This window comes from Paraburkholderia sp. BR10937, from assembly GCF_040965695.1.
GTDB lineage: Bacteria > Pseudomonadota > Gammaproteobacteria > Burkholderiales > Burkholderiaceae > Paraburkholderia.
In genome coordinates, this window is the sequence record NZ_JBFRCL010000006.1 from 55385 (window position 1) to 169274 (window position 113890).

Sequence of the window (113890 nt, forward strand, 5' to 3'; positions counted from 1 at the left end):
CTGCGTCCGGGCGACGGCGTGATCCACTCGTGGCTGAACCGCATGCTGCTGCCCGACACCGTCGGCACCGGCGGCGACTCGCACACGCGCTTCCCGATCGGCATCAGCTTCCCGGCAGGCTCGGGTCTGGTCGCCTTCGCGGCCGCCACTGGCACGATGCCGCTGGACATGCCGGAATCGGTGCTCGTGCGCTTCAAGGGCAAGATGCAGCCGGGCGTCACGCTGCGCGACCTCGTCAACGCGATCCCGCTGTGGGCGATCAAGCAAGGCTCGCTGACGGTCGCCAAGCAAGGCAAGAAGAACATTTTCTCGGGCCGCATTCTCGAAATCGAAGGCCTGCCCGACCTGAAGGTCGAGCAAGCGTTCGAACTGTCGGACGCATCGGCAGAGCGTTCGGCCGCCGGTTGCACGGTGCACCTGAACAAGGAACCGATCATCGAATACCTCAACAGCAACATCACGCTGCTGAAGTGGATGATCGCGCAGGGCTACCAGGACCCGCGCAGCCTGCAGCGCCGTATCAAGGCGATGGAAGCATGGCTGGCCGATCCGCAACTGCTCCAACCGGATGCGGATGCCGAGTACGCCGCCGTCATCGAGATCGACCTCGCCGACGTGCATGAGCCGATCGTGGCCTGCCCGAACGATCCGGACGACGTGAAGACGCTGTCGGACGTCGCCGGCGCCAAGATCGACGAAGTGTTCATCGGCTCGTGCATGACCAACATCGGTCACTTCCGTGCCGCGTCGAAGCTGCTCGAAGGCAAGCGCGACATTCCGGTCAAGCTGTGGGTCGCGCCGCCGACCAAGATGGACCAGAAGCAGCTGACCGAAGAAGGCCACTACGGCGTGTTCGGCACGGCTGGCGCGCGTACCGAAATGCCGGGCTGCTCGCTGTGCATGGGCAACCAGGCACAGGTGCGCGAAGGCGCAACGGTCATGTCGACTTCGACACGTAACTTCCCGAACCGCCTGGGCAAGAACACGAACGTGTACCTCGGCTCGGCGGAACTGGCGGCGATCTGCTCGCGTCTGGGCAAGATCCCGACCAAGGAAGAGTACATGGCCGATATGGGCGTGCTCAACGCCAACGGCGACAAGATCTATCAGTACATGAACTTCGACCAGATCGCCGACTTCAAGGAAGTGGCCGACACGGTGACGATGTAAGTGTGATGCTGGAGTACGGCGCGGGGTTTGGGTTGTAGATCCGCGCCGTAGCACCAGACAGTGGCGCCGCAGGCTGAATGCCTGCGGCGCCATTTTTTTTGGATCCCCGAGGTCCTGCGTTATGAGCCGCGGTCGAGCGAGCTGTTTCCGGAAGCGATGACTGCCCGGACGACCAGCATGATGCGTTCGAACCGCGCGCCGGGCCGGATTCGGCCTGCGCGTTCGAGTTCGGCGAGCCCATGCAGGGCCGCCCAAAAGGTCTCCGTGACGTTCTCGACATCGACGCAGAACGGCGCGACGACGGATGCGAGCGCTTCGAAACCGGCCCGCAGTTCCGGCCGCGTTTCGGCGTCGGCAAACCGCAGATTGGTCGGAAGCGTGAACATCGCCTCGTAGAGCGCGGGACACCGTGCTGCGAAGCCGAGATAGGCCACGGCGACATTCTCGACGGCGTTTTCTTGCCCCGCCGCTCCATGCGCCGCTTCCCGCAGCGCTACCGTGAGTTCCTGAAAGCCCTCGAGAGCAACGGCTGAGACGATCGCGTCCCGGTTCTCGAAATGCGAGTAGAGGACCGGCTGGCTATATTCGATCTCTTCGGCGAGGCGGCGAACCGTGACGGCATCCCAGCCTTCGCGCTCCGCGATCACGCGCGCTGCCGCGACGATGCGGGACTCGCGCTCGGCCCGCTGCCTGCCTTTGCGCTCGGCAATACTCAACTTGTCCTCTCCCTGACCCCGATGGTCCACATGGCCTGCGATGATACGGAAGCTTGAAAATCTAGCAATGCTAGATTATATTCCGCCACTACACCATGAAGCATAGGACTCTGCGATGCATTGGCTTTCGTTCGGACTGGCGCTGTTTCTCGCCCTCGCGATTATCGCGATCGGCACCCAATATCTCGTGAGGCCGATGACTGCGACACGCAGTTTCGGTCTGCCGCTTCCAGAAAACGGCGCCAACACCGCCTGGTGGCTTCGCCTCAAGGGCGTGCGCGACATTGCGTCGGGATTGGCGGTCCTGGCGTTCATGGTGTGGGGCACGCCGCTCGGGATCGGCATCGTCCTGCTCGTGGAAGCCGTCATCCCGGTTGGCGACATGCTGCTGATTCTTGCCGCGAAGGGCTCCGCCAAAAGCGCCTTCGGCATGCATGGCGCGACGGCCGTGCTGATGGTCTGCACCGCGATTTCGACGATGATGGGAGGGCGCTGAGATGGTCCATACGCTTTCGATCTGGCTGCTCGCCGCCGGCTTCTTCGGCGCAGGTCTCTTCAACGCGATCGGCACGCCCGCGTCGCAAGGCGATTACGCCCGGTGGGGTTACCCGCGCTGGTGGGGTCGTTTGACCGGCGCACTGGAGATGTTGTCCGCCGTTCTGATCGCGCTGCCGGCGACTCGCATGATTGGCCTGGCGCTCGGGGCGCTCATCATTGCAGCTGCGGTGTTGACCGTTCTGCGTCACCGCGACTTCTCGCACCTTGTGCCGCTGGGTGTGTTTGTCGCTGTGATCGCGATCGCAGGAATCTCCGCTTGAAAGGGCCGCGCGCTGATCTGCACATCCTGCACAATCAGCGCGCGAATGCCAACGCGGCGTATTCAGCCATTCCCGCCGTGAAAGAGCGTCAGTCTGTTCGTCACCGAAGTCACACCCTGCACCGAGCGCGCAACGTCTTCCGCCTGGCGGATCTGGTCGCCAGTGCGAACCGTGCCGCTGAGCGTCACCGCGCCGCTGCGCGCGCGCACGAAAACGCCGGAAACGTTGAATCCCTGTGCCCTCGACAGTGCGCGCCGCACGGCACGGGCGAGTGCGCGGTCCGCCTTCTTCTCGCTGGGCGCCGCCTGGGTCGTGGCCGGTGCCATCGACGCGTCCGTCGGCGCATTTGCCGATTGGGCATGCGCCATGCCAGCGGCGGTCAACAGAAAAGACGCAAACACGGCGCATCGCAGATTCGATTTCATGACCCACTCCTGACAGTGCCGCGCAGGGACGCGCAGGCCGCGACCCATATTGCACCACCATGCGAACACCCGCTCCGAAGGCGCTCGCATCGCGCCGCCGCACTACACGGCCGCGGATGCCGCCGCCACGCCCAGAAAGGTCTGCACGATTCCTCGCTTGCGCTGGCTGTGCAGGCAGGCCACCGAATCGATATTGCAGCCGCGCAGTTCCGCCACCGGGATGGCAACGCAACGCGCGCCTTCGGGAATCTCGCGTTCGAGCACGAATCCGATGCCGAGGCCTTGCCGGACGGCTTCCAGAACGGCCTCGCGACTTCCCAGTTTCAGCGCCGTGCGCAGCGACATTCCCGCACGCCGCAAGGCTTCGTCGACCAGTCGCTGGGTGTTGGAACCCGCCTCCCGGCGAATCACCGCATACGCCCCGAGATCGCCGAGGGACGCGCTTTCGGCCGCGGCAAGCGGATGATGCTCCGGCACGAGCACCCGCATGTCCTGGCGCGCGACGGGGATCGACGCCACTCGGGCATCGCTCCTGGCATTGCCGACGACCACCGCGTCGACCCGATACGCGAGCAGATCGTCCCAGACCTCGCGCTGGCTTCCGAACGAGACCGAAATTTCGATATCGGGGTATTGCGCGCGAAAGGCGGCCACTACCTGAAGCACCACCTGTGGCCCGTCGGCGGCGAGTTTGAGGCTGCCGTGCCGGAAGCTCGTCGCCCGGCTCACCATGTCCTCGATCTGCTCTTCCGCCGCAAACATCTGCCGGGTCAGTTCAAAGAGCGGCTTCGCAGCATCGGTTGGATGCACGCCCTCATTCGTGCGGATGAATAGTGCCTGCTTGCAATCCTCTTCGAGATTGCGGATCTGGGCCGTGATGGCCGGTTGCGTCAGTCCGAGCAGATTCGCCGCCTTCGAAAAGCTGCCCTCGCGCACGACCGCATCGAATGCCCTGAGCTGGAAATAGCGCATCGCCACGTCGAATCTCACCCTATAAATCTCAATGCGAAAATATAGCATCGGTATTAATTTGACTGTCAACGGGTACGCGCTCTAAGCTCGGTGCCGTTGCGGTACTGGTTGCCCGCCCTTTTGATTCCTGGTGAGATTCGTATGAGCAAAGAGATCGACTACCTCAATCCCGCCCTCCCTCGGGGCCTGCGGCGAGTGGCGATGCCCGTGGTCGACGCGACCACGGCAACGCTGAACGGCTATGGCAAGCTGGTGGACGACCCGCACGCATGCGCGGTGGAAATCGTCCAGTGGCCTGCAGTGGGGTCAAGACCGATCGACCCGGGAACCGGCGACGAAGCGGGCACGACCGAAGGCACGTTCGTCAGCGAATGGCGCGGCGACATTCTCTACGGGCGAAACGAAGCCGTAGGCGGCAACTATGTTCTCGCCTACGCAACGGAGCCGGATGACGCACGCGAAGACAACGCCGCCGCCCCCGAACGCATGTTGATATGGCATGCGAACTATCACCCGGACGGCGGGCAACTGTTCTTTCCGCTCGATCGCCGCCCGTTCTACGTGCCGCTGGCATTGCCGGGCGACGACATTACGCCGGAGAAGTTCGTGTGCTTCCGCTTCGACGGACGCCAGGGTCTCTACATCCACCCCAACATCTGGCACGAAGGCGTCTTCACGCTCGAGGCAACGCAGCGATTCTTCGACAAACAAGGTGCTGTTCATGCACGCGTCTCGGTCGAATTTGCGACAGAGTTCGGCTGTCTGCTCGAGGCCGCCATCGCGCGCGACTAGCGCGTTGCACCCGCAGACGCACGGAGACGGATGAGGCTAGCGGACGTCGCTCGAGCGGGTCACGTCCTTTGCTTCCGCGTCGACGGCATCGCTGTGCAGCGATGCAGGCTGCCGTTCAGGCGTATCGCCTTGCGCCATGCCTTCCTTGAATCCCTTCACCGCGACGCCCAGATCGCCTCCGATGTTGCGTAGCTTGTTCGTACCGAAAACCAGTGCCACGATCAGAAGAACGATCATCCAATGCCAGATGCTCAATGAACCCATAACTGAAAATCCTCTCTTTGCCGTCGGAAGCGTCGCTTGCGACGAATGACATGAACGTTGCGGCCCGACCCGGCGTATCGCCCGATGTTCCGCAGGCGTATTGGAACGCGCGGATGTGTCTCGCCCGTTTCCTGGAACGGCGGTTTTGTATGCGCATGTACGCATGCGCCCTGTAGATACACGCCTATACAAAGGGGAGGCGCGGTTCCAGACAAGCGTTTAATATCGGCTGCAACGTCTCTTTGGGAGCCCTCCCATGCTTAGGGTCCTTGAACCGGGCGACTACTTCGGCACCACTTCCCTGCGATACGGTAGTGACGGCATCTCGCTAGTGGAGACCGATTTCGCCACGGATCTGATCATTCCGCAGCACGAGCATGTCAATCCGTTTTTCTGTTTCGTGCTGGACGGCTGCGGAACCCGATCGTGGCCGGCACGCCGCGGCGAAGACGGGCCGATGTCACTGACGTTTTTCCCCGCAGGCGTGCCCCATGCCAACACCTGGTACGGGGCCAGGGGCAAAGCCCTCCATCTCGAGTTTTCGACCTCGTGGGCACAGCGGCTCGGCGGCCGGACCCGGGTGCTCGATCGTCCCGATGACTTTGCAGGCGGCGCGCCGCTGTCGTTCATGCGCCGCCTGGTCCGCGAATGCCGTGAGCAGGATTCGGCGACGTCGCTGGCCGTCGAAGGGCTGGTACTCGAACTTCTCGCCGCGTGCGAGCGGTCCGTTCCGCGTGCGGCGACGGTTGGCGGTTCGCGCCGCTGGCTCACTCGCGTGGAAGCCATGCTGCACGACCGCTTTCGCGAGACGTTGACGCTCGATGAAATTGCTTCGGAGAACCATGTTTCTGCCGACCACCTCGCGCGTGAATTCCGCAAGCACGTTGGCTGTACGGTCGGGGAGTACGTGCGCCAGCTGCGGCTCGATTTCGCCCGCGCTCAATTGACGAGTGGACGCCTTTCGCTCGCCGCGATTGCCGAGGCCGCCGGCTTCGCCGATCAAAGCCACTTTACGCGCGTCTTTCGGCGCAGCATGGGGCTGACACCAGGCGCGTACTGCGCGCAGTTGCTCGAAGATCGCTCCCGTACCAAAGATTGACGGTCCGGTTCAAGACCCATAGCACCGCCACGGCCTAGAGTGGCTCGCATGTTCGACACGAACAGACGTTCCTGGAGATCGATGTGAGCCCCGATGCCCTTCCCTATCTGACCCGCCTTGACGTCCTCTATTCCTTCGGCGAAATCATCGACGTGCCCGCCCTCGTGGCGGCAAACAGCCACCCCTGGTACAACCAGACGCTATGCGAGGTGAACCAGTCGGTCGTCCGGCTGGGTGTCGTGCAGGGCGAATATCACTGGCACAAGCATGGCGCAGAAGACGAATTCTTTTATGTCGTAAGCGGACACTTCCTGATCGATCTCGAGGACCGGGTCGTCGATCTGAGCCCGGGGCAAGCGTTCGTCGTGCGTAAGGGCCTGCTGCATCGCCCGCGCGCGCCGGAGAAAACGGTGATCCTGATGGTCGAGGCGGCGGGAATCGTACCCACAGGCGACACGCCACCCCGCTCGTCTGACAAATTTACAATACCGTAAGCCACCCACGGCCACAGGGCATATCCTGGAAACCCAGGTGCACCACCTGGATAAATCTGATTGACGATTTCGATGTCGTCTGACAACAATATCCAGGGTGATCGAGTCAGCCGCTCCTGTTCGATTTCGCCGCCGTAACCGTGCCTCTTCCTTTCGTATTGGCGTCGCCACGCGGCCCAATCGCCGCCGAAGTCGAGCCACGCCCCCTGCAGCAAAACAATCCAGCGAGACAACATAGGATAACGAATCAAATGGCAACTCATGACCAGGACGATCCCCTGTCCTCCGAAGCCCCCACCTCGCCCAAACGGCGCGCGTTCATGGCCTTTGCCGGCGCGTCCGCAGGCGCAAGCCTCCTCGCCGCCAGCCGCGCAGCGGCAGCAGCCGATTCCATGTTTCCCACGCCTGCCACATTCGCAGGAAAGATTCCGCAGCCGCCCGGCCACTCTGCCGGCGACCCGATCTGGGGCCCGGACGGCCAGGCCACGGCGATCATCAGGAGGCTTGCCCACGTCGATCGCTCGCTGTTCTCCCGCGCCGACTTTCACGTGACGAGCTACGGTGCGCGCACACTCCCCGCCTCCGCACTGATTACGTCGACCGCGTGGCCGGGCGGCAAGATTCCATGGGTGACGGGCGGCTCGGAGCAGACCGCGCATCCGACCAGCGATCTGCAAAGCCCGGGCTCGGGCGTGATGGTGCCGTGCGACTACACGGGCACGCAATACGACTCGTGCACCGCGATCAATGCCGCGATTGTCGACGCGAGCCGCGCCGGCGGCGGCCGCGTCGTGGTGCCGGCCGGCAACTGGTACTGCGGCGGTCCGATCGTGCTGCTGAGCCACGTGAACCTCCACCTGGAGTCGGGCTGCACGATCTATTTCAGCCCGAATCCTGCCGACTATGCGAAAAACGGCCCATACAAGACGGCGAACGGCAATCTCTACCACACGCGCTGGCAGGCGAACGACTGCCTGAATTTCGGCTCGCCGATCTACGCATTCCGCCAGACCAACATCGCCGTGACCGCCGACGACAACACCTGCGTGCTGAACGGTCAGGCGATGACGCCGATGCAACTGAGCACCCAGGCGCCGACCTCGTGCTGGTGGACCTACAAGGGAAGCAGCAACACCTACGGTTGCGCCGGTTCCTCGACACCTTCTCAGGCCTATGTGAATCCGAACAACGTCGCGCTAACGAGCCTCGCCGCTGGCCAGATCCAGAACCCGCAGGCGAACGTTTCCTTCGCGAATCAGTACGGCGTGACGACGTCGCTGATGACCCTGCTCACGGGCACGGGCTGGAACCAGGACCAGAACTATCTGCCCGCGCTTTCCGAGCTGCGCGTGCCCGTTGAGAACCGCATTTTCGGCAACGGTCACTATCTGCGTCCGTGCATGATCGAGTTCATCGGCTGCACCAACGTGTATCTGCAGAACTACCACACGCAGAACACGCCGTTCTGGCAGCACCATCCCACCGATTGCACGAACGTGGTGATCGACGGCGTGTTTGCCGACAGCATCGGACCGAACAACGACGGCTTCGATCCGGACGCGTGTAATCACGTGCTGGTGCAAAACGTTCAGTTCAACACCGGCGACGACTGCATCGCGATCAAGTCCGGCAAGTATCTCGACACCGAGTACGGTCCGATGCAGAACATCGTCGTGCAGAACTGCACGATGCAAAGCGGCCACGGCGGTCTGACGATCGGCAGCGAAATGAGCGCGGGCGTGCGCAACGTCTACGCTCGCAATCTGACGATGCAAAACGAGAACTGGGCGAGCAATCCGCTCAATATCGCGCTGCGGTTCAAGAGCAACATGAACCGCGGCGGCTTCATCAACAACGTCTGGATCAACGGCGTGACGCTCGCCAACGGCGTAAACCTCGCGGGGAAATACGGCGGCGGCTCGCTGGGCGCCGCGATCAGCAGGATCACGGGCACGGGCGCGACCGGTCTCGCCACGAGCCCGTCGACGGGCCAGGGCGGCCTGATCACGTTCGACTGCGATTACAGCCCGTCCAGCGACGCGGTGCGCTGGAGTCCATCGATGATCAGCAACATCAACATCACCAACGTGAACGCGAGCAACGTGTCGGGCGCGGTGTCCTACTCGATGCCTTCGGGCTTCGTCGCCGGGTCGAACTCGTGCTTCCAGGCGATCGTCATGCAGGGCCCCGAGGCGGTCGACTACAACGGTGCGCTGCCAGTGCCGACCGTGAGTCCGATCAGCGGCGTCACGATCTCGAACTGCAACCTCGGCAGCCCGGTGTGCACGGGCGCGGTGCCGACCACGCCTTCGACGGCGGCGACGGCCGCGCCGGGGCCGGTCTTCGCGAGCAATGTGAGCGGCATTACGCTGACCAATGTGGTGATCGCGGGCACCACCTACAACACCTCGCTGACCGCACCGGCGACCTGACGCCGACGCAACGCACACGGACGCGGGCAAGCGCGTTCCCTGTGCGCTGCGATCGGTTCGTCAGCGTGGCTCCTTGTCTGCCGGAGGTTGCCGGCGTTTCGGCGCCGGCTCGTTTCCGGCGCCCACCGGTTCGCGCGTACAGGCGTCCGGCGGCATGACAAAGGGAATGTCGTCGCGGCAACACGCATACACCGGAAACCCGTACGCGTTAGTACCGACGATGGTCGTTGGCCCGTGCAGCGGGCACACCGCCTTCATGGCGCCTCCCGAAACGCGTTGCTCGATGGCTTGCAGCATACCCCTAGCGGGGCATGGCTCAGGCCTTCTTCACGTAGGCATTGCACCAGCCTTTGGCGTCGACGATCTTGCCGCCGTACGTCGCGCACGGACCATTCGGCGCACCGGGCTTGCCCTGGAACAGCTGGCAGTTCGCGCAGGTCTGCCCCGCCTGAAAGCGCGGGAACCTGGTCTTGTCGACTTTGCTCGCGTCGGTTTTGTAGCCGAGCGCCATGGCGGTCGGGTCGCTCTCGGAGAGCACCGGCGCGTCGGCGCGCGACTCGCTGGAAAGCGCCGCCGTGGAAGCCACGGAGGCGGCAAGGATCATGAAGCGACGACGGGAAAGCGGCATGGTGGGGCTCCTGAGCATGGAACGTACCCGGCTCTCGTTGTTGCTGATCAGCTGGCCGATTCGTTCGTGTTTTTTCCGTGTGCTATTTATTTATATTACTTCGTGATTCGTTGTAAAGAACGGAAACATTGCACTTCGCATGGCGCTTTTAATTATTTCGCTATGCCAGGCAATTTTCATGACGAACGCAAACGCGGCACCACAACAGCGCCGCATCGGTTTCACCAGGCCGCGCAGACCTTGCCGAAATGCGCCCCGGCCTGCTGATGACGAAACGCATCGGCCAGTTCGTCCAGCCCGAACGTCCGGTCGAGCACGGGGCGAATGCCAGCCTGGTCGAGCGCCGCGACATACTCTTGCTGCTGGCGCCGGCTGCCCACGATCAAGCCCTGCAGGCGCGCCTGCTTCGCCATGAGCACGGAGGTCGGCACGGTGCCTTCGCGTCCGGTCAACACGCCGATCAGCGCGATGTGGCCGCCCACGCGCACCGCGTCGATCGACTGGGCGAGCGTACCCGGGCCGCCGACTTCGATCACGTGATCCACGCCCTTGCCGCCCGTCATGTCGCGCACGAGCGCGCCCCACTTTTCGTGTTGCCGGTAGTTGGCCACCTGGTCTGCGCCCAGCGCCTTCGCACGCGCCAGCTTCTCGTCCGACGATGACGTGACGATGACCGAAGCGCCCATCATCCGCGCGATCTGCAACGCCGCGATCGACACGCCGCCGGTGCCGAGCGTCAGCACGGTGTCGCCAGCCTTGAGGCCGCCGTCGACCACCAGCGCGCGCCATGCGGTGAGTCCAGCCGTCGTAATCGTGGCCGCCTCCGCGTAGGTCCAGCCGCGCGGCGCGAGCGTGAAGGCGCTCGCGGGCCGCACGGCGTGCAAGGTCGCGAAGCCGTCCGCGCCGTCGCCGGGCGTCTGCGCGAAGTTGCCCACGGCCTGCCACGGCAAACCGTCCGCCCATTGCGGGAAGAAGCACGACACGACGTGGTCGCCGCGCTTGAACTCTGTCACGCCCGGCCCCGCCGCCGACACCACGCCCGCGCCGTCGGACATCAGCACGCGTCCATCCGCCGTGGGGATCGCGCCATTGGCCACCAGCAGATCGTGGAAATTGAGCGACGTGGCGTGAAGCTCCACGCGGATCTCGCCGGCGCCTGGCGCGCCGGGCTCGGCGATATCGCGCAGTTCGATGCGATCGAGCCCGCCCGGCGCGCGCACCACGGCGGCCTTCATGGCCGTGCTCCCTTCGCCTTGTGCGCGGCGTCGATCAGGCCGTCGAGCCAGTCCTGGTGCCCGTTGATCATCGGATTCGGACGCGTTTTCGCCAGCGTCACAGCCGGTTTGCCTTTCTGCGATTCCTGCGTGAGCACGCGCACGCGGCCGCCGGACAGGTCTTCGATCAGCCATGCGTGAATCACGTCCAGACGCGTTGCTTCGTCGCCCTCGGCCCAGCCGTGCCACGCCACGCGTGCAGGCTGGCCCACGGCAGGCGGCACGTGCTCGGTCACTTTGGCCTGCACCGGAAAGCCGAAGGTCTTGAACTGAAAACGCGCGCCCGCGCTCAGTTCGGGGCCCAGGCCGTCGTGGAAGCCGACATCGGCGGAATTGCCGTAATAGCTCGGCCACACGGTCGCGTTGTTGAGCAGCGGCCAGACGTCGGCAGTGGAGAGGCCCGCCACGATCACTTCGTTGGAACAGAAGTTATCGGTCGTGCCGGGCAAGTAGTCTTCGGGCCAGAGAATCTCGTTCATGTTCGTTACCTTTCGATGCTGTCGGTTTCGGTGCGGTGGACACGAGAAATCATGCGGGCTATGTTGAAATAAATCCAATCGCGGATCATTATTTCCGCCATAAACCGTGCTGATATCAGAATGCTCGATCTGAACCTCTTGCGGGCGCTCGACGCCCTGCTCGACGAACGCAACGTCACGCGCGCCGCGCAGCGTCTGTCGCTCACGCAGCCGGCCGTGAGCGCGATGTTGACGCGTCTGCGTGAGAGTTTCGGCGATCCGCTGTTCGTGCGCTCGCAACGTGGCATCGTGCCGACCGAACGCGCGCTGCAACTGGCCGCGCCGCTCAAGCAGGTGTTGAGCGAGATCGAGCAGATGCTGCAGCCGCAGGCCTTCGCGCCGGCCGAGGCCGAGATGACGCTCACCCTCGCCTCCACCGACTACGCGCTGCGCGCAGTCGTCGTGCCGTATCTCGCGCGGCTGCGGGAAACGGCGCCCGGCGTGCGCGCCGTGGTCGTGCCGGTGCAGCACGAGCGCCTGCAGGCACAACTCGAAAGCGGCGACGTCGATCTGGCCCTGATCACACCGGAGACCACGCCCGCGGACCTGCACGCGCGCCGCCTGTTCGACGAGCGCTACGTGTGCGTGATGCGCGCCGATCACCCCGCCGCCCAGCGGCGGCTCACGCTGGAGCGCTTTTGCGCGCTCGATCATGCGCTGGTCTCGTATGCGGGCGGGAGCCTGAGCGGCGTCACGGACGAGGCGCTGACGCGCGTGGGGCGCACACGTCGCGTGACGGTGTCGGTGAACAGCTTTCTCGTGCTGCCCGATATCTTGCTGACGAGCGATCTGATCGCGGTCGTGCCGTCACGGCTCGTCAAGGACGCGCACGGGCTCGCCGTAGTCGAACCGCCGCTCGCGATACCGGGATTCACCAAGACGCTCGCGTGGCACGAGCGCACGCATCGCTCGCCTGGGCATCAGTGGGCGCGGGCGTTGTTGTTCGAGACGTGTGAGGCGTTGGCGGGCGAGGCGCCGGGGTGACGTCGTCACGTCGGCGCGCACGATGCCCTCAGCAGGACGGGCTGCCGTTGGCCGTGCAGAACGCCGCGGGCGCACCCGCGATGAGAGGAAGCGGCGTAACGGGTCCTGGCGGTGGCGGCACGATCCTCACGGCGCCGCACCACGACGTACGGCTGTGCCCCGCGCTGGGCACGCAGGGCGCAACGGCCGCGCGCATCTCCTCGGCCGCTTCCTCGCTCAGTTCGTTGCGTTCGCGCGCTTCGAGCGCGGGCCGCAACTGGTCGTCCAGCCACGCCGCGAACGCGACGACACAGCCCGCCGCGACGGCCAGCAGCAGGACCCGCGCCTTGTGCTCGCGCAGCCTGGTGAGCAGGCGCACGGCAGCCGGCCGGCCTGCAATGGGCGCCTCGCGCCCGGCGGCGGCCCGCACTGCCGCTCCTTCGATGATTCTCGTTGCCACTGTTGGTTCGTTTTGCTCTTGTGATTGCGCCTGGCGCCCGTATCGAGGCATACGGGTTAACGGCAGGTCGGCGCAATCCGAAAGGGGCGCAACGAAAATATTTGAAAGCCTTAGTAGCCTTCGCGCGAGCGCTCCGCAAACACCAACACGGTTTCGCGGAACCGCTCCACCGCCGGATTGCGCACGGCGGACTTCGTCACGATATGAAGCGGCGCGCGAAACGCCTCGTCCCCAGCCACGCGGCAGTAGCGCACGCTCTCCTGCTGGTAGCACCGCATGGAAGCCGGCACGAGCGTCACGCCGCCGCCCGCGGCCACGAGATTGATCGCCGTGACCATGCGCGGCACCTCGTCGACCACGCGCAACTGCACGCCCTGGGCTTCGCAGGCGCGCACGAAATCGGCGTACATGCCGGCGGCGCCGGGCCGCCGCACGAAGATGAACGGCTCGCCCGCGAGGCGCTTGAGCGACACCGCCCGCGTCCCCGCCAGCCGGTGGCGCATCACGCCCGGCTATGCGTCGATCGGCATCGCCGCGCCGCCCATCGTGCTGCTCGCGCGCATCCTGCAAGGGCTTTCGGTGGGCGGCGAGTTCGCCACCGCCGCGTCGATGCTCACCGAGTACGCGCCGCCCGGCCGCAAGATGTTCTACGGCAGCTTCCAGATGACCTCCCAGGCCGTCGCGCTGCTGCTGTCGTCGGCGTGCAGTTTCCTGCTCACCACGCGGCTCTCGCCGGCGGCGCTCGTCGAATGGGGCTGGCGCGCGCCCTTCCTGATGCGATCCTGAGCGCCGCGCCCGAGCGATGCGCGCAGCGCGGCGTGACCCTGCGCTTCGTGATCGCGAATCTCTCTTCCTGGGTGTATTTCGATTCGTTGCGCCCGCAACCGGATGGCGGCTTCGCGCCTGAGGATCGCACCGCATGCCCCGACGTCGACGACTGGAAGTACGGCATGCGCAAGCTCCCGCGCTTTGCGGCGGCCATGCACGATGCCGCCACGCTCGAGCGCCGCTGCCTTGAAAGAGAAGTGGTCTATCTGGCAGGCGAGCGCGATTGCGACCCCGTGCATCCGGCGCTCGACCGTTCGTGCGCGGCCAGTGCGCAGGGGCCGCACCGGCTCGCGCGCGCCCGCGCCTACTTCGCCTACCTCGGCCCCCGGCATCCCCAGTTGCGCCAGACGTGGTTCGAGGTGCCGGATGCGGGCCACAACGCCGAGGCCATGTTCCTCTCCGGGTCCGGCATACGCGCCCTGTTCGGCGCGGACGATTGAAGCGGGCGGCCGTCGTATCATAGCGGCTCGATTCCCGCCGGCAGCGCGCACCCGCCCGGCCGCCCAACGACCGCCATGAGACGCCTTCCCCCGCTCAACGCCCTGCAGATTTTCGAAACGGTCGCCCGCTACGGCAGCTTTACGCGCGCGGCCGAGCACCTTTGCCTCACGCAAGGCGCAGTCAGCCGGCAGATCCTCGCGCTCGAGCAGTACTACGGCCTGCCGCTCTTTCGCCGCTCGTCCAAAGGTCTCTCGCTCACTGCCGAAGGCGAGCAACTGCTGCCCGCCGTGCGCGACGGTTTCGGGCGCATCGAGGAAGCCTCGCAGCGCCTCACGCGCCAGCGCACCGAGCTTGCGCTCAAGGTCCCGACCTGCGTGATGCGCTGGATGCTGCCGCGCATCATGCGCTTCCAGAACGAGCACCCCGACCTGCAGATCCAGATCACCACTACGTGGGGACACGAAGTCGACTTCCAGGCGGAGCCGTTCGACGCGGCGATCATCTACGGCTCGTCGCCGGGCGCCGACGTCCACGCTGTGCCGCTCTTCGACGAATACCTCACGCCGGTCTGCACGCCCGAGGTGCTGTCGCGCCGCCCGCTCGTCGAGCCCGACGACCTCGCGCATCAAACCCTGCTGCACCCCACGCGCGACCACGCCGACTGGCGCCTGTGGCTCGCGCAAGCCGGTGCGAAACAGGTCGACGCCGATCTCGGCCCCACCTTCGAATCGCTCGATCTCGCGGCCACTGCCGCCATGCAGGGCTTCGGCGTGGCCATTACCGACCGCACGCTCGTGCGCGAGGATGTCGAGACCCGCCGCCTCGTCATGCCCTTCGACCTCGCCGTGCCCACGGGCTCGCGCTACTATTTCGTGTACCCCGAGTGCGTGGCCCAGCAGAAGAAGGTGCAGTTGTTCAGCGACTGGATGGGCCAGGACCGCTCGACGCCGTAGCACGCCATGAGGGCAGCGCATGGCGGCCATGAGAATTAATCGATTGCATGCGGGCCGCTCTTTCGGCGTAATGGGGCGCTCCGCGCAAGGCCCGATCTTCCGGCAACCTCGCATTTGTCACACCATGCGGCCGCGCGCCGCCCGAAGGGAAACCGACCATGCAGAGCGCCGCGCAGGCCCGCTCGAAGCTGCCCGATGTAGGCACGACGATTTTCACGGTAATCGGCCAGCTTGCCGCCGAGCATCAGGCGCTGAACCTCTCGCAAGGCGCGCCGAATTTCGACCCGAGCGCGAAACTCGTCGACGACGTGGCCGCCGCCATGCGCGCGGGCCACAACCAGTACGCGCCGATGGCGGGCCTGGCCGACCTGCGCGAAGCGCTCGCCGCGAAGTTCGAGACGCTTCATGGCGCGCACTACGACCCGTCGAGCGAAGTGACCGTGCTCGCGAGCGCGAGCGAGGGACTGTACTCGACGATCAGCGCGCTCGTGCATCCCGGCGACGAAGTGATCTATTTCGAGCCCGCATTCGACAGTTATGCGCCCATCGTGCGCCTGCAGGGCGCGCAGCCCGTGGCGATCAAGCTCGCGCAGCCGCATTTCCGCGTCGACTGGGACGCCGTGAGCGCGGCCATCACGCCGCGCACGCGCATGATCATCGTGAACACGCCGCACAATCCCACGGCCACGATCTTCGGCGAGGACGACATCGCGCGGCTCACGGCGCTCACGCGCAATACCGACATCGTGATTCTCTCCGACGAGGTGTACGAGCACGTGGTGTTCGACGGCGCGCCGCACCGGAGCATGGCGCGCTATCGCGAGCTGGCTGAGCGCAGCGTGATCGTTTCGTCGTTCGGCAAGTCGTATCACGTCACGGGCTGGCGCGTGGGCTATTGCCTCGCCCCCGCCGCGCTGATGGACGAGATCCGCAAGGTCCACCAGTTCATGGTCTTTTCCGCCGACACGCCCATGCAATATGCGTTCACGCAGGCGCTTGCCGAGCCGCAAAGCTATCTGGGACTCGCTGCCTTCTACCAGCACAAGCGCGACCTGCTCGCGCGGGCGCTGGCAGCCTCGCGCTTCGAGCTGCTGCCGAGCGAAGGCAGCTTTTTCATGCTCGCGCGCTTCCGCTCCTTCTCCGACGAGCGCGACAGCGACTTCGTGCTGCGGCTCATCCGCGACGCACGCGTGGCGACGATTCCGCTCTCGGCGTTCTACACCGACGGCACCGACGAAGGCATCATCCGCCTGAGCTTCGCCAAGGATGACGAAACATTGCTCGAAGGCGCACGCCGCCTTTGCGCGGTCTAGCGCACCGGATTCGAAACACAACGAAACTGCCTGGCAGGCAAGGAGATCACCATGAAGCGACTCAACGCGCTCCTCGCGCTCGCATGCGTGTATGGCGTAATCGGCCCGGCATCGGCATTCGCCGATGCGAACCTGTTGCGCTTCGGCGTCGAGGCACAGTATCCGCCGTTCGAAACCAAAGCCTCGGACGGCACGCTGCAAGGCTTCGATATCGACATCGGCAATGCCGTGTGCGCGAAGGCGGGCATGACCTGCAAATGGGTCGAAACCTCGTTCGACGGCCTGATTCCCGCGCTTCAGGGCCGCAAGTTCGACGCCATCAACTCGGCGATGAACGCGACCGAAAAGCGCCGCGAGGCCATCGACTTCACCACGGTCATCTATCGCGTGCCGAGCCGTCTGATCGCGCGCAGTGACAGCGGACTCCTGGCCACCGCCGCGTCGCTCAAGGGCAAACGGGTCGGCGTGCTGCAGTCGTCGATTCAGGAAACCTATGCGAAGGTGCACTGGGAGCCGGCCGGCGTGACGGTCGTGCCCTACCAGGACCAGAACCAGATTTACGCGGACCTCGGCGCGGGCCGTCTCGATGCGACGCTCGTGCTCGCGCCCGCGGGCCAGAAGGGCTTTCTTTCGCAGCCCGACGGCAAGGGTTTCGCGTTCGTGGGCGAAGCCGTGCGCGACGACAAGATTCTCGGCAGCGGCGTAGCGTTCGGCATCCGCAAGGGCGATACGGCGTTGCGCGAGCGCCTGAACGCGGCGATCGCGAAGATCGAGTCCGACGGCACGGTCACCTCGCTCGCGCACAAATACTTCGGCGACATCGACGTTTCGCCCAAGTAATACCCCGCACTCAGGGGCGCGCGCATGGCATGAGTCAGCGCCGCCCCTCGCGCGAATTGCGGTTCACGTGGGCGTCGTTCTTCGTGCGCTCCTGGTACGCATCGCCGCCCCAGCGGTCCGTGTCTTCCTGGCCGCTTTCCACGTCGCTATGTCCCTGGCGGCCCACCGAGCGCGGCTCATGCGGATGGCGCCGCGCGAGCGGTTCGCTGCTTTCGTGCTGCGGACGCTTGACGTGCGTGCCGTCGTCGTCCGGCGTCTCGTGATGCTTCATGATTGGCTCCTTGTCGGCGCAACGCGCTGCCGCTCATTCGCGCAGCGGCTCGACGCTGCGGGTCGGGTCGAAGTCGGCCCAATGGCCCTGCTGCCAGCGCCCGTCGGCGCGCTCGATCTCCATGCCGCCCGCCGCGCCCAGTACCTGCGCGGCCGTGTGCTGCGTGCCGGGGCTCACGTGCACGGCCACCAGCACGCCGGACTCGCGCGCCTTCGGCGTGCCGTCGGGCTCGTGGCCGATGTCGGGCTGGCGCGCCTTGCCGCCGCCCTTCGTTTGCCATAGCGCGCCCGCGAGCGTGCCCACATAGGCGCTCACACCGGCGGCCACTGCCAGCACCACGAGCGAGTGGAACACGACGTACGAGATCAGCACGCCGAGCACGAGTCCGATCACCGCGCCCGCCGCCGCCCCCGTGGCCGCGCCGAGCGACGTGTCGCGCGCGCCCGGGTCGACGAACTCGTCGCCGCCCACCGGATAGCGCGCGTGCTGGCCGCTCGGGTTCACGAAGAACGAGGCGACATCCTCGCCGACGAAGCCGTTCGAACGCAGCTTGTCGACGGCCACTTCCGCTTCGTGCAGGGTCGTGAAGCGGCTTGCAACGATCATGGACATGGCTCTCTCCTTGCAGGCTTCGATGAGTGGAAGTTCCTGAGCGAGCGCGCACGCGTCGTGCCATTCGCCTCGCGCCGCGCGATGCGCGCGTTCGCCCGCCGCTTGCCGGTTAGCGCATCGGGCGTGCCCAGGTGCGGCTGGAACGCCCGATGCGCACGCTGCGAGGGCACCGAGAAGCAGCCATCGAGACGGGAGCCCCTATGAACACCTTCGATTTCGACCAGCGTCTGGAGGAAATCCAGATCGCTGTCGCGACCATTTTCGACTCGCCCAAGCGGCCTGCGGTCAGCCGCATCGACGAGGGCGAGACGATCGTCATCCAGCTTTCGTGGGTCGTGGACTCGCACCGCGACACCACGCTCGACGCGCGCTGCGCCGCCACGCTGCGCTTCGCGCGCGCGCAGCTCGACCGCTACGCCGCGATGGACACGGCGCGCCGGCGCATGATCCAGCAGCGCATTCGCGAACGCGTGCGCGAGCGCTTCGAGGCACGGCCGACGCCGCCCGCCGCGGAGGGTGCCTGCTCGATTGAAATCGACGTCGACGATTCGGAGTTCGAAACGCCGCAAGGCTTTCCTTGAGCCACGCGAGAACGAAGGTCTAACCCGCGGCTACCGCCGGTCGCTCCACCCGCGAGCGCGACGAAGCATGCAGCCCGAGGTTTGCCACCAGCGCGACCAGTGCCGAACCGATCACGTACCACGCGGGCGCGGCCGGCGACCCACTCATGCGCACGAAGGCCGCGCAGAGCAACGGTGCGAAACCGCTGAACACGACCACCGAAACGTTGTAGGCGAGCGCGATGCCGCTAAAGCGCACCTGCACCGGAAAGAGGTCGGCGAGGACCGCGGCCCACGTTCCGCTGGCGAGCGAGAACACCAGCGCGGCGAGCACGAACATCACGACCACGTTCACGCTGTGCGCTGCGAGCGCGGTATAGAACGGCCAGGTGAGCGCGGCGAGCAGCACGCACGACGCGCGCAGCAGGTATCGGCGCGGCACGAAGTCGCCAGCCCAGGCCGCCGCGAGCAGCCCCACCGAACTCACGAGCAAGTACGCATTCTGGGCGAGCGCGGCCTCGCGCGGCGCGTATTTCAACGTCTCGATCAGATACGCGGGCATGTGGCCGTAGAGCACGCCGTTGAAGCCCGCCATCACCGCAATCGACAGCGCGCCGCCCACCACCGCGCCGCGATGGTGGCGCAGCGTTTCGCGAAACGGTTGCTTCACCACGGCGCCCTGCATTTGCCGGAATTCGGGCGACTCGTCGAGATTGCGGCGCAGCAGATACGAAACGATCCCGCACAGGCCGCCCACGAGGAACGCAATGCGCCAGCCGTAGCTCGCGGCGTCGGCGGGCGTGAGCGCGGACTGCACGACGAGATTGACGATCGTCGCGAGCATCACGCCCGTGTTGATCGCGCAGACGATCACGCCGGCCGCGAGGCCCGCGCGGCGCGGCGCCGCTTCCACCGCGTAGGTGATCGCGCCGGGCATTTCGCCGCCCACGCAAAAGCCTTGCAGCACGCGCAGGCCGATCAGCGCGACGGGCGCGGCAACGCCCCAGCGCGCGTAGTTGGGCAACAGGCCGATGCAGATCGTCGCGAGCGTCACGACGACGATCGAGCCCACGAACACGGGCCGCCGCCCGATGCGGTCGCCCAGGCTGCTGAGCACGATGCCGCCGAGCGGCCGGATAATATAGCCGATGGCGAGCACCGAAAACGTGAGCAGCATGCTCACGAGCAGGTCGCTCGCCGGAAAGAATTGCGCGGCGATCGAATGCGCGAAGAAACCGTAGATCACGAAATCATAAAATTCCAGCGAGCCGCCCAGACTCGCAATGAGGATCATCTTCCACTGGGCGCGGGTCAGGCCAGGCGCCGCGGCGTGCGACGCTGGCAGTGAGGGTGTCGTCTCCATATGCTCTCCTTGTTGATGGACCTGGCGGCGCTTGGGGTTGCTGCTAGCGGATCTTCGTCCTGCGCCTCTTCTTCAAAAACATCGGCCCGGGCAGCCGCGTTTCATTGCGAACTGCCCGGGCGTCGGATCAAGCGGCCTCGCGCCGCCGCGGCGCACGCACAACGCCTGCGCGTGCGAGCAGCGCTTCGAGTTCGAGCACATCGTGCGCCATGCCGCCGACGTAGCGGTCGGGCCGCAGCAGCACGGCGCGTGCGTCGGTGTCCGCAAGCCAGGCGCGCAGCGGCTGGCGTGTGGCCGGCACGATCGCCACGCGCTCGCCTTGTGCTGCATTCTTCAGCGCGTCCTGCGCGTGTTGCGCCAGCGCCTCGTCGACGATCAGGGCGAAGCGATAACCGACGGCGTCGTCGAGGCGCGAACCGTCTTCGAACACGGGTTGCGGGCCGATATCGCCGCCCGCCGCACCAGCGTGCCAGCCCGGGCCCAAGCGCGGCTGGGGCGTGCGAAACTCGCGAATCGCCGCCGTCATCTCGCGGTCGCGCGCGGCGACGGCGTCGCTGTCGGTGGCCTGGATCACGCCGCCCAGCTGCACCGCCGTTTCGATGAACGTGCGCACGTGCGGCTCGCGCTCGCTCTCGTAGGTGTCGAGCAGCGTGTCGGGCAGCGCGCCGTCGATCACGTCGGCGAGCTTCCACGCGAGGTTCGAGGCGTCACGTATGCCCGCCGCCATGCCCTGCCCCATGAACGGCGGCGTCTGGTGCGCGGCGTCGCCCGCGATCAGCAGCCTGCCGCGCCGCCAGCCCTGCGCGATCACCGAATGGAACGTGTAGATCGCCGAGCGTTCGAGTTGCGCGTGTTCCGGCGTGATCCATCGTGCGAGCCGATCCCAGATCCATTGCGGCGTGCCGATGCGGCGCTCGTCGTCGCCCGGCATCACCATGATTTCCCAGCGGCGGCGATTATGCGGCCCGCGCGTGTAGGTGGTCGGCCGCGCGGGGTCGCAGTACTGGATCGAGTAGTCGCCGAGATCGGCGCGCTCGCCTTCCAGCAGCACATCCACCACGACCCAGCGCTCGTGCGATTTCAGATCGGCCAGCTCGGTGCCGATGAAGCGGCGCACCGTCGAGCGCGCGCCGTCGCAACCCACCACGTAACGCGCCGTGGCGTGGGCAAGGCGCCCTTGCGCCGTATCCTCGAAGCGGATGCGCACGTGGTCGTCGCGTTCGTCAAGCGCGAACACCTCGTGACGCAGGAGCACGTCGGCGCCGCCGTGCGCCGATAGTTGCGCGCGCAACGCCCGTTCGAGATCCGGCTGATGAAACTTGTAGCTTGCGCACCAGCCTTGCGGGCCGATGCCGCCGGGCCGGGTCCAGTCGATCATCAGCTCGCCGCGCGCATTCACGAACTTCATGCCGGGGCCGACGAACAGATTGGGCAGTAGTGTCTGCGCGATTCCGGCAGCCTGAAACACGCGCATGCATTCGCCGTCGAAGTGCACCGCGCGCGGCAGCTGGAACACGTCCTTGTCGCGCTCGAACACCACGACTTTCAGGCCGCGCAGCGTGAGCAGATTGGCGAGCGTCGCGCCCGTCGGCCCGAAGCCGACGATCGCGACGTCATAGTCGGGCTCCGGATTTGATTTGCATACCGAATTGTTTACGACATCCTTCATCCCATTCACCTGATCCATGGCTAACTGCGTGGATGACTGCGCCGCCCGCAGCGCGCGGGCGGCGTCCCGCGGCTTACGCTTCGTCCGCGACGGGATTCCTGAGCGTACCGATGCGATCCACCTCGACTTCCACCACGTCGCCGTGCTTCATGAAAAGCGGCGGATTGCGCTTCGCGCCCACGCCGCCAGGCGTGCCGGTCACGATCACGTCGCCGGGAAACAGCGGCGTGAAGGTGGAGAGATACGCGATCTGCTTCGCAATGCCGTGAATCAGCATCTCCGTGGTCGCGCGCTGCACTTCCTGGCCGTTCAGACGCGTGACGAGCGTCATCAGCGCGTTCGGCTCGATCTCGTCGCTCGTGACCATCCACGGGCCGAACGCACCCGTGCGATAGAAGTTCTTGCCCGGTCCCCATTGGCCCGTGTGGCGCTGCCAGTCGCGCACCGAGCCGTCGTTGTAGCAGCTGTAGCCCGCGATATGACGCCATGCGTCGGCCTCGGCGATGCGCCGCCCGCCCTCGCCGATGATCACGGCGATCTCGCCTTCATAGTCGAACTGCGTGGACTCGCGCGGACGCAGCATCGGTTCGCCCGCGCCCACCTGCGAAGCCGGCAGGCGCATGAAGATCACGGGCTGCTCGGTGGTCTCGCGGTTGGTCTCCTTCACGTGCTCCGCGTAGTTCAGGCCCACACAGAAGATCTGCTGCGGATTCGCAATGACGGGCTCGAGCGTGACTTCCGCAAGCGGATAGTCGCCCTTGCCTTCGCTCGCGGCGCATTCCGCTTCGGCGAATGCGCCGGCGGCGATCAGCGACTTGAGGTCGGTATAGCGGCCGCCCAGGCGCTTCTTGAGGTCGAACACCACGCCGTCGCGCACGACGCCGAACGACGAACCTTCATGGGTGGAAAAGCTGGCGAGTTTCATGATGCTCCGATGATAAAAGGTGAGTTTCCCTTGCGATCGAGACACGCATTTATTGATGCGTTTATCGTATTTTGAGAATACACTACGTAAAACGCGCCACACAACTTGATTATTATCAGGGTTTATCACTACTACTGGAGACAGCATGATTCTGCCGAACCTCGACCCCAGCATGAAGCGAACCGGCCTCACGCTCAGCCACATGGGCTTTTTCGTAAGCGACATGGCGAAGGTCGAAGACTTCTATACGAGGGTGCTCGAATTCACGGTGACGGACCGCGGCACGCTGCCCACGCCGCGCGGCACGGTCAGCCTCGTCTTTCTCAGCCGCGATCCCCGCGTGCATCACCAGATCGTGCTGGCGAGCGGCAGGCCCGAGCAGTTGACGTTCAATCCGATCAACCAGATTTCACTGGAGGCGGACAGCCTCGCCACGCTCAAGCACTTTCACCAGCGCTTCGTGGAGGAAGGTATGGAGGAGATCGTGCCGGTCACGCACGGCAATGCGATCTCTTTCTACGCACGCGACCCGGAGGGCAACCGGCTGGAGATCTTCATCGACACGCCGTGGTACGTGGATCAGCCCATGCGTGTCGCCGTGGACTTCACACTGCCCGACGACGCGTTGCTGGCCGAGGTCGAGCGCCATGCGAGCACGTTGCCGGGCTTCCGGCCACGCGCGGTGTGGGAGAGAGAGATGGCGGCGCGAATGGGCGTAGCGTGGCGCTGCGCCGATTTATGACTCGATCAATGCACGCACACGCGTGGAAATGCGTGCGGCGGCTTCCTTCACGGCCTCGACCACGCGCTCGAGATTGAAGAACGCGAGGCGCTGCTCGGGCACGACGAGCGCGAGCGCGGCCACGGCTTCGCCCGATGCATCGGTGAACAGCGGCGAGGCGACGGCGGACATGCCCGCCTCGAGTTCGCCCTTCGAGAGATAGAAGCCCGCGCGGCGGATCTTGAGCAGACTCGCGCGGAATTCTTCCAGCGTGGCGCCGAGTCCGCTGGCCGCGATGTCCTCGGGGTACTGCTCGAACAGCGCGGCGAGCTTCGCTTTGGGAAACGTCGAAAGGATCGCCTTGGGCGCGGCGCCAAGAAAGAGCGGACGCGGACGGCCGCGTCCATAGCGCAGGTCGAATACGGCGTCGTGCGATTCCCTGTGGGTATCGACGAGTTCATTGCCGTACCAGCGCGACATCACGGCATCGAAGCCCGATTGCTCCGCCAGTTCGCGCATGACCGGCTGCCCCGCTTTCAACAGCGGATCGGAAATGCGCAGATGGTAGTCGAGCGTGATGATGCGCGGACCGAGGCCATATTCGCCGCCCACGAAGCGCAGCAGCATGCCCGTCTCGACGAGTTCGCGCAGATAGCGGTAAGCGGTCGGCACCGAGCATTGCAGTTCGGCCGCCACCTGTTCGGCGGAAAGAAAAGGCCGCACCTCGGAAAAGAGTTCGAGGATGGACAGCAGTTTCGCAATGCTCGACAAAGGCCGGTCTCCGGTCACGCGTGGGGTGGCCAATTATAGCGGCACGCTTCACCGCGTTCGTGCCCCGCAAACCTGGCGGCACCATGCAAAACCGCCGCATTGCAGGGCACGCTTTACACGTGCCTTGCAATGCGGCGGTCGGTATGGATTACCGCATGTCACATGCATCGCGCATCGCCCAGGCGAAATTCGCCTGACATCATTCATGCGAGATGCATGTTTATCATAGCTTTATTGCATATGCTGCCCGCCGTTGATAGGAATATTTGCGCCCGTCACGAAGCCCGCTTCGTCCGAACACAGGAACAGCACGAGCGCCGCGACTTCACCCGGGTTGCCGAGGCGGCCCATCGGGATCTGCGGCAGGATCTTCGAGTCGAGAATGTCCTGGGGAATGGCCGTCACCATCTTCGTGGCGAGATAGCCCGGCGAAATGGTGTTCACGGTCACGCCCTTGCGAGCCACTTCCAGCGCCAGCGACTTCGTGAAGCCGTGCATGCCGGCCTTCGCCGCGGCGTAGTTGGTCTGGCCGACCGAACCCTTCGAACCGTTCACCGACGAAATGTTGATGATGCGGCCCCAGGCGCGCTCGACCATGCTGTCGCACAGCGGCTTCGAGATATTGAAGATCGAGTCGAGATTCGTGCGCAGCACGGCGTCCCAATTGACCTTGTCGAGCTTGCGGAAGGTCATGTCGCGCGTGATGCCCGCGTTGTTCACGAGAATATCGACAGGGCCGATCTCGCTCTGGATCTTCTGCGCGCCGCGCTGGCACGAATCATAGTCCGCTACGTCCATGCCATACGCATGGAATTCGCGGTCGGTCTCCTTCATGCGCGCCAGCCAGTCCTTCGCGCCTGCGTTGTCGGGCGAGTGCGTCACGACGACGCGATAACCCGCGTCATGCAGTTTCACGCTGATGGCCTCACCAAGGCCGCCCATGCCACCTGTCACCAATGCAATACGATTAGTCATCCTATATATCCGCGAGAGTTGAGCGTCACTAAAACCGTGGCGTTACGCGCTACGCGTGCAGGCGCCACATACACTGTTGCCCGGCTTCATCCTTCCACCCAGGAAAAAGACAGGCGAATGCCGCGCGGCTTCTGATCAATTTCTAGTATTGCGCGTGGTTGCTGCTACTGGCGGCTCGCCGCTGCTTCTCGCGCGACGAGCCGCTTACTGCCTGGTTGCTACCCGGCTTCCCGCCTCGAAAGCGGGATCAAGCTGGAATCAAGCGCGCTCGAGCGCGAGCGCCACGCCCATGCCGCCGCCGATGCACAGCGAGGCGAGACCCCGCTTCGCATCACGGCGCTGCATTTCGTGCAGCAGCGTCACGAGAATCCGGCAGCCCGACGCGCCGATCGGGTGACCGATCGCAATCGCCCCGCCGTTCACGTTGATCTTCGACGTGTCCCAGCCCATCTGCTTGTTCACGGCCAGCGCCTGCGCCGCGAACGCCTCGTTGATCTCCATGAGATCGAGGTCGTTCACCGACCAGCCCGCGCGCTCCAGCGCCCGCTTCGACGCCGGCACCGGGCCCATGCCCATCACCTTCGGATCGACGCCGCCGCTGGCGTACGCCTTGATGCGCGCGAGCGGCGTGAGGCCCAGCGCCTCGGCCTTCTTCGCCGACATCACCACGACCGCCGCTGCGCCGTCGTTGATGCCCGACGCGTTCGCCGCCGTCACCGTGCCTTCCTTGTTGAACGCCGGTTTCAGGCCCGCGAGCGATTCGGCCGTCACGCCGTGGCGCACGAATTCGTCGGTCGCGAACTGCAGCGGCTCGCCCTTGCGCTGCGGAATCGCCACCGGCACGATTTCCGCGTCGAAGCGGCCGGCCTTCTGCGCGGCTTCCGCCTTGTTCTGCGAGAGCGCCGCGAACGCGTCCTGCTCCTCGCGCGTGATGCCGTATTCCTTCGCGACGTTTTCCGCCGTCACGCCCATGTGGTACTGGTTGTACACGTCCCACAGGCCGTCGACGATCATGCTGTCGATGAGCTTCGCATCGCCCATGCGGAAGCCGTCACGCGAGCCCGGCAGCACGTGCGGCGCGGCGCTCATGTTCTCCTGGCCGCCGGCCACGACGATGTCCGAATCGCCCGCGATGATCGCGTTGGCCGCGAGCATCACCGCCTTCAGGCCCGAACCGCACACCTTGTTGATCGTCATGGCGGGCACGGCCGCGGGCAGGCCCGCCTTGATCGATGCCTGGCGCGCCACGTTCTGGCCCGAACCGGCCGTGAGCACCTGACCCATGATCACGTCGCTCACCTGCCCGGGCTTCACACCCGCGCGCTCGAGCGCAGCCTTGATGACGATTGCGCCCAGGTCGGGCGCCGCCACCTTCGCGAGCGAGCCGCCGAATTTGCCTACTGCCGTACGTGCGGCCGAAACGATCACAATGTCAGTCATGTTGAGCTCCTGCTCTGCAAATGCGCTGAAAAATCGATGTCTGGAAAGCTGAGCCGGCAAACGCCGCGCCCTCGTCGTTCACTGACGACGAAGACGCGTGTTGACGCGTGGTGGCGTATTGCCGGCGGGCAGGAACGCGAATCAGGCCTTGGCCGGGCTGGCCTTGGCGGCAGCCGGCTGGACCGAGACCGGCGCGGCTTCCTGGGCGGAAGCGACGACGTTCTGGAAACCGCTCTGGGCCGTTTCGATGGCCTGGCGGGTCACGCCGCGCAGCGTTTCGGCGGCGTTGTTGACGGCGGCGAAGGTCGAATTCATGGCCGCGACGAAGGGTTCCACGCCCACGGGCGCGTTTTGCGTCAGGCCTTCGGAAAAGGCCTTGAAACGCTGCTCGTTTTCGCCCGATTGCGCCTGGGCGGCTTGAATCAACTCGTTTTGGGTCGTCGTCGCGATGTCGACGAGATGGCGGCCATACGACATGGCCTTGGCGGCGGCTTGCTGCGACGCACCAATCTGCTGCGTCAGGAACTCGGCGGGATTGCCGCTTTCGAGGGCACCCTTGAGTGTCGCTTCGCTTTCAGCGATGGCAGCCTTGCTGGCCTGGACGTTGAGATCGATCACGGCCTGCACGCCCTCGACAACGGGCTTCGTGAGCGCAAAGAACGCTGCGACGCCAGCCTGGTAGTTCGCGCGGAATTGTTCGGGTGCGGAAATGGACATCAGCTCATACTCCTTGGTTAGTCTTACTAATTAAAGCGCCAACCCCGATGGCCTGACTTGCGGCTGTCTTCTTATGTTTGAAAACGAATGCTGCATTGCCGCAGTCAATCTAGAATGTCCATTCTAAGGCAGAAATTTAACAATTTTGTGGCGCTTCATATTAGGTATAAACCCTTAACGTAAGTCTTTCGGGTTCGGAAATTGCAGTTGTCAAGCAACCACTTTCGAGACCGGTAAATTCGGCGCTGAGCGCGAAAATTGCATGGTGAATAAATGGTCCGCGACGGATTTTCCGCGCGGCGCCGTTTAAGTCCTTATAGGGGCTGTTGACCCCTTTGCATCAAGGGAGAGAAATCATGACCCGCAAACCACTGCGTTCGTCGTTTGCCGCCGTTCTGCTCGCCTCCACCGCAACGGCCGCGCTCGCACAGCCCGTGGTCGTCGAGCCGAATGAGCCGCCACGGCAGCCCATGGTCGTCGAGCCGAATGAGCCGCCTCCGCCGCCCGTGGTCGTGGCGCCTACTTCGCCGCCGCCTCCGCCGCGGGAAGAAGCCGCGCCGCCGCCGCGCCAGGGCTATGTGTGGCAGTCCGGCCACTGGCGCTGGGACCGGGGCGTGTACGTCTGGGAACCGGGCCGCTGGGAAGAAGCCCGCTCGGGGTACAACTGGGTGCCGGGGCACTGGGTCGAGGACGGCCCGAACTGGCGATGGATTCCGGGCCACTGGGCATAATGCCGCTCGAACGGCATCAGGCCTGAATGCCCGACTTCAAACTGGGAAACGACTATGACGGCGCGGCAGCGGGTTCGCCTGCGGTTCAATCGTTGCAGACCGACAAGGCCGGGAAGGCCTTGAACGAACGCGATCCGGACGCGGAACTCGTCGCGCGTGTCGGCGCGCGTGATCCGCTTGCCGTGCGTGCGCTCGTCGCGAGCAAGCTGCCGCGCCTCATCGCACTCGCCACACGCATGCTCGGCGACCACAGCGAAGCCGAAGACGTCGCTCAGGAAGCGTTCGTGCGGATCTGGAAACAGGCGCCCACCTGGCGCACGGGCGAAGCGAGATTCGACACGTGGCTGCATCGCGTGGCGCTCAACCTGTGCTACGACCGCTTGCGCGGACGGCGCGAAGAAACCGTGGAAGACGTGCACGCCGTGAGCGAGCCGGCACCCGATCCCGCAGGCTCGCCCGACCAGCAGATCGAAGCCCGCACGCGCGACGAACGCGTGCGGGCCGCACTCGCGGCGCTGCCCGTGCGCCAGCGCGAAGCGCTCGTGCTCACTTACTATCAGGAGCTTTCGAACCTCGAAGCAGCCAGCCTGATGGATATTTCGGTGGACGCGCTCGAAAGCCTGCTGGCGCGCGCCCGGCGCACCCTGCGCGCACAACTGGCCGGCGAAGCTGCCGGTAAGGACTCCGTATGACACCCGAACGATTCCACACGCTCGTCGCGGCTTATGGCGCCGACCCGCAGCGCTGGCCGCAGCACGAGCGCGAAGACGCGCTCCAATGGGCGCGCGCGCACCGCGCCGAAGCCAACGCGGCGCTCGACGAAGCCATGGCGCTCGACAGCTGGCTCGCCCGCGACATGGTCGCGCCGCCGGGACGCGCGCTCTTCGAGCAGATCGTTGCGGGCGCACCGGTGAAGCCCGTTGCCGCCGTGAAGCGCCGCAGCTTCTGGTGGTCCGGCGCGGCATTCGCGGGCGTGGGCCTCGCGGGCGCACTCGCGGGCGCGCTGACGATATCGCTCGTCGTGCTCGGCGGCGCGGCGCCCGCAGCCCCGCACGAGACGTATCTCAGCACGAGCTTCGGGGGGACGGGTTCGGACTGGAGCGAATCGAACCTCGACCCCGGCGCCGAAGGGAGTGACGAATGAACGGCTGCTCATGGAAAACGCTGCTCGTCGGCTCGGTCCTCCTGAACGTTTTTCTGCTCGGCGCAATTGCGGGCGGTGCGTGGCGCTGGTTCGCCGTACGCGGCGAGCCGCAGGCACAAGCGACGCAACGCGTGGCGTTGCGCTTCGCCACCGAAGAGCTTTCGCCGGACCGCCAGCAGCAGTTCGCCCAGGCGCTCAAGTCCTCGCGCCGCGAAGGCCGCCAGTACGCGCGCGAGGGACGCGACGGCCGGCGCGAGGTGCTCGACCTGCTCGCCGCGCCGCAACTCGACCGCAACGCCATCGACGCCGCGCTCACGCGCACGCGCACCGCAGACAGCGCGTTGCGCGCGCAAATCGAAAGCGGCGTGGTAGATTTCGCGGCCACCCTCACGCCCGAAGAACGCGTGAAGTTCGTCGCAGGGCTCGAAAAGCGCGGCCAGTGGCGGCTGCCGGCACAGTCGCAAAAGCAGCCGCAAATGCAACCCCAGAAAGCCGTGAGCGAGGCGAGCGGCGCGCAGTAAAAAATCTGGCAGACCAGCGACGGATACCGCGTGCGATGAGCGTTTAACGGGAATACGCAACGCTCCATCGAGCACAAGGACCGCGCATGGAAAGCCTTTCGAATGCCCGCGCCGGCGCGATCGCCATGAACCGCTTCGGCCTCGGCGCGCGCGCCGACGAGACGCCGCCCGCCAACCCTCGAGGCTGGCTGCTCGGCCAGTTCCAGGCATACGAACCGCTGCCCGCGGCATGGCGCAACGAGCCCGGCGCGCTGGCGCTCGCTGCGCGCTTCGGGGAAGAACGCCAGCAAGGTATGGCGGGCAATGCGGCAGCAAGCGCGGCTTCGGAGACGAACGCACAAGGGGACGCGCAACAAGCCGCACGCCGCGCAGTCAATCAGGCGATCCGCCGCGAGAGCGTGGGCATCTACCGCAGCGCGGTCAACGCGCGCCTCACGAGCGCCTTGCAGAGCGACACGCCGTTCGTCGAACGGCTCGTGCACTTCTGGTCAAACCACTTCGCCGTATCGGTGGACAAGGCATTGATTGCAGGCATTGCGGGCGCATTCGAAATGGAAGCGATCCGGCCGCACGTGCTCGGTAATTTCGCGGACATGCTGGTCGCCGTCGAGCAGCACCCTGCCATGCAGCTCTTTCTCGATCAGACGCGCTCCGTTGGGCCCGACAGCCGCGCCGCGCTGCGCGCCGATCAACGCGACCCCGCGCACAAGCGCGGCCTCAACGAGAACCTCGCACGCGAGATCATGGAGCTGCACACGCTCGGCGTGCGCACCGGCTACACGCAGGACGACGTGACGGAATTCGCACGTGCGCTGACGGGCTGGAGCGTGGCGGGTTTACGCGGGCCGCAGCCCGGTAATGCCGCGCCCGGCAGCTTCGTGTTTCGCCCCGCGCTGCACGAGCCGGGCACGCGCACCGTGATGGGCAAGCGCTACGATCAACCGGGCGAGCAGCAGGCGCTTGCCATCCTCAACGACCTCGCGCACGCGAGCGCCACGAGCCGCCATATTGCGTTCCAGCTCGCCCGCCACTTCGTCGCCGACAATCCGCCGCCCGCACTTACCGAGCGTCTCGCACTCGCCTTCGAGCAAAGCGGCGGCGATCTGCCCACCGTGTATCGCGCGCTCGTTGAAGCGCCGCAGGCGTGGGCACCCGTCGACGCGAAGTTCAAGACACCGTGGGAGTGGACCGTTTCGTCGATGCGCGGTCTCGGCTGGCGCGAACCCGGCGACGCCGGCGAGATCAACGCCGCGCCGCTGCTCACGCAACTCGGCCAGCCGGTGTGGCGGCCAGGCTCGCCCGCCGGCTACGACGACATCGCGGCAAGCTGGGCCGCGCCCGATGCGCTCGTGCGCCGCGTGGAAGTCGCGCAGCGCTTCTCGGCGCGCGTGGGCGACCGGCTCGACCCGCGCACGCTCGGCAACACGCTCATGGGCGCCACGCTCAGCGCGCCCACCGCCACCGCGGTCGCGCATGCCGAAAGCGCGTCGACTGCGATCGCCTTGCTGCTCGTCTCGCCCGATTTCCTGAGGAGATAACCGCCATGGTTTCCCGCCGCCATTTCCTGCGCATCGCCGCCGCCGGCGCGGGCGCGATGTTCGTCGCGCCGCAGATCGTGTTCGCCAGCGTCGAGACCGAGCGCCGCTTCGTGTTCGTGATCCAGCGCGGCGCGGCCGACGGGCTGAACATTGTCGTGCCCTACGCGGAGCCGGCCTACGCCACGCTGCGCGGCCCGCTCGCCATCGACATCGACAAGGCAGCGAAACTCGACGGCACGTTCGCGCTGCATCCGTCGCTCGGCCAGATGGCGCAGATGTATGGCGAGAAGCAGGCGCTCTTCGTGCATGCGATCGCTTCGCCGTATCGCGACCGCTCCCACTTCGACGGACAGAACGTGCTGGAAACCGGCGGCCGCGCGCCCTACCAGGTCAAGGACGGCTGGCTCAACCGGCTCGCCGCCATGCTGCCTGCCTCGCGCGAAAATGCCATTGCGTTCGCGCCTACCGTGCCGCTCGCGCTGCGCGGCACGGTGCAGGTGAGTTCGTACGCGCCCTCGGCGCTGCCCAGCGCATCCGACGATCTGCTCACGCGCGTTTCCGCGCTTTACGACGGCGATCCGCAGTTGCGCGCGCTCTGGACTTCGGCGATGAACGCACGCGGGCTCGCGGGCGACGTAAGCGCCCGCCAGGACCCCGCGAGCGTCGGCAAGCTTGCGGCGAGCTTCCTCGCGCGCCCCGATGGCCCGCGCATCGCCATGATCGAAACCGGCGGATGGGACACGCACAGCGCGCAGAACGCGCGGCTCGCGAATCAGCTAAAAGCGCTCGACACGATGCTCGCCTCGCTGCGCGACGGACTCGGCCCCGCGTGGGACAAGACCACGGTGCTCGTCGCGACCGAGTTCGGCCGCACGGCCGCGGCGAACGGCACGGGCGGCACCGACCACGGTCAGGCTTCGGTGGCGATGCTGGTGGGCGGCGCCGTGGCGGGCGGACGCGTACAGGCCGACTGGCCGGGGCTGCGCAGCGCGGATCTCTATGAGGCGCGCGACCTCAAGCCCACCGCCTCACTCGATGCATTGATCGCGGGCGCGGCCGCGGAGAGCCTCGGGCTCGATCCACAGCGCACGGCGTCGACGCTATTCGGCGAGGCGGGCACAAAAAATGCGGCTACGGGTTTGATAAGGCCATGAACGGATAGAACAGACGAACACGAAAGCGGGCCGCTTTACGTGGACCCGGATGCCGCCACGCGACGAGACCAGCCAGCCGTTCGGATAACCAAACAATTTCAGTCAGTGGAGGACAACCGTCATGAAGATAAAACTACTGCACCCCGTGACCCTGGTCGCCTGCGCCGCCCTGCTTTCCGCATGTATCGTGGAGCCGGCCCACCCACCGGAGCCGGCGCCCCGCGTCGAGACGCCGCCGCCCGCACCCGCCGAGGGCTATGCCTGGACCAAGGGACATTACCGCTGGGAAGGCAACCAGTGGGTATGGATTCCGGGGCATTGGGTGCAGGGCTACTAAGTCTGATTTCTGCGGCGGTCAGATCGCATCGAGCGGATAGACCGGCCGCCGCACCTTCCTGAATTCGAGCTTGCCGTAATCCGAAGTCGTGACGCCCACGCCCGCGCATTCGATCACCTCGCGCGCGGGATCGCCGAAACCGGCGCGCCAGTGCACACACGGCTTTTCAGCACGATAAACCGCTTCTGCGTGGGGTCGATGCCCCCGAAGACAGGCAGTTCAGTCGAACGGCTCCTGATGCGCCGATACCACCACGATTTCCACCTTGCTGGTGTCGAGCACCACGGTCGGCCCGGTATTGTTGAGCGCGCCGCGATACATCGGCCCGCGATTGCGGAACACGCCGTCGAAAGCGAGCTTCACGCGCGCCGTCACTTCGACGGGGCGGCTCGTCTCCTGCAAGGCGGGCATCGGCAGCTTGCCGCCTGGCGAGAGCGTGACGTCGTTGCCGATGCCTGCCGCGATCGCCTGCTGCACCGCCTGCGGATCGTAGATTGCATAGAACACCGCGTTGTCGAGGCCCTGTCTCAGGACCTCCGCGAGCACTTCGGTCGTATCCATCGTGCCGCGCGACGTCAATCTGATCCGGCGGGCAGAGCATTCACTTTCGCCCGCCGCTGAGTCGTTCATCGAGCTTTGGTACAAGCGTATCGGCAAGCCGGCGGCCGCTTGAGCCTGTGCGAGTCCGTGCCCTCACCCGCGCAGCGCCTCGCCGGAGCACTCGATCATCCCCCGAATCAGGCGGCTGCGCGCGGAAGCACGCGACCACAGTATGCCGAAGCGGCGCGGCTCGGTTGCCTCGGCCAACGGCAGACGCGCGAGACGCAAGCCCTTCGTAAGCGGCGTGCCGATATCGGGCACGAGCGAGACGCCAAGGCCGCGGTCCACCATCAGCGCGATCGCCATCAGCGAGTTCAGTTCGAACAGCTCGCGCGGTGCGATCTTCGCGCGGCGCAAATACTGGTCGGCCTGCTTGCCGCCGCCCAGTGCGCGGTCGTAACGGATGAACGGCTCGCGGCGCAACAGGTCGTGCGGATCGGCGCGCGCGAATTTTGCCGGTGCGAGCACGACGATGGGCTCCTCGCGCAGCAGATGCCAGTCGTACGACTTCGGCAGTGCGAAGGCGGGATGCAGGCAAATGGCCACGTCCACCTCGCCGCGCTGCAAGGCTTCGAAGAGTTCCATCGACGTGCCCGCGCGTATCAGCAGCTTCACTTGCGGGAACGCCGCGGCGAAGCGCGCCAGCACGTCGGGCAGCACGCTCAGCAGCGCCGACGTGATGGTCCCCACGCGCAGCTCGCCGCCGATTTCCTGCTCCTGCGCGAGCGCTTTCAATTCGTCGAAACCGCGCACGAGCGAGCGGGCGCGCTCCACCACGCGCTGGCCCGCCTCCGTGGGAATGACCGTGCGCCCCGCGCGCATGACGAGCGCCACGCCCAGTTCGCGCTCCAGCGCCTGGATTTGCTGCGCGATCGCGGCGGGCGTCACGCCCACGCGCCGCGCGGCCTCCGCCATCGAGCCGCTCTCCACCACCAGCAGCAGGTTGCTCAGGAACCCGGTGTCCATAAACGTAGCTTCTCTATGGTTTAAAGATAGATTCGCATAGTTTATCTAAATCGTTGCCGATCGTAGACTGCCCTGCAGTGGTGATCTATACGGAACGCATGGAGATGAGAAGCAAGTTGTTCGTGCCGGCATCGCGCCCGGAGCTGTTCGGAAAGGCGCTCGGCAGCGCCGCGGACGCGTTGTCGTTCGACCTGGAAGACTCGGTTGCCCCTGCGCGTAAACCCGAAGCGCGTGAGGCGCTGCGTACGCTGCTGGTGTCGCCCGCCGTGCGCGAGCGCGGCAAAGTGCTGATCGTGCGCGTGAACGCGCTCGATACACCGTGGTTCGCGGACGACATCGCCGCCGTGGTTCAACCCGGCCTCGATTACGTGAATCTGCCGAAACCCGAATCCGCCGACGACGTGCGCGCCGCCGCTGCCGCGATCGAGCGCGCGGAGCGTGCCAATGGCGTGAGCCGACCCGTGAAGCTGCTGCTCAATGTCGAGTCGCCGCGCGCGCTGCGCGAAGCGGCGACGCTCGCCGCCGCGCATGCCCGCGTGGCAGGGCTGCAACTGGGTCTTGGCGACCTCTTCGAGCCGCTCGGCATCGCGCGGCGCGACCCGGCGGCCATTCAGCAAGCCATGTTCAGCCTGCGGCTCGCCGCGGGTGAAGCGGGCGTGTTCGCGTACGACTCGGCTTTCGCCAATATCAAGGATGCCGAAGGATTTCGCGCCGAAGCCGAACTGGCCCGTTCGCTAGGCTTTCTCGGCAAGAGCTGCATCCACCCGACCCAGATCGCGCTCGCCAACGACGTGTTCCGCCCTTCCGACGAAGAAATCGCCCACGCGCTGCGCGTGGTGGAAGCGGCGCGCAACGCCGAACGCGACGGCGTAGGCGCCTATGTCGTCGACGGCAAGATGATCGACGCGCCTTTCGTCGAGCGCGCCCGCGCGCTCGTGCAAAGCGCCGAACGGCTTGGACTCGTTGCGTCCGCAACGTCGAGCGAGGTGCGCCAATGAGCCGGCTTCCCGGAACGAATGCGGCGCCGCGCGGCCCGCTCGCGGGCGTGCGCGTACTCGACCTGAGCGCCTATATCGCGGGCCCGTATGGCTGCACGCTGCTCGCCGATCAGGGCGCGGACGTCATCAAGATCGAGCCGCCCACGGGCGACAACCTGCGCAAGTATCCGTCGACGCTGCAGGCCGAAAGCCGCGCCTTTCTCGGTGTCAATCGCGGCAAGCGCGGCCTCGTGCTCGACCTGAAGCAACCCTGCGCGCAGGAGGTGCTGCTGCGCCTCGTCGAGCAGGCCGACGTGCTCGTGCACAACTTCCGACCCGGCGTGCCGGCACGCCTGGGCATTGCCTGGGAACAGCTGCGCGAGGTGAACCCGCGGCTTGTCTACTGCGCGGTCACCGGCTACGGCGACCAGGGCCCGAACAAGGACAAGGCCGGCTACGACCAGGTGCTGCAGACCATGACGGGCATGTGCGCGCTGCAGGGCAAGAGCGATGGGCCGCCCGAGATTCTCTACGGCTCGGTGGTCGACTACTACGCGGCCGCGCTCGTCGCAGCGGGCGTATCCTCCGCGCTGTTCGAACGCGAGCGCAGCGGTGCAGGCCAGTACGTGGGCGTTTCGCTGTTGCGCAGCGCGCTCACCATGCAATCGGCGCGCATGATCTGGGCCGACGACGAACCGAAGGACGTAGGCCGCGACATGCGCTCGGGCGGCATCACCGGCATTCATCCGACGCGTGAAGGCTGGCTCTACATCTCCGCGAACACGCCTCATTTCTGGCAGGCGCTCTGCGAAAAAACCGGGCTCGCTGCACTCGCGCAGAACGAGCGTTACGATTCGGTGCGCAAACGTGCCGAGCATCGCGACGAGATCGTGCCGCAACTGCACGCCGCATTGCAGGCGCGCAGCGCGCTCGAATGGGAAGCCCACTTTGGTGAGGCGGTGCCCTGCGCGGCGGCGCGTACGGTCGAAGACATGTTCGACGATCCCCAGGTGCTCGCGGAAGAGATGGTCACGCGCTACGACTATCCCGGCGTGGGGGCGTATCGCGGCTTTCGCGAACCGATTCGCTTCGGCGCGACGCCTGCGCCGGACCCGATCGCCGCGCCCGCCTTCGGCGAGCATTCCGATGCGGTGCTGCGCGAAGCCGGCTGGAGCGATGCGGATATCGAACGGTTGAGAAACGAGCACGCCGTGCTCTGAACACACAAAGCGGCATCCGCGCGCATCCATGCCTGGCGGCGCGCGGCAAACAAGGAGACAACGCGATGGACCGTGAGCAGCATGTCCATACCCTCGACGCCCCCAGGGCGCGCATAGCGGCGCCTGCCTTCGCGTGCGATTCGCACATCCACATCTACGATCGCCGCTTCGCGGCCTCGCCTGGCAATGGCGCGCATCTCGTCGATCGCGCGACGGTCGAGGACTATCGACGCGTGCAGGAACGCACGAGCACGCAGCGCACCGTGATCGTCACGCCGCGCCCGTACGGCACCGATAACTGCGTGACGCTCGACGCGATCCGCCAGCTGGGCATCGACAACGCCCGCGGCGTAGCTGTGCTGCGCCCCGAGGTCAGCGACGCCGAACTCGCCATGCTCGATCGCGGCGGCATCCGCGGCATCCGCTTCACGTTGTACACGCCGCATCAGGCGGTCGTCACCTTCGACATGGTCGAGCCGCTTGCGCGGCGTATAGCGGAACTCGGCTGGCATGTGCAACTGCACTGGACCGCCGACCAGATCGTCGAGCACGAGGCCGTGCTCACTCGCCTGCCCTGCAAGATGGTGTTCGACCATCTCGCGCGCCTGCCCCTACCCGCAGGCACCTCGCATCCCGCGTTTGGCGTGGTGCGCCGCCTCGCCGCCTCGGGGCGCGTGTGGGTCAAGCTGTCGGGCGCCTACCTCGATTCGCAGGTGGGCCTCGCGGGCGGTTACGCCGACCTCGCCAAGACCGCGCGCGCATGGGCCTCACTGCTGCCGGAGCGCACCGTGTGGGGCAGCGACTGGCCGCACGTGACGGAGACGCACAAGCCCGACACCGCCGCGATCTTCGATCTGCTCGGCACATGGGTCGAGGACGATGCGGCACGTAAGCGGATTCTCGTCGACAACCCCGCCGAACTCTACGGCTTCGCCCGATGAACTAGCGCCACCGAGCCCCCCATACAAACAGCCGCGCGCCAGGTACACGCGGCCACTTTCAGCACCAGGAGACGATACGTGAAGTCCACCGCCACCGCCGCACCCGTCCGCAAGACACGCTTTACCGACGCGACGATCAGCCTGTTCGAGCGCACTATTCCCGACCCGTTCGTGCTCGCGATTCTCATCACCGCGGTCGTGGCCGCGCTCTCGGCGATGTTCGCCCCGCATGCGACGCTCAACACGCTCGTGGTCGGGTGGTACAAGGGCTTCTTCAATATCCTCACGTTCGCCTTTCAGATCACACTCGTCCTCGTCACGGGCCACGCATTCGCGCACGCTGCGCCCGTGCAGCGCGTGTTCAAGGCGCTCGTGGGCGTCGCCCGCACGCCGGTGCAGGCCGCGGCGCTCACCTTCGTGCTCGTGGCCGTGGCCTCGTTCTTCAACTGGGGCCTCGGTCTCGTGGTGAGCGCGCTGCTCGCGCGCGAAGTGGCCAAGCGCATGCGCGTGGACTTCGCGTGGATCGTCGCGGCGGGCTTTTCGGGCTGGGTGGTGTGGGCGAGCGGCATTTCCAGCTCCATCGCGCTCGCGCAATCCACGCCGGGCAGCGCGATGAACGTCGTGCAAAAGCTCACGGGCGAAGTGCTGCCGTTCAACGACACCGTGTTCACGGCGTTCAACCTCGTGCCCGTGGTCGTGATGCTGATCGCCACGCCCATCGTGCTCGCACTGCTCAAGCCGCGCGATGAAGACGCCGTCGTGCTCGACATCGAGAAGAACCCCGACCCGGAACCGCGCAAACGCCCCGAAGGCAAGCTGAGCTTCGCGAAGTGGCTCGAATACTCGTGGATCGGCAGCGCGTTCATCGGCCTCGTGGGCGTGACGTTCCTCGTGCTCGCGCGCATCGAGCACATCGAAGCGTTTTCCGGCGTGAACGCCGTGATCTTCGTGATGTTCATCGCGGGCGTGATCCTGCATGGCTATCCGCTCGCCTACGCGGACGCTGTCAAGAACGCCGCCAAACAAACCGGCTCGATGATGCTGCAATACCCGCTCTATGGTGGAGTGATGGGCATGATGGACGCCACGGGCCTGCCCAACGTGATCTCGCACTTCTTCATCGCGATCTCGAACACGCATACGCTGCCGTTCTGGAGCTATGTGTGCTCGCTCATCGTCACGTTCTTCATCCCGAGCGGCGGCGGCCACTGGGCCGTGCAGGGCCCGTTCGTCGTGCCCGCCGCGATCGCGCTGCATGCTTCGATGCCCGCGACCACCATGGCCGTCGCCATGGGCGAGCAGGTCTCGAACATGATGCAGCCGTTCTGGGCAGCGCCCGTGGTCGCGATGGCGGGCATCGGCGTGCAGCGCGTGCTGGGCTTCACGGTCATGACGTTCCTGCTCGGCACCGTGGTATTCGGCGCGGCGCTGCTGCTGCTCGTTTGATCGGCATTCTTCCCTAAAACGAACCAGGAACAAGGAGACACCGCATGCAACGGCGTGCATTCATGGCGTCGCTCACGGCGCTCGCCGCGAGCGCGGGCACATTCGGCGGCATCGGCGCGGCGCGCGCGCAGAAGGTTGCGTCCGCATCGGCATCGGCATCGTCCACCATCGCGCAGCGGCTTGCGGCTTACGCCGCCGCACTGAACTACGACGACCTCGACGCCAGAACGATCGAAGCGGTCAAGACCCACACCGCCGACGCGCTGGGCTGCGGCATCGCCGCGCTCGGCGAGAAACCCGTGGGCATCGCGCGCCAGGTTGCGCTCAACTACGCGAGCGGCGACGGCCGCGGCGCAACCGTGCTCGGCACGCAGCGGCGCACGGCGCCCGATCTCGCGACCTTCGCGAACGGCGCGGCCATCCGCTACTACGACCTCAACGACGTCTACGCGGGCAAGGAAATCGGCCACCCGAGCGACAACATCGCGGCGTGTCTCGCGCAGGGCGAGGCCGAAGGTGCGAATGGCCGCGACCTGATCGTCGCCATCGCCCTCGCCTACGAAATCGATTGCCGCCTCATGGACGCCGCCTCGATCAGTTCGCGCGGCTGGGATCACCCCATCTTCAGCCTGCCCGCGGCCGCACTCGCGGCGGGCAAGCTCATGAAGCTCGACGAGCGGCAACTGGCCGAGGCGGTCAACCTCGCGCTCAACGGCCACCTCGCGCTGAACCAGACGCGCGTGCAGACCATGTCGAACTGGAAGGGTCTCGCCGATGCCGACGCCGCACGCAACGCCGTGTTCTCGGCCGCCCTCGCGCGCGACGGCCTCACGGGCCCCGCGCCGATCTTCGAGGGCAATGCGGGGCTGTTCAAGCAGGTATCCGGACCATTCAGCATCGACACGGCGAGCTTCGGCGGCAAAGGCCGGCCGTTTCGCATCAACGACTGTGCCGTGAAGTTCTACCCGGCGCAGGCGCTCACGCAGACGGCCATTGCCGCCGGCATCGACGTGGCGAAGCAGGTGGGCGACCTCGACCGTATCGTCAGCATGGAGATTCGGACCTCGCACGAAGGCTACTTCTCGGCGGGCATGGACCCGCAGAAATGGGCCCCCGAAACGAGCGAGACTGCCGATCACAGCCTGCCGTACGTGACCGCGCGCGCCATGTTCGACGGCGATATCAGCCTGGCGAGCTATCGCCCCGAAGCGCTCCATGACCCGAAGATCCGCGCCTTCACGCAGAAGATCAAGGTGGTGGAGGATGCCGAACTGACCCGGCTCTATCCGAAGTATTACGCAACCATCGTGAGCGCCACGCTCACGGACGGACAAACCGTATCGAAGCGCGTGGACGACATTCCCGGCTTCGCCACGCGGCCGATGCAGCGCGGCGACTTCGAGGTGAAGTTCCGCAAGAACACAGTGCCTGTGGTCGGCAAGGCGCGCGCCGACGATGCGCTTGGTTTTCTCTGGAGTCTCGACCAGCAGCGCGACCTCTCGCACCTGTTCGCGCCACTCGTCGTGCATGCTTGATGTGCGTGAAGGAAAGTATCAGCCCCTGCCATGCCGCGCCGAAAGCTCTTCCAGATCGAGATCGCGTTCGAGCACGCGCAGTAGTTCGTCGTGGATCAGGCCGGCGCGGTGCAGCTTCAACAGCTCAGCGCGTCCGGCTTCCACGGCGGCCAGCACGACATCATAGTGCGAGGCTCGCATTTCCTGCGGATAGCTCTCGGCGTTTGCGTAATTGCGCGTCAGGTTCGCACGGTACGTGTATTGCTCCAGCAGCCGCGGATGGATCACGCTGCCGTCCGGCCCGTGGACGAGCGGCGTGATCGCCGCCAGCTGCGCAGCTTCGAGGCGCGCCCACGCCTGCGGCTCGTTGAGATAAGGCTCCTCACCTTCCATATCGTTCGCAGGTCTGATGAGTTTGATGAGCGGCCCGATGGTCGTGCCTTGCAGCAGCACCGTGAAGAGAATGACGGCAAATGCGGCGAACAGAATCAGATCGCGGCCCGGCATCGCTTCCGGCAGCGCAAGCGCAATGGCCAGCGTGACCACGCCGCGCATACCGGCCCAGCTCACCACCGTTGCGCCTCGAAAGTCCGGCGCTTTCACGCGGGCCGGTAACATCCAGTGCAGCGCGGTCCTCACGATCTCGATGCCATACGTCCACACGCAGCGCGAGACGACAACGGCGAACACCACCGCCATCGCGGCCGGACCGAGCAGCGCGACGGCATTCCCCGTCCCCCCGAGACGCAGCATGACGCCGCGCAGCGAAAGGCCGATCAGCACGAATACCAGCGCCTCGAGCACGAAGACCATGACCTGCCAGAACGCCGTGCCGCGGCTACGTACGGTGGCCGAAAAGATTTCGTGCTGATGCCAGCCTAGCTGCATGCCGCACGTGACCGTGGCGATCACACTCGAAACGCCCAGCACGTCCCCTGCGATATAGGCGATCCAGCCTGCCAGCACGGAGGCGGTGATGATCAGATACTCGTCTTCGAGCTGGCGCAGCAGGCAGACCACGACATACCCCACGACAGCGCCGACCACGATGCCGCCAAGCGCGAGCCCGACGAAACTGAGCGCCGCATTCGGCTCGCTGAAGACGCCCGTCAATGCCGCCGCGACGGCGAAGCGAAACAGCACGAGACCGGCGGCGTCGTTGAGCAGGCTCTCGCCTTCGAGCAGCACCATCAGGCGGCGCGGCAGCGCGAGCCGTTCGAGCACGGCTTTCGCGGCGACCGCGTCGGGCGGCGACACCACTGCGCCCAGCGCAAAACATGCGGCCCACGGCAGCGATGGAACGGCCCAATGCGCGACCACGCCGACCGCCCACGTCGTGAAAGCCACCGCGCCAATGGCGAAGAGCAGGATGGGCGCGAGGTGACGCTTGAAGTCGGACCAGACGAAGAAGTAAGCGCCATCCATCAGCAAGGGCGGCAGAAACACGATGAGAACGAGGTCCGGGTCGATCACGACCGGCGGCAGGCCGGGCGCGAAGGCCATGGCGGCGCCGCCTATCAGCAGCGCGGCAGCGGGCGGCAGGCGCAGGCGTTTGGCGAGCAACTCGAGCGCGATGATGGCGATGAGCGAAAGGAGCACAAGCTTGAACGCCGACACAGCCGACATGAGGCTTCCTTGTTTTTACCCAGGTACGGTGAGTGGAGGAGCGCGGCCGCCCCCTTCAATTCCCGCAAGCATGAATCAAAAACTGCTGCATCGCTCTCGCCGGATCGCTGAGCACCGCCCCAGGATGCCACAACATGCCCGCTTCCATCTGCGGAATGGCATCCTCGATGGCGCACGCGTCGATTCGCTTGCCCTCCAGCGACCACGGCCTGAACACCATATCCGATAGTATCGTCACGCCGAAGCCGTGCGCCACGAGCCCGCGCAGCGCCTCCATCGAACTCGTGCGAAACGCGATATTCGGCGCAACACGGCGCTTTTTCCAGTAGCGCAGCGTCGAGGCTTCGCCCTCGTCCACCGTAAGCTGAATATAGGGGTAACGCGCGATGTCGCGCAGCGTGACGGTGCCCATCTGTGCGAGCGGATGCGTCGGCGCGGCCCACAATTGCCGGCGCGAACGCATCAGCAAGTGGTGGCCGAAGCGCGCGCGCCGCTCCACGTTGGAAAGCAACGCCACGCCGAGATCCACCTCGCCCGCGAGCACCGCCGCCTCGATGGCGGGCCGGTCCAGATCGTGCAGATCGATCTCGATCTCGGGATAGGTCGCGCGAAACCGCGCGAGCAGTTCCGGCAGGAAATAGCCGAGCAGCGTATAGGAGGCGGCCATGCGCACCGTACCGCGCAAGCTGTGCGCGCGAAACGGCGCCTTGTGCAGCGCGTCGCGCACCGACTCCAGCACGTGGCGCGCGTGATTGAGGAAGTCCTGCCCGTCGGGCGTCAGCTCCACGCCTTGGGGCAAGCGCACGAAGAGCCGCGTGCCGAGCGCCTCCTCGAGCGCGAGCACCGCATTGGTGATCGCCGACTGCGAGACATGCTCGGCCGCCGCCGCCATCGAAAACTGCCCGTTCTGCGCCGCCGCCACGAAGTAGCGGAACTGCCGCAAGGTCACGTCCTTGGCCATGTGCTTTTCGAATATCGTGAGTCGATAATTCCGATTCTACGATACGTGGTTTGCGACGTCCCCGCGGCGGTCGGCCTCACACAAACCGGATATCAGCGCGGCGCCATGCGCAACGCGCCGTCGAGCCGGATCACCTCGCCGTTCAGATAGCGGTTGCCGACGATATGCTCGACGAGCGCCGCGAACTCCGCGGGCTGGCCAAGACGCTGCGGAAACGGCACGCCCGCGCCCAGCGCCTGCTGCACTTCGGCGGGCATGGCGAGCAGCATCGGCGTTTCGAAGATGCCCGGGGCGACGGTCACGACGCGAATACCGTTGCGCGCCAGTTCGCGCGCCGCCGGCAGCGTGAGCGAAACGACGCCACCCTTCGAAGCCGCATAGGCCGACTGCCCGATCTGGCCATCGTACGCAGCTACCGAAGCCGTATTGACGATCACGCCGCGCTCGCCGCCAGCGTCGGGCGTGTTGTTCGCCATCGCCACGGCGGCGAGGCGCATCACGTTGAAGGTGCCGATGAGGTTGACGCTCACGACCTTGGCGAACAGATCGAGCGAATGCGCGCCCTCTTTGCCGACGATGCGTTGCGCCGGTGCAATGCCCGCGCAGTTGACCACGCCATGCAGCGCACCGAAGCGCTGCGTGACGAGCGCGATCGCTGCCTCGACGCTTGCCGCCAGCGTCACATCCACCTCGGCGGCCAGTGCATGCTCGCCGCCGAGCGCCGCCTCGTCACGCGCACGGGCTACGTCGATATCGCCGAACACGACATTCGCGCCGCGCTCGAGCAGGTGTCGGCCCACCGCCGCACCGAGTCCAGAACCACCGCCCGTGATAAAAAACGTCTTGTCCTGCACAACCATTTGAGTCTTCTCCATTAGTTATCCGATCTTTTAAACCGTCTCAACCGCCAGTTCCGCGCGATACTTTTCGCGCACGCCGCGCGAACGCTCGTAATTGCGCTCCTTGACGATACCGAAGCCTCGCACCGCACCCGGCACGCCGAGCAGGCCCACGGCCGCAGCAAGCGTCTGCTGCGTAACCTTGCCGAGCACGAGGCGCACGTCGTCCTCGAATTCGCCGATCATCGCGCGCTCGATCACGCGGTCGCGCTGCCGTGCGAACGGATCGAGCGGCGTGCCGCGCAGCGCCTTGCCGTGCTTGAGCACGCGCAGCAGCGGCTCGGCCCACACGCCGCGCAGCGCGATCTTGTTGCGGCGCCCCGTTTGCGCATCGCGGCGCGTGAGGAGCGGCGGCGCCATGTGGAAAGTCTTCTTGCCCGCCGTGCCGTCGAACAGGCCGGACAGGTACGCGCCGAAGCCGCCATCCGTGTGCAGGCGCGCCACTTCGTACTCGTCCTTGTAAGCCAGCACCTTGAAGTAATGGCGCGCTGCCGCTTGCGCGAGCGCGCCGCTCGCCCCTTCGATCGCGCGCTCGGCCTGCGCGACGGCATCGACCAGCGCGCGATAGCGCTTCGCATAGGCGGCGTTCTGGTACTGCGTGAGATCGCGCTCGCGTTCGGCCACGAAACGTGCGAGATCGAACGGCGTGTCCGCGGCCGCAACCTCCGCTCCCGTCACGCGTTCGAGCACACGAGTGTCCTGTGCGATCAAACGACCCCAAAGGAACGCGCGTTCATTCATCTTCACGGCCGCGCCATTGAGCCCGATTGCCTGCAGGATCGATGCTTCGCCAAGCGGCACGAGGCCAGACTGGAACGCGTAGCCCACCATCATCATGTTCGAGGCGATGGCGTCGCCGAAAATCGCTTCCGCCGCCGCCGTGCAGTCCCAGAACACAGCGCCGTCCGCGCCCATCGCGCTCTCTATCGCCGCTTGATGCACGGCTTCGCTCACGGGCAGATCGCCGTCGCGTACGAAGTCGGCGGTTGCGTTGATGCGCTCGTTCACGATCGCGCGCGCGCCGCTGCCCGGCAGGCGCGAGAGCGCGCCCGACGATGCCGCCACCACGGCGTCGCAGCCCAACAGCACGTTGGCCGCATGCGCGCCGATGCGCGAGGTGGTGATGAGCCCGCGGCTCTGCGCGATCTGCACGTGGCTCAACACCGCGCCGTTCTTTTGCGCGAGGCCCGTGAAGTCGAGCGTCGAGGCGCCGCGCCCTTCGAGATGCGCGGCCATGGCGAGGATCGCGCCGATCGTCACGACGCCCGTGCCGCCCACACCCGTCACAACCATGCGCAAATGTTGCTCCAGCGCCGGGGGCACGCGCGCGGGCGGCGCGAGCGTGGCGCGCAGTTCGGCTTCGATGCGCTGAATGCGCGCGGCGTCCGGGCGCTTCGGCTCCATGCCCTCCACCGTCACGAAGCTCGGGCAAAAGCCCTTCACGCACGAGGTGTCCTTGTTGCAGCTCGATTGATTGATGGCCCGCTTGCGGCCCAACTCCGTTTCGAGCGGCTCGATCGCGATGCAGTTCGACTGCACCGAACAGTCGCCGCAGCCTTCGCACACGGCCGGATTGATCACCACACGCGTAGGCGGATCGATCAGCTTGCCGCGCTTGCGGCGGCGGCGCTTTTCTGCGGCACAGGTCTGGTCGTAGACGATCACCGAAACGCCCTTCTGCTCGCGCAGGCGGCGTTGCAACGCATCGAGCGCGTCGCGGTGCAAGTGCGTCACGCCCGCAGGCAATGCCTGCGAGCCCGCGTACTGCTCGGGCCGGTCGGTCACCACGACGACTTCGTTCACGCCTTCGGCCTGGACCTGCGCCACCACGCGATGCACGGTCAGGCCGCCCTCGGCGGGCTGGCCCCCGGTCATCGCCACCGCGTCGTTGAAGAGGATCTTGTAGGTGACGTTCGCACGCGCCGCCACGGCCTGGCGGATCGCCAGGCTGCCCGAGTGCTGATAGGTGCCGTCACCGAGATTCACGAACAGATGCGGCATGTCCGTGAACGTCGACATGCCAACCCACTGCACGCCTTCGCCGCCCATCTGGCAGAACGTCGCCGTGTTGCCCGCCTCGCCGAGCGCCATGATGTGGCAGCCGATGCCGGCCGCGGCATGCGAGCCTTCGGGCAGACGCGTCGACGTATTGTGCGGGCACCCCGCGCAGAAGAACGGCTTGCGCGTGAGCGGTCCGCCTTGCGGCACCTGCGCCAGCGCGATCACGCGCTGCGCGCCGCCCAGACACGCCTGGGTCGCGCCCGTAGCGAGCAGCGGCACATCGATCTCGACGTGCCGGAAAAACCGCTGCAGCGCGTGCGCCAGTTGCTCGGGCGCGAACTCCATCGCGGCGGGCAGCAGCGGCTCGCGCTCGCCAAGCGTCTTGCCATGCACGGAGGGCCGCTCGTCGGCGCGCACGTTGAAGAGCGCCTCCTTGATCTGCCGCTCCACGAACGAGCGTTTTTCCTCGACGACGAACAGCGCTTGCATGCCGCGCGCAAATGCCTTGAGCCCTTCGGTTTCGAGCGGCCAGATCATACCGACCTTATAAAGGCCGATACCGAGTTGTTCGAGGCGCCCGGCCGTGAGCCCCAGCGCCTCGAACGCGGCCAGCACGTCCGCATGCGCCTTGCCCACCGTCACGATGCCCACGCGCGCCTGCGCGGGGCGCAGCAACGCGCGGTCGAGCGGATTCGCCCGCATGAAGGCGAGCGCGGCGGGCAAGCGTTCTTCGAGCACGCGGCGCTCCAGTTCGGCGCGCTCCGCGGGCCAGCGCAATTGCGGGTCGTAGTTGAAGCCGCGCTGCGCGGGCACCGCGATGTCCGCGGGCAAACGCAACGGTGCGCCGCGGCCCACGCGCATCGAGCGGCCGCTTTCCACCGTCTCCGTAATCGCCTTGAAACCGACCCACAGCCCGCTGAAACGCGACAGCGCATAGCCCGCGAGACCGTACTCGATGTATTCCTCGACCGACGCCGGAAAGAGAATCGGCATCATCGCGCCTTCGAAGACGTGGTCCGTCTGGTGCGGAAACATCGACGACTGCGCCGCGTGGTCGTCGCCGGCCACGGCCAGCACGCCGCCATGCCGCGCAGTGCCGAGCATGTTCGCGTTGCGGAACACGTCGCCGGTGCGGTCCACGCCCGGCCCTTTGCCGTACCACATCGAGTACACGCCTTCGACACGTTTGCCGGGAAACGCATCGAGTTGCTGCGCGCCCCACAGCATGGTCGCGCCGAGGTCCTCGTTCAGGCCCGGCTCGAAACGCACGTCGAAGTCCGCGAGCAGCGTCTTCTGGCGCCACAGTTCCTGATCGAATCCGCCGAGCGGCGAGCCGCGATAGCCGGAGACGAGACCGGCCGTTTTCAGGCCGGCAAGCCGGTCCGCGCGCGCCTGTTCGATCAGGATGCGCACGAGCGCCTGGGTGCCGGTGAGAAACACCGCGCCGTCCTCGCGCAGGTAGCGGTCTTCGAGGCGATAGTCCGTATCGATCTGGCGGTCGGTCTCGACGGCTCGCATGTTCATGGTTGTCTCCGCTGTTCGACTTGTGGGTATTAGCGGATTCTAGGTAGCCAATAGCGGCGATTCGTGCCAAACTGAGCCACGGAATTCTCACGAATTAGCAACATTCGCCCCAAATTCACCTCTTTCAGGGAAACCTGGCCAATGAAATTCGACCGCGTGGATGTGGCCATCCTGCATGCCCTGCAACGCGACGCGCACGTGAAGTCCGCCGACCTCGCGGAATCGCTCGGGCTTTCGCTCTCGCCGTTCTATCGGCGCATCCGTATGCTCGAAGAGCGCGGCGTCATCACGCAGTACGTCACGCTGCTCGATCAGGAGAAGGCGGGCTTTCCTGTCAACGCATATGTGTCGGTGGCAATCGAGAAGAAGAACGAGACACGGCTCGCCGCGTTCGAGCGCGCGATCTCGAACTACGACGAAGTGATGGAGTGTTATTTGATGACGGGCGCGTTCGACTACATGCTGCGCGTGGTGGCAAGCGATATTGCGGGCATCGAGCGTTTCGTCATGACGCGCCTCACCAAGATCGAGGGCGTGCGTGACATTCACACTTCCGTGGCGCTGCGCCGCGTGGAGTACAAAACCGAGTTGCCGGTGCGCGTGCGCGACGAGTGACACGCGGCGAGACGCGTCGGTTCAGTGAGGATGTCGAAGGAATCGCGGAACAGATAAAGCCTTCACGCCTTTTGCCCCGCCTTGCGCGACGCTCGCAACGGCTTCGCGGCGGCGCCGTTCTCCGGCGCCGCCTCACGCTCTTGCCCCTGAATTGTGTGGGTCGAACGCAGTGCGTCGAGCCGGCCTTCGAGCGTTCCCACCTGGTGGCGCAAATCGCCGAGTTGCGTCTGCAACGCCTGAATTTCGGCGCGCGCACTTTCCTCCTTGCACGCCGCGCGCTGCGTGGCGGCTTCGGCGTCGCGCTGCAAACGCGCGTTGACCGTGCGCTCGCGCTCGATTTCGAGCTGGGCGCGCTTCTCCGCTGCCTGCCAGCGCGTTTCCGCGAGTTCGGCGCTTGCGCGCAGCTTGTCGCGTTCGGCCGCAAAGTCAGCGCGCGCCTGGGTGAGCGCCGTGTCGCGTTCGCGGCCCGCTTCGCGCTCGCGCGCCAGTTCCGCTTCGAGTGCGCCGCGCGTGGCAACCGCGGCGGCTTGCGCCTGTTCCAGCTCCTGAATGCGCACCTGCGCCGTGAGCAGCGCGGCGGTGCGCTGTTCGAGCGCCACCTCCGTGTGTGAGAGGTCCGCGCGCACGGCGGCGGTTGCGCCTTCCGCGGCGCGGCGCGCCTCCTCCACTTCCAGCCGCAGCGCTTCGAGCGACGCCTGTGCGGCCGCCGTGGCGCTCGTCCAGAGCACCCCCATGAGTTCGCCGGCGGCGCCTTGCAATTCCTCGGGCAGATCGGCGTGCTCGATACGCACGCGACTCTTCTCGCGCAGGGTGGCCCAGAACTCCGCAAGCACAGCCGTAGGCGTGCCCATGCTGCCGCGGCGCACGAGCTGATAGAGCCGGTTGGCCGTGGGCGTGATGCCGTAACGGAAGAACATCAGCGCGCACACTTCGCGATACAGCTCGCGCGTTTTGGGAAACTCGGCCTTGAGCCGTTCGATCTCGGCGGCGAGGCGTACTTCGTCGGGGGCGACGTCGGTCATGGGGCGGTGCAGGGCTGGAATGCGTCGATATTACAACGTAAAGCGTATGATTCCTACCGCCAATGCCAGTGGGAACCGGTTGCCTGCGTGCGTTGTTCGATTCGCCGGGCGAGCAAAACCCGGATCGCCTGGATCGACGCTGCCAGAAACATAACGGCGAGCGAATATGATTCGGACTCCGGCGTATCAGGAATCGTACAAGGAATGTATATTGCGCACCTTGCCGAAGAGCCACTCAAAGAGCGAATGACCTTGCTCCTGTTCAGCGGGGAGCGCCGTCGTCAACTTGCCGATCTTGTCCTGCCGGTATGCCAATAGCTGGCATAGTTGCTTCGCGACTTCGGGGTGCTCCTTCAGGAACGAGGTCATGTCGTCCTTGCCGATCTCGAAAAGGACCGATGGCGTCAGTGCGGCAATGCACACGTGCATGGGCAGGCCAGCCAGCAGTCCCGCCTCACCGAATGTTTCACCAGGGCCGATCCGGGCAAGCTCGCGTTCACCCGTCGATTCACGGAACGTCACAGACAGCACACCCGCATAAATAATGGCGAGACTATCCGGCACGGTGTCCGGGGAGAGTATCTGTTGATCCGCCTGGTACTCGTGCCGGGAAAGACGCTTCGCGAGCTGGGTCACCTCATCGGCACTCAAGCTTTCGAACAGCGACACGCGCTTGAGCAACGCCTCCTTCGCGTCACGCGCCTCCACCGCGGGCGCCGGCACGCCCAAAGCACGCAGTGACACCCCGGAGGCCGCAAGGTGCCGGTAGCACAAGTCGAACAGCTCGTTGGAAGTCACCCTTTTCTTGCCCATTTCGTCAACGAAACCGACCACCTCGTAATGGATCGAGTTCAGCGTCGCGCGCTGCATGCGGGCATAGGGCGCGGGCGTCTCGAGGATGGCGTTGCTTCCAGTCAGCGCGCGTTCCAGTGCGTCGATCACGGTCTTCGGTCGTGCTTCAGGGTCGATCTCGAGCACGAGTGAAACGCCGTGAACATTTGCCGGCCGGCTGTTGTTCGAGATCTTCGCCTTGGAAGTCATGGCGTTCGGGACGATTAGCGTATTGCCCTGGCCGGTCAACAAGTGAGTGGCGCGCCAGTTCATTTCGACGACCTTGCCTTCCACATCGTCGATCGCGACCCAGTCTCCGACCGTGTACGGCTCCGTGGCGTTGAGCACGATTCCAGCGAATACGTCGCTAAGCGTGCTCTGGATTGCGAGGCCGAGCACGATAGCCAGTGCGCCCGATGTCGCGACCAGACCGCGCACCGGCAGTTCAAGCACGAACGCGAGCGCCGCGACGACCGCGGCGAGGAAAACGACGGCGCCGAAGACGTCTGAAAAGAGTCGCTGCTTTCGCCAGGCACGGGGCAGCAACAGTGAGTCGAGCGACAGGGTAAACAGACGTGCCGCCATCAGCCACCAGACGATTTCGAGGACCTGGGCCAACCAATGGAGTTCTGCCACTTCCCGGTACGGCACCAGGCCGAACGGATTCATGCCCGATGAGAACAGGACCCAACTCAACGCCGCGAATAGCGCCAGCCGTATGAAGAGCCTGACGAAATCATGGGGAGGAATCCGCGCGCGCCACACGACGACATCGATGAAAACAATGCTCAAACCAACAATTAGCGGGTATTTCACGGGCGGCTCCCGGCTGGAAAGGCCTAACGCCGATGTTGGGACTGCGGGAAGTCGCTAATTCTGCCACGGGCGCACATGCCGGGGCGACCGGGTGGCAATTGAAGTCTGGCAGCGCCCTGGGGCAGGCCCGGATTCGGGCGGCAGAAAGGCGCGGGTTGCGGTGCTGTGTTTTCTCGTGCGCCTCGAGGGGCTGGCGCACCGGCCGGCACATTGCATGCCGGGCCGGTTTCTCGTCATGAACGTGGCGATATTTCGGGCGGCGAGCCCTCGTGAAAGAGCTGGCTGAGTTGCGCGCGCAGTTCGGGCGAATCGGCGTGACGATGCACGCTCACCGCGTGTTGCACGGCAGCTTCCAGAAGCTCCGAATCCGAGTCCGCCGAGATAGCAACCGTGCAGTTCATCTCACTGGGAAACTCCCTGCAGTCAATGTACTTTCGCGTCATGGTGGAACCTCTCGCTGGGCGGGTAAATACACGCACGCACGCAGGCCGCGCACGCGTGAAAATTATAGAATCCATGCATTGCGCTTGCTAAACTATTAAAGCGAGTCCAGACGCGACAATAATCTGAATTAATTGCACGTTTTTTATCAAGCTGCATAATTTAGGTTATCTAATGAACCGGCGAGGCTCGGTGGCTGCCTGGGTGCAATCCAGATTGTCACAAAGCGCTCGCCGCCCGGGCCCCTCGCGGTCCGGCCAGAGGCGGCCCCCGCCGCCCTTTGCGAAAGCCCTTCCTTCCCGCTTTCCCGACCGGACGCACGCCGCGTCACGCGCGTGCGTCAGCCGCATTGATTCGACAATTGAAGCGGTCGCCCGCAGTTCCGTTCAGTCCATGAAAACGCACGTCCGGCTATTGGCGCGCGTTTGTCCGATCCGTTGAATTGAGAGGTGTGCCATGTCGAGCCTGTCGAGCGAATCCATCGCCACATTGAAAAGCGCGCTGCGCGGCGAAGCCCTGCAACCCGGCGACGCGGCCTACGAAGAAGCCCGGCAAATCTGGAACGCGATGATCGAGCGCCGCCCCGCGCTCATCGTGCGCTGCCGCGGTTGCGCCGACGTGCGCCAGGCCGTGGCGCTCGCTCGTGAAAGCGGGCTGCCGCTCGCCGTGCGCGGCGGCGGCCACAATATCGCGGGCAGCGCGCTATGCGACGGCGGCATCGTGATCGACCTCTCGCTCATGAAGTCGGTCAGAGTCGAGCCCGCCACGCGCCGCGCGTATGTGGAGCCAGGCGCCACGCTGCACGACTTCGACCATGAAGCGCAGGCGTTCGGCCTCGCTACGCCGCTTGGCATCAACTCGACGACGGGCGTCGCAGGTCTCACGCTCGGCGGCGGCTTCGGCTGGCTGAGCCGGCGCTTCGGCATGTCGATCGACAACCTCGTCGCCGCCGACGTCGTGACCGCCGACGGCACTCTGCTGCGTGCGAGCACCGAAGAAAACGCCGACCTCTTCTGGGCGCTGCGCGGTGGCGGCGGCAACTTCGGCGTGGCGACGATGTTCGAGTTCGCGCTTCACCCCGTCGGCCCCGAGATCTACGGCGGACTGGTCGTGCTGCCGTTCGACGCCGCGAAAGAAGCGCTGACGCACTACCGCGAGGCGGCCGAAGCGATGGCCGAAGACCTGACCGTGTGGAGCGTGTCGCGTCTCGCGCCGCCGCTGCCGTTCCTGCCGCCCGAGGTGCACGGCAAGCCCGTCATCGTGTTCGCGATCTGCTATTCGGGGCCGCCGGAAAACGGGCCGAACGCGGTGGACGCGGTGCGGCGCTTCGGCAAGCCGTGTGGCGAACATCTCGGGCCGATGCCCTACGCCGCGTGGCAGCAGGCATTCGATCCGCTCCTCACGCCGGGCGCGCGCAACTACTGGAAATCGCACAATCTCGACGCGTTGCCCGACGGTCTCATCGACACGCTGATCGACGCCATCGCCGCGCTGCCCTCGCCCGAGTGCGAAATATTCTTCGGCCAGATCGGCGGCGCGACGCTGCGCGTCGCGTCCGATGCGATGGCCTACCCGAGTCGCGACGCGCTCTACGTCATGAACGTGCACGGCCGCTGGACCGATCCCGCCGACGACGCGCGCTGCGTCGCCTGGGCGCGCGGCTTCTTCGAAGCTTCCGCGCCTTATGCGCTCGGCAGTGTCTATGTGAACTTCCTCACCGACGACGAACGCACGCGCGTCGAAGCCGCCTACGGTCCGAACATGAGCCGTCTCGTCGCCGTCAAGACGAAATACGACCCGCACAATCTTTTCCGCCACAACCAGAACATCCGGCCCGAAGGGTCGGCCGAGGGAAGCCAGTAGTCCGCGTATCGATGTCATCGTAAGGAGATTCGTCATGGCGACTTATGTGGTGCTCTCGCAGTTCACCGACCAGGGTATCCGCGCCGTCAAGAACAGCGCGCAACGCGCCAGTCAGGCAGCGGAACTCGCCAAAACTTTCGGCTGCGAAATGAAGCAGATCTACTGGACGCTCGGGAAATACGACGTCGTCACGGTCATCGACGCGCCCGACGAGCAAAGCTTCATGGCGTTCGGCCTCGCCCTCGGGTCGCTCGGCAATATCCGCACGCAAACGCTGCGCGCCTTGAGCAAGGACGAGTTCACGGCGGTGCTCGGCAAGCTCAATTAACGAGCGCCGGCGCGCGGCACCCGGGCCGGTGCCGCGCGGCCGTTCAGCATTCTTCATACCTATTCGCCGCATGCGCGGCGCATTCCCCTTCCAGATCGGGGAGGCAGTTCCCTGCCCGAACACACCATGGCGCGCGGGCAACCTTCCGGGAAGCGGCACTGCGCGAGCGAACTCTTTCTTTTTGGCAAACGTTTGCCGCCCGGGTATCAAGTCCGCGCGCGCGAGGCCGACAACGCGTACATCGCCACGAATTTTTGGAGACCCGGACGTGACGCGCGTTTTGCTTTTACTTGCCGTAATGGTTGTGACAGGCTGCGCGCAACTGCAGCCGCCCAGCACGGCGCAAACCGGGAAACCCGCCGTGTCGAACGTCATCATGAAGTTCGACATTCCCGCCGATGCGCTAGGCGCGCACGACCCGCAGCTGAGCGCGGTGCTCGCCAAGGCGGGCGCGCTCGCCGCCGCGCAGAAGCAGCCCACCGTGATCCGCGTGACGGCGCTCGGCCAGGACTTCAAGTACATCAATCAGGCCATCTGGCGGGGCGTGCCCGCGCAAGGGCCCAAGCCCACGCTCGAAAACCTGACGGCCGGTGCGAACCAGACGTACAGCGTCTCGATCGAGCCGTGGCATGCGGGGAGCTGACACGATGCGTCCGATCGTTCTCGCCGCCGCCGCATTCGGCTTCTGTAGCGCCGCCTGGGCGGGCCAACCCGCCGCCAGCGCGCCCGCCACTGCCACCGTCGTTGCCGCTGCGGCGACGCCCGCCGCCGACAAGGTTTATCCGCCGCTGCCCTCGCTCGCCATGCTGCCTCCCGCCACCGGCGACGACGACGAGGTTCCCGCCCCGCATTCGTCTTCGCACAGCAAGAAGAAGGTGCGCCAGCGCGAATGCCACTGCGCCATGCCCACGCCGCGCCTCGTCGTCTCCGACACCTCGCGCGCCTACCTCAAGGACATCGAGCAGCAACTCGATTCCGCTCTCGCGCAGTGACGTCGCGCATCGACAGCCAATCCGGAGCTTCGACCCATGCAGCAGAAGACCAACGCCCTGCGCCAGCTACGATCGCGAGTCATGCGCGCGTGGGTCGCGATCATGAGCCTCGCGGCGCTCGGCGCGACGGCCGCGCATGCCGCGCCGCCTGCCGACGAATGCTTCGAAAAGGCTGGCGCCTACCAGGGCGTGAATCCGCTCGTGCTGCGCGCCGTGGCGTGGCGTGAATCGAAAGGCGACGCGGCGGCCATCAATCACAATGCGAACGGCTCGATCGACGTCGGGCAAGCGCAGATCAACTCGATCCACTTTTCGGAGCTTTCGCGCGAGGGCATTCCGCACGGCGCCCTCACGGACCCGTGCGTGAATATTTTCGTGGCCGCCTGGCTGCTCAAGCAAAAGATGGTGCGATACGGCAACACGTGGCGCGCCATTGGCGCGTACCACTCGGAGTCGCCGCACGAGCGCGATGCCTACGCGCGCAGCATTCAGGCGATTCTCGTGAGCTGGGGCCAGCTGCAGCCGGGGCGATGAACGACGCGCCCGGCGTCGCTTCAGATTCGTTGCCGGCGCAACGACCGCTTAGCCGCGCAGCTTGTTCAACAGCTTGAGCCCGCGACGCGCCACAGCCGAATAAAGCTCCGCGCCCTTGAGCGCGGGGTCGATATGGCGCTCGTAAGGCTGCAGCGTGATCGGGAAATACGGCGCAAGCTTTTCCACCACGCGCTGCGGCGAGATGTGCGTGTTGCTCTGGACCACGGCGAACATGCCGTCGCTTTCCGGCGCGAGGTGGCGCGCCTCGCTCCAGCCTTCCATCTTGTCGGCAAACCAGACGCTTTCGTCGGCGTGCAGCGCGCGCTGGCCGGGCTTCGGGCCCGTATGGTACTGCTCCAGCAGCCCTTCGTTTTCCGCGTTGAGCCAGTAAAGCGTGTATTCGGTCCAGTCGAGCGCGTAATTGGCGAGCAGCACGCGGCGCCAGTCGGTGCCGTGCAAAGCCGCCAGGCGCTGTTGCAGGCTCAGGCACAGCGTGCGCGACAGGGTGGCCGGCGTCCACCAGATGCCGTCACGCGCGAGTTGCGGATCGAGATTCAGCAGCTTCGCCGAAGCCTCCCAGTAATATGGCTCTACCGTACGCGGCTGCACATGCGTGAGCGCACGGCCGTCGAGAATCAGCGTATCCGCGCTGAAGCGATGCGTGGCGAAGCAGTCGGGGTCGAGCACGAGGAAATACTCGGTCTCGATCCATTCGGGCGCATTCAGCTTGATGATCTGCTGCCGGTGCCAGTTGCGGATCTGGTGACGCTGCGAAAACTCCGCAAAAATGCCCATGTGCAGCGATTCGTCGACCACTTCGATGGGGAAATCGGCCCACGCCTTCGCATAGCCTTTGACCTCGTCGAGTTCGTCGTGCGGCACGACGATCACGAAACGGTGAAACGTTTTGGGCGTCGTGAAGTGGCGCAGCGACGAGAACAGGATGTCGCAACGGCCGATGTTGTCGGCGTAATGCCGTCCCCGCGTCTTGACCGGCAGGATGGCGCTGATCTGATGCATGGCAGTCGGGTCCCGAATGTTAGAAGAATCGATAAATGAAGTTCGGGATATAGCCGCGCCGATGCGTCAGCGCAATGCCGATCAGCCTGCCGCCCGCGTCGAGCAGCTGCGTTTTGAGGCCGAGGACCACGGGTTTGCGCGACACCTCTGCGCGTACCGCCATGACCGTGGCGTCCGCCAGCGCCGCGTTTTCAATGCCGGCGAAGGACTGGCTCGCGGGCGGCGCATGCACGACGATGTAGTCGTGCGCCTCGCGCAGCGCGTCGAAGAGAGTCGTGGTCTGCTGCCACGAAGCCGGGAACGTGCCGCTTTCCGGCCGCGCGACGACGATGTTGTGCCGCTCGACGCTCTCGAATACGAGTCCGCCCGAAGCCGCGATCTCCGTGGGCGCCGCGCTCGCCGCACGGCTTTGCCCGCCGTGCCCCGACCACGTCAGCAGGCCTTGCGCGTTTGGCGGACCGTAGAGCGGCGCGTCGGCACCGGAAGCCATGTCGAGAATGAGGACCGGCTTGGTCGTGCGGTGCTCCAGTTCGACGGCGAGGCCGCGAATCACCGAAAGCAGCCCGTCGTTCTTGCCGAACGAGAGCGCCATGACGACCTTGGAGGGCGAGTCCGTGCTCGCGTTGATGGCCGCGATCATGCGGCCGTACGCCATGTGCGCGGGCCGGCTGGGCGCCTTGCCCGCGTCGGCTGACGCGCCCGCGGCGCCGGGCCGGCGCGCACCGCCGCCGCCTAGCATCACCGGCGCGTTCAGCACCGGCAGCAGCAGCGAGCGCTCGGCCTGCTCCGGACTCAGGAACGTCTCGCGCAGGCTCGCCATGACGAGCACGACGAGCGCCGCAATCAGCAGCCCCGCCGCCACGCTCGCCGCAATGATGAGGCTGGCCGACACGCTGCGCTGCGAAGGCGGGAACGGCGCCTGGATCACGCGCACGTTCGTGCTGTTCACCTGGCTCACCTGCCCCTGCTGGATCTTCGCCAGCTCGACCTGGCGCGAACGGTCCTTGAAGCTGTCGGCCAGAATGTCGCGCGTTGCCTGCAGCTGGCGCATCTGGCTGGAGACGTCGCTCAAGCTCCGCAGCTTCGCGCGGGTGTCCTTGATCTGATCTTCGAGCGCCTGCTGGCGCGCGGTTTCGCCCGCGATGCTCGCATTGAGCGCGGCCAGCCGCCCCTGCACCACGTCGTAGTAGTCGTTGTGGCCGTAGCGCGTGGCCGTGGCCATTTGCGCCTTGCGCCGCGCGATGCTCGCGTGCATGTCGGCGATCTGCTGATCGAGCTGCTGCACGAACGGCGAGCTATCCATGTAGCGCGAGGCGAAATCGGCGCGGCGCGCTTCGAGCTGCATCAGCGAAAGCTGCATGGTGTCGAGCGCGTGGGCGGCTTCGGAGTCGTCGGTGAAGATCGGAATCGTCGCCTTCACCCCTTTCGAGGACGCCTGCTCCGACTTCAGTTCGCCGCGATGCTGCGCGAGCGACGTGTCGTTCTCGAGCTTTTGCTGCACGAGCTGGCTTTCGAGCAGCACGGCGCGCGAGGTCTGGTCGTCGATATTGACGATGCCGTGCGTTTTCTGGAACGCGAGCAGGTCGGCATCGGCCTTTTTCAGTTGCCTTGCGACTTCGTCGCGCTGACCGGTCAGGAAATCGACGCGGCCCGACGTGAAAATCGTCGCGCGCCGGCGGAAGTACGTGTCGAGCAGACGCGACAGCGCATCGGCCGCTTCCTTGGGATCGGCGTCGTAATACGTGAGGTTGATGGTGCTGGCGAGATCGTTCTGCTCGATATGCAGCCGATGCTCGAATTCCTGCAAATGGCTGTCGATTTCGTGTTCGCTTGCGTTCGGCCCCAGTTTCGCAATCACCACGTCACGATGCAGTTCCGGGCTGCTCAGGATTTGCGCCTCGACGCCGTCGAGCTGGCCGATGGCGGGCTGCACCGCGGCGCCGCCATTCGGGTTGTTCGACTGGTCGTAATATCCTGCAAGGAGTACGAGCAGCGTCGATTGCGCCCGGTAAGGCATGGGCACCAGCAGCGCGACCGCCACGCCGATCGCCACAACGGAAAGAAATACCGCCGTTGCAATCTTGCGATAATAAAAAAAGGTGTTGAGATAATCCCGGACCGTCAGTTCGACAACAGCCGCCTTCCTTTCAGGTCTTGTTCTAGTAGTAATAACCATACAGATGCGGTTCCAGGCCAACAGTGATGATTCGACGGCGCATATAATACGTAAGAAAACATCCAGGATGTCGCGTTAAACCGACATCCGCGAAAAAATCGTGTGAGTTCCACCCTTCATTAACGGCAATTCCTGCCGTTACTTGACAAGAGATCAGGAACCGCAAGCCACCGCCTCACCCACGCGCCCGATGAACATACTCCGACCAGCCTGCGTCCTCGGGCTGCTGACGCTTACCGCCTGCACCCAGACCTGGGTGGAACCGCAATTCCAGCAGCGCGCGCAATTCGCCGCGTGGTCGCAAGCCACGCCCGGCGTCTATCGCATCGAACCCGGCGACGACCTTTCGGTCGTCATGCCCTTCAATGCCGAGCTGAACTTCCGCGGCTCGGTCGCGCCGGACGGCGGCCTGACCATGCCGTTCGCGGGCACGATCCCGGCGGCGGGCCTCACGGTCGCCCAGCTCGGCGACGCCATCAACAAGGCGCTCGCCGCCAACGGCATGGCGAAGAACGCGCACGCTTCGGTCGCCATCGTGCAGTCCGCGGCCAAGGTCTATGTGGCCGGCCAGGTCGGGCGCCCCGGCGAAATCGCGCTGCACACGGGCATGAGCGTGCTGCAGGCCATCTCCGCCGCGCAAGGCTTGCTCGACACGGCGCGCACCAACGAAGTCGTGCTGATCCGCCGCAGCCCCGACGGCCGCCCGATGCTGCGCACGATCGACCTCGACGCGCTCACGCATCGCGGCGACCCGACCCAGGACGTCGTCCTGCAGGCAACCGACACGATCTTCGTGCCGAAGTCCTCGATCGCCGAAGTCGACCAGTGGGTCGATCAGTACATCGACAAGGTCATTCCGTTCCAGCGCGGCTTCGACTACACGATCTCGAACAACCCCACGACTTACTAAGCCTGCTCCGCGAGCCCGTGGTTTTCCACGACCGGGCAAGCGAATCAAGCGCGAATCACACGCGATGGAAACCGCCACCACGACCACCGGGCTTGCCCCGGTCTTTTCGAGCGAGCCCGCCAGGTGGCGGGTCATGTGGTGGCTGCTCGCGCTCCTGCCGCTCTTCGGCCAGACCTTCCACTACCTGAGCACGCTCGTGCCGCTCTGGGCGCTCTCGAAAGCGCTGCCGGTGATTTCGCTGCCCGCCGTGCTGCGTCTGGGCGGCGAACCGCGTTTTCCCATGACGCGGCAAATCCTCATCAGCTTCGCGTGGCTCCTGCTGGTGCCGAGCTTCGCCGCCGTGTTCTATTTCCACGAAGGGTTTTTCACGAGCATCACGGCGCAGGTGAAACTGCTGCCCGTGCTGTACTTCTTCTCGTTTCTCGCGCTGCTCCTCACGCTCAAGCCCACGCTAGGCGAGCTGGAGCGCGGCTTCCTGGTGCTCGGCGTCGTCATTCTCGCGGTGCTGATCGTACTCTGGGCCGTGGTGCCCTCCGACTGGTACCAGGAGTCGTATGTGATCGGCCAGTCGCCCTTTTTCAGCAGCGACAACCGCGGCCATCGCATCCGCATGTCGATGTATTTCCCGCTCATCCTGCTGTTCTTCTGCTACCGGAGGGCCTTTTTCGAAAAGCACGCGGGCTGTCTGCTGGGCGTGGTCGTCGCGTTCGCCGTCACGCTGCTGATCGTCAAGACGCGCGCCATGGTCATCGGCATCATGGGCGTGCTCGTCATCAACACCTTCGCCTGGTCGCGCATGCGCACACGCGTCCTGCTGCTGCTCGCCGCGCCCGTCGCGCTCGTCGCCCTGTTCTCGGCGGGCTACCTCGCCACGACCTTCAGCACCGACGCGAGCACGGGCTTCGACACGCGCCGCATCACCATCCTGCTCGCCACGAAGTTCCTCGGCAGCGAGCCGATGCGCTGGCTCTTCGGCGTGGGCACGATCAGCTCGACCAGCAAGGACAACCTGATCGACTACTTCCACCACTTTTTCTTCCTCGCCGACATTACGTGGCTCGGCATCGTGTTCGAGTACGGCCTGATCGGCGCGCTCGTCATCCTGTTCTTCCAGCTGCGCGGCATCGTGTTCTACCGGCGCCTGCGCAAGAAGGTCGACGACGATTTTCTCGGCGCGCTGTTCGACTATCTCGTCTACGTCCTGCTCATTTCATTCTTTTACCCGCCTACCCTCACGCCGGGCGAGACCGCGGTCATTCTCGCGATCTTCGCGTACATCTGGCGCGTGGGCGAGCTGGACGGCCATCACGACGACCATGCCGATCTGCAGGTTCACCATGCCACGCCCTAAGCGCAACAAGCGCATCAAGCGCATCAAGCGCCCCAACCTGCATACGCTGCTGGTGGGCGCGCTGCTCATGTCGGGCGCGGCGGCCTGCACCGACGCGACCTCGGGCACGCCCTTGCCGGTGGCCATTTCGGTGGATGCCGCCGCCGGCCGGCACCCCATCAGCCCGCTCATTTACGGCATCAACTTCGGCACGACGGCCGTCCTGCAAGACCTGCGCGCGCCGGTCAACCGCTCGGGAGGCAACAGCGCCTCGGCCTATAACTGGCGCCTCGACGCACGCAACGCGGGCAAGGACTGGTATTTCGAGAGCCTCGCCGTCAATCCCGCCGATATCAACGATCAGTTCGGCGAGCGCTTCGTCGCGCTCACCCAGGCGGCGGGCGCCACGCCCATCGTGACCATTCCAATGCTCGGCCGTGTGGCGAAACTCGGTCCGGCGCGCGAGACGCTCGCGAGCTTCTCGATCGCCAAGTACGGCCCGCAACCGAATCACGACGTGAACGGCCACGCCGACGCCGGCAACGGCGTGGCGGCCGGCGGCAAGCCGATTGCCGGCAACGACGCGAACGACGCCTCGACGCCCGACGACCCGCAAAACGAGCAGGCGCGCGTCGCCGATCTGGTGAAGCAATTCGGCGGCGCGAGCGGGGGCGGCGTGCGTTACTACGCGCTCGACAACGAGCCGAGCCTCTGGCAGCTCATACACCGCGACGTCCATCCCACGGGCGCGCATGCGAGCGAAATCGCCGGCAAGGTGATCGACTATGCGCGCGCCGTGAAGGCGGCGGACCCGCACGCGCAGATCGTCGCGCCCGAAGAATGGGGCTGGCAGGGCTATTTCTACAGTGGCTTCGACCAGCAGTACGCCGCGGACCACGGCCTCGATCACACGCCGGACCGAACAGGCGAAACCCAGGGCATGCCGTACGTGCCCTGGCTGCTCGCGCAATGGAAAGCGGCGGGCCATCCGGTCGACGTGTTCAGCCTGCACTTCTACCCGCAGGGCGGCGAATACGCCGAAACGGGCGTGACGAACTCGCAGGCCGTGGCGCTCACGCGCAACCGCTCCACGCGCGACCTGTGGGACCCGAACTACAAAGACCCCACGTGGATCAACAACGTCGTCGCGCTGATCCCGCTGATGCGCCATTGGGTCGATACGTACTACTACCCGGGCACGCCCATCGGCATCACGGAATACAACTGGGGTGGCGACACGCTGATGAACGGCGCGACGGCCCAGGCCGACGTGCTCGGCATTTTCGGCCGCGAGGGGCTGGATATCGCCACGCGCTGGGGCACGCTCGATCCCTCGATGCCGGTGTACAAGGCATTCAAGCTCTACCGCAACTACGACGGCAACGGTGCGGCGTTCGGCGCGACCAGCATTGCCGCGAACGCGCCCGACCCGGACACCGTTTCCGCATTCGCCGCCTTGCGCGAGCGCGACCATGCGCTGACGCTCGTGGTCATCAACAAGCAGCTGGACCGCCCCGCCGATGCCGCCGTCACACTCGATCATTTCGCGGCGAGCGGCGTGGCCGAAACCTGGCGGCTCGCGAACAACCAGCTGTTCCGCATGACCGACGCGCGCTACCAGGACAGCACGCTGCGCGCGAGCCTGCCCGCGCAGAGCGTGACGCTGTTCGTCCTGCGCGGCGCGCAGGCGCAGCATGAGTGAAGCCCGCGAAGCGCGCGTGCCCGCGCGCCCAAACGGCGGTTCGATGATCCGGGGCTCGCTCGTGAGCCTCGGCGTGCGCCTGCTCGACCTGCCGAGCCGCTACGGCTTCCATCTGCTGATCGCCGCCATGCTGGGCGTGGTGCAGACGGGCGACTTCTATATCGTGTTCAGCACGATGGTGGCGCTCGCGGGGTTCGGGCGCCTCGGCATCGACCAGGCGCTCACGCGGCAGATCGCGATGGACCTCGCGGCGGGCGAGGCGCGCGCCGTGCGGCCCGCCATTCGCCACGCGCTGTGGCTGGTGCTGCTCGCCTCCGTCGCCATCTCGATCGTGCTTGGCGCCGGCGCATTCGCCTTCGCGCACGACGTGCTGAAGAAGCCCGAACTCGCCTGGCCGCTCGCGCTCGGCGCGCTCTCGTTCATCCCGCAAAATCTCGGCGCGGCCATGGCGGGGGCGCTTGCCGGACTCCAGCGCGTGGGCTGCAGCCAGATGATCTATTCCTGGCTCTGGCCCGCGATCTTCTGCGCCGTCGCCATCCCGCTCGGATTGACGCACGGCATGAGCGTCGCCAGCACGCTCATGCTGATCGCCGCCAGCTTCACGCTCACCGCGCTGACCGGCGCGTTTCTGCTCAGGCGTTTTCTTGCCGGCGTGCCCGCTAGCACACCAGCGCCCGCCGAACCGCCGCGCCTGCTCAAGGCGGGCTTGCCGCTTTTCACGCTGGAATTCACGAAGCTGTTGATCACCTCGGCGCCCGCCATCGTGCTCGGCATCGTCGCCTCGTCGCGCGAGACCGGGCTCTTCGCGCTGGCGTGGCGTCTCGCGCTCGTCATCAATCTGCTGATCAGCGGCGTGACCGGCATGGCCGCGCCGAAGTTCGCGAGCCTTTTCGCGCGCAACGACCGGCATGGGCTCGACAAAAGCGCGGCCCAGGCGGCGGGCCTCGTGCTGTGCCTCGCGTTGCCCGCCGCGCTCTGCATGCTGCTCTTTCCCGAACACTTGCTGCGCCTGTTCGGACCGGGCTTCGGCGGCGGCGCGGCCGCGCTGCGCGTGCTCGCGCTCGGCCAGATCGCCGCGGCCTGCTTTACCGCCATGCCCGAACTGCTGGGCATGACCGCGCACACTTCCGTCCTGTACCGAATCAACTTCTACTCGGTCGCCGTGCTGCTCGTGGGCCTCGCCGTGCTCGCGCCGATGGGCGGCAGCGTCGGGGCGGCTGCTGCGGCATCGCTCGCCATTGCCGTGAACGGCGCGCTCGCGGCTTGGGCGGCGCACCGGCTGCTGGGCGTGTTGCCACTTGCGCTGCTCGGGCGATGGGTGCTCGGGCGCGTGCCGGGACGCAGCGCGGCGCGAGACGGAAAACAGGACGCCTAGATCGTCGCGCAGCGCCCGCCTCAATTGCTTGCGCGTTCAACGACACGTCGTTCCGGCGCGAATAAGCATCGGCGAGCGCAGGCGGCACGGCGAGGCCCGCGGCATGCTGATATCATGAAAAGAATCCCCGACCCCTCTGCGCTAAAAACCCCTTTACGCCGATGGCGGGCCGGTGCGACGCGATGCGATGCCACATTGCTCGTCAACACCGTGAAGTACACCAATCCTGACCGCGCGATCCGCTCGTGCGCTTGCTGCTCGACGGGTTAGACGCGGCAATCGTCGAAGCCGGTCGCTCGCTTCAGCGGGCTCTGGCAGCGCTGCGTCATAATTGGGAAAACTAAGCGTTTCACTCGTCGCGAGGACAAAAGCCGTCATGAAACGACGCTGCCTGCTAAAGGGGGTTGTCGCCTTGCCGTGCCTCACCGCTAGCTCGAGTTTCGCCGGCGCGCTGCCTGCCGCGGCTCGCGCGGGCCGCATCCGGCCCGGCGATCCCGGGTGGCCGAAAGCGCCGGAATGGGAGGCGTTGAGCCATGCGGTCGGCGGAAATCTGCTGCAACCCACCACGATCTGGCAGACTTGCGCGCAAGCACCCCACGCGCCGGAGTGCCTCGCGAGAGTCAAGGAAGCGCGCAATCCATTCGCGCTCGGCGACGATCCCGGCGCCACCCAGATCTCCGGCTGGCTCGATGCATGGACGGCGCACGCAAGCGTTTACGCAGTGGCGGCCCGCTCGACCGCGGACGTCGTCGCGGGCGTCAACTTCGCGCGCCGACACAACTTGCGGCTGGTGGTGAAAGGCGGCGGCCACAGCTACCTTGGCGGCTCGAACGCACCGGATTCCCTGCTGATCTGGACGCGCGGGATGAACCGCATCGCACTCCATGACGCATTCGTGCCGGCCGGCTGCCCGACGCCGCCACAGCCGGCCGTGACGGTAGAGGCAGGCTGCATGTGGATCGACGTCTATACCGCCGTCACAACGCAGGCGGGACGCTACGTTCAGGGCGGCGGATGTACGACCGTGGGCGTCGCCGGCCTCGTTCTGGGCGGCGGCTTCGGTTCCTGGTCGAAGCGCTATGGACTCGCGGCCGCGAGTCTGCTCCAGGCGGAGATCGTCACCGCCGACGGCGTTGCCCGCACGGTCAACGCATGCCAGGAGCCCGATCTTTTCTGGGCGCTCAAAGGAGGCGGCGGCGGCAGTTTCGGTGTCGTGACGAGGCTCACGCTGCAGACCCATGACCTGCCCGAAAACTTCGGCTGGGCCAGGTTCAAGGTCCAGACTTCATCACCCGAGGCTTACCGGCGGCTCGCTGCGCGGCTGGTCGATCACTACGCAGAAAATCTGTTCAACCCGGCATGGGGCGAGCGCTTCATCTTTCACAGCGACGAGATCGAGGTGGCGATGGTGTGCCAGGGCCTCGACGACCATCAGGTCAAGTCGGTCTGGGCGCCCTTCACCGATTGGGTGCGTGCCTCGCCGGCGGATTTCACCTTCAACGAAGGACCGCGCGTCGGCGCCGGTCCGTCGCGCCGCTGGTGGGACGTCGAAGCCAACCCGGGACTCGTGCCCGACCCACGCCCGGGCGCCGAGCACAACCATGGCTGGTGGCAAGGCGATGGCGAGCAGGCCTCCGCCTTCCTGCACGCCTATGAGTCGCAATGGCTGCCCGCGGCCCTTCTCGAACCGTCGCAGCGCCGCCGGCTCGTTGACGCGTTCGTGGCGGCGGCCCGGTTTCAGGCCGTCGAGCTGCATTTCAACAAGGGACTCGCGGGCGCGCCGCCGGAGGTGAACGAGCAGGCGCGCCAGTGCGCGACGAATCCGAAAGTCGCCGATGCCTTCGGCCTGATGATCGTCGCCACCGGCGGCCCGCCGCCGTTTCCTGGCCTGCCCATCCCCGCGCCTGATATGGCGCAGGCACATCGCAACGCCGAAAATATCGGCAGGGCTGCGGCGATTCTCAAGGCGCTGTCGCCACAAAGCGGCTCCTATATTTCGGAGACCGATTTTTTTCGCAACGATTGGCGCGAAGCGTTTTGGGGCGTCAACTACGCGCGGCTGAAAACGATCAAGGATCGCTACGATCCGGAAGGTTTCTTTTACGTCCATCACGGCGTGGGCAGCGAGGACTGGAGTCCCGACGGCTTTACGCCCGCGCAATCGTGAACGTTGCGGCGGCGGATGCGCATCTTCACGACACGCCGACGGCCCCAAGCCAAACGTGGACCGCCGGCACGCTCACGGCTACTGCTGCGAATTGTCGCCCGAGTCGTCGTCTCCCGTGGCCTGCAGGCCCGGAAGGACCTGGGTGCCTTCACGCTGAACGGCAACCAGCTTGTGCGGGTCGAGACCGAGCGCCTTCAGGATGGTCGGCGCCACCTGCATGTTGGTCACCGGCGTATTGACGACATTCTTCTGCAGCTTCGGGTTGGAGACCACCAGCAGCGTGTTCGTATCGTCGGTGTAGAGTCCGCCGTGTTCGGCCAGCTTCGCCGCGCTCTTGCTGTAGATCGTCCCGGGTATCGGCTGAATGATGAGGTCGGGCACCCGGCCCTGGGCAGGGTCGCCCCAGATCGCCTTCAGCGCTGCGTCGTGATAGAGCGTCTGGATGTGGGTGGAATTGCCGCTCGCCTCGTCAGCGTCAAGGAGCGAGACCGCCTTTGCCGTATCGCCGTGGTTCTTGAGCCAGATGAGCGACACGTCGTCGGCCGTTTCCTGAGCGACCGGCACGCCGCCATTGCCGAGCACGGTGGCGACATCGCTCACGTCGGCGGTGGCATAGGCGTTCTTCGAACCGCTCAGCATGTGAAGCTTCTTCAGGTCGATCGGCGACTGGCCATGTTTGCCGCCGACGATGAACAGCGTCGAATGCAGGAGATGGCCCGCTTTGAGCGCGTCGTACATCTGGCCCAGCGAGGCATCGACGAAGTCGAGCGACTGTTCGAGCGGCACGGTCGGCGTCCCGGCGGCATCGAGATAACCGCCGCGCGTCGTGGTCGTGCCTTCCATCGCGGACGTGACCTTCTGCCCGACGCTCACCGCCTGGAAGTTCATGCCGAAGATCGCGGGGACGCCCACCTGCTTCGTGCCGGTCTGATCGAGCCCATGAATCCAGTTCAATACGACCTTGACCTTGAAGCCGTCATAAGCCCGGGTATATATCGGGTCGGCGGTCCAGTCGACGGTCGCGGGCGCGCTCGGGAAGCCATTGGCTTGCAACGAGGTCGAGTTGATCTCGGGCGCGTAGAGTTCGTCGAGTCCCAGCCCCGAAGGCCCGTTCACGATCTCGTAGGCCGGGTGCTTGTCCGACCACGCGGTGCGCATGCCGGCCTGATGAATGATCTCGAAGATCGTGTTCGTGCCGTTCTTCATGTACAGATGCGGCCAGACCTGCACGCAGGCGCCGCCGGCCGTCTTGCGCAGCGGGAGCTTCGCGGGATTGATGTGCGGATTGCGCTTGTCGTACGCGGCCCCCGCAGGAGGCGAACCGCCATCGAGCTGGGTGAGATCCCAGTCGAGCGCTTCGAAGTTGGTCACCTCGGTGCCGGGCGTGCCCGTGCAATTGCTGCCCGGCGGGTACAGGGTCGCGTCGTAGGTGTCGTCGTAGAAGACGCCGTGGCTCAGCGGGCTGCCGCCGGTTGCGAATGCAAGGAGCCCGGGATACGAATCGGAGGGCCGGGACGTCGAGGCATGGGTGTACTCGACACCGTGTATGACGAGTTTCGCGAAGGTGGATTGCGGGTGCGTCTTGATGTAGTTTTCCAGGTCGGCCTCGTGCATCCCGTCCACACTGATCAGCAAAACGTGCGTGTATTGCTGGTTGTGATCGCCATCCTGATCCTGCGCCGCCGCGGCCATGCTCGCAAACGCCAGCACGCTCGCACTTACGATTGCCCTGACTCCAAACCATTTTCCGATCGCGTTCATTCTTCACCTCTTGATATGAATTATGAATTGGGCGCGAAAGCGCCCAAGAGGAGATAAGTCGCGGAATGAGAAAATGCCGTGAAAGATTACTTTCGGTTGTCTTCCACAGGAGCGCGAGAGGCTTGAGGGACGTGCGTTTGACTCAATGTAACAGGTTGTATCAGGGTAGCGCGGCTATTGCATGAGGGTGTGAATGCAGCGATCTATTTCAACCGATTAATCCATTTCCGATGTCAATCTGGAATCCTGATGATAATGTTTATCATTTATTGCGTTAATCGTCTAACCAGTCGAGCCCGCCCCGTTCAGATCGATGTCATTGCCCTTTTCGCGCTCGAGCATATCGAGCGCGAGCACACGCCCGACATCGCGCACGAACGCTTCCATGACCGCGAAAGATCCCGGGCTGCCCGGTACACAGTCTTCGGGATTCCGCTTTCCCTGTGCCCGTCTGATCGCGCGGATGCTGGCTTCCAGCGCCCGTGCTTCTGCCCAGATCGGATCGTCTTGCGGTGGTTTGGGTTGTTCGTGCGCCATGCTGGGATTTTCGGCGGCCGGCACACAAACTTTAGCGTCTGGGCGTGACTCGTTGATCGGCTAGGGCGCGGCCTTCGCGATGAGATCCTGCAGCCGGGCCATCGAGCGCTGATCCAGCGGGTGCATCTCGCAACCCACGCGGCTCCACCCTCTGTCCTGATCCTCGGAGATCCAGCGAACATCGAGCGCGACGGCGAGGACGATCTCGTCTTCGTCGTCGATCGGCGCCGACTGCAACCACCCCGAGACCGTCTCTCCACGGAACAGCAGACCGTTGCGCGCGTGCAGGAGCGCTCCGCGCGAGCTGAGGTCGGCGACCTGGGCGAGAGCCTTGCCGTCCTTGTTCAGAAGCAGCGGGGCGAACAACAGCGGCGTACGGTCCTCCCGACGCATATCCAGTCCACTTCGCATACGCATGGCACCTGTTTTCAACGTTTCATTTTTATTGAGCGTCGGGATTTTAACGTGACTGCGCACAATTAAGCGCCTGAACAGTTCGGCCGCTCTTCACGTGCCCCCAATCCAACGAGCGTGCGACCCGCGAGCTGCAACTGGCGAGCCGGACGGGCAAGACGCTGGCGATGATCTTCCTCGATCTCGACAATTTCAAGGAGGTCAACGACTCGCTCGGTCACCGCATCGGCGACGCGCTGCTGGCCCAGATCGCGCGGCGCTTCGAGCGCGTCGTCGGCGAACGCGGGACGGTGGCGCGCTATGGCGGCGACGAGTTCATGGTCACCGCCGACGGCGACGATGCCGACGCCCTGATGCGCAATGCCGACGCGGCGATGTATCTGGCCAAGCAGAACGGCCGCAACCAGTACCAGTTCTATCGCCCGGAACTGAGCGAGGCCGCGACCTCGCGCTTGCGCATTTCGACGCGCCTGCGCCAGGCGTTCCGCAACGGCGCGTTGACCGGCGAAAGCGTTTGAGATACCCGAGGCTCGAATAACCCGTACCGAAATCGTCGATGGCGACGCGCACGCCCAGCTCCCGCAGACCGGCCAGCGTGCGCGCGGCGAGATCGGGCGTGCGCATGAGCCATATCGATTTGCGGCTGATACAGAGCAGGTGAACGCGGCCGTCACGGTGATGGATCGCGTCACCCAGCAAAACGCCGCCTTCGTGCAGGACGGCGTTCAAGCAGCCGGCGCACTGCGCGCACAGGCAGAAACGTTGCGCTCGGCGGTGCGCGCATTCCAGCTGTGATGCGCGACGGCCGACCCGGCTGAATGCGCGACTGGAAGCGGCGTTCGCGCGCCTACGCCATGATGTGAACGCCGCCGTCCACATAAAGCGTTTCGCCAGACAGGCGCCGCGCGTAGGGCGTCGCGAGGTACGCACAGGTGAAGCCGACGTCCATGATGTCGACCAGTTCGCCAAGCGGCGCCCGTTCCGCCGCCTGGGTGAGCAGCACGTCGAAGTCCTTCAGGCCGGATGCCGCGCGTGTTTTCAGCGGCCCGGGCGATACGGCGTGCACGCGGATCTGCTGCGGACCCAGTTCATACGCCAGATAGCGTGCGCACGCTTCCAGCGCCGCCTTGACCGGACCCATGACGTTGTAGTTGGGGACGACCTTGTTCGCGCCGTAATAGCTCATCGCGAACATGGAGCCGCCCTGCTTCATCAGCGGCGCGGCGAGCCGGGCCATGCGCACGAACGAATGGCATGAGATGTCCATGGCCGCCGCAAAGCCTTCGGCCGAGCAGTTGAGCAACCCGCCCTGCAAATCGTTCTTCGGCGCCCAGGCGACGGAATGCACGAGTATGTCGAGTTCGCCCCATTCGCTCGCAATTCGCTCGAATACCGCCTCCAGTTCGTCCTGTTTCGAGACGTTGAACGGCATGAAAATAGGCGCTCCGAGGTCTTTTGCCAGCGGCTCCACGTATGGCCTGGCTTTCTCGTCGGCATAGGTGATCGCGAGATCGGCGCCCACTTCGTGGAACGCCTTCGCGCAGCCGTAGGCGATCGAATGCTCGTTGGCGATACCCGTCACCAACGCCTTCTTTCCGGTCAGCACCGGGTGTTGAACGCTCTGGCTCATCAGACTCTCCAAGGCAAGCGCGCGGATTCACGCAATGCCCGTCACGTCACGCGTGTGGCGGGCGATCATGAGTTCTTCGTTGGTCGGTATCACCCAGACCGAGACCTTGCTCGACGCCGTGCTGATGCAGGGACTGCCCGCTTCGTTCGCCCTGCTGTCGATTTCCACCCCGCACCAGCGAGCCTGTTCGCAGGCCCGCCGCCGGATCTCCGGCGAGTGCTCGCCGATGCCCGCCGTGAAAACCAGCGCGTCGAGCCCCTGCAGCGCGGCGGCGAGCGATCCGAGTTCGCGTCCAATGCGATACGCGTACAGCTCGACGGCGAAGGCCGCGCGCGCGTCGTGGCTCGCCAGCAGCGTACGCATGTCGCCCGAAATACCCGAGACCCCCAGCAGCCCCGAACGGCGGTACAGCAGGTCTTCGACGCCGCGCGTATCCATCTTCAGTTCGTCGAGCAGATAAAGAATCGCGCCGGGATCGAGATTGCCGCTGCGCGTGCCCATGGGCAGCCCGTCGAGCGCGGTGAAGCCCATCGTGCTCGCCACACTCCTGCCCGCGTCCATCGCACACATGCTCGCGCCATTGCCGAGATGCGCGACGACGGTGCGGCCTTTCGCGGCGTCAGGAGCCACATCGGGCAGCGTGCTGGCGATGTACTCATAAGACAGGCCGTGGAAGCCGTAGCGCCGCACGCCTCGCTCCGTCAACGCTGCCGGCAGCGCGAACGTCGAGGCAAGCGCAGGCTGTGTTGCATGAAACGCCGTGTCGAAACAGGCGACTTGCGGCAACTCCGGGTTGCGCTCGGCGATGACGCGAATCGGCTTCAGGTTGTGTGGCTGATGGAGCGGCGCGAGCGGCGTGAGCTTGTCGAGTTCGTCCAGCAGGGCGGGCGTGACGGCCACGGGCTTCGAGAATCCCTGGCCGCCATGCACCACGCGATGGCCGACGGCGACCAGGCGGTTGCCGTCGCGATGACTGCGCAGGAACTGGGCGATGTGAGCAACGGCCTCATCATGCCCAAGGGGTTGAGTGCCCCAATCCTGACTCCCGGTCAGCACCCCTTTGCCATCGAACGCGACGAAACGCGGCGCCGACAGCAGCCCCTCGATCTGGCCGTGCATGACAAGCGGCAGATCGTCCGGCTGCGCATTGAACGCGCTGAACTTGATGCTCGACGAACCGGCATTGAGAACGAGGATGACGTCGGCCATGGTTCTACCCTGCCGCCCGCGCGCCGGCGAGCAACGACGGACCGCTTGCAAGCCGCACATGCTTTTCGTGTTCGCGCTTCACGACGGCTCCTTGAGATCGGGCGCCACGCGGGTGGGCGGGGCCTCGGGAACCTCATGCATGGCTGCGACAGTCCGTACCGCCGGTGCGCGTTCCAGCGGCAGGGACGAACGGATCTTGTCGAGCATGCTGAGCTGCGCAGCGGTCGGCCCGGCTTCCTGCACGCGCCGGTCCGCCAGCAGCTTTTCGGCCCGTTCGAGCAGCTTCTCCCGGTCCTTCGGGTCTTCCAGCAGATGCGGCAGCGTGGCGAGCGCCTGTTCCGGCTCGTAACGCACGATGATTTCCTGCTCGCCGCGCACGCGCCTCCACTGGTCGCCCGGAAGCTGGGGCAAATACGCGGCATAATCCTTCGCGAGTTCGCTGCGCAGCGCAAGCCGCGCAAGCGGGAGCGGCTCGCCCCGGCGCGCGAGCAGGCAAGCGGCGCGAGCCAGCGCCTCCGTGTAGCCGCCTTCGGTCATCGACGCCAACGCGTCCCTCACGTAGGGCAGATCGCGGTGGTCTCCGGCCGCCGCGGCGGGTCGGGCTTGCGCCTCTTCGCCGTGTTCGACGGCGTACATGTTGCCGTAGAAGGAAAAGAACGCGCTCTCCGTCATGGCGTCGCGCATCGCGCGATAGAAGTCGAGCGACGCACTGATGATCTCCGAGCCATAGTGCTCGAACTCCCTCAACCGGGTGTCCTCATGCGCTTCGGCATGCCGCTTTGCCCGGACTGCCTCGGCAGCCGGCCCAAGCCATGCGAGCCACGGATTCAGGTCCGAAAGCGCCCAGCGTTGCGCGCGAAGCGGATGAAACTGCCGCTGCAGGTTCGCCGTCGTTTCGTTCGACCACGCCCGTACCCACGGCTGCAGGAATAGCTCGTACGCGCGCTGGTTCAACTCCGATACGCGCTTGACGGCCTCGAACGGCTGCTCATCGCTACGCTCGAACCGGTTCAGGCGCCCGGCGATGTCTTCGAGGCGATACTCCCGGAATGACACGTCGTATTCCGTCTTACCGTCTTCGCCCCGGCGCTCGGCAATCTCCATGCCGTAGAGACCGGGCGGGAAGACTTCGATCGCTTCGAGCACGGAGGCGATCTGCCGATGCTCCTTCTTCGCCACCTTGCCCGAAACAAAAATGCCGAGATGGCCGATGCTCTGGTGCACGAGCCCCACGATCACCTGACCGCGCGCCTTGATTTCCTCCGTGCTGCCATAAATGTCGGCGACCCAGTTGAATGCCTGTTGAGGCGGCGTGATGTTGTCGCCCAGCGAAGCGAACAGGATGATAGGCGACTTGATTTCCCGCAGATCGAACGCCGCCCCGTCGAGACCCCGAACCTCGCCCGACCAGAGGGTGTTGCCGATGAACAGGTTGCGCGTGATCCACTCGATCTCCTCGCGGTTCATCAGGTAATAACCGCCCCACCAGCGCTCGAAGTCGAGGAAGCGCGGCGGCTCGGTATCGGCGTTGTCGAACAGGTGATAGTACTTGTCCCACAGGCTGTTGGCAGGATTGAGGTTCTCGAAGTTCTGCACGAGATGGGCGCCGTCGAACTTGCCGTTGCCGAGATCGGCCGTCAGCGACGCGAGCCAGGTGCCGCCCAGCATGCCGCCCGAGTAGCGCATGGGATTGTCGCCCTCGCCTTCGCTCCACGCGCCGCTCCAGTAGGACATCGGGGCGCCGTTGATGACGAGCGGCCCCGTATGGTCCGGGTCGGAGCTCGCGAGCATCATGGCGGCCCAGCCGCCCTGGCAGTTGCCGACGATCGCCGGTTTCGGGCTGTCCGGGTGCAGTTCGCAGACCTTCTTGATGAATTGCGCTTCCGCCGCGCAGACATCGAGCAGGGTCTGGCCGGGCTCCGGATCGCGAAAAAAGATGACGAAATACACGGAGTGGCCGGCCTTGAGCGCAACGCCGGCCTGTGAATCGTCCTTGAAGCCGCCGATGCCGGGACCGTGGCCCGCACGCGGGTCGATGATCACGTAAGGACGCTTGCTAACGTCGATGACCACACCGTCGGGCGGCAGCAGGCGCACGAGCGCGTAGTTGACCGGCCGCGCCAGCTTGCGGCCGTCGATCACGAGTTCGTGGCCGAAGTGGAGCACGGGTTGCAGACCGTTGCGCGCCTGCTCGACGAAACCATTGCCGCGCTGACGTAAGGTGTCCCAGAAGAGCACGGAACGCTCGGCGACATCCATCGCGTAGCGGTAGCCGGCCCAGGGGTCCAGCCCAGTTGCCCATGCGGGGCTCGCCGAAGCGGGTTGATCGCTCTCGCCCAGCCGCCCGGCCGCATCCGCTAAACGCTGACTGAATTGGGTTTGCGCTAGTTGCGATCGCTTTGCGAGCACCCGGGCAACTTTGCCGCCGATCTCCTGGGAACGAGCATATTGATTGGCTAGGTCGGTCATGGCATCACCCTCTGGTCCGCGAGCGGGTGGCAAACGCCACGACCGCCGCCTCGATTGAATGAAAGGAATGCTTACGAATATGCCGGGCAGTCACGCGCGTAGCCGCAAAGGCGGACATGGCTGCTGTCTCTGTAGACACTGGCAGACGCTCGTGACAGGTTCGTTACGGGCCGCGCGCGGGGCCGGCGACGATGCCGCACCTGCACGAACTGAATCGTGCAGCCACTCGCGTGCTTTCTCTATAGGACCATCGGCCCATACCCTGCCGTTACGACCGCGCTGACCGCAGTAGGACCAAAGTCCGATTGACGCTTGATCCACAACATGGGATTCGTCAAAATTCCGCTCCGGCATGTTGAATGCAGTAGCCCACGGGAAGGCAGCGGTGAGACATTCGACGTTGATGTGCGTCGGTAGTGTTTCTGTTCCTGGAGGCCACAGCATCATGCGCGATCAGTCCGCGTCGCACCGCAAATCCGGCTTTCGTCTTCCCGTGCTCGAATGGGTACGCGACTACCGGACGGCGTGGATCAAACCCGACATCGTCGCGGGCGTCACGGCGGCGGCTGTCGTGTTGCCGAAAGCGATGGCTTACGCGACCGTTGCCGGACTGCCCGTCGAGACCGGGCTCTACACGGCGTTCGTGCCGATGGTGATCTACGCGCTCTTCGGTACGTCAAGGCCACTGAGCGTCAGCACCAGCGCGACGCTGGCCATCCTGAGCGCGGCCGCGCTCGGTCAGGTTGCGCCCGATGGCAACACCGCCCAACTGGTCGTCGCGACCGCCACGCTCACGCTGCTTGTCGGCCTCTTCCTCGCGCTCGCCGCCTTGCTCAGGCTGGGGTTCGTCGCGAACTTCATTTCCGAGCCCGTGTTGACGGGCTTCAAGGCCGGCATCGCCATCGTCATCGTGCTCGATCAATTGCCGAAACTGCTTGGCATTCACGTCTTGAAAGGATCGTTCTTCCATAACGTGTATGCGCTCGTCGCAGGGCTTCCCCATGCGTCGACGGCGACGGTTGCCATGGGCGCGCTGACGATCGTCGTGCTGGTCGCGCTCGAACACTGGTACCCGAAGTCCCCGGCCCCGCTCATTGCGGTGGCGCTCGGGATTGCGTGCGTCGCTTTTGCTGGCGTGCAGCGGTACGGCGTGGAGATCGTCGGCGAGATCCCGACCGGACTGCCGTCGTTCGTGATGCCGGATCTTTCGCTGATCGACGCGCTCTGGCCGGCTGCGGTGGGCATTGCCTTGATGAGTTTTACCGAAACGATTGCTTCGGGGCGCGCATTCGCGCTCAGCGGGGAACCCGTTCCGCTGCCGAACCGCGAACTGCTGGCGACAGGCCTGGGCAATGCGCTGGGCGCGCTGTTCGGCTCGATGCCCGCGGGCGGCGGGACGACCCAGACGGCCGTCAACCGGCTGGCCGGTGCGCATTCGCAACTGGCCGAACTCGCCACCGCAGCCGTGACGCTGGGCACCATGGTGCTGCTCGCGCCCGTCATCGGCCTCATGCCGCACGCCACGCTCGCTGCCGTGGTGATCGTCTATTCGATCGGCCTGCTCAATCCGGCGGACTTCCGCGCGATCCTCGCCATCCGGCGGACCGAGTTCGTCTGGGCGGTCGTGGCGCTGGTGGGCGTCGTGCTGCTCGGCACGCTGCAAGGCATTCTGATCGCCATCGTCGTTTCGCTCGTCGCACTCGCCCATCAGGTCTCCGATCCCCCTGTGTACGTGCTGCGGCGCAAGCCCGGCACGAACGTATTCCGCCCGGTATCGGACGAGCATCCAGACGACGAGGACTTTCCCGGACTGCTGCTCCTGCGGCCCGAGGGACGCATTTTCTTTCTCAACGCCGCCAACATCGTGCACAAGATCATGCCGCTGCTCGCCCAGACGCGCCCCAGGGTCATGGCGCTCGATATGCGGGCCGTATTCGATGTGGAGTACACAGCATTGAAGATGCTGACCGAGGCCGAGAAGCAATGTCGCGAGAGCGGAATCGAAGTCTGGGTCGTGGGCCTCAATCCCGAAGTCTTTGCCGTCCTCGAGAAGGCGCCGCTCGGCAGCGTGCTAGGACACGAGCGCATGTTTCTCAATCTCGAACAGGCGCTAGCCGCGTGGTGGGAGGCACAGCATGCCATTTCGCGCGATGGCGTATCGTCTGCCACTAGCCATCCCGGACAGAAAACGCCATGACCGCTCATCTCCTCCTCTACGAGGCCATATGAATACCGCTACCCCGACACAGCAGACCACCTCTGAAAAGGGCGAGCCCATACTCAATACGGTCGAGCGCGTGACCGAACTGTGTTTTGGCCTGTTCATGGCGTTGACGTTCGTCGGCGCGGTCAAGGCTGTCACGACGGGCGAGGACGCCGGCAGCAAACTGTTCTTCGCCGCCCTCGGCTGCAATCTCGCGTGGGGCCTCGCGGATGCCGTGATGTATCTTGTCCGCTCGCTCGCGGATCGCGGACAGCGCCTCACACTCGCCCTGACCGTGAAGCGCGAACCGGACCGCGCCGTAGCCGTACGGGCATTGCGCGCCGCGTTGCCGACGGCGCTGGAGCCGCTCGTCGACGACGACGAACTCGAGCTGATTCGTGCGCGCCTCGCCGCGAAGCCTACGCTGCCACCTCGCGCGCATTTCAGGCGCGACGACTTTCTTGGGGCACTGGGCGTTTTTCTGCTCGTCGTCATATCGACGTTCCCCGTTGCCCTGCCGTTTATTCTCGTGAGGGATCACACAGTGGCGCTCGTCGTCTCCCGCGTACTCACGCTCGCGATGCTCTTCACTGCCGGTTTCGCGCTCGGACGCTACACCGGCGCGGGCGCAATGAAAGCGGGCTTCGCGATGACGCTGCTTGGGATCGTGCTGACGATGGCGATCATTGCGCTCGGCGGCTAGCCGTCAGGCAGCACGGATCCGTTATCCGCGGCCATCGGCAACCCGCATTCCAGTTGCCGATGGCCGTCACCCCTGCTTTAGAAGTGGATTTCGGCCACGAACATCGGGACGGAAGTCTGCGTGTGCCCGGTTGTTCGGAAGCCGGCGTGCCGTACATGTTGTGCCAGTATTCGTAGCCAAGACCCAGATACGCCGTGCGAGGATGGCCGGCGAACGATCCCCGTCCGGATGGATCTCGTAGACGATCGACCCATCAGGACGAACGACCGCCCCCGCTGTGCGGCTAGCCCACCGTCCCTCGTCATGCGTGGGCGCTAGCCGTGCGAACCTTGCTCGGCCGGTCGCGCAGCAGCAATGGCATCAACCGCCGGTTGGCTGTCTGCGCCGCCCACTCGCAGTATGCAGCGCTACCGAGCACCCAGCCTTCGAGCGTCGCCCGCATCAGGTTGTTGACCTCGGCTTCGTCCAGAGGCTGCGCGCCCAGATCGCGGTAGGACTCGTGGCGCTCGAACGGCGTATCGCCGAGCGCCCGGTAGAGCGGATGGTCCTTGATGAACCTGTCGACACGCAACCCGACGTGGTGCATGTAGCTCGACCACGGGTAGTTGCCCGGCTCGGTCACAAGGTGGTTGCGCACCGGCGCATGATCGATGACCTGGCTTGCGAGCAGAAAATAGCGGTCGGGTTCGATCACGGTTGCGCGGTACTCGCCACGCCACATCGCACCGCGGCGACCGTGGCGGCGGTTGAATGTCTCGACGTAGCGGCGGCAAACCGCCTGCATCGCCATGGCTACGCTCGACTCGTATGAAGGCGTGACGAGGAACTGCACCGCGTCGGGCATGAGCACCCACGCGTGGACTGCCAGATCGGCGACGCGCGCGGCGTCCGCGAGGCAGGCGAGGAAGTAAAGGTAGTCTCCTTCGTCGAGGAATGCGGGCCCTTTGAGCCCCTGCAGGATAACGTGCTGCGGTTGTTCTGGGACGTAGTGCCGTGCAAGCCGTGTCATGCTGAATTAACCGGAAATCCGATGTGGGGAAGCGATCCGACAGGTATCGATCGCCTGACGCTGCGTGAGTGGATCTACGCTCAAATTCTATGGGGCGCGCGCGTGCGTCTGCGTCGCGAACAGGCCTTTTTTATGGCCTCAATTCGCTGATTTGCCGATTTGAGCGCATGCTTTTTTATGCCGCCGCTGAATAGCCGTCGCGTCGCGATCCGGCACCACTAAGGCGTCGCAACACGAGGGTACGATGGTCGAAGGGGCCGCGGTTGCCGAATGTTGTTTGCAGGAGTCCGAACGATAGCGGCAAGCCGAAGCCCGAAACTCCGGCGAACCGAAACCTGGACTAACCCGACCGGTTCAGTCGGCGCGCGACGCCGCCGCCACGAACGCTTCGGCCTGCAGCGCGACACGCCACGGCGTCCACGTCATGTCAAAAGCCTGTTGCGCGCGGCGCGCGTCGAGCCGGATGTCCTGTTGCCACAACCGCGCGAGCGAAGGCGGCAGCGGCGGCGGCACCTTCACGCCGCCCAGTTTGCGCCCCGCGATCCCGGCAATCTTCAGCGCAGGCGCCCACACCTTCGTTTCGAGCGCAAGACGCCGCGCACCGATCCGCTGCACCGGCGTCGCCCCCAGAATACGCGCGTACGCGACGAAGTACTCGTTCCAGCGCGGCGCCTGGGCCATCGCCAGGTTGTAGGCCTGCGCGCCCGAAGCCGGCGTGCGCAGCCCGGCCAGCGCCGCCTGCACGACGTCGTCGATGTGCACGAGATTGCTGCAACCGTCGCCGGCAGCGCCGAGGTCGCCCAGGCGCCGCGCGCGCAGCAGTTGCGCAATGCGCGCCGACCACTGCGGACTGCCGCCTCCGTAGATGCACCCCGGGCGCAATATCGTCAGCGCGGGCAGTGAAGCGAGCAGTCGCTCCGACTCGACCTTCGCATGGCCATAGGGGCTCACGGCGTCGAGCGCGGCCGCTTCGTCGATACGGCCTTCGGCGGCGCCGTACACCGCCATCGAACTGAAGTGGACCAGCGGTAGCGGCGCACCGCGTGACGCCAGCGCGGCCGCCAGCGCACGCGCATTCGCGACGATCGTCGCCGGTGCACCCGCCACGCAGTTGACCACGCCGTCCACGTCGGCCAGCGCGGCGGCGACCGACGCGGGGTCCGCGGCATCGACACGGCGCAGGCCGCTTCCTTCCCGGCGCGAGGCGGCCACCGGCTCGGCCCACCCGGTACTGTTGAGCGCTTTCACCAGATGGCGGCCGACGAAGCCGGTCGCGCCGAGAACGAGAATACGGGCTTTCATCACGCGGGTTCGGATTGGTTTGCGATGGGAACGGGCAGCGCGCCGAGATCGGCGGCGCCCTTGAGGTGTTCGGCGAGCCGCAGGGCGAGCGCGACGATGGTCAAGGTCGGATTCGCCTGGCCCGAAGTCGGGAACACGGCGGCGCCCGCCACATAGACGTTGTCCGCTTCGTGCAGCCGGCAGTCGGCATCGACCACGCTCGTGTGCGCGTCGCGCCCCATGCGCGCCGTGCCGATGTGATGGCCGCCATAGGCGCCGTAGCGCGTCATTTCGGCTTCGACCTGTGCGGGGTCGTAGCTGAAGCGGCCCACGCCCGCGCGCTCGACCTCGTGCGCGAGCGCGGCGAGCGCGCGGCTCACGGTCTCGACGTCCTGTTGCGTATACCGCCAGTCCACATGAATGCGGCGCAGGCCGAGCGCATCGGTTTCGTCGCCGAGCGTCACGCGGCTCGCCGGATTGGGCTCCTGCTCCGCATGGAAGTCGAGCGAGAAGCACAGATTCGCGGGCCGCACGATCACCGAGGGGAACTTGCGCGCGGCCAGCGTGCGCCGCCGCAGCCAGTGCCACAGGAAACGGGCCGTGTTCGGCGCGTCGGCGACGACGTTCTTTGCGTGCGCGAGCGTGGAGCCCGCATAGCCTTCAGGCGTGCCGTCGTAGAGACGCTTCGCGTATTCGTAGGGCACGATGCCGCGCGCGAGATACAGCGCGGAGAGGATGCCGTTGCCGTGCCCGGCGTCCGGAATGCGCGGATGATGCAGGCGCGCAATGAAGTTGCCCGCGCGCAGCGCGGCTTGCTGTTCCGGGCGCAGTGCGAGGCGGCGGCGGCAATAGATGCCCTCTTCCGTCACCTCGTAGCCGTGCCACACGGACTGCGCCGCCGCGAGATCGAGCGTGCCGATCGTGCCCGCGAGATGGCTCATGTAATAGCGGCCCACCGCGTCATGGGCGTTGCCGAGTCCCCGGCCGCTCGGCCCGGGGCTGTTGAGCAACAGGCGCGGCACTTCGAGGCCGCCGGCCGCGAGCACGTAGGCGCGCGCGGCCACCTCGAACGTCGCGCCGCCCGTCGCGTCCTTTGTATTTAGCACGCGCACCTGGGCCGCGCCGACGCGCCGCGTCGAACCCGCCAGCATCGGCAGGCGGCACAGGTTCGCATGCTGGAGCACGCGCACGCGGCCTTTCGCGAGGCGCGCCCGGTACCGCTGACCGAAATCGGTCGGGCAGCTGAAGCGCTCGAGCGTGTGCGTCGAAAACACGTCGCTGGCAAAGCCGCCGATCATCGGACGCGGCGGCACGGCGAACGCGCCTTCGGCCGAATAGGCGAATTCGCCCGCTTCGCACAGCGCGTTGGCTTGCGGGTAGTGGCGCAGCACATCGGCGAAGGCGATCGGCCAGCCGCTGTGCGCGACGTAGGCGCGCGTCTCGAAGTCAAGCGCGTCGAACGGCATGCAGCGGCCGCCCCACAACGTGGTCGAGCCGCCGAAGCGGCGCACGCGGTAATGGTCGGGCGGCGGATGCAGCGCCGCGTTCGCCACCGTGCCCGCGTACAGCTGCTGGGTGGCGGGCTCGGGCGCATCGCCGCCGCTCTCCAGCATGATCACGTCGAGCCCGCTCTCTTCCAGCGCGAGCGCGAGCGCAATGCCGGCGGCGCCGGCACCCACGATGCACAGGTCCGCGTGCAGCGTCGTGCCGGCGGGAATCTCACGGGCGTCGGTGATCATCGTCTATTGCGTATGGGAAAGGGAAAACGGGCCGCGGGGATCGTAGCCGATCGCCCGCGTGCAACCACCGGCGCCACCAGAGAAATTTCAAACGCATCCCGATTTTTGTCTCTAAAAAAACACTGTCGTATTACCCGACGCACCGACACAGCAGTAAGATTCTGTCTGAAGTCCAAAACGCCTTGGCAAAAGCCAGGAGACCAGAAAAAAACATAACGTACGTCGCATGACGGGGTGGCACGACGCCGGTTCAACGGGCGCCGTGCGTGGCTCTCGTCGTGTGCGCACGTCGGGGTCACAAAAACAACATGAGCACGCCTTACATAACAGCGGCGCCGCAGGCGTCCGCACGGGGTGTCTTCAAGCCGAGCATTCCCTTGTTCGGTCTCAATATCGCCGCCGTGTCGTTCGACACCGCGCTCGACGTGCTTTGCACCGCCGCCTTGCAGCGCGACGGCCGGGCGCGCGTGGCGGTCACGCCGAACGTCGACCACGTGGTGCGTCTCGACACGCAGCCCGATCTGCAACGCCTTTACCGCACCGCCGACTTCCTGTTCGCGGACGGCATGCCCGTGGTCTGGGCGAGCCGCCTGTTCGGCGCGCCGCTGCCGGAACGCGTGACCGGCTCGGACCTGTTGCCCGCACTGTGCGAGCGCGCCCACGCGGCCGGCTGGAAAGTGGTGGTGGTGGGCGGCCGCCCGGGCCACGAAGCCGCGCTCGTGGATGGCTTCGCGCAGCACTATCCGGGCCTCGGCGTCGAGGTGATCGCGCCTTCCATGACGTTCGATCCGACCGGCCCCGAGGGCGATGCGGTGGCCGAGCGCGTACGCGCGGCCGCGCCCGATATCGTGTTCGTGTGCCTCGGCATGCCCAAGCAGGAACGCTGGGCCCTGCATCACGCGGGCAAGCTGCCGGGCGGCCTCATGCTGTGCGCGGGAGCGGCCGTCGAGTTCGCCGTCGGCCTGCAGCAACGCGCCCCCGTGTGGATGCAGCGCTGCGGTCTCGAATGGTGCTGGCGCATCAAACAGGACCCCGCGCGCCTGTGGCGCCGCTACCTCGTGGACGACCGCCGCTTCTTCGCCATCCTCTGGCGTCACTGGCGCATGGCGCGCGCGCAGCAGCGCGCGGCGTAACGCCGCCGATGCGAGCGCGGCCGGCTCACGTCCGGCCACGTCTCGCGCGGCGCACGCTTCACACCGCATTGCGGCCCGAGACGATCGACGGGATCGTCTTCAGCAGGATCTGCAGGTCGAGCCACAGCGACCAGTGCGTGATGTAGTAGCGGTCGTACTCCACGCGGCGCTGCATCTTGTCGGGCGTGTCGGTCAAGCCGCGCAGCCCGTTGATCTGCGCCCACCCCGTAATGCCCGGCTTCACGCTATGGCGCAGCATGTAGCCCGGAATCAGCTGCCGGTACTCTTCGTTGTGCTCCGCCGCGTGCGGACGCGGACCCACGAGACTCATCGAACCGCCCAGCACGTTGAAGAGCTGCGGCAACTCATCGAGTGAAGTCCGGCGCAGATAGCGTCCCACGCCCGTGATCCGGTCGTCGCCGCTGCGGGCCTGGCGCACACCCGGCGCTTCTGCATCGCCCTCGTTCTGCGCCGAGACACGCATCGAACGGAATTTGTGCACGACGATCGCCCGGCCGTGCTCGCCGTTGCGGCGCTGTTTGAACATCACCGGGCCCGGCGAATCGAGCCGGATCGCCAGCGCAATCGCGAGCATGACTGGCCACAGCAGCGCGAGCAGCAACGCGGCGCCGGCAATGTCGACCGCGCGCTTGAGCATGCGCGAAAGCCCCAGAATCGGCACGTCGTGCAGTGCGAGCAGCGGCACGCCGGCGAGGTTCGCGCCGGTCGTCGCGACGTCTTCGAGGTAATGCAGCTCGGGCACGAGATAGATCGCGGCCGTCGAATCGTAGAGGCGCGTCACGATGTCGGCTGTGATGTCCTTCACTTCCGTTGCGTCGGCGCGCGCCATTGCGGCCTGGCCCATCGCGAGGAACACGACCTCGTAGTCGTTCGCGTGGATGCGCGCGGCCGCGTCTTCATAGCGGCCGAGATAAGGCGGCAGCGCTTCGCCGTCACGCGGCACGGCGGGCGCATCGTTGTAATAGCCCGTCACGTGAATGCCGAGAATTGGCGAACGCTGCAGGCGCAGGTTCAGCTTGCGCGCCTCGCTACCCATGCCGAAGAACACCGCACGGCGCAGGTTGCCGGGCGCGTTGTTGACGCTGTGCGCCACGCCGCGCAAGACAGCCAGCCCGACGAGTTGCAGCGGCAGCGCGATGGCGGCCCACTGCACGACCAGCGTGCGCAGGGCCGTCGTGCCGCTGTCGCCATGTGTCACGAACAGCAGCACCATGAGCGCGACCGGCAGCCGGCACCAGCGCCATGCGCCGCGGCCCAGCATCCACCAGAGATGACGCGCGCTGGCGATGAGGTGAAAGCGCGCAAACACGACGAACGCGGCCACGGCGAACGCACCGGTCAACGCACGCGTGTACGGCGTGTCGCCGGTCTGTCCGCGCAGCAACAACAGCGCGACGAGCGCGCCCGTATTGAGCGCCGCGCTGATGACACCGACCAGCGCCATAAAGAGGCGATGATGGTGGGTCGACTGGGTGGACATGACGGGTTCGGCCAGTATGTGCGACTGTTTGATACGCCTGATTGGCATGACGGCGGGATTAGACCGCGGGGGGAATGACCGTCTGCGCAAGGCGCACCAGCGGCAAGCGGCGCCAGACGATTCGCCGGAACGGCGAAACGCGAGACTCAAACGCTTGCGATTACACACATAATGCGAACGTACGCGCTTTTTTAAACACTGAGCGCAATTCGTAGTGCGAGACGGCCGCTCCCCGTCGGCCTGATGACGCGGACTCCTGTTCCGGTGGCGCGAGTGGTCTGGGTTCGCGCCAATAGCCCGGAATGGAGAGCGGCCATCCCAATTCGCGCGTATCTTACCAGCGCATTATGAATTTGCGTGATCCGGAAAGATGACGCCGTAAAAACGCGCGACATTGTGGTGAATTTGCCAATACGGCTGATTTAACGCCGCCGTTATTAATGGGGCAGATTCGCAGCTTTAATAAAAATGAATAACGCTTTTTTACGCGCGAATGGGGCGAATTACGTCCGCGCAAACGTTTGATCAAGCGAATCGAAATGCGCGGCGAGGTCCGGCGTTATCGCCGGGACTGCTGTGCCGCGCTCGAGCACGCAGCGGCCCGCGCATTGGCCCGCTCAGTGGCCCGCATAAATCGACCGCTCGCCGACGCTCGCCACGACCGGCGCACCCGCATCCGAGCTGCCCATCATTGCCACGCCGCCGACCGCCGTGCTGCCCGGCGCGGCCTGCTGGGTCTTTTGCGCCTGCTCCTGCGCCACGATCGCCTCCGCGTGCTGAATGTCATCCGGGTAGTTGACGTCCTTGGCCACAGGACGATACCCCGCCTGCTCCACCCGCACGAGGTCGGCGATCACCTGGGCGCGTGTGGCCGGCGTGTTGGCGGGGTTGGCGGTTTGTGCGAAAGCGGCGACCGGAGCGGCCAGGGCGCAGGCAACGAGCAATGTGGAAACGAGTGCTTTCATGATGTTCATCTCTCAAAGAATGGCCGCTGCATCGGGGAGATGCCGCCTCAGCCGCCCTCGGCAATGTCGCGAAGGTTGACTGCATTCTGGTCGCGCGGCGCTGACCCAAAGCTGACCTGCTGATTACGAGTTCGTTATCTGGGCGCAGCGCGCCCACGGCGGCCAACGGCCCTGCGCGGCAAAGATGACAGATCCGTAATGTCGAGGTCAGCACCGGGTAAGCGCGCCCTCCCGATACTTGCGCCATTCCTGCCTCAACCCGGACCCCGTCATGTGGATCGTCAAACTGGCTCTCAGACGGCCTTACACGTTCATCGTGCTGGCCGTACTGCTCTTTATCCTCGGGCCGCTCGCCATCATGCGCACGCCCACGGACATTTTTCCGAACATCAATATCCCCGTGGTCAGCATCGTCTGGACCTACAACGGCTTCTCCGCCGAGGACATGGCGCACCGCATCACCTCGAACTACGAGCGCGCGCTGACTTCGGACGTGGACGACATCGAGCACATCGAATCGCAGTCGCTCAACGGCGTGTCGGTCGTGAAGGTGTTCTTCCATCCGGGCGCCGACATCAACCGCGCGATTGCCGAAGCCGCGTCGAACTCCGCTTCGATCCTGCGCGTCCTGCCGCCGGGCACGCTGCCGCCGAACATCATCACGTACAACGCCTCCACGGTGCCGGTGCTGCAACTGGGCCTGTCCAGCGCGACCTTGCCCGAGCAGTCGCTTTACGACCTCGGCAACAGCTTCATCCGCACGCAGCTCGCGACCGTCCAGGGTGCGGCCGTGCCGCTGCCCTATGGCGGCAAGATCCGCCAGATCATGGTGCAACTCGATCCGAAGGCGTTGCAGGCCAAAGGTCTCGCGCCCGCAGACGTCGTCAACGCCGTGAACGCGCAGAATCTCATCCTGCCCGGCGGCACGGCGAAAATCGGCTCGCGCGAATACAACGTGGAGATGAACGGCAGCACGCAAACCGTGGCGGCGCTCAACGACCTGCCCATCAAGACCGTGAACGGCAGCGTGGTGTATGTGCGCGACGTCGCGCACGTGATCGACGGCTACGCGCCGCAAACGAACATCGTGCGCGCGGACGGCAAACGCGCTGCACTCCTTACCATTGAAAAGACCGGCAGCGCCTCGACGCTCACGATCATCCAGCAGGTGAAGGCCATGCTGCCGAAGATCGCCGCGGGCCTGCCGAGCGCGCTCAAGATCACGCCGCTCTCCGATCAGTCCGTGTTCGTGAAGTCGGCGATCTCGGGCGTGGTGCGCGAGGCGCTCATTGCGGCCTGCCTCACCGCCGCGATGATCCTGCTCTTTCTCGGCAGCTGGCGCGCCACGCTCATCATCGCCGTGACGATTCCGCTCGCCGTGCTCACGTCGCTCATCGCACTCGCGGCGCTCGGCGAAACCATCAACATCATGACGCTCGGCGGGCTCGCGCTTGCGGTCGGCATCCTCGTCGACGACGCCACCGTCGCCATCGAAAACATCACGCATCACCTGGAGCGCGGCGCGCCTCTCCACGATGCCATTCTCAACGGTTCCGGCGAGATCGCCGTGCCGACGTTCGTCTCGACGCTCTCCATTTGCATCGTGTTCGTGCCGATGTTCCTGCTCTCGGGCGTGGCGCGCTATCTGTTCGTGCCGCTCGCCGAGGCCGTGGTGTTCGCGATGTGCGCGTCGTACTTCTTCTCGCGCACGCTGATTCCCACGCTCGCCATGTATCTGCTGCGCGCACGCACGCCTGACGCCGCACCCAGGCGCGGCATCGCGGGTATGTTGACGCGCTTTCAGGCGGGCTTCGAGCACCGCTTCGAAGCCGTGCGCAACCGCTATCGCGCGCTGCTCGAGGCCGCGATTGCGCAGCGCCGCCGTTTCGTCGTGCTGTGGGTCGCGCTCTGCCTCGGCTCGCTCGTGCTCGTGCCGTTCACCGGACGCGACTTCTTTCCCGCTGTCGATACCGGCGAAATCCGCCTGCATCTGCGCGCGCCCACCGGCACGCGTATCGAGGAAACGGCCCGCCTCACCGACGAAGTCGAAGCGAAGATCCGCAGCGTGATTCCGCCCGCCGAACAGGCCGCGGTGCTCGACAACATCGGCGTGCCGGTGAGCGGTATCAACCTCACGTACGACTCCTCGGACCCCATCGGCCCCGAGGACGCGGACATCCTCATCACGCTCGCGCCGAAGCACGCGCCCACAGCGCAATATGTGGCGAAGCTGCGCAACGTGCTCAACGCCTCGTTTCCGGGCGTAACCTTCGCGTTCCTGCCCGCCGACATCGTGAGCCAGATCCTCAACTTCGGCCTGCCCGCGCCGATCGACGTGCAGATCGTCGGCAACAAGCTTGCGCAGAACCGCGTCGTGGCGAACCGCCTGCTCGACCAGATGCGCGGCGTGCGCGGCCTCGTCGACGCACGCATCCAGCAGCCCGGCGACGAGCCGACCATCAACGTCGATGTGGACCGCACGAAGGCCTTGCAAGCAGGCCTCACGCAGCACGACGTGGCGCAGAACCTGCTCATCGCGCTCTCGGGCAGCTCGCAGACCACACCCAATTTCTGGCTCGATCCGAAGAACGGCGTGAGCTATCCGCTCGTGACCGAGGTGCCGCAATACGATATCCATTCGCTGCAAACGCTCGCCAACATTCCGCTGACGACGTCGCAATCCGTCATGTTCACGCCGCAGAACCAGCTCGGCACGCTCGGCACGGTTTCGCGCAGCTCGCAGGAAGCCGTGGTCTCGCACTTCAACGTGCAGCCCGTGCTCGACATCTTCGCGTCGACACAGGGACGCGACCTGGGCGGCGTCGCCTCCGACGTGAACCGCCTCGTGAACGAAGCGCGCGCGCAACTGCCGCCGGGCTCGTCGATCGTGATGCGCGGCCAGGTGCAGTCGATGAACGCCTCGTTCAGCGGCCTCGCGGCGGGCCTCGTGTTCGCCATCGCGCTCGTGTACCTGCTGATGGTCGTGAACTTCCAGTCGTGGCTCGATCCGCTCATCATCGTGAGCGGCCTGCCGGCCTCGCTCGCCGGCATCGCGTGGATGCTGTTCGTCACGCAAACCACGCTCAGCGTGCCGGCGCTCACGGGCACGATCCTCTGCATGGGTATCGCCACGGCCAACAGCATTCTCGTCATCAATACGGCGCGCGAGTCGCTCGCCGCGGGCATGGAGCCGCTCGCCGCCGCGCTCGACGCAGGCTTCAACCGCTTTCGCCCCGTGCTCATGACGGCGCTCGCCATGCTGATCGGCATGCTGCCGATGGCGCTCGGTCTCGGCGACGGCGGCGAACAGAACGCACCGCTCGGGCGCGCCGTGATCGGCGGCCTCGCGATCGGCACGCTCTCCACACTCGTGTTCGTGCCGGTCGTGTTCGGCATGGTGCATGGCTGGCTCGCGAAACGCCGCACCGCGCGCGATGCCAGCAACGATGCGCAAGCCAGTGCAACCACTCACGTTGAATAAGGATTCCAGATGAAATCGCAGACACCGCACGAAGAACGCGATGCCGCGGCGCCAACCGCAACGCGAGGTCGCTCGGCTGTCGTCGTCGGCCTGACCTGCCTCGCCATCGCCGCGACGCTCCTCACGGCGGGCATCGTGCCGCGCCTCGAAGCGCGCACGGCGCAAGCCCGGCAGGTCGCGGCGCAGCGCGAGCTGATCGTCTCCGCGCTCACGCCCACGCGCGCACCCGCCACGCAGGACCTGTTGCTGCCCGGCTCGGTGATGTCCTGGGCGGACGCGTCGATCTACGCGCGCACGAGCGGGTACGTGCAGCACTGGTACGCGGATATCGGCGCGCACGTGAAGGCAGGCCAGACGCTCGCGCAGATCGACACGCCCGAACTCGACGCGCAGCTCCAGCAGGCGCGCGCCGACGAAGCGACCGCACAGGCCAACTATCGCTTCGCCAGCAGTACGGCGCAACGCTGGCAGACGATGCTGCAGACGCAATCGGTTTCCGAGCAGGACGCCCAGGCCAAAACGAGCGACGCCGCCGCGAAACTCGCCACGCTCCAGGCGGCGCAGGCCAACGTGGCGCGGCTGCAGGAACTGGTTTCCTACCAGAACGTGACGGCGCCTTTCGATGGCGTCATCACAGCGCGCAACGTGCAGGTGGGCGCGCTCGTCACGGCAGGCGGCACGCCCGGCCTCGCCACCATGCCCGGCGAGCTGTTCCATATCTCGCAGACGGACCGGCTGCGCGTGTACGTGGACGTGCCGCAGGACGACGCGAGCCTCGTCACGCCAGGCACGACTGTCTGGTTGACGACGCAGCAATATCCGGGCCGCCGCTTCGAGGCGAGCGTGGCGCGCAGCGCGAACGTGATCGATCCCGTGAGCCGCACGTTGCGCGTGGAAGTCGATGTCGACAACCACGACGGCGCGCTGATGCCCGGCGCCTACGCGCAGGTGCATCTTGCGCTCACGGCGGCCGCGCCGGCGCTCGAACTGCCCGTGAGCGCGCTGCTGTTCCGCCCGGACGGCGTGACCGTCGCGGTGGTGGATGCAAAGAATACGGTGCAATTGCGCAAGGTGACTATCGGCCGGGATTTCGGGACTTACGTGGAAATCGCCACCGGACTCGCGCCGACCGATCGCGTCATCAACAATCCCGGCGACGCCATTGCCAGCGGCCAGAGCGTGCGCGTGGCGGCGGCCGCGACGGCTGCGCAAGCGAAAGCGTAAGCGAGGCTCATCATGTTCGAACGCCCTCTTCCTGCGCTGCGCCGGATCGTCGTCGCCTGCACGGCTGCATCGCTCGCGGCGTGCACCACGTTGCCGCATTACAGCGCGCCCTCGGCAGACGTCCCCGCGCACTACGCGACACAAGCAACGCAACCCGCAGCGGCGCCCGGCTGGGCTGTCGCCGCGCCCGCCGACGCCAACCCGCGCGGCCCGTGGTGGACCGTCTTCGGCGACCGGGACCTCGACCAGCTCGAAGCCCGCGTGGACGTGTCGAACCAGAGCGTGCGCCAGGCCGTCGCCAATCTCGAAGCCGCGCGCGCGATGATCGACTATCAACGCGCGGGCTTTGCGCCTACCGTCACGGCGGGCGTGGCGGCGCAGCGTTACCGGACCTCGCAGAATCTCGTCGACCACTCGCTCGCGGGCAAGACGATTCCCGATTACTCGACGGGCCTCACGGCAAGCTGGGAACCCGACCTGTTCGGACGCGTGAAGGACGCGACCACCCAGGCGCACGCCAACGCCCAGGCCACGCAAGCCGACCTCGAATCGGTGCGCCTTTCGGTTGCGAGCCAGTTGGCTACGGACTACTTCGATTTGCGTTCGCTCGATCGCCAGAAGAAGCTGCTCGACGACACCGTGACCGCCTACACGGCGGCGCTGCGCATCGTGCAGCAGCAGCTCGCCGATGGTGCGATCGACGCCTCCGCCGTCGCCCAGGCGCAAACCCAGCTCGAAAGCGCGCGCACGGCGGATAGCGACATCGACGTGCAGCGCGCGCAGCTCCAGCACGCCATCGCCACGCTGATCGGCGTGCCCGCCTCGACGTTCAGCCTGCCGCCGCGTGTCGATCCCGCCGTCGTGCCGTCGATTCCTGCGGGCGTGCCCTCTGCGCTGCTCGAACGGCGTCCCGACATCGCGGCGGCCGAGCGGCGCGTGGCTGCGGCCAATGCGGGCATCGGCGTAGCGCGCGCGGCCTTCTATCCCGACCTCACGCTCTCCGCGACGGCGGGCCTCGAAAGCACGTTCTTCGCGCCGTGGCTCAGCGCGCCGAGCCTGTTCTGGTCGCTCGGCTCGCAACTGGCGGGCACGCTCTTCGACGGCGGCCGGCGCGACGCCACGCTCAAAGGCGCGAACGCGCAATACGACGCGGCCGTGGCCGGCTACCGGCAAACCGTGCTGACGGCGTTCCAGCAAGTCGAAGACAACCTGAGCGCGCTCGACACGCTGACGAGCGAAGCGCAAAGCCAGCAGCGCGCCAGCGCCGCCGCGCAACTCTCGCTCAAGCTCACCACCAACCGCTACCAGGCGGGCGCGGTGAACTATCTCGACGTCGTGACGGCGCAGACCATCGCGCTCTCGAACGAACGCAACGAGGAGCAGATCGCGGCAAGAAGGCTCGATGCGAGCGTGCATCTGCTGGAGGCGCTTGGTGGCGGCTGGGACCGCGCGGCGCTGAGCGACCTGAGCGCTAAGAGCGGGCGAACGTCAGGATGAACCGCGTGCTCGCTGCATCGCTTTCGGCGCGCGCCGAGCCGCCGTGCAGCGTCATGATCGTGCGCACGATCGCGAGCCCCAGACCCGCCGATGCGCCCGCGCGCGCCTCGCGGTGGCGCGACGCATCCGCGCGATAGAAGCGGTCGAAAATGCGCTCCAGCAGCGCGGCTTCGATGGCCGGGCCCGGATTGGCCACCGTGATCTCGATGGCCGTTGGCGTCTGCGCGACACTCAGCGTGATCGCCGCGCCGCGCGGCGTATAGCGCAGCGCATTGGCGAGCAGGTTGCCCACGGCGCGCCGGAACAGCTCCTTGTCCGCGCGCAGGCGGCCCTCGCCCTGCACGCGGATTTGCACGCCGGCCTCGTCGGCGAGACCTTCGAAGTAGTCGGCAATCTGCGTGAGCGCTTCGTGCACGTCGAACTCCGCGAGCGTCGTCATGAACTGCGGGTGCTCCGCGCGCGCGAGAAAGATCACGCTTTCGATCATGCGCGAAAGCCGTTCGCATTCCTCGAGATTCGATTCCAGCAACGCCTCGTATTCGGCCGTGGTGCGCTCTCGCGCGAGCGCCACTTCGTTCGCGCCGCGCAGGTTGCCGAGCGGCGTGCGCATGTCGTGCGCGAGATCCGCCGTGTATTGCGACATCCGCTCGAAGCCGCCATGCAAACGGTCGAGCATGGCGTTGAGCGACTTCGTGAGCGCTTCGAGCTCACTCGGCGCGCGTTCGACTTCGATGGGCGTATCGAGCCGGTCGACCGTGACCGTGGCCGCGCGCGCCGCCATCTCGCGCAGCGGGCGCAGCGACTCGCGCACGAGCAGCCAGCTCATGAGGAACGCGAGCAGCATGCCCGCCAGGCCGAAGCCGTAGAGCCGCTCGCGATAGTGGTCGAGCAGCCGCCAGCGGTCGGTCATGTCGCGCGCGATGACGATGGTGACGGGCGTGCCGTCCGCCAGCGCGGCGTCGGTGGCGAGTCCGCGCACGGGGACGCCGCGCGCGTTGCGCCACGCCACCACGTCGCCTTCGGTAATGCGCTGCGTCGGCAGGAGGCGCCGTGCGAGCGCCGCTTCGGGAAACGCCGCGTCCGCGATGCCCGCCGTGTTGTGCTCGACGAGTTGCGCACCGCCGGTGCCGAGTATTTCCATGGAAAGCGCGGGGTTGCCGAGCACCTGACTCGTGAGGCGCTCCGCATGGTCGCGCACGTCGTGCTCGTTGTGCAGCTCCTGCGCGAGGCGGCGCGTGTGCCGCGAAATCAGCACGATATCGAGGTCGTCCTGCTGCTTCACTTCGCGGTCGAGCGTGAAATAAAGCGTGCTGCCCACGAGCGCGAATACCGCGAGCGTGGTGCCCGCAAAACTCAGCGCGAGGCCGGTGGCGAGCGAGCGCACAGCCATGCGCGGCATCAGGCGTTCCCTTTGATTTCAGCAACGTAGCCCACGCCGCGCACCGTGTGGATCAACTTGACGTCGAACGCGTCGTCCACTTTCGCGCGCAGGCGGCGAATGGCGACTTCCACGACGTTGGTGTCGCTGTCGAAATTCATGTCCCACACGTAGGAGGCGATTTGCGTGCGCGTGAGCACTTCGCCCTGGCGGCGCACGAGCAGCTGCAGGAGCGAGAATTCCTTCGGCGTGAGGTCGATGCGCGTGGTCCCGCGTTTCACGCGCCGGCGCGTGACGTCCACTTCGAGGTCGCCCAGCGCGAGCACGTCGCTCTCACGCGGTGGCCCGCGGCGAGCCAGCGTGCGCACGCGCGCGAGCAGTTCGACGAACGCGAACGGCTTGACGAGGTAGTCATCCGCGCCCAGCTCGAGGCCCTTCACGCGGTCGCTGATATCGTCGCGCGCGGTGAGGAACAGCACCGGCGTGGTGTGCGTGGCGCGCAGCGTCTTGAGCACCGTCCAGCCGTCCATTTCGGGCAGCATGACGTCGAGCACGATCACGTCGTACGCCGCCTCTTTCGCGAGAATCAGGCCTTCCGCGCCGTCCGCGGCCACATCCACGGCGTAGCCGGATTCCTCGAAGCCCTTCTTCAGATACGCGCCGGTCTTCGGCTCGTCTTCGATTACGAGAATGCGCATCGCCGTTCAATTTTGAGTGTGTCCGGCTCAATTGTATGCGTTGTGCCGCTTGCTGCGCGTGGGCGTGTGCGTCCCGGGGCGATACCGGCCCGTGGCTTCGTCGAGCGCCGGTTCCAGTGCGGCCAGCGCATGACTATCATCCATCAGTGCAGAGACTTCATCGGTGCTCCGAGTCGATTTCCAGCGTGCGCTCCGCTGCCACGAGCCTCACCGGGTCGGTCTTCTTCCACTGCGATTTCGGTACCAGCACGAACCATTCGGTGTTGGCCGCGTCGCGAAAGAACGCCGCGACACCCACATAGTTCGCCGCGGCGCCAATCGGCTCCGCCACCTTCAGCGTCTGCCCCGGGCCCAGCGTCTCGTCCCGGCTCCAGAGTGTTGAGGCCTTCAGCGCATCGTTACCCTCCAGCAGCTGCGCATAGGTCGCCGTCGCAAAGGGCTTGTCATCCTTGAGCTGATAGATCCGCAGCACGACCGGAAGCGAAACGCCGCGCACGTCCTGGTTCAGCGCGCCGCGCGCCGTGATGACAAGATTCATCTGTTCGACCTTCGTCTCGAACACCGCGCGCGCGGCATTCACGGTTCCGTCCTTGACTGACTGCCACATACCGCACGCCGAAACCGACAGCGCGAGACCTGTGACGAGCGCACCCCGCACGATTCCAGTATTGATCCCAGCGCGCATCAGAATGGTGCCCCTTTAAAGTCGGTGCGTGGGTACACCGTCTCCTTGCCGTCGATCGTCAGTACCAGTTGCATGGAACATCGTGCGCTCGCGTAACGTCCCAGGAAGTGGTTCAGCACGTCGCCGAACAGGATAGCGTCGCCCGGCCCGTCGAAACCGCCTGCGTCGAGATCAACGTGGATGCGCACGATCCGCAGTACGTAGCCACGCTGCTGGATCTCCTGGTCCTCCGAGAAATGCACGGTCCGGATCGCGTCGATGCGCCGCCGTACCGCGTCGTCAGCCGTCCAGTCGTAGAGTTCGAGGATCTCGCGCAGGACCGGCGCGCCTTCCATCAGCATCCGGTTGAATTCATTCGCACCGTTCGCGGTGTAGTGGCCAAGCACGCGCCAGTCGTAACCCGGGTAGTAACGCGGCGGATACTGGGGCAGGCTCGGCGCCGTTACGTTGCGCACCAATGCGATGCCGGTAAAGCCCGTGACCGTTTCCGTGATCGTTGCCTCCGCAAGCGCCATGCGCGGCAGGCGTGCGTTGTGCGCGAGCGCACGCACCATGACATGGCGGTCGGGCCGTGGACGCGCCTCGTCGTCCGGTGCGTGGCGGTACGTTCCGGCCCAGAGCTGCCCTGAGAGGGTCACCCACAGCTCCTGCCCCACCACGCCGTAGCGCGTCGAAGTACGGAAGTACCGTTCCGGCTTCTCGTAGTGCAGCATCCAGCCGCGATGTCTGAAACTTTTGAACGGCCTGTAGGCGTACCGTACGCTGCCCTCCGGGTCTGCAGCGGTCACCTCAAGCAGGTCGTAGGGCTCGACGTGGCTCTCCACGGCGGGATGCACGCGTACGCGGTGTTCCCTGTCATGCCAGTCGGCGGGCTGCAGCGGCCGTGCATCGACCGCGAACAGGTTGATCACGGGCGTGCAGAAGAGGCGAAAGCTCTCGCGCCCTACCGGCTGGTCGCCAGGCATACGCCCGTCCAGTTCGATATCGAGAATCATGCGCGTTTCGCCTGCCGGCACCATCGTGCTGTCGAAGCCGCACAGGTCGACGAAGTGGAACTTCTGCGGGTACGCGAAGTACTCCAGCAGCGTCTGCTCGCGGTCCACCAACTCGTTGCGCGCGGGGTCCGTGATCGGCCACAACCGCGTCGACGGGCCGAACCCCACCGGCTTGAAATGCACCCCGTCGAGCGGCAGCAGCGAGCCGTCGCCCACCGACGGCAGGCGCAACCCGACCGAGGCGATCTGGCGAGTGAGCGCCGCGTACAGCGCGGCGGCGGCAGGCCGGTTGCCATGCAGGTACAGGCGGATACGCGACAGGTCGACAGGCTCTCGCTGGTCTACGAACCAGAGGCCGAACGCCAGGCGGATGACCGTGCGCCCGTTGGCGCGTACTGCCACCGCAGCATCCTCGACCGAGAGCGGCAGCAGCTCGACTGCCTGCGTCGTGCGGAAGGGGCACTGCACCTGATCCGGACCGACCGGTGCCGAGCGCACCACGGCCCCGGCGGGAATCTGTGCCACCTTCGCCCCCCTGTTCAGTGGCGTACATTCGATGATCGACAGAGACGGGATCGTGCGCGCCATGTGCTCGTAAATGTTGTCGAGCATCTCGCCGGTGAGTTCCGGCATGCCGTCGTCGAGCTTCATGCGCAATCGCGCCATCACGAATGCGAAGGCTTCGTTGACCGCGCGGACGTGGTCGTGCTCCTGGCCATACTGCATGCCCAGGCGCCGCGCGGCCTCGGGCTGGTCGTGCGCAAACTCGCGACCGGTTTCGCGCAGGTAGCGCATCTCGGCGTCGAAATATCTCAGGAACGGGTTTGCGCCTTCCTGTTGCGTGGCTTTCCATGGTGCCGTCATGGCTGCGACTCCGGCGGTAAGGGCGGCATTGCGGGCAATCCGGAGATCACACCGGCGCGGCCCGTCACGAAGATGCGCTCGGGCATGCGCATGCCTCGCAGTTTCAGCAGTTCGAGCGGTCCGGATCCGGCGTGCGCGCGCAGTACGTAGCGCAACGGCGTCGCCTTCCCGTCCGCACCGTCATCGGACGTCGCGGAAGCGGCCTTCGCGGCATCACCACCCGCCCCGGCGTTCCAGACGAGTTCGTAGCGCGTATCGTCGAGCGGCTTGACCTGGGCCTTTTCGAGCATCCGCAGAAGGGCCCAGTCGCCTGGCGCGTCGAAGGCAATCCGCACTCCTGCGTTGAGCGTCTGCCAGTTCAACGCCGCATGGCCGTTCAGACCGTTGCCCGGCCATGCCAGCGGCGTCCACGTTTCGCGCTGGTTGAAATAGACGATCTGCTGGCCATCCACCGTCAGCTCCGTGCGTGTTACGTCCGGCGTCGGCTGCGGCATGATCTCGAAGTGATAGCCCGCCTCGCCCCGCGCATAGAGACGTGCGCCGAGCGGACCCATCAGCCGGAGCATGGCGAGAAACTTCGGATCGAACTGCAGCGACTGCGGCGCGAGTTCGTTCGGCACCCACTGGTCGCCCTGGCGCTTGAGCACACCGGACAGCTCAAGCTCGATAAAGCGGTTGATCAGCCCCGTGTCGGGCCGCACGTAACGGCCAAACTCGGCGAAGGACGCGTCGGCGCTCGCCGGCGAAAACGGAAAGCGCGCGGCGAACGACGAGGCGAAGGGGGCCGCGACGCCCGCTCGCCATGCCTCGTTCAGGCTCGCAGCGGCGGGCTGCAGGACCGCCTGCCAGGCCGCGTCGAGCGGTTGCACGAACATCGTCTGGCCGAAGCCCGCCCACTGTGCGCCCAGGCTCGCGGCGGTCAGCGCCGCGTCGTCGCGCGCCTGCGACAGATCCGAGAGCTTGCCCTGGAATACCGCCTGCGCGAGACTCCGTGCCATGGCCTGCGCGTCCGGACTCGCCTGGATCTGCTGGAGTTTCAGCCGCACGGTCGTAGCGGCGGTCAGCACGCGCGAGAGGCTCACGCCGCTGAACGCGGCGGCATTTGCCGCCGGAGCGTGACCCGCATTGCCGCTCGCCGCTGGAGGATTCGTGTCGCCCATCAGCGCGAGCAGCGGGCCGAACGAGCGGTCGAGCGGGTTCACGATGGGGGCCTGCGTCTGGTTGCTATCGCTCCCACCGAGCAACCCCTGCGCCTTGCGCACGAGCGTATCGGTCAGCGCCTGCGAGGGGCGGCCCGCCTCGCCCTGGTACTGCACCGATTTCATGACCGCGTGCAGCGGTGAGGTCTGCGCATCGGTCAGGCGCGTGAGCTGGTCGATCACGCCCGAGAAGCTGGTCGCCGGGAGCCACTGGAAGCTGTTGAGCATCGTCGCCCAGGCTGCCGTGTAGTCCGTGAAATACCGGTCGCACAGGCGCTTTCTCAGCTCGTCGGCGGCCTTCCTTGCTTCGACTGCGGCCTGGGCCGCGTCAACCGCACCCTCCACGGCGGTGGCGCTGATGCGGGCGGTCGGCTGGTCACCGGTCAGCACCCAGTCACCCTCGACACGCTGCCCTTTCACGGCATCTTCGATGGCTTTCTCGACGACGCCCTCCCACGCTGCGCGCGTGAAGATGCCCGGCACCGTCTGTGTGGTCGTGAAAAGACCGTGCGAATCCGCGCCCGCGAGTAGCGTCGCAAGCGAAATGTCGGCGTACCTGCCGCGCGCCGCGTCGATGACGCGCTGATAGAGCACGTCGTCGCTCGCCGCGAGGCCAATCTGGTTGACGAGCGTCGAGCGCATCTGTGTGACCAGCGGTTGTGACGGATTGATCCGCCAGTCGGGATGCGCCTTCAGATGATCGGACCAGAAGCCCGCGAGTTGCTGCGAGACGTCGAGCCACTCTCCCACGCGCATACCGGGAGGCGCGGGCCAGACGTCGAGCAGTTGTTGCCTGAGAAAGGTTGCGTCAGTGCGCGCAGGGGTAGCGAGCATCAGGTACGCCTTCAGGCGGTTGTAGGCGATCTGCTGCGCGTCATGGCTCTGCTGTTCGTCTGCACGGACCTGCGAGAATGCGCCAAGTTGCCCTTCGAGCGCCTGGACGACCGGCTGGCGCAGGTTGCGCATAGCCACGGCCTGATAGGGCCGCCAGAGCGCGTCGAGCAGTTCGTCGTTGTGCGAGAGACCCGCGCGCAGATACCACGGTACGCCACGATCCCGGCGGTATTCGAGCGTCGCTATCCGCTGCTGCAGGGCGAGTTGCGAGCGCATCGCCTGCGGCGAACCTGGCGTGGCTTCCAGGGCAACCGTAGCAGTCGTTTCGGCATCCTTGATGAGTGCGTGATTGCCGAGCCCCGAGATTACCAGCAGCACGATCCATGCGATGGCCCCGGCCAGCACGCACCACGCGAGCACGTCCAGCCAGTACAGCCCCGCGCGGCGACCACGATACGGGGGTGCGCAGGCCGCAATCTGCTGCCACACAGGCAGCATGGCGCGCGGCTGCTCGCGCATGACCATTTCCACGGGCACCGCCGTCTCAGGCTCGCCGGGCGCGCCGTCCCCTTCGCCCCCGCTCGCAACCGGCACCGGCACGACGGTCGCCCCCGGGAAAACCGGCGCGAACATGACGCCCGCGAGCGGCGCGCGCAGCCAGTTCGACGCGGCGAGCGCGCCCAGGCTCGCAGCGATCCGCGCGGCATGGTCGCCGACATACTTCGAGACCTCCATCAGCCAGGTCGCCTTCTCCTGGGTATAAAGGCGCACGCCCGCGTCTGCCGTCCAGCGCTCGACCTCGTTGAACAGCTCCGGCAGTCTTGCGGCGGATTCCTGCGCCTTCCTGCGCGGCTCGTTGGGCATGAAGGCGCCGACCGCGTCGAAGCTTTCGGACGGCCTACCCTTCGCCTCGACCGGGTGCAGGAACGTGACAGGTGCGGCCCAGCCGAGCGCGGTCGCGATCATCGAGAGCGCGCGTGGCAGGCCCGCATCGGTCTCGTCGGCGCGTGCGACGTGGACCAGACCATCGACCGGGCGACGACTGCGCAATTCGCGGATCTGGCCGAGCCACTTTTCTTTCTCGATACCGTCCGGCGCAGCGTGGACAAGGACGGTTTCGCCGATGTGCATAACGCCTGCCTGCTTGAGCCCGGGCGCGACCTGATCGACCCGCTCGTCGCTGCCGTCGACCATCAGCCAGCGCAGACGGTAGCGCCAGAACCAGCCATGAGCGACACGTAGTTCCTCGGCCATGCGTTGCAGCCGCGCGTCGCGCTTGAGCGGCTTCGCGGCCTTCGTGCGGTCTCCGGTTTCCGAGCGGAACAGTCTGGCGGCCCAGCCATATGCACCCGTCGATACCGCGAACAGATGCGCGATCACGACGAAAACCAGCACGATCGGGATGCCGACCGGTAGCCGCGTGCGAGGTGCGCCATCGGCGATACCAAGACGGTCATTCCCGAACCAGACCAACAGGATTGCGGCAATGGCGAGGACGAGCGCTGCGAGGGGCATGCCCCAGATCGCCGCGCGGCTCAGAGCCGGATTGCTGGCCACGGCTTCGGGCTCCATGTTCTTGAGATTATTTTGGAGAGTCGTCATGTGTGGAGGCGTTGGGTTGTTCTGCTGGTATGACGTGGAGGATGGCTGACTGCAAGCCGTCGACAACCAGTTGCGGGCCGTCTGCAGCGCTAGCCTCGATGGCGGCCGCAATCGCCAGCAGGCCGTTTGCGGTACCCACGTTGCCGACAATACGATCGAGCCGGTACTGTGCGGCGTCCTTCGACGCGGCCTGAAAACCGGCGGCAGCGAGGGCGCGGTCGCTGTGCTCTACCGGGCGCGTGATCCACGCGCGCGTTACCTCTGCGGCCTTAGCCTTGCCCCAGATAGCGGCATTCGCAAAACCGTACTCGGCCTTACCATCGATTGCCTGGACTGGACGGTGCAGCGCAGCCTTGTGGCAGACTTCCGGCGGGAGCCTGAAGTAACCGGGATCGAGCAGCACGGCGGCACAACCTTCGGCACAGCCTTCGTCGATGGCATCGTCGTACCATGCTGCGGCGACCGCAAGCAGCGGACGGTGATCGTGGGCGTCGAGCCAGCCGTCGGCAACCAGCAGACCATCGGTCGCGGGGACGGCCTGAACATCAAGTGGCGGCAGCGCCGCCAGCCGCAACGCTTCCCGAACCTGCGTCAGGCGCAGGGCCGCAGTCTCCGGCCCCGCCAGCACGCGTACCTGTGGCCAGTACGTTTTTTCGTATCGCGTCAGCGCCTGGATATTGCCGACTAAAGGTTCGAGCGCAACACGGATCATCTGAACAGCGGGAGCGACCTCCAGCAGCACGCCGGCGTCGTCGCCCTCGCTTTCCTCTTCTCCCGCCACCGGCAACCCGGCCAGCAACGGGTCACAGTCCTCGAAACGATTGCACGAGACCTTGCCCGAGCCATGTCGGGCACTCTGCATCTTGAGGAGCGAGCGCTTGCCTGCAAGAGCTTCGGTAAGGGACTTGCCCGCCAGCGGTAGGCAATACCCGGTACCAACTACGTGCAGCGGACGCTGCGCGAACCGGATCCTCTCCTTGAGCCAGCGGTCGCGATGATGGTTGCGCCAGTACGCGCGATACCACTGGACCTCGTAACCTGCCCGGGCGAAACCTAGCAGAACCAGGAACACGCCGTTCGGTGCGCCGACCATCCAGTTCCAGAACCCGAGGCCACTAGCAAGCTCACCCTTCGGCCACGAAAACAGCACGAGCAACGAACCGAACACGTTACACATGAACCACGTCATCGCCCATGGCCAGAAGCGCATCCTGGACGGATATCCCCTGGGGCGTCCGGCGGGAGAAAGATCGACCGGCATTACTCGATGTTGAAATTCATGAGCGACGAGAGCAGACGGCAGCCGCACGCGCAGCGACAATGATGGAAGGCAATCTCCTTGCCGTCGCGATCGGGAAATTTTGCGTAGCCCTCGTCAATGGTGGTTGGCCCATGCTGCTCGCAGATCGCCTCGTCGCCCTTCCGGGCGAGCGGGCGACCCATCACCTCGAACCACGGTGAGCCGCCTGTGACTTCGCCGCCATGTTCGAGTTTGTCGCCTTTACGGATAGGAGATTGCATATACTAGTTAAATAATTGATTTCGACTATTGTTACTGCGCCGGCATAGCAGCGCATTTAAATTGAACACTTCGCAAGAGAGTGGGGAGAAAACCATCCTTCGAGTTTCCTTCGCTCTGAATATCCGCCCCCCCGCCAGACACACCAATCAAAACGTTCTTTCCTTTGACGAAACAAAATCGCGATCCTTGAATCCCATCTTTCGATTCAATATCGACAGCAAACCCATTTGCGCCGGGCACATCGATATTTTCAAAATTCACCACCCCACTCTTCCGAAGCGAACTCCATTTCTTCCCGTCAAAATATGCGGGACACCTCAATGAGTTAGCACTCGTGATATCCTGCATCTCTTGTGAAATATCGGTTTGTGCATTATCGGGAGACCATTTAAAATCTGCGGTGTTTTCGCACATAAAGCCAATCCATGGCACGTGTGCAGTCCCGCGTTTCTCAAACCACCAGTCATACCCAGAATACATTTGCGCCTGCTGAAGGAATGGAAGTTCCCGATCAGGCAGGGGAGCGTCTGCGCGATAAATTATGAGATCTGGATCGTTGTATTTAATATGCTCGCCCTTTTTCAGAGTCATCGAAAACTTGCAGTCACCCATTTTTACTTGCACCGATGTTGGTCCATCTGCCGTGAGTGTGCTTGTGCCCACCCCCAACTTCCTCACGCCCTCATCGGCTAATGCTTCACCAGAAAAGCATGCAACAGCGAGCCAACCAGCCACAAAGATTGTTATGTAATGCTTCACGATTCCTCCACGCGCCCGAAACCAACTGGGAAAATAGATGTACTCCCGTCCGGCTGCGGGAAGCTGGTTACATCGAATAGTATTATTTGTGCGTTAGCGAATGACAAAAACCGAGACTGTATGTCCCACACCGAGTTATAGTTACTACTTGGCGTGCCAGTGTTTATTGTGGCTGCGACCTTACCAAACGCCCAGTTTATATAGAAGTATTTTACTCCGTGATCCGTTGAGAGCGGACTGTATTCACTGGATTGATTAGTCCAGTACTCGTCTGCGCAACATGCTGCACCCGACCAAGCCCAATAACAGCCCGCGCTATCCGCTGCTTCAAATGGGTTGGCCATCGCCTCTCTTTTTTCGATAAGGTCGGCCGGAATATGCGTAGATGTATCTCTAAGGTAATGCATCGAATCGTACATCCCCTTACGACCATTGGGCAATGTTCTGCTTTGGTCAGCCATCTGGGTATGCTGCTTCAGGATGTCCTCCACCGTTGCACTTACTACAATCCCTTTGAATTTCCAATATTTAATATAATTTGTGGCGTGTGTGAGCTGAAGCATTCCTCGCCCATCCCATGGAGCGTACCAAAATGGTGATCCCTCATGGTATTTTTGGAACCATTGCGTCTCCTCTGTTGCATTTCCAAAGAAACACGCCATACGCGCGGGCGATTGAATCCCGTATTTGCGGATCGCGTTGTTGAGTTCCAAGCGCCTCTTAATGGCATTCGGATTATCTGCTGCCAACATGGAAGCAGCCCAACTAAGGTGTACCGTTTGCCACTTCCACGGCGTGGCTTTTTGTACAACATTTTTTGGAAGCAGGTGCTGAAGTTCCTGGCGACTTAGCCACCCACACTTTCTGAAGTGGCGGATAAACGCGAGCGGATGAAAGAACCAGAGTTGCTGCCCGGCAAGGGCCGTCTTGTCCAGAAACTGGAACTTGCTCAGGAAGTCCGTGAAGTTTTTGTACCCGTCGGGATTGGTATCCTTCTGCTTGCCAAAGAATCCAGCCGGATCGTTCAGGTCCTTGTAGCGTTCCTCGTTGTTGGACGGATCCCATTCGCTGCGCGCCTTGAACACCATCCCCCGAAGCTTTTCGTCCACGCCATCCGTGTTCTGCACGTAGCTGGCAAGCTGCAGGTTGACCTCATTGTTGTTGTTCGGATCGGCTTCGAGCGGTTGCGCCGACGGCAGCGAATCCTGAATGCCGGTCAACCCGCACAGCGTCGCGTAGTCACATCGTCCGGCGTCGTTGAACGGCGTGTTGTCACTATCGACCTTTCGCCAACCCGTAAAGAACGGGAAATTCGCGTCGGACAGCTTCTTGATGGCGTCCGGCGCGATGTTGGCATAGCCCAGCGTGCCATTCTCGTCGAATGGCACTGCAATCCAGGTGGCACAGGCCGCACCGGTCAGAGTCGGATGGTCCGAGAGAATGCGCCCGAACCGCAGCATCTCATAGCCATCGCTCGGACACACCGGATAGAGGGCCATCGCGCGTTCATACAGACTGTATTCGTAGCGCTTTCGGGCATTGTCATAAGGATCCGCAACGGGGTCGGGCGTGAGCAAGGTCGCGTTGCCACTGCCACCCCTATCGATCCACGCGCGCGTAAAACGCTGCCCCTTGTTGAACCATGCCTCGACATAGAGCGTATCGCCTGCGCCAAGCGATCCACCCGGCACGCGCGGGAACCAGGTCTCATCCATGCCGGCAGGTTGCGAATAGAACTCCTGCGGGCCGGAAATGACGAAATAGCTGTGCCCCCAATAGTCGCCCGTGGTCGGCTGTGCCGGGTTTTTCACGAAAATGAATATCCTTTCATAGCTTCCGCTTCGCCAATGACGCTTGAATGGCGTGACCGGTTGGTATATCGAAATTCTCTTTTTCATTATTTCCGACACTCCATGTTTTACCGTTTCCGCAATCCGTCGCTGGATTACCGTTTGTGTCAACCGGCGGCTCTGTTGCCATATTTTTTCACCGGATAAGCGTCACTGGTCAACAGGGATACTTGCTGGCGCGGAATTTCGCCCTGAAAAGTCAATAAATTCGACGCTACGAAGAATATCAAGAGCGTATGGGAGCAGATTACTCTTTGGATCGCTAAGGTACATAACGGGTTCACCTCCGCACAAGGCGATGGCTCCGTGAAAAATACAAAATGACAGGTAGCGCTCACGCTGCGCCGGATCGCCATCCCGATCGTCTTGGATTACGTAAAATCCGTTCCCGTTGACTGCATCCAGGTTACCCACTTTGGTGAATTCGCTCAAAAGTTTTTCATTTCTTTCGCTATCGAAGTAAGGGATCCAATTTTTTCTATTTCCGTCATAGACAGCACCATGCTGCCGTGCGATCTCCTCTTTGGATTGATCTATCAAACGGGTGCAAACGAAATTTATGCCAAACTTCAACATCGGCGCTTTAACGGGTGGTTCTTCTGTCCAGTAGGACGCATTCAATGGCATTCCGCTGGCTAGATGACCTTTGAAATAGTCCTTGACGCTGATAACACATTTTTGCCCCATGTCGACCACGAGCCTAGATGGCTCGGCAATTGCAACGGCGCTATCCGTAGCATACGAGACGAATGGGATGATTACGAAAATGATCCCAAGCAAAACTACACGCAATTTGTCACGCATGTTCAATCTCTCCGAGGAATACGTCCCTCAGGAAACCCCAGTGAGGGAACCCCAGACGCATCTGGAAATTTGACTTCGGCCAGCACCGCTAGCGCCTGCGCGTAAGCCACGCACCGGGCGATGTAACCGTTAAAAGGTCTATTGGGTTGTCCTACCGTACTGGGGAGATTCACAACAGCTGACGCGTCCCGAAAATTCATGCTGTGGTAATAGACCTTTCCAACTGGCGAGTTCGGATGGGAATGATGGGGATCAGGTGGTCGCCTGGCAGTTATTGCACGTCGCTCCAAAGCGATCGGTTTATCAGCGTAACGAGCCATGCCCATCTTGGCCCAGTAGTACCCTGCGCTATCGGCGGGAGCAACGGTGTCTTCAAGCGTTACAGGCTGGCCCTCGGCACTGACTTGCTCGCGCCACCCGATCATCACGAGCGTCACGCCACTGACCGGGTCAGCTAAATACATTTGGGCCTGCGCCCGATGTTGATTGGCTTGAGCCTGAGCATGTGCCAAGGCGTCACGTGTTGTTTGTGATATCTGGCCCTTACGTCCCCGAAAATCCCAGTAACCGATGTAATTTGACGAATGCGTAAGCTGAAGAAATCCTCGACCATCCCATGGGTAGTACCACTCACTACGATTGTTCTCATGCAAGTTTTCAAACCATTGGGTTTCCTGCAAAGAATTTCCAAAGAACGCCGCCATGCGTTCAGGTGTAGAAATGGTGTATTTTCGCAAAGCACAATTTAACGGAATCCGATGTGTTTTAGCGAGATCTGCTCGACGCCTCGAATAGGCCACGTCTTCGTAATAGAGCCCGTGTGCTCCGGCTTCGCGCAGGACTTCAGTCGGTAACAGTTGTTTGAATTCGCTCGCACTTAACCACGCACACTTCCTGAAATGCCGGATAAACGCCAGCGGATGAAAGAACCAGAATTGCTGCCCGGCAAGGGCCGTCTTGTCCAGAAACTGGAACTTGCTCAGGAAGTCCGTGAAGTTTTTGTACCCGTCTGGATTGGTATCCTTCTGCTTGCCAAAGAATCCAGCCGGATCGTTCAGGTCCTTGTAGCGTTCCGCGTTATTGGACGGATCCCATTCGCTGCGCGCCTTGAACACCATCCCCCGAAGCTTTTCGTCCACGCCATCCGTGTTCTGCACGTAGCTGGCAAGCTGCAGGTTGACGTCATTGTTGTTCGGATCGACTTCGAGCGGTTGCGCCGACGGCAGCGAATCCTGAATGCCCGTCAACCCGCAAAGCGTCGCGTAATCACATCGCCCGGCGTCGTTGAACGGCGTGTTGTCATCATCCACCTTTTGCCAACCCGTAAAGAACGGGAAATCCGCGTCGGACAGCTTCTTGATGGCGTCCGGCGCGATGTTGACATAGCCCAGCGTGCCATTCTCGTCGAATGGCACTGCGATCCAGGTGGCACAAGCCGCCTGCGTCAGCGTTGAATGTTCCGATAGAATGCGCCCGAACCGCAGCATCTCATAGCCATCGCTCGGACACACCGGATAGAGGGCCATCGCGCGTTCATACAGACTGTATTCGTAGCGCTTTCGGGCATTGTCATAAGGATCCGCAACGGGGTCGGGCGTGAGCAAGGTCGCGTTGCCACTGCCACCCCTATCGATCCACGCGCGCGTAAAACGCTGCCCCTTGTTGAACCATGCCTCGACATAGAGCGTATCGCCTGCGCCAAGCGATCCACCCGGCACGCGCGGGAACCAGGTCTCATCCATGCCGGCAGGTTGCGAATAGAACTCCTGCGGGCCGGAAATGACGAAATAGCTGTGCCCCCAATAGTCGCCCGTGGTCGGCTGTGCCGGGTTTTTCACCCCGATCTGTACCTTATCGAACCAGGCCGTGAAATCGGTATCCGCCATGAAGATTTCGAAGTGCAGGTGCGCCACGCCCTGGTGCTGGCCGACGTAGCCGAGTATGTCCTTGCGGTACACCCTCTTCGTGCAGCCCAGCTGGACCGTCCCGTCCTTGCCCGCTGCGGTATCGAGCAGCCATTTGGGTAGCGCGTTCGCCGAGCCGGTCTCCGGTGGCTCGTTAGGTTGGGGAACAATATCCTCCTGGCTGGTCATGTCCAGCAGGTGCATGTAGAGCGAGTAGTACGTGATCGTGCGTCCGTCGCCCGTGTCGGTTCTGTGCCGCAAAAGAACGAAGCCGGCGTTCGAGTTCAGCAATGGCTGCCCGGTCTTCGAATCGGTCGCGCCATCCGGGATGCCGTTCTTGCAGACCCGGAACGCGACAACCTCCCCATCAGCGATCGCGCGCACCGGCTCTGCTCGACCCGCGCCCTGCGTACCAGGATTCAGATGGATAGCGCAATGAGAACGCCGGTCGAAGGTGACCGGCCAGACCCCGTGATGGCCGATCTCGAACTGGTCGATGATATCCATCATGGGGTCCAGTTTCGAAGCGTCGCTGGCCGTCGGGCCCGACGCCGGAAGAAAGGGAGGGCTGATGATCATGGCTTCAGTGGGATGACGAATACGGTTCGGGAATCTTCAGGCTGCTCTTCGGCAGAGAGGGCAACGGGGCCGGCACGTTCTCGGGGCCGACGAACGTGAACGAGGCCGCCTTGATGGTGAACGCGCCAGGACAGTGGAAGGTCATGTTGCCGCCCTCGATGACGAGCGAAGCCCCTCCGCTGTTGAGCGTGACTTTCGATTTCGCCAAGACCTGGACGTCCTCGCTCTCGCTCGCGATGCGTAGCTGCTTCTGTGCGAACAGGTCCATGCCGTCGGTGAGCGCCGAGGCCGTGAACTTCCCCTTCGCGGCGGTGAGGTTGATACCGAGCTTGTGCGCGCATAGCGAGAACAGTTCGCCCGCAGCCATCCGCAGCCGTTTGGCGGTGCTGACGTCCATGTGCTGGCCCGCCGTGACGATCATGTTTTCGCCGGCCGAGTGCTGGGCCGAGCGCGGCGTCACGAACGCCATACCTGCCGGGGCGCTGGCGAGGAGCCCTGCGTCACGAAGCTGATTCAAGCCGTCGAGCAGCGCCGACTGCGTCGCACGGTCGGCAGAATCGGCCCCGGCCTGCGTCGTCGCCGCCGCGAGGTCCGTTACGCGCTGCAGCGCCGCCTTGAGTTGCGCGACGGCGGCAGGCATCTCCAGGTGCGGCGTATCCGGTCCCGCTGCCGCGTCCGCCGAGAAGAACAGCCCCTTCGCCGCGCGCATCGTGCCCCACGACTTCGAGGTAATTTCGTACCCCTCACCGCGAAGGAGCTTTTTACTGTTGAGCAGGTACCCCTGGTTGATCGCAGACCGGCTGTAGACCGTCGCGATACGCGCGCTTTCCTTGCCCTTCAGGTCATTGAAAACGATCTCTGCCCCGAGAAGCGGCGAGCGCCAGATCGCGTAACTAAACAGCGCGTCGGTGCTTCGTACGACATCAGGGTGCGAAAAATCGTGCAGGGCTCCAGTTATATGGAGACGATCGATATCGCCGTGGGCCCCGTCGAGCAAAACCTCGGTGGCGGGAAGCAGCGGCGAATGGAAGCCGCCCTGGTAGGACGATGACGGACGCAGCAGGCGCAGGTTCAGCAGCTTGTTATTGGCATTTCTCGAGCCCTGCAGGAACTTCGGTACAACGGGATAACGCCCGTATTCGTCCACGTATGCGTAGGGGGTCGAGTCCAATGTCGTGACCACGCCGACGACAGGCCCCGTCAGAAATCGCCAATCCCGCTCGTAGTCAAACGCCGGCCGATACGTCAGGTGCGCGGGCATCGCCTTGAAGCGCGCAAAAGCGGGCTTCGTGCGGCTTCCCTTCATCTTGAACGACGTCACCACGAAGCCGTATTCGGCGCTCGGCATCTTCGCGTTGGTCAGCTTGATCACTACGCCCGGTGCAATGCCCTTCGCGTCGCTAGCGCCAGCGAGCGTCACCTGACGCGCGACTTGCTCGTCGCGTCGCGCCTGAGCGAGCGTCTCGCCCTGCTGCTGCGTCAGATGGAACTCCGCGCTGCGGCTGATCTGCCCGAACACCGAGCGGTCGTCCGCCTCCGCGGAGACTTTCGCCATGGCCCTGAGCGGGTCCTCCGGCGTCCTGTAGTTCCGCTCCCAAACTTCAATCGCCGCCGGCACCAGGGCACGCTGCTCATGAACCTCCTGCGCCGCCTCGTGCGAATTGCTGTGCAGACCCGAACTGGCCAGCAGCCGCAAGTTGACCGAGCGGATATAGGCGCGCGGATTGTTCGCGAATACGAGGATATCGAGCAATCCGTTCTCGCCGCGCTCCTGCCGGTAGAACCAGAAAATGCCCTTGCGCTTCGCATGACGTGCGATGAAGTGCCAAACCGACTCCTCGTACATCACGATCTGCTGCATCTTTTCCTGCGGCCCTTCGAGATGAAACTCGACATCGAAGGCGTCGAAGTTTTGCCCGTCGACCAGCTTCTTCCTGACCATCTCCTCGAACGTGACATCGGTGAGCACATCGGAGTGGACCATGCGCTTGCCGAGCGCAGCGAAGCGCGGTTCGATGCGCACCTCGTAGGCCGCCTCGTCACGGCTTGTGCGGATCCGTTTCCAGCGCGTCACCACCCCATTGAAAGTGGCCGCCGCATGATCGGCAGGCGTCGTCCAGTTCGCCGAGGGCACCGCGGCGCGCTCGTCGACCTGCAGGCCCGCGCGCCGCCCGACGTAATCCTTGCCGTCGATGTCGAGGCGCACAGACGTGACCGTGACAATGACGACGTAATCCTTGCAAAATCCGCCGCGCACCTTGAAGTCGAGCACATCGAGATCATTCTCCTGCTTGCCGATCCACAGCCTGAGATGCTGGGTCACGCGCACGCTCGGGTGTCGCAGCGCATCGGTGAAATTCTTCGAGAGAGCATTCATTCGACGCTTTCCTGTGCGGTTGAAAGGAACGAAAAAACAAAATCGTTGCGTCCGCAGCTATCGCGTGAAAAATCTAGGGCTGCAAGCACGCTCCGTCAATCACCAGACATCGGCCTTCCCCAGAATCTTTAACATCCCTGTTAAATGACAATAAATCGGAGTCCTTTTATTTTTTAAGACAGAATTTCGCGGTAGCCGATCAAGCGGAACCTCGTTGCGCAAAAGCAGCCCGAGCTTCGTTTGCAACCGCCCGGGCGCCCAGTCCTAACGCCAGCCGCCAATTGAAAAATTGACGCGCAGCCTGCGGAGCAGGCAAGCGAGTTCTGCGATCCACGCGGACAAGCCTTGATCACCGCTGGACGCAATGCGAATTGGATTTGCGCCACATCTCGCCGCCGGGTTCTAGCTCGAGCTAGCGAAACTGGACTCGTATCACGTCTGCTCTCAACTGACGTGACGCAGTGGAGGAGACCGGGCTAAGCCACGTCATTCGGAATGGCCGTCGCTATCGACTTTTGCTGAACACGTTTCGACCAGTCGTATCGAATCTGCTTTGCTGGACTTGCGAAGAAGTTATCGGGTGTTGTGCATGCACACGCCCACTGAAAAGCCACCGACGCTTCGTCTTCCTGGGTGCGATCCTTATGCCACGGGCGTTTCAGCCACGGCACCCCGGCCCACGCCCCAACGCTCCGCTCCATTTATCGCCCTCCTCCGCCGCAGCAACGTTTTTTGCCCTCGAACCGCCCCATTCATGATCGAAAACACCGGCCGATAAGCATCGGACAGCGGGACAACCCAATCAAAAAGCGACGGAGACCACGAGTGCACACCGAATCATCGACCCGACCCAACCAGCAGGGAGAAGCCGCTCTCCCACCCGGGAAACTGCTCGTTTCCACCACCGACACGCGCGGCGTGATCACCTACTGCAACGACGCATTTATCGCAGCCAGCGGCCTTTCCCGCGAAGCCCTGATCGGGCAGCCTCATAACGTCGTGCGCCACCCCGACATGCCCGCCGAGGTGTATCGCGACATGTGGGCCACGCTGAAAAAGCGTGAACCATGGGTCGGCGTGCTGAAGAACCGCTTCAGCCAGGGGCGGCATTGCTGGGTGCAAACCGGCGTCACGCCCATCATCGAAGGGCAGCATGTCGTTGCGTACCGGGCCGTTCACACCGCCGCTTCGCGCGATCAGGTTCGCGCCGCCGAGGCGCTGTACGCGACCTTGCTCGCAGAGCAAAGAGCCGGCCGGCAGGCGCACCATCTGCAGGCAGGCGCAATCGTTCGCAAGGACATGGTGGGGCGGCTTGCGCGCTTCGTGCATCCCACCATGAAGACGCAGACCTACCTGCTCACGAGCGGTCTCGCCGCAGCCGGTATGGTCACCGGTGTCCTGATCGACGGCGGCGCCGCGTCGATCACGCCGGTGCGCACGGCGATCGGCCTCGCCGCTTGCGTGGCGTTCGGCGTGCTGGCCGAATACCGCATGCGCTTCATGTTCATCTATCCGTTGCGTCGGCTGTTGGGCGCGGCCACGCGGCTCGCCATGGGCGACCTCACGCAAAAAGTCGAGAACACCTGGAAGCCCACCGGCGTGGTCGGCAAGCTCGAACAATCGGTCAATCAGGTCAGCCTGAACATGCGCGCCATCGTCGGCGACGCGCGCGACCAGATGGCGAGAATGAGCGCCGCCACGGCGACCGTGTCCGAAGGCAGCCAGACGCTCTCGGCGCGAGCCGAATCGCAGGCGGCGAGCCTCGAGCAGTCGGCGGCTTCGATGCAGCATATTGCGGCCAACGTGCGGCAGACTGCCGATGCGGCGCGCCAGGCCGCCACCAGTGCGGGCCAGGCGCGCGCCATCACCGAAGACAGCGGCCGCGCCGTGGAAGCCATGACGGTGACGATGCAGGGCATTACCGAGGCCTCGCGCAAGATCGGCGAGATCATTCAGGTGATCGAAGGGATTTCCTTCCAGACCAATATTCTTGCGCTCAACGCGGCCGTGGAAGCGGCGCGCGCGGGCGAGCACGGACGCGGCTTCGCCGTGGTCGCGAGCGAGGTGCGCAATCTCGCGGGCCGCGCGGCGATGGCCGCCAAGGAAATCGCGGGGCTGATCGTCGACTCGACGCAGAAGGTTCAGGAAGGCTGCCAGCTCACCGAAACGGCGCGGGAAAAGATGCAGCAGGCGGTTCAGGCCGTGCGCGACGTGAACGTGCTGATCGACGAAATCAATACCGCGAGCGGCGAGCAAAGCGCCAGCATCGCCGAGATCAAGCAGGCTCTCGATCATATCGAGGCGCTCACGCAGCAAGACAGCGCACTCGTGAATCACTTTTCGATTTCGGCCAACACGCTGGGCAGGAATGCGCAGACCGTGATCGAAACGGTGGACGCGTTCAGGATTTGATGGGCTGAGCCGCAGTCGGGCGGAGGCGATGCCTCCGCTCTCACGCCATACGAAAAAAGACGGCGCGGCAGTGCAATCCGCACCGCCGCGCCGATCGATCCAGCGCTGTTGCCAAACCAGACTCAGTGTGCCGCGCTCACCTGCGTAGCCGGTTCCGAATGACGTGCGCGCTGCGAAACCAGGATCGCAATCGCCGCGAGCACCGCCGGTACGGCGAGCATCGCGAGAATCGCCGCGAATTCCCAGCCAAGGCCCAGCAACGCACCGCCGATGGCCGAACCGAAGATGCTGCCAAAGCGGCCCATGCCCAGCATCCAGCTCACACCGGTTGCACGCGCAACGGTCGGATAGCGGCCCGGTGCGTAGGCGTTCAAACCCGTTTGTGCACCGCTCATGCAGAAGCCCGCGGCGAATACCAGCAGGGCGAGCGACGAGGAAAGCGCGCCCACGCCAGCCAGCGCCAGCACGCAGATGCCGCCGCCGACATACGCCGCGCTGATCACGCGCGCCGGACGCACCTTGTCCATGATCCAGCCCACCAGCACGGCACCGATCGTGCCGCCGATCTGAAACATGGCCGTGACGTTCGCCGCCACCGTGATGGAAAGGCCCGCGTCCTTGATCAGCGTGGGCAGCCAGCCGGTCAGCAGATAGATGACGAGCAGGCCCATGAAATACGTGACCCACAGCGCGATGGTCATCACGCCATAGCCTTCCGAGAACAGCACGCCGATCGGCTTGCGCGTGGGCAGCGGCGGCTCCGTCGAAACGAAGTTCTCGTCGCCGGCGAAATTCGCGCCGGTCACGCGGTTCAGCGTCGCAGCAATGCGCTTGCTCGTGGCGCCCCGCACGGCGAGCAGACGCGCCGATTCCGGCAGCAGCCAGGCCTGCAGCGGCACGAGTGCGAGCGGAATGGCGCCGCCGAAGATCAGCACCGCGCGCCAGCCATGGTTCGGCACGAGCCAGCCAGCCGCGAAGCCGATCAACGCGGAGCCGAGGTTGAAACCCGTGAACATGATCGTGATGAGCAGCGCGCGGCGGCGTTGCGGCGAGTACTCCGAGAGCAGCGTCGTGGAGTTCGGCATGGCCGCGCCAAGACCGATGCCGGTCAGCACGCGCAGCACCGCCATCGAAACCGGCGACTGCGTGAACGCCGTGAGGATCGTGAACACCCCGAAGAGGAACACGGAGGTGATCAGCACCCACTTGCGGCCAACGCGGTCCGAGGCCGGGCCGGCGGCCAGCGCGCCGATCACGAGGCCGATGGGCGCCGCGCTCATGACGAGCCCGAACTCGGGGCGCGAAATGCCCCACTCGTGAATGATGGAGGGCGCGACGAAGCCCATGATGGCCACGTCCATGCCGTCGGCGGTCACCGCGAGGAAGCACAGCGCCACCAGTAGCCACTGGTAGGCCGAAATGTGGCGTTCGTCGATGAACGCCTTGATATCGATTGTTTTGCTGCCAGACATCTGTAGTCTCCTTCCTGTCCGTTCTGTGGTCTGCCGCTCGCTCGTGCCCGAGTCGAATTTCAATGAACTGCTATCCGTCGGGGCACGATAGGTGGCCAACCCCTCGTCTGAAAGTGCGGGTTAACCACATATTGGATACATCCGCGCCCGTCTGCATGGGCGAGTTCGGCACGCCCGCATCCGCGATACCACCCGGGAAGCCGCGCCGCGTAAAGGCCGGGCTCATTCGGCCGGCGCTTTGCCCAATGCGGCTCGGGGCTGGAATCGAATCCAGCGTGATAAGCAAAATTGATGTTCTCCGAAAGGATTCGCAAACGCGCCGGACGATCGTGCGGAATTCAGTTGTCGCTACATCGCCAGGCGGCGCTCTTCTTGTGCGGCGCTTTTCGATATGGCGGCGCCGTTCAGGCCACCGCCCTTGCCCCGTATTTGCCATGCGATTCAGTTATCGAGATGCAAACGAAACCAGCCCCGAAGGGCTGGCCGGTTCAACGGTGAATCATGTGAGTGTGCCCGAAGTTTGCCCGTTAAGGCGCGGCAACACCCTGCGTAGTCGGCGTGTACGTCGCATAGAAGCTCGAGCCTGCCCAGGTATGCGTGGGCTGGTTGTACAGCGGTGCGCCCTGCGTCCAGTTCGCGCCGAGATGCCAGTCTCCGGTGCCCATGAACTGCGCGACTGCCGGGTACGGATAAACCGGGCGGCTGGCCGTCACGTTGTTCGACGAATCGGTCTGATACGTCATGACCGCGTTCGGCGCCGTGCCTTGCTCGGCCCACGCCGTGATCTGCGAGACGAGGTCGATGTTCGGGAAGCCTTCGCCACCGCCGCAGTGGGCCACGCCGGGCACGAGGTACATTCGCGCGAAATCGCTCACGTTCGAAGCGCCCATCGTGTTCTGCATCGCTTCGTAGTACTGGATCGTGAAGAGCGGCGAAATGTGCTGATCCGCCCAGCCGTGCCACAGGATCAGCTTGCCGCCCGCTTTCCTGAACGCCGACAGGTCGGGGTTCGTCGCGTCCATCAGCGGATGGTTGGCCTGCAGGTAGGTCGGATAGAAGCTCGCATCCGTGTAGCCGAAGGTGTCGATGGTCGGCATGCTGGGCGAGCCCGTGAAGATCAGGTTATAGGCACCCGTCACGATCATGTAGCTGAACAGGCTCTTCACCGAAACCGGCGTGGCCGTCGATTTCGTCGTCGGCACTTCCACGCCGACCCAGTTCTCCTCCGAACCCATCTGCGGGGAGCCCGCCAGCATACGCTCGCCCGTTGTCGCGTCTACCGGTCCGCCATAGATCTTGCTCGCTGTGGCGACTTCGGCTGCGGTCAGGCAGTTGCTCGTGTTCGTCGCGCCCTGCGCACACTGAATCGAGGCGGGATCGAAGTTGCAGGTGCGCGGATCGGCGATCAGGCCATCGGGCACGCCCGCCTGGCCGCCGCATGCCGCGACGACGGCCTTGTGCAGCACGAGCGCCTTGTCGGCGTAGAGCGTCGCGTTGCCAGTGCTGTCGCCGGTCGTGCTTTGCGACTCCACGCTCCAGCCGTGATACAGCGAG

Annotated in this window: 100 protein-coding genes and 3 pseudogenes (2 of these 103 cut by a window edge); 48 read left to right on the forward strand and 55 right to left on the reverse strand. The window is 65.0% G+C overall.

All coding sequences use genetic code 11. From position 1 onward, the window contains the following. A protein-coding gene (gene acnB, locus AB4Y44_RS07010) for a bifunctional aconitate hydratase 2/2-methylisocitrate dehydratase (protein ID WP_342924525.1) crosses the window boundary here: on the forward strand, positions 1-1170 show its final stretch. It extends 1416 nt beyond the left edge of the window; 1170 of the gene's 2586 nt are visible here — the last part of the coding sequence; its start codon lies beyond the left edge, outside the window; it ends in the stop codon at positions 1168-1170. Positions 1171-1289: 119 nt separating this feature from the next. On the opposite strand, the gene AB4Y44_RS07015 is transcribed toward acnB, so the two are convergent. Continuing rightward, positions 1290-1886: a TetR/AcrR family transcriptional regulator gene (locus AB4Y44_RS07015; protein WP_342924526.1), complete on the reverse strand. Its 597-nt coding sequence runs from the start codon at positions 1884-1886 to the stop codon at positions 1290-1292. Positions 1887-2001: 115 nt separating this feature from the next. On the opposite strand from AB4Y44_RS07015, the gene AB4Y44_RS07020 reads away from it, so the two are divergent. Both AB4Y44_RS07020 and AB4Y44_RS07025 read left to right on the forward strand, forming a co-directional pair. After that, positions 2002-2382, forward strand: a complete 381-nt coding sequence (locus AB4Y44_RS07020) for a DUF4267 domain-containing protein (protein ID WP_368699067.1) — start codon at positions 2002-2004, stop codon at positions 2380-2382. A gap of 1 nt (position 2383) precedes the next feature. Continuing rightward, a complete protein-coding gene (locus AB4Y44_RS07025; protein WP_342924528.1) occupies positions 2384-2704 on the forward strand; it encodes a DoxX family protein in 321 nt (106 codons plus the stop codon). Positions 2705-2766: 62 nt separating this feature from the next. On the opposite strand, the gene AB4Y44_RS07030 is transcribed toward AB4Y44_RS07025, so the two are convergent. Beyond that, entirely contained in the window at positions 2767-3129 is a 363-nt protein-coding gene (locus AB4Y44_RS07030) for a BON domain-containing protein (RefSeq protein WP_342924529.1), read from the reverse strand. Positions 3130-3231: 102 nt separating this feature from the next. After that, entirely contained in the window at positions 3232-4149 is a 918-nt protein-coding gene (locus AB4Y44_RS07035) for a LysR substrate-binding domain-containing protein (RefSeq protein WP_368699068.1), read from the reverse strand. Positions 4150-4242: 93 nt separating this feature from the next. Between AB4Y44_RS07035 and AB4Y44_RS07040 the strand changes: the two genes are divergently transcribed. Further along, a complete protein-coding gene (locus AB4Y44_RS07040) occupies positions 4243-4893 on the forward strand; it encodes an ureidoglycolate lyase (RefSeq protein ID WP_342924531.1) in 651 nt (216 codons plus the stop codon). Between the two features lie 36 nt (positions 4894-4929). Here AB4Y44_RS07040 and tatA read toward each other — a convergent pair whose 3' ends face one another. Continuing rightward, positions 4930-5157: a Sec-independent protein translocase subunit TatA gene (gene tatA, locus AB4Y44_RS07045; protein ID WP_368699069.1), complete on the reverse strand. Its 228-nt coding sequence runs from the start codon at positions 5155-5157 to the stop codon at positions 4930-4932. Between the two features lie 256 nt (positions 5158-5413). On the opposite strand from tatA, the gene AB4Y44_RS07050 reads away from it, so the two are divergent. From AB4Y44_RS07050 to AB4Y44_RS07060, 3 genes are all read left to right on the forward strand, one after another. After that, the gene (locus AB4Y44_RS07050; protein ID WP_368699070.1) at positions 5414-6256 is read left to right on the forward strand and encodes a helix-turn-helix transcriptional regulator; all 843 of its coding nucleotides are present in this window, start codon (positions 5414-5416) and stop codon (positions 6254-6256) included. 83 nt (positions 6257-6339) lie between these two features. Next, the gene (locus AB4Y44_RS07055; protein WP_368699071.1) at positions 6340-6750 is read left to right on the forward strand and encodes a cupin domain-containing protein; all 411 of its coding nucleotides are present in this window, start codon (positions 6340-6342) and stop codon (positions 6748-6750) included. A gap of 251 nt (positions 6751-7001) precedes the next feature. Then, a complete protein-coding gene (locus tag AB4Y44_RS07060; protein WP_368699072.1) occupies positions 7002-9182 on the forward strand; it encodes a glycoside hydrolase family 28 protein in 2181 nt (726 codons plus the stop codon). A 60-nt stretch (positions 9183-9242) separates the two neighbouring features. Here AB4Y44_RS07060 and AB4Y44_RS07065 read toward each other — a convergent pair whose 3' ends face one another. From AB4Y44_RS07065 to AB4Y44_RS07080, 4 genes are all read right to left on the reverse strand, one after another. Beyond that, positions 9243-9440, reverse strand: a complete 198-nt coding sequence (locus AB4Y44_RS07065; RefSeq protein WP_368699156.1) for a hypothetical protein — start codon at positions 9438-9440, stop codon at positions 9243-9245. A gap of 58 nt (positions 9441-9498) precedes the next feature. After that, positions 9499-9810 carry a high-potential iron-sulfur protein gene (locus AB4Y44_RS07070; RefSeq protein WP_342924536.1) on the reverse strand — a complete coding sequence of 104 codons (312 nt, stop codon included), beginning with the start codon at positions 9808-9810 and terminating at the stop codon, positions 9499-9501. A gap of 221 nt (positions 9811-10031) precedes the next feature. Next, positions 10032-11045, reverse strand: a complete 1014-nt coding sequence (locus AB4Y44_RS07075; protein ID WP_368699073.1) for an NAD(P)-dependent alcohol dehydrogenase — start codon at positions 11043-11045, stop codon at positions 10032-10034. Next, the gene (locus AB4Y44_RS07080) at positions 11042-11563 is read right to left on the reverse strand and encodes an SRPBCC domain-containing protein (protein ID WP_368699074.1); all 522 of its coding nucleotides are present in this window, start codon (positions 11561-11563) and stop codon (positions 11042-11044) included. The genes AB4Y44_RS07075 and AB4Y44_RS07080 overlap by 4 nt, the downstream gene beginning before the upstream one ends. A gap of 120 nt (positions 11564-11683) precedes the next feature. Here AB4Y44_RS07080 and AB4Y44_RS07085 point away from each other — a divergent pair, with 120 nt between their 5' ends. Beyond that, complete coding sequence (locus AB4Y44_RS07085) at positions 11684-12586, forward strand: LysR family transcriptional regulator (protein WP_342924539.1); 903 nt, start codon at positions 11684-11686, stop codon at positions 12584-12586. A 28-nt stretch (positions 12587-12614) separates the two neighbouring features. On the opposite strand, the gene AB4Y44_RS07090 is transcribed toward AB4Y44_RS07085, so the two are convergent. Both AB4Y44_RS07090 and AB4Y44_RS07095 read right to left on the reverse strand, forming a co-directional pair. Continuing rightward, positions 12615-13025 (reverse strand): hypothetical protein, encoded by a 411-nt coding sequence (locus AB4Y44_RS07090; protein WP_368699075.1) that lies wholly within the window; start codon positions 13023-13025, stop codon positions 12615-12617. 110 nt (positions 13026-13135) lie between these two features. Next, positions 13136-13498: a LysR substrate-binding domain-containing protein gene (locus AB4Y44_RS07095; protein ID WP_368699076.1), complete on the reverse strand. Its 363-nt coding sequence runs from the start codon at positions 13496-13498 to the stop codon at positions 13136-13138. A gap of 28 nt (positions 13499-13526) precedes the next feature. Here AB4Y44_RS07095 and AB4Y44_RS07100 point away from each other — a divergent pair. The 5 genes and pseudogenes from AB4Y44_RS07100 to AB4Y44_RS07120 form a co-directional block, all read left to right on the forward strand. Continuing rightward, positions 13527-13802 (forward strand): annotated as a pseudogene (locus tag AB4Y44_RS07100) (MFS transporter); the annotation flags it as partial. Then, complete coding sequence (locus tag AB4Y44_RS07105; protein WP_368699077.1) at positions 13775-14293, forward strand: hypothetical protein; 519 nt, start codon at positions 13775-13777, stop codon at positions 14291-14293. The pseudogene AB4Y44_RS07100 and the gene AB4Y44_RS07105, both read left to right, overlap by 28 nt. 75 nt (positions 14294-14368) lie before the next feature. Further along, positions 14369-15247, forward strand: coding sequence for a LysR substrate-binding domain-containing protein (locus tag AB4Y44_RS07110; protein WP_342924543.1), 879 nt, complete (start codon positions 14369-14371; stop codon positions 15245-15247). A gap of 158 nt (positions 15248-15405) precedes the next feature. Next, positions 15406-16560 (forward strand): pyridoxal phosphate-dependent aminotransferase, encoded by a 1155-nt coding sequence (locus AB4Y44_RS07115; RefSeq protein WP_342924544.1) that lies wholly within the window; start codon positions 15406-15408, stop codon positions 16558-16560. Between the two features lie 51 nt (positions 16561-16611). Next, the gene (locus AB4Y44_RS07120; RefSeq protein ID WP_368699078.1) at positions 16612-17400 is read left to right on the forward strand and encodes an ABC transporter substrate-binding protein; all 789 of its coding nucleotides are present in this window, start codon (positions 16612-16614) and stop codon (positions 17398-17400) included. A gap of 34 nt (positions 17401-17434) precedes the next feature. Here the strand turns inward: AB4Y44_RS07120 and AB4Y44_RS07125 are convergent, their stop codons facing one another. Further along, positions 17435-17671 carry a hypothetical protein gene (locus AB4Y44_RS07125; RefSeq protein ID WP_368699079.1) on the reverse strand — a complete coding sequence of 79 codons (237 nt, stop codon included), beginning with the start codon at positions 17669-17671 and terminating at the stop codon, positions 17435-17437. 33 nt (positions 17672-17704) lie between these two features. After that, positions 17705-18283 (reverse strand): hypothetical protein, encoded by a 579-nt coding sequence (locus tag AB4Y44_RS07130; protein WP_368699080.1) that lies wholly within the window; start codon positions 18281-18283, stop codon positions 17705-17707. Positions 18284-18483: 200 nt separating this feature from the next. On the opposite strand from AB4Y44_RS07130, the gene AB4Y44_RS07135 reads away from it, so the two are divergent. Next, a complete protein-coding gene (locus AB4Y44_RS07135; protein WP_368699081.1) occupies positions 18484-18864 on the forward strand; it encodes a hypothetical protein in 381 nt (126 codons plus the stop codon). A 19-nt stretch (positions 18865-18883) separates the two neighbouring features. Here AB4Y44_RS07135 and AB4Y44_RS07140 read toward each other — a convergent pair whose 3' ends face one another. From AB4Y44_RS07140 to AB4Y44_RS07150, 3 genes are all read right to left on the reverse strand, one after another. Beyond that, positions 18884-20206 (reverse strand): MFS transporter, encoded by a 1323-nt coding sequence (locus AB4Y44_RS07140; protein ID WP_342924549.1) that lies wholly within the window; start codon positions 20204-20206, stop codon positions 18884-18886. Positions 20207-20333: 127 nt separating this feature from the next. Continuing rightward, positions 20334-21875 (reverse strand): bifunctional 3-(3-hydroxy-phenyl)propionate/3-hydroxycinnamic acid hydroxylase, encoded by a 1542-nt coding sequence (locus tag AB4Y44_RS07145; protein ID WP_368699082.1) that lies wholly within the window; start codon positions 21873-21875, stop codon positions 20334-20336. 73 nt (positions 21876-21948) lie between these two features. Beyond that, the gene (locus tag AB4Y44_RS07150; protein WP_342924551.1) at positions 21949-22800 is read right to left on the reverse strand and encodes a fumarylacetoacetate hydrolase family protein; all 852 of its coding nucleotides are present in this window, start codon (positions 22798-22800) and stop codon (positions 21949-21951) included. A gap of 145 nt (positions 22801-22945) precedes the next feature. Here AB4Y44_RS07150 and AB4Y44_RS07155 point away from each other — a divergent pair, with 145 nt between their 5' ends. Further along, complete coding sequence (locus AB4Y44_RS07155; protein ID WP_368699083.1) at positions 22946-23542, forward strand: VOC family protein; 597 nt, start codon at positions 22946-22948, stop codon at positions 23540-23542. Here the strand turns inward: AB4Y44_RS07155 and AB4Y44_RS07160 are convergent. The 4 genes from AB4Y44_RS07160 to phaP all read right to left on the reverse strand — a co-directional run bounded on the left by AB4Y44_RS07160 (position 23537) and on the right by phaP (position 27424). Further along, positions 23537-24292, reverse strand: coding sequence for an IclR family transcriptional regulator (locus AB4Y44_RS07160; protein WP_368699084.1), 756 nt, complete (start codon positions 24290-24292; stop codon positions 23537-23539). The two genes, AB4Y44_RS07155 and AB4Y44_RS07160, sit on opposite strands and share 6 nt — an antisense overlap. Positions 24293-24523: 231 nt before the next feature. After that, positions 24524-25267 (reverse strand): acetoacetyl-CoA reductase, encoded by a 744-nt coding sequence (phbB, locus tag AB4Y44_RS07165; RefSeq protein WP_342924554.1) that lies wholly within the window; start codon positions 25265-25267, stop codon positions 24524-24526. Positions 25268-25525: 258 nt separating this feature from the next. Next, the gene (locus AB4Y44_RS07170; protein WP_368699085.1) at positions 25526-26707 is read right to left on the reverse strand and encodes an acetyl-CoA C-acetyltransferase; all 1182 of its coding nucleotides are present in this window, start codon (positions 26705-26707) and stop codon (positions 25526-25528) included. A 141-nt stretch (positions 26708-26848) separates the two neighbouring features. Beyond that, a complete protein-coding gene (gene phaP, locus AB4Y44_RS07175; RefSeq protein WP_342923053.1) occupies positions 26849-27424 on the reverse strand; it encodes a TIGR01841 family phasin in 576 nt (191 codons plus the stop codon). A 470-nt stretch (positions 27425-27894) separates the two neighbouring features. Between phaP and AB4Y44_RS07180 the strand changes: the two genes are divergently transcribed. The 7 genes from AB4Y44_RS07180 (at position 27895) to AB4Y44_RS07210 (ending at position 32849) form a co-directional block, all read left to right on the forward strand. Then, positions 27895-28155 carry a hypothetical protein gene (locus tag AB4Y44_RS07180; protein WP_342923156.1) on the forward strand — a complete coding sequence of 87 codons (261 nt, stop codon included), beginning with the start codon at positions 27895-27897 and terminating at the stop codon, positions 28153-28155. A 26-nt stretch (positions 28156-28181) separates the two neighbouring features. Further along, entirely contained in the window at positions 28182-28847 is a 666-nt protein-coding gene (locus tag AB4Y44_RS07185; RefSeq protein WP_368699086.1) for an RNA polymerase sigma factor, read from the forward strand. After that, the gene (locus AB4Y44_RS07190; RefSeq protein WP_368699087.1) at positions 28844-29299 is read left to right on the forward strand and encodes a hypothetical protein; all 456 of its coding nucleotides are present in this window, start codon (positions 28844-28846) and stop codon (positions 29297-29299) included. Before AB4Y44_RS07185 ends, AB4Y44_RS07190 begins: the two co-directional genes overlap by 4 nt. Next, entirely contained in the window at positions 29296-29820 is a 525-nt protein-coding gene (locus AB4Y44_RS07195; RefSeq protein WP_342923056.1) for a periplasmic heavy metal sensor, read from the forward strand. Before AB4Y44_RS07190 ends, AB4Y44_RS07195 begins: the two co-directional genes overlap by 4 nt. Positions 29821-29906: 86 nt before the next feature. Continuing rightward, complete coding sequence (locus AB4Y44_RS07200) at positions 29907-31358, forward strand: DUF1800 domain-containing protein (RefSeq protein ID WP_342948733.1); 1452 nt, start codon at positions 29907-29909, stop codon at positions 31356-31358. Next, on the forward strand, positions 31355-32512 hold the full coding sequence (locus AB4Y44_RS07205) for a DUF1501 domain-containing protein (protein WP_368699157.1): 1158 nt from the start codon (positions 31355-31357) through the stop codon (positions 32510-32512). Before AB4Y44_RS07200 ends, AB4Y44_RS07205 begins: the two co-directional genes overlap by 4 nt. 121 nt (positions 32513-32633) lie before the next feature. Beyond that, a complete protein-coding gene (locus AB4Y44_RS07210; RefSeq protein ID WP_342923058.1) occupies positions 32634-32849 on the forward strand; it encodes a YXWGXW repeat-containing protein in 216 nt (71 codons plus the stop codon). An 18-nt stretch (positions 32850-32867) separates the two neighbouring features. Here AB4Y44_RS07210 and AB4Y44_RS07215 read toward each other — a convergent pair. Together AB4Y44_RS07215 and AB4Y44_RS07220 are read right to left on the reverse strand one after the other, a co-directional pair. Then, positions 32868-33422, reverse strand: a pseudogene (locus AB4Y44_RS07215) (MlrC C-terminal domain-containing protein); the annotation flags it as partial. A 120-nt stretch (positions 33423-33542) separates the two neighbouring features. Continuing rightward, a complete protein-coding gene (locus AB4Y44_RS07220) occupies positions 33543-34415 on the reverse strand; it encodes a LysR family transcriptional regulator (protein ID WP_342923059.1) in 873 nt (290 codons plus the stop codon). A 104-nt stretch (positions 34416-34519) separates the two neighbouring features. On the opposite strand from AB4Y44_RS07220, the gene AB4Y44_RS07225 reads away from it, so the two are divergent. The 5 genes from AB4Y44_RS07225 to AB4Y44_RS07245 all read left to right on the forward strand — a co-directional run bounded on the left by AB4Y44_RS07225 (position 34520) and on the right by AB4Y44_RS07245 (position 40534). Beyond that, the gene (locus AB4Y44_RS07225; protein ID WP_368699088.1) at positions 34520-35413 is read left to right on the forward strand and encodes a CoA ester lyase; all 894 of its coding nucleotides are present in this window, start codon (positions 34520-34522) and stop codon (positions 35411-35413) included. Next, on the forward strand, positions 35410-36612 hold the full coding sequence (locus AB4Y44_RS07230) for a CoA transferase (RefSeq protein WP_342923061.1): 1203 nt from the start codon (positions 35410-35412) through the stop codon (positions 36610-36612). Before AB4Y44_RS07225 ends, AB4Y44_RS07230 begins: the two co-directional genes overlap by 4 nt. Before the next feature lie 65 nt (positions 36613-36677). Further along, on the forward strand, positions 36678-37553 hold the full coding sequence (locus tag AB4Y44_RS07235; protein ID WP_368699089.1) for an amidohydrolase: 876 nt from the start codon (positions 36678-36680) through the stop codon (positions 37551-37553). 78 nt (positions 37554-37631) lie between these two features. Further along, positions 37632-38999, forward strand: a complete 1368-nt coding sequence (locus AB4Y44_RS07240; protein ID WP_342923063.1) for a TIGR00366 family protein — start codon at positions 37632-37634, stop codon at positions 38997-38999. A 44-nt stretch (positions 39000-39043) separates the two neighbouring features. Further along, a complete protein-coding gene (locus AB4Y44_RS07245) occupies positions 39044-40534 on the forward strand; it encodes an MmgE/PrpD family protein (protein WP_368699090.1) in 1491 nt (496 codons plus the stop codon). A gap of 18 nt (positions 40535-40552) precedes the next feature. Here the strand turns inward: AB4Y44_RS07245 and AB4Y44_RS07250 are convergent, their stop codons facing one another. The 4 genes from AB4Y44_RS07250 to AB4Y44_RS07265 form a co-directional block, all read right to left on the reverse strand. After that, the gene (locus tag AB4Y44_RS07250) at positions 40553-42139 is read right to left on the reverse strand and encodes a Na+/H+ antiporter (RefSeq protein ID WP_368699091.1); all 1587 of its coding nucleotides are present in this window, start codon (positions 42137-42139) and stop codon (positions 40553-40555) included. 55 nt (positions 42140-42194) lie between these two features. Then, positions 42195-43100: a LysR family transcriptional regulator gene (locus AB4Y44_RS07255; RefSeq protein ID WP_342923066.1), complete on the reverse strand. Its 906-nt coding sequence runs from the start codon at positions 43098-43100 to the stop codon at positions 42195-42197. A gap of 92 nt (positions 43101-43192) precedes the next feature. Beyond that, a complete protein-coding gene (locus AB4Y44_RS07260; protein WP_368699158.1) occupies positions 43193-43960 on the reverse strand; it encodes an SDR family NAD(P)-dependent oxidoreductase in 768 nt (255 codons plus the stop codon). Between the two features lie 30 nt (positions 43961-43990). After that, entirely contained in the window at positions 43991-47524 is a 3534-nt protein-coding gene (locus AB4Y44_RS07265) for an indolepyruvate ferredoxin oxidoreductase family protein (protein ID WP_368699092.1), read from the reverse strand. A 141-nt stretch (positions 47525-47665) separates the two neighbouring features. Between AB4Y44_RS07265 and AB4Y44_RS07270 the strand changes: the two genes are divergently transcribed. Continuing rightward, positions 47666-48139 (forward strand): Lrp/AsnC family transcriptional regulator, encoded by a 474-nt coding sequence (locus tag AB4Y44_RS07270; protein ID WP_069263434.1) that lies wholly within the window; start codon positions 47666-47668, stop codon positions 48137-48139. A gap of 62 nt (positions 48140-48201) precedes the next feature. Here the strand turns inward: AB4Y44_RS07270 and AB4Y44_RS07275 are convergent, their stop codons facing one another. The 3 genes from AB4Y44_RS07275 to AB4Y44_RS07285 form a co-directional block, all read right to left on the reverse strand. Then, positions 48202-49161, reverse strand: coding sequence for a DNA-binding protein (locus tag AB4Y44_RS07275; RefSeq protein ID WP_368699093.1), 960 nt, complete (start codon positions 49159-49161; stop codon positions 48202-48204). A 186-nt stretch (positions 49162-49347) separates the two neighbouring features. Further along, positions 49348-50808, reverse strand: a complete 1461-nt coding sequence (locus AB4Y44_RS07280) for a mechanosensitive ion channel domain-containing protein (protein ID WP_368699094.1) — start codon at positions 50806-50808, stop codon at positions 49348-49350. Positions 50809-51041: 233 nt separating this feature from the next. Further along, the gene (locus AB4Y44_RS07285) at positions 51042-51251 is read right to left on the reverse strand and encodes a DUF1059 domain-containing protein (RefSeq protein WP_069263432.1); all 210 of its coding nucleotides are present in this window, start codon (positions 51249-51251) and stop codon (positions 51042-51044) included. A 454-nt stretch (positions 51252-51705) separates the two neighbouring features. Between AB4Y44_RS07285 and AB4Y44_RS07290 the strand changes: the two genes are divergently transcribed. The 5 genes from AB4Y44_RS07290 (at position 51706) to AB4Y44_RS07310 (ending at position 54966) form a co-directional block, all read left to right on the forward strand. Beyond that, a complete protein-coding gene (locus AB4Y44_RS07290) occupies positions 51706-53112 on the forward strand; it encodes an FAD-binding oxidoreductase (RefSeq protein ID WP_368699095.1) in 1407 nt (468 codons plus the stop codon). A gap of 34 nt (positions 53113-53146) precedes the next feature. After that, the gene (locus tag AB4Y44_RS07295; protein WP_342923072.1) at positions 53147-53440 is read left to right on the forward strand and encodes a GYD domain-containing protein; all 294 of its coding nucleotides are present in this window, start codon (positions 53147-53149) and stop codon (positions 53438-53440) included. A gap of 298 nt (positions 53441-53738) precedes the next feature. Beyond that, positions 53739-54083 carry a hypothetical protein gene (locus AB4Y44_RS07300; RefSeq protein WP_342923157.1) on the forward strand — a complete coding sequence of 115 codons (345 nt, stop codon included), beginning with the start codon at positions 53739-53741 and terminating at the stop codon, positions 54081-54083. A gap of 4 nt (positions 54084-54087) precedes the next feature. Continuing rightward, positions 54088-54432 carry a hypothetical protein gene (locus AB4Y44_RS07305; RefSeq protein WP_368699096.1) on the forward strand — a complete coding sequence of 115 codons (345 nt, stop codon included), beginning with the start codon at positions 54088-54090 and terminating at the stop codon, positions 54430-54432. 81 nt (positions 54433-54513) lie between these two features. Then, complete coding sequence (locus AB4Y44_RS07310; RefSeq protein WP_368699159.1) at positions 54514-54966, forward strand: lytic transglycosylase domain-containing protein; 453 nt, start codon at positions 54514-54516, stop codon at positions 54964-54966. Positions 54967-55014: 48 nt separating this feature from the next. Here AB4Y44_RS07310 and AB4Y44_RS07315 read toward each other — a convergent pair whose 3' ends face one another. Both AB4Y44_RS07315 and AB4Y44_RS07320 read right to left on the reverse strand, forming a co-directional pair. Further along, positions 55015-55986, reverse strand: a complete 972-nt coding sequence (locus tag AB4Y44_RS07315; protein WP_368699097.1) for a DUF6492 family protein — start codon at positions 55984-55986, stop codon at positions 55015-55017. A 19-nt stretch (positions 55987-56005) separates the two neighbouring features. Next, positions 56006-58027: a GumC family protein gene (locus tag AB4Y44_RS07320; protein WP_368699098.1), complete on the reverse strand. Its 2022-nt coding sequence runs from the start codon at positions 58025-58027 to the stop codon at positions 56006-56008. A 325-nt stretch (positions 58028-58352) separates the two neighbouring features. Between AB4Y44_RS07320 and AB4Y44_RS07325 the strand changes: the two genes are divergently transcribed. From AB4Y44_RS07325 to AB4Y44_RS07345, 5 genes are all read left to right on the forward strand, one after another. After that, positions 58353-59072, forward strand: a complete 720-nt coding sequence (locus AB4Y44_RS07325; protein WP_342923076.1) for a polysaccharide biosynthesis/export family protein — start codon at positions 58353-58355, stop codon at positions 59070-59072. A gap of 64 nt (positions 59073-59136) precedes the next feature. Beyond that, positions 59137-60423 (forward strand): hypothetical protein, encoded by a 1287-nt coding sequence (locus AB4Y44_RS07330; RefSeq protein WP_368699099.1) that lies wholly within the window; start codon positions 59137-59139, stop codon positions 60421-60423. Further along, positions 60410-62104 (forward strand): glycoside hydrolase family 44 protein, encoded by a 1695-nt coding sequence (locus AB4Y44_RS07335; protein ID WP_368699100.1) that lies wholly within the window; start codon positions 60410-60412, stop codon positions 62102-62104. Before AB4Y44_RS07330 ends, AB4Y44_RS07335 begins: the two co-directional genes overlap by 14 nt. Next, the gene (locus AB4Y44_RS07340; protein ID WP_368699101.1) at positions 62097-63479 is read left to right on the forward strand and encodes a lipopolysaccharide biosynthesis protein; all 1383 of its coding nucleotides are present in this window, start codon (positions 62097-62099) and stop codon (positions 63477-63479) included. Before AB4Y44_RS07335 ends, AB4Y44_RS07340 begins: the two co-directional genes overlap by 8 nt. Before the next feature lie 376 nt (positions 63480-63855). Further along, positions 63856-65646, forward strand: a complete 1791-nt coding sequence (locus tag AB4Y44_RS07345) for an FAD-dependent oxidoreductase (protein ID WP_368699102.1) — start codon at positions 63856-63858, stop codon at positions 65644-65646. Positions 65647-65724: 78 nt separating this feature from the next. Here AB4Y44_RS07345 and AB4Y44_RS07350 read toward each other — a convergent pair whose 3' ends face one another. The 3 genes from AB4Y44_RS07350 to AB4Y44_RS07360 all read right to left on the reverse strand — a co-directional run bounded on the left by AB4Y44_RS07350 (position 65725) and on the right by AB4Y44_RS07360 (position 68421). After that, complete coding sequence (locus AB4Y44_RS07350; protein ID WP_368699103.1) at positions 65725-67407, reverse strand: alkaline phosphatase family protein; 1683 nt, start codon at positions 67405-67407, stop codon at positions 65725-65727. Positions 67408-67689: 282 nt separating this feature from the next. After that, positions 67690-67968: a hypothetical protein gene (locus tag AB4Y44_RS07355; protein WP_368699104.1), complete on the reverse strand. Its 279-nt coding sequence runs from the start codon at positions 67966-67968 to the stop codon at positions 67690-67692. A gap of 36 nt (positions 67969-68004) precedes the next feature. Beyond that, a complete protein-coding gene (locus AB4Y44_RS07360) occupies positions 68005-68421 on the reverse strand; it encodes a PilZ domain-containing protein (protein ID WP_342923083.1) in 417 nt (138 codons plus the stop codon). A 59-nt stretch (positions 68422-68480) separates the two neighbouring features. Between AB4Y44_RS07360 and AB4Y44_RS07365 the strand changes: the two are divergent. Both AB4Y44_RS07365 and AB4Y44_RS07370 read left to right on the forward strand, forming a co-directional pair. Then, a pseudogene (locus tag AB4Y44_RS07365) lies at positions 68481-68876 on the forward strand (diguanylate cyclase); the annotation flags it as partial. 139 nt (positions 68877-69015) lie between these two features. Continuing rightward, positions 69016-69153 carry a hypothetical protein gene (locus tag AB4Y44_RS07370; RefSeq protein ID WP_342923084.1) on the forward strand — a complete coding sequence of 46 codons (138 nt, stop codon included), beginning with the start codon at positions 69016-69018 and terminating at the stop codon, positions 69151-69153. A gap of 52 nt (positions 69154-69205) precedes the next feature. Here the strand turns inward: AB4Y44_RS07370 and fabI are convergent, their stop codons facing one another. From fabI to AB4Y44_RS07385, 3 genes are all read right to left on the reverse strand, one after another. Next, on the reverse strand, positions 69206-69988 hold the full coding sequence (fabI, locus tag AB4Y44_RS07375; protein WP_342923085.1) for an enoyl-ACP reductase FabI: 783 nt from the start codon (positions 69986-69988) through the stop codon (positions 69206-69208). 27 nt (positions 69989-70015) lie between these two features. Further along, a complete protein-coding gene (locus AB4Y44_RS07380) occupies positions 70016-71197 on the reverse strand; it encodes an acetate/propionate family kinase (RefSeq protein ID WP_368699105.1) in 1182 nt (393 codons plus the stop codon). 78 nt (positions 71198-71275) lie between these two features. Continuing rightward, entirely contained in the window at positions 71276-73666 is a 2391-nt protein-coding gene (locus tag AB4Y44_RS07385) for a DUF3141 domain-containing protein (protein ID WP_368699106.1), read from the reverse strand. Positions 73667-74111: 445 nt separating this feature from the next. Between AB4Y44_RS07385 and AB4Y44_RS07390 the strand changes: the two genes are divergently transcribed. Next, positions 74112-75863 (forward strand): SulP family inorganic anion transporter, encoded by a 1752-nt coding sequence (locus tag AB4Y44_RS07390; RefSeq protein ID WP_368699107.1) that lies wholly within the window; start codon positions 74112-74114, stop codon positions 75861-75863. 28 nt (positions 75864-75891) lie between these two features. Further along, a complete protein-coding gene (locus tag AB4Y44_RS07395) occupies positions 75892-76572 on the forward strand; it encodes a VIT1/CCC1 transporter family protein (RefSeq protein ID WP_368699108.1) in 681 nt (226 codons plus the stop codon). A 301-nt stretch (positions 76573-76873) separates the two neighbouring features. Here AB4Y44_RS07395 and AB4Y44_RS07400 read toward each other — a convergent pair whose 3' ends face one another. Then, positions 76874-77581, reverse strand: a complete 708-nt coding sequence (locus tag AB4Y44_RS07400; protein ID WP_368699109.1) for a transposase — start codon at positions 77579-77581, stop codon at positions 76874-76876. A gap of 21 nt (positions 77582-77602) precedes the next feature. Here AB4Y44_RS07400 and AB4Y44_RS07405 point away from each other — a divergent pair, with 21 nt between their 5' ends. Continuing rightward, a complete protein-coding gene (locus AB4Y44_RS07405) occupies positions 77603-77731 on the forward strand; it encodes a hypothetical protein (protein ID WP_342923091.1) in 129 nt (42 codons plus the stop codon). Between the two features lie 204 nt (positions 77732-77935). On the opposite strand, the gene AB4Y44_RS07410 is transcribed toward AB4Y44_RS07405, so the two are convergent. Both AB4Y44_RS07410 and AB4Y44_RS07415 read right to left on the reverse strand, forming a co-directional pair. Continuing rightward, entirely contained in the window at positions 77936-78883 is a 948-nt protein-coding gene (locus AB4Y44_RS07410; protein WP_368699110.1) for an NAD-dependent epimerase/dehydratase family protein, read from the reverse strand. After that, a complete protein-coding gene (locus AB4Y44_RS07415; RefSeq protein WP_368699111.1) occupies positions 78883-80601 on the reverse strand; it encodes an FAD-dependent oxidoreductase in 1719 nt (572 codons plus the stop codon). The genes AB4Y44_RS07410 and AB4Y44_RS07415 overlap by 1 nt, the downstream gene beginning before the upstream one ends. 308 nt (positions 80602-80909) lie before the next feature. Between AB4Y44_RS07415 and AB4Y44_RS07420 the strand changes: the two genes are divergently transcribed. Beyond that, positions 80910-81734 (forward strand): WecB/TagA/CpsF family glycosyltransferase, encoded by an 825-nt coding sequence (locus tag AB4Y44_RS07420; protein WP_342923094.1) that lies wholly within the window; start codon positions 80910-80912, stop codon positions 81732-81734. Between the two features lie 58 nt (positions 81735-81792). On the opposite strand, the gene AB4Y44_RS07425 is transcribed toward AB4Y44_RS07420, so the two are convergent. Both AB4Y44_RS07425 and AB4Y44_RS07430 read right to left on the reverse strand, forming a co-directional pair. Further along, entirely contained in the window at positions 81793-83235 is a 1443-nt protein-coding gene (locus tag AB4Y44_RS07425) for an undecaprenyl-phosphate glucose phosphotransferase (RefSeq protein ID WP_368699112.1), read from the reverse strand. 617 nt (positions 83236-83852) lie between these two features. Next, a complete protein-coding gene (locus tag AB4Y44_RS07430) occupies positions 83853-84200 on the reverse strand; it encodes a DUF4148 domain-containing protein (protein WP_342923096.1) in 348 nt (115 codons plus the stop codon). A 271-nt stretch (positions 84201-84471) separates the two neighbouring features. On the opposite strand from AB4Y44_RS07430, the gene AB4Y44_RS07435 reads away from it, so the two are divergent. From AB4Y44_RS07435 to AB4Y44_RS07445, 3 genes are read left to right on the forward strand one after another with little or no spacing between them, the layout of a single operon-like run. Then, positions 84472-87681 carry an efflux RND transporter permease subunit gene (locus tag AB4Y44_RS07435; protein WP_368699113.1) on the forward strand — a complete coding sequence of 1070 codons (3210 nt, stop codon included), beginning with the start codon at positions 84472-84474 and terminating at the stop codon, positions 87679-87681. A gap of 9 nt (positions 87682-87690) precedes the next feature. Then, complete coding sequence (locus tag AB4Y44_RS07440) at positions 87691-88905, forward strand: efflux RND transporter periplasmic adaptor subunit (protein WP_368699114.1); 1215 nt, start codon at positions 87691-87693, stop codon at positions 88903-88905. Between the two features lie 12 nt (positions 88906-88917). Then, positions 88918-90402, forward strand: coding sequence for an efflux transporter outer membrane subunit (locus AB4Y44_RS07445; protein ID WP_368699115.1), 1485 nt, complete (start codon positions 88918-88920; stop codon positions 90400-90402). On the opposite strand, the gene AB4Y44_RS07450 is transcribed toward AB4Y44_RS07445, so the two are convergent. The 12 genes from AB4Y44_RS07450 to AB4Y44_RS07505 form a co-directional block, all read right to left on the reverse strand. Further along, on the reverse strand, positions 90377-91792 hold the full coding sequence (locus AB4Y44_RS07450; protein WP_368699160.1) for a heavy metal sensor histidine kinase: 1416 nt from the start codon (positions 91790-91792) through the stop codon (positions 90377-90379). The genes AB4Y44_RS07445 and AB4Y44_RS07450 overlap by 26 nt on opposite strands. An 8-nt stretch (positions 91793-91800) precedes the next feature. Next, positions 91801-92478: a heavy metal response regulator transcription factor gene (locus tag AB4Y44_RS07455; protein ID WP_368699116.1), complete on the reverse strand. Its 678-nt coding sequence runs from the start codon at positions 92476-92478 to the stop codon at positions 91801-91803. Between the two features lie 157 nt (positions 92479-92635). Next, positions 92636-93163: a type VI secretion system lipoprotein TssJ gene (gene tssJ / locus AB4Y44_RS07460; RefSeq protein WP_342923101.1), complete on the reverse strand. Its 528-nt coding sequence runs from the start codon at positions 93161-93163 to the stop codon at positions 92636-92638. Next, complete coding sequence (gene tssF / locus AB4Y44_RS07465; protein WP_368699117.1) at positions 93163-95022, reverse strand: type VI secretion system baseplate subunit TssF; 1860 nt, start codon at positions 95020-95022, stop codon at positions 93163-93165. Before tssF ends, tssJ begins: the two co-directional genes overlap by 1 nt. After that, positions 95019-98657: an ImcF-related family protein gene (locus AB4Y44_RS07470; protein ID WP_368699118.1), complete on the reverse strand. Its 3639-nt coding sequence runs from the start codon at positions 98655-98657 to the stop codon at positions 95019-95021. Before AB4Y44_RS07470 ends, tssF begins: the two co-directional genes overlap by 4 nt. Continuing rightward, the gene (locus tag AB4Y44_RS07475; RefSeq protein ID WP_368699119.1) at positions 98638-99846 is read right to left on the reverse strand and encodes a hypothetical protein; all 1209 of its coding nucleotides are present in this window, start codon (positions 99844-99846) and stop codon (positions 98638-98640) included. The genes AB4Y44_RS07470 and AB4Y44_RS07475 overlap by 20 nt, the downstream gene beginning before the upstream one ends. A 71-nt stretch (positions 99847-99917) precedes the next feature. Further along, complete coding sequence (locus tag AB4Y44_RS07480) at positions 99918-100178, reverse strand: PAAR domain-containing protein (RefSeq protein WP_368699120.1); 261 nt, start codon at positions 100176-100178, stop codon at positions 99918-99920. 31 nt (positions 100179-100209) lie between these two features. After that, positions 100210-100938 (reverse strand): hypothetical protein, encoded by a 729-nt coding sequence (locus tag AB4Y44_RS07485; protein WP_368699121.1) that lies wholly within the window; start codon positions 100936-100938, stop codon positions 100210-100212. Then, the gene (locus tag AB4Y44_RS07490) at positions 100935-102836 is read right to left on the reverse strand and encodes a hypothetical protein (RefSeq protein ID WP_368699122.1); all 1902 of its coding nucleotides are present in this window, start codon (positions 102834-102836) and stop codon (positions 100935-100937) included. The genes AB4Y44_RS07485 and AB4Y44_RS07490 overlap by 4 nt, the downstream gene beginning before the upstream one ends. 102 nt (positions 102837-102938) lie before the next feature. Further along, a complete protein-coding gene (locus AB4Y44_RS07495; protein WP_368699123.1) occupies positions 102939-103592 on the reverse strand; it encodes a hypothetical protein in 654 nt (217 codons plus the stop codon). Between the two features lie 2 nt (positions 103593-103594). After that, positions 103595-106006, reverse strand: a complete 2412-nt coding sequence (locus AB4Y44_RS07500; protein WP_368699124.1) for a hypothetical protein — start codon at positions 106004-106006, stop codon at positions 103595-103597. 73 nt (positions 106007-106079) lie between these two features. Then, positions 106080-108452 (reverse strand): DUF2345 domain-containing protein, encoded by a 2373-nt coding sequence (locus AB4Y44_RS07505; protein WP_368699125.1) that lies wholly within the window; start codon positions 108450-108452, stop codon positions 106080-106082. Positions 108453-109277: 825 nt separating this feature from the next. Here AB4Y44_RS07505 and AB4Y44_RS07510 point away from each other — a divergent pair. After that, complete coding sequence (locus tag AB4Y44_RS07510; RefSeq protein WP_368699126.1) at positions 109278-110864, forward strand: methyl-accepting chemotaxis protein; 1587 nt, start codon at positions 109278-109280, stop codon at positions 110862-110864. Positions 110865-110986: 122 nt separating this feature from the next. Here the strand turns inward: AB4Y44_RS07510 and AB4Y44_RS07515 are convergent, their stop codons facing one another. Then, the gene (locus tag AB4Y44_RS07515; RefSeq protein WP_342923110.1) at positions 110987-112336 is read right to left on the reverse strand and encodes an aromatic acid/H+ symport family MFS transporter; all 1350 of its coding nucleotides are present in this window, start codon (positions 112334-112336) and stop codon (positions 110987-110989) included. A gap of 527 nt (positions 112337-112863) precedes the next feature. Then, a protein-coding gene (locus AB4Y44_RS07520) for a tannase/feruloyl esterase family alpha/beta hydrolase (protein ID WP_368699127.1) crosses the window boundary here: on the reverse strand, positions 112864-113890 show its 3' portion. Its footprint extends 749 nt past the window's final position; only the last 1027 of its 1776 coding nucleotides appear in the window; the start codon falls outside the window, past its right edge; the stop codon is at positions 112864-112866.

What these genes read in the sequence shown, in the direction of transcription:
- AB4Y44_RS07020 (WP_368699067.1), top strand. Translation starts at nt 2,002, where the DNA reads ATGCATTGGCTTTCGTTCGGACTGGCGCTGTTTCTCGCCCTCGCGATT.
- AB4Y44_RS07025 (WP_342924528.1), top strand. Translation starts at nt 2,384, where the DNA reads ATGGTCCATACGCTTTCGATCTGGCTGCTCGCCGCCGGCTTCTTCGGC.
- AB4Y44_RS07030 (WP_342924529.1), bottom strand. Translation starts at nt 3,129, where the DNA reads ATGAAATCGAATCTGCGATGCGCCGTGTTTGCGTCTTTTCTGTTGACC.
- AB4Y44_RS07035 (WP_368699068.1), bottom strand. Translation starts at nt 4,149, where the DNA reads ATGCTATATTTTCGCATTGAGATTTATAGGGTGAGATTCGACGTGGCG.
- AB4Y44_RS07040 (WP_342924531.1), top strand. Translation starts at nt 4,243, where the DNA reads ATGAGCAAAGAGATCGACTACCTCAATCCCGCCCTCCCTCGGGGCCTG.
- tatA (WP_368699069.1), bottom strand. Translation starts at nt 5,157, where the DNA reads ATGGGTTCATTGAGCATCTGGCATTGGATGATCGTTCTTCTGATCGTG.
- AB4Y44_RS07050 (WP_368699070.1), top strand. Translation starts at nt 5,414, where the DNA reads ATGCTTAGGGTCCTTGAACCGGGCGACTACTTCGGCACCACTTCCCTG.
- AB4Y44_RS07060 (WP_368699072.1), top strand. Translation starts at nt 7,002, where the DNA reads ATGGCAACTCATGACCAGGACGATCCCCTGTCCTCCGAAGCCCCCACC.
- AB4Y44_RS07065 (WP_368699156.1), bottom strand. Translation starts at nt 9,440, where the DNA reads ATGAAGGCGGTGTGCCCGCTGCACGGGCCAACGACCATCGTCGGTACT.
- AB4Y44_RS07070 (WP_342924536.1), bottom strand. Translation starts at nt 9,810, where the DNA reads ATGCCGCTTTCCCGTCGTCGCTTCATGATCCTTGCCGCCTCCGTGGCT.
- AB4Y44_RS07075 (WP_368699073.1), bottom strand. Translation starts at nt 11,045, where the DNA reads ATGAAGGCCGCCGTGGTGCGCGCGCCGGGCGGGCTCGATCGCATCGAA.
- AB4Y44_RS07080 (WP_368699074.1), bottom strand. Translation starts at nt 11,563, where the DNA reads ATGAACGAGATTCTCTGGCCCGAAGACTACTTGCCCGGCACGACCGAT.
- AB4Y44_RS07085 (WP_342924539.1), top strand. Translation starts at nt 11,684, where the DNA reads ATGCTCGATCTGAACCTCTTGCGGGCGCTCGACGCCCTGCTCGACGAA.
- AB4Y44_RS07105 (WP_368699077.1), top strand. Translation starts at nt 13,775, where the DNA reads ATGGGGCTGGCGCGCGCCCTTCCTGATGCGATCCTGAGCGCCGCGCCC.
- AB4Y44_RS07110 (WP_342924543.1), top strand. Translation starts at nt 14,369, where the DNA reads ATGAGACGCCTTCCCCCGCTCAACGCCCTGCAGATTTTCGAAACGGTC.
- AB4Y44_RS07115 (WP_342924544.1), top strand. Translation starts at nt 15,406, where the DNA reads ATGCAGAGCGCCGCGCAGGCCCGCTCGAAGCTGCCCGATGTAGGCACG.
- AB4Y44_RS07120 (WP_368699078.1), top strand. Translation starts at nt 16,612, where the DNA reads ATGAAGCGACTCAACGCGCTCCTCGCGCTCGCATGCGTGTATGGCGTA.
- AB4Y44_RS07125 (WP_368699079.1), bottom strand. Translation starts at nt 17,671, where the DNA reads ATGAAGCATCACGAGACGCCGGACGACGACGGCACGCACGTCAAGCGT.
- AB4Y44_RS07130 (WP_368699080.1), bottom strand. Translation starts at nt 18,283, where the DNA reads ATGTCCATGATCGTTGCAAGCCGCTTCACGACCCTGCACGAAGCGGAA.
- AB4Y44_RS07135 (WP_368699081.1), top strand. Translation starts at nt 18,484, where the DNA reads ATGAACACCTTCGATTTCGACCAGCGTCTGGAGGAAATCCAGATCGCT.
- AB4Y44_RS07140 (WP_342924549.1), bottom strand. Translation starts at nt 20,206, where the DNA reads ATGGAGACGACACCCTCACTGCCAGCGTCGCACGCCGCGGCGCCTGGC.
- AB4Y44_RS07145 (WP_368699082.1), bottom strand. Translation starts at nt 21,875, where the DNA reads ATGAAGGATGTCGTAAACAATTCGGTATGCAAATCAAATCCGGAGCCC.
- AB4Y44_RS07150 (WP_342924551.1), bottom strand. Translation starts at nt 22,800, where the DNA reads ATGAAACTCGCCAGCTTTTCCACCCATGAAGGTTCGTCGTTCGGCGTC.
- AB4Y44_RS07155 (WP_368699083.1), top strand. Translation starts at nt 22,946, where the DNA reads ATGATTCTGCCGAACCTCGACCCCAGCATGAAGCGAACCGGCCTCACG.
- phbB (WP_342924554.1), bottom strand. Translation starts at nt 25,267, where the DNA reads ATGACTAATCGTATTGCATTGGTGACAGGTGGCATGGGCGGCCTTGGT.
- AB4Y44_RS07170 (WP_368699085.1), bottom strand. Translation starts at nt 26,707, where the DNA reads ATGACTGACATTGTGATCGTTTCGGCCGCACGTACGGCAGTAGGCAAA.
- phaP (WP_342923053.1), bottom strand. Translation starts at nt 27,424, where the DNA reads ATGTCCATTTCCGCACCCGAACAATTCCGCGCGAACTACCAGGCTGGC.
- AB4Y44_RS07180 (WP_342923156.1), top strand. Translation starts at nt 27,895, where the DNA reads ATGGTCGTCGAGCCGAATGAGCCGCCTCCGCCGCCCGTGGTCGTGGCG.
- AB4Y44_RS07185 (WP_368699086.1), top strand. Translation starts at nt 28,182, where the DNA reads ATGCCCGACTTCAAACTGGGAAACGACTATGACGGCGCGGCAGCGGGT.
- AB4Y44_RS07190 (WP_368699087.1), top strand. Translation starts at nt 28,844, where the DNA reads ATGACACCCGAACGATTCCACACGCTCGTCGCGGCTTATGGCGCCGAC.
- AB4Y44_RS07195 (WP_342923056.1), top strand. Translation starts at nt 29,296, where the DNA reads ATGAACGGCTGCTCATGGAAAACGCTGCTCGTCGGCTCGGTCCTCCTG.
- AB4Y44_RS07200 (WP_342948733.1), top strand. Translation starts at nt 29,907, where the DNA reads ATGGAAAGCCTTTCGAATGCCCGCGCCGGCGCGATCGCCATGAACCGC.
- AB4Y44_RS07210 (WP_342923058.1), top strand. Translation starts at nt 32,634, where the DNA reads ATGAAGATAAAACTACTGCACCCCGTGACCCTGGTCGCCTGCGCCGCC.
- AB4Y44_RS07220 (WP_342923059.1), bottom strand. Translation starts at nt 34,415, where the DNA reads ATGGACACCGGGTTCCTGAGCAACCTGCTGCTGGTGGTGGAGAGCGGC.
- AB4Y44_RS07225 (WP_368699088.1), top strand. Translation starts at nt 34,520, where the DNA reads ATGAGAAGCAAGTTGTTCGTGCCGGCATCGCGCCCGGAGCTGTTCGGA.
- AB4Y44_RS07230 (WP_342923061.1), top strand. Translation starts at nt 35,410, where the DNA reads ATGAGCCGGCTTCCCGGAACGAATGCGGCGCCGCGCGGCCCGCTCGCG.
- AB4Y44_RS07235 (WP_368699089.1), top strand. Translation starts at nt 36,678, where the DNA reads ATGGACCGTGAGCAGCATGTCCATACCCTCGACGCCCCCAGGGCGCGC.
- AB4Y44_RS07245 (WP_368699090.1), top strand. Translation starts at nt 39,044, where the DNA reads ATGCAACGGCGTGCATTCATGGCGTCGCTCACGGCGCTCGCCGCGAGC.
- AB4Y44_RS07250 (WP_368699091.1), bottom strand. Translation starts at nt 42,139, where the DNA reads ATGTCGGCTGTGTCGGCGTTCAAGCTTGTGCTCCTTTCGCTCATCGCC.
- AB4Y44_RS07255 (WP_342923066.1), bottom strand. Translation starts at nt 43,100, where the DNA reads ATGGCCAAGGACGTGACCTTGCGGCAGTTCCGCTACTTCGTGGCGGCG.
- AB4Y44_RS07260 (WP_368699158.1), bottom strand. Translation starts at nt 43,960, where the DNA reads ATGGTTGTGCAGGACAAGACGTTTTTTATCACGGGCGGTGGTTCTGGA.
- AB4Y44_RS07265 (WP_368699092.1), bottom strand. Translation starts at nt 47,524, where the DNA reads ATGAACATGCGAGCCGTCGAGACCGACCGCCAGATCGATACGGACTAT.
- AB4Y44_RS07270 (WP_069263434.1), top strand. Translation starts at nt 47,666, where the DNA reads ATGAAATTCGACCGCGTGGATGTGGCCATCCTGCATGCCCTGCAACGC.
- AB4Y44_RS07275 (WP_368699093.1), bottom strand. Translation starts at nt 49,161, where the DNA reads ATGACCGACGTCGCCCCCGACGAAGTACGCCTCGCCGCCGAGATCGAA.
- AB4Y44_RS07285 (WP_069263432.1), bottom strand. Translation starts at nt 51,251, where the DNA reads ATGACGCGAAAGTACATTGACTGCAGGGAGTTTCCCAGTGAGATGAAC.
- AB4Y44_RS07290 (WP_368699095.1), top strand. Translation starts at nt 51,706, where the DNA reads ATGTCGAGCCTGTCGAGCGAATCCATCGCCACATTGAAAAGCGCGCTG.
- AB4Y44_RS07295 (WP_342923072.1), top strand. Translation starts at nt 53,147, where the DNA reads ATGGCGACTTATGTGGTGCTCTCGCAGTTCACCGACCAGGGTATCCGC.
- AB4Y44_RS07300 (WP_342923157.1), top strand. Translation starts at nt 53,739, where the DNA reads ATGGTTGTGACAGGCTGCGCGCAACTGCAGCCGCCCAGCACGGCGCAA.
- AB4Y44_RS07305 (WP_368699096.1), top strand. Translation starts at nt 54,088, where the DNA reads ATGCGTCCGATCGTTCTCGCCGCCGCCGCATTCGGCTTCTGTAGCGCC.
- AB4Y44_RS07310 (WP_368699159.1), top strand. Translation starts at nt 54,514, where the DNA reads ATGCGCGCGTGGGTCGCGATCATGAGCCTCGCGGCGCTCGGCGCGACG.
- AB4Y44_RS07315 (WP_368699097.1), bottom strand. Translation starts at nt 55,986, where the DNA reads ATGCATCAGATCAGCGCCATCCTGCCGGTCAAGACGCGGGGACGGCAT.
- AB4Y44_RS07325 (WP_342923076.1), top strand. Translation starts at nt 58,353, where the DNA reads ATGAACATACTCCGACCAGCCTGCGTCCTCGGGCTGCTGACGCTTACC.
- AB4Y44_RS07330 (WP_368699099.1), top strand. Translation starts at nt 59,137, where the DNA reads ATGGAAACCGCCACCACGACCACCGGGCTTGCCCCGGTCTTTTCGAGC.
- AB4Y44_RS07335 (WP_368699100.1), top strand. Translation starts at nt 60,410, where the DNA reads ATGCCACGCCCTAAGCGCAACAAGCGCATCAAGCGCATCAAGCGCCCC.
- AB4Y44_RS07340 (WP_368699101.1), top strand. Translation starts at nt 62,097, where the DNA reads ATGAGTGAAGCCCGCGAAGCGCGCGTGCCCGCGCGCCCAAACGGCGGT.
- AB4Y44_RS07345 (WP_368699102.1), top strand. Translation starts at nt 63,856, where the DNA reads ATGAAACGACGCTGCCTGCTAAAGGGGGTTGTCGCCTTGCCGTGCCTC.
- AB4Y44_RS07350 (WP_368699103.1), bottom strand. Translation starts at nt 67,407, where the DNA reads ATGAACGCGATCGGAAAATGGTTTGGAGTCAGGGCAATCGTAAGTGCG.
- fabI (WP_342923085.1), bottom strand. Translation starts at nt 69,988, where the DNA reads ATGAGCCAGAGCGTTCAACACCCGGTGCTGACCGGAAAGAAGGCGTTG.
- AB4Y44_RS07380 (WP_368699105.1), bottom strand. Translation starts at nt 71,197, where the DNA reads ATGGCCGACGTCATCCTCGTTCTCAATGCCGGTTCGTCGAGCATCAAG.
- AB4Y44_RS07385 (WP_368699106.1), bottom strand. Translation starts at nt 73,666, where the DNA reads ATGACCGACCTAGCCAATCAATATGCTCGTTCCCAGGAGATCGGCGGC.
- AB4Y44_RS07390 (WP_368699107.1), top strand. Translation starts at nt 74,112, where the DNA reads ATGCGCGATCAGTCCGCGTCGCACCGCAAATCCGGCTTTCGTCTTCCC.
- AB4Y44_RS07395 (WP_368699108.1), top strand. Translation starts at nt 75,892, where the DNA reads ATGAATACCGCTACCCCGACACAGCAGACCACCTCTGAAAAGGGCGAG.
- AB4Y44_RS07400 (WP_368699109.1), bottom strand. Translation starts at nt 77,581, where the DNA reads ATGACACGGCTTGCACGGCACTACGTCCCAGAACAACCGCAGCACGTT.
- AB4Y44_RS07405 (WP_342923091.1), top strand. Translation starts at nt 77,603, where the DNA reads ATGTGGGGAAGCGATCCGACAGGTATCGATCGCCTGACGCTGCGTGAG.
- AB4Y44_RS07410 (WP_368699110.1), bottom strand. Translation starts at nt 78,883, where the DNA reads ATGAAAGCCCGTATTCTCGTTCTCGGCGCGACCGGCTTCGTCGGCCGC.
- AB4Y44_RS07415 (WP_368699111.1), bottom strand. Translation starts at nt 80,601, where the DNA reads ATGATCACCGACGCCCGTGAGATTCCCGCCGGCACGACGCTGCACGCG.
- AB4Y44_RS07420 (WP_342923094.1), top strand. Translation starts at nt 80,910, where the DNA reads ATGAGCACGCCTTACATAACAGCGGCGCCGCAGGCGTCCGCACGGGGT.
- AB4Y44_RS07425 (WP_368699112.1), bottom strand. Translation starts at nt 83,235, where the DNA reads ATGTCCACCCAGTCGACCCACCATCATCGCCTCTTTATGGCGCTGGTC.
- AB4Y44_RS07430 (WP_342923096.1), bottom strand. Translation starts at nt 84,200, where the DNA reads ATGAAAGCACTCGTTTCCACATTGCTCGTTGCCTGCGCCCTGGCCGCT.
- AB4Y44_RS07435 (WP_368699113.1), top strand. Translation starts at nt 84,472, where the DNA reads ATGTGGATCGTCAAACTGGCTCTCAGACGGCCTTACACGTTCATCGTG.
- AB4Y44_RS07440 (WP_368699114.1), top strand. Translation starts at nt 87,691, where the DNA reads ATGAAATCGCAGACACCGCACGAAGAACGCGATGCCGCGGCGCCAACC.
- AB4Y44_RS07445 (WP_368699115.1), top strand. Translation starts at nt 88,918, where the DNA reads ATGTTCGAACGCCCTCTTCCTGCGCTGCGCCGGATCGTCGTCGCCTGC.
- AB4Y44_RS07450 (WP_368699160.1), bottom strand. Translation starts at nt 91,792, where the DNA reads ATGGCTGTGCGCTCGCTCGCCACCGGCCTCGCGCTGAGTTTTGCGGGC.
- AB4Y44_RS07455 (WP_368699116.1), bottom strand. Translation starts at nt 92,478, where the DNA reads ATGCGCATTCTCGTAATCGAAGACGAGCCGAAGACCGGCGCGTATCTG.
- tssJ (WP_342923101.1), bottom strand. Translation starts at nt 93,163, where the DNA reads ATGCGCGCTGGGATCAATACTGGAATCGTGCGGGGTGCGCTCGTCACA.
- tssF (WP_368699117.1), bottom strand. Translation starts at nt 95,022, where the DNA reads ATGACGGCACCATGGAAAGCCACGCAACAGGAAGGCGCAAACCCGTTC.
- AB4Y44_RS07470 (WP_368699118.1), bottom strand. Translation starts at nt 98,657, where the DNA reads ATGACGACTCTCCAAAATAATCTCAAGAACATGGAGCCCGAAGCCGTG.
- AB4Y44_RS07475 (WP_368699119.1), bottom strand. Translation starts at nt 99,846, where the DNA reads ATGACGTGGTTCATGTGTAACGTGTTCGGTTCGTTGCTCGTGCTGTTT.
- AB4Y44_RS07480 (WP_368699120.1), bottom strand. Translation starts at nt 100,178, where the DNA reads ATGCAATCTCCTATCCGTAAAGGCGACAAACTCGAACATGGCGGCGAA.
- AB4Y44_RS07490 (WP_368699122.1), bottom strand. Translation starts at nt 102,836, where the DNA reads ATGAAAAAGAGAATTTCGATATACCAACCGGTCACGCCATTCAAGCGT.
- AB4Y44_RS07495 (WP_368699123.1), bottom strand. Translation starts at nt 103,592, where the DNA reads ATGCGTGACAAATTGCGTGTAGTTTTGCTTGGGATCATTTTCGTAATC.
- AB4Y44_RS07500 (WP_368699124.1), bottom strand. Translation starts at nt 106,006, where the DNA reads ATGATGGATATCATCGACCAGTTCGAGATCGGCCATCACGGGGTCTGG.
- AB4Y44_RS07505 (WP_368699125.1), bottom strand. Translation starts at nt 108,452, where the DNA reads ATGAATGCTCTCTCGAAGAATTTCACCGATGCGCTGCGACACCCGAGC.
- AB4Y44_RS07515 (WP_342923110.1), bottom strand. Translation starts at nt 112,336, where the DNA reads ATGTCTGGCAGCAAAACAATCGATATCAAGGCGTTCATCGACGAACGC.